The 113,914-nt window shown below is 69.6% G+C and carries 118 protein-coding genes and 2 pseudogenes (2 of these 120 only partly in view); 24 read left to right on the top strand and 96 right to left on the bottom strand.

The annotated features are described in order from the left end of the window. The 5 genes from HC028_RS10175 to eno all read right to left on the bottom strand — a co-directional run. A protein-coding gene (locus HC028_RS10175) for a Ppx/GppA phosphatase family protein (protein WP_168075952.1) crosses the window boundary here: on the bottom strand, positions 1-874 show its 5' portion. Its footprint begins 32 nt before the window's first position; only the first 874 of its 906 coding nucleotides appear in the window; it begins with the start codon at positions 872-874; its stop codon lies beyond the left edge, outside the window. Positions 875-908: 34 nt separating this feature from the next. Further along, the gene (locus HC028_RS10170; protein ID WP_239075348.1) at positions 909-1,415 is read right to left on the bottom strand and encodes an amino-acid N-acetyltransferase; all 507 of its coding nucleotides are present in this window, start codon (positions 1,413-1,415) and stop codon (positions 909-911) included. A gap of 9 nt (positions 1,416-1,424) precedes the next feature. Continuing rightward, positions 1,425-1,949, bottom strand: a complete 525-nt coding sequence (locus HC028_RS10165; RefSeq protein WP_168075680.1) for a DUF501 domain-containing protein — start codon at positions 1,947-1,949, stop codon at positions 1,425-1,427. Then, on the bottom strand, positions 1,950-2,543 hold the full coding sequence (locus HC028_RS10160) for a septum formation initiator family protein (RefSeq protein ID WP_168075678.1): 594 nt from the start codon (positions 2,541-2,543) through the stop codon (positions 1,950-1,952). 85 nt (positions 2,544-2,628) lie between these two features. Further along, entirely contained in the window at positions 2,629-3,912 is a 1,284-nt protein-coding gene (eno, locus tag HC028_RS10155) for a phosphopyruvate hydratase (protein ID WP_168075676.1), read from the bottom strand. Between the two features lie 208 nt (positions 3,913-4,120). Here eno and HC028_RS10150 point away from each other — a divergent pair, with 208 nt between their 5' ends. Continuing rightward, positions 4,121-4,849: a hypothetical protein gene (locus tag HC028_RS10150; RefSeq protein ID WP_168075674.1), complete on the top strand. Its 729-nt coding sequence runs from the start codon at positions 4,121-4,123 to the stop codon at positions 4,847-4,849. A gap of 51 nt (positions 4,850-4,900) precedes the next feature. On the opposite strand, the gene HC028_RS10145 is transcribed toward HC028_RS10150, so the two are convergent. The 6 genes from HC028_RS10145 to HC028_RS27495 all read right to left on the bottom strand — a co-directional run bounded on the left by HC028_RS10145 (position 4,901) and on the right by HC028_RS27495 (position 12,607). After that, positions 4,901-6,511 carry a DUF885 domain-containing protein gene (locus tag HC028_RS10145; RefSeq protein ID WP_168075672.1) on the bottom strand — a complete coding sequence of 537 codons (1,611 nt, stop codon included), beginning with the start codon at positions 6,509-6,511 and terminating at the stop codon, positions 4,901-4,903. A 44-nt stretch (positions 6,512-6,555) separates the two neighbouring features. After that, the gene (locus HC028_RS10140; RefSeq protein ID WP_168075670.1) at positions 6,556-7,515 is read right to left on the bottom strand and encodes a nucleoside triphosphate pyrophosphohydrolase; all 960 of its coding nucleotides are present in this window, start codon (positions 7,513-7,515) and stop codon (positions 6,556-6,558) included. A gap of 7 nt (positions 7,516-7,522) precedes the next feature. Continuing rightward, positions 7,523-8,269, bottom strand: a complete 747-nt coding sequence (locus HC028_RS10135; RefSeq protein ID WP_168075668.1) for a hypothetical protein — start codon at positions 8,267-8,269, stop codon at positions 7,523-7,525. Between the two features lie 48 nt (positions 8,270-8,317). Then, positions 8,318-11,932, bottom strand: coding sequence for a transcription-repair coupling factor (gene mfd, locus HC028_RS10130; RefSeq protein ID WP_168075665.1), 3,615 nt, complete (start codon positions 11,930-11,932; stop codon positions 8,318-8,320). A gap of 103 nt (positions 11,933-12,035) precedes the next feature. Continuing rightward, positions 12,036-12,182 carry a hypothetical protein gene (locus HC028_RS10125; RefSeq protein WP_168075663.1) on the bottom strand — a complete coding sequence of 49 codons (147 nt, stop codon included), beginning with the start codon at positions 12,180-12,182 and terminating at the stop codon, positions 12,036-12,038. Positions 12,183-12,283: 101 nt separating this feature from the next. Continuing rightward, the gene (locus tag HC028_RS27495) at positions 12,284-12,607 is read right to left on the bottom strand and encodes an SDR family oxidoreductase (protein WP_373313850.1); all 324 of its coding nucleotides are present in this window, start codon (positions 12,605-12,607) and stop codon (positions 12,284-12,286) included. Between the two features lie 222 nt (positions 12,608-12,829). Here HC028_RS27495 and HC028_RS10115 point away from each other — a divergent pair, with 222 nt between their 5' ends. The 4 genes from HC028_RS10115 (at position 12,830) to HC028_RS10100 (ending at position 19,615) form a co-directional block, all read left to right on the top strand. Next, positions 12,830-14,716 (top strand): putative bifunctional diguanylate cyclase/phosphodiesterase, encoded by a 1,887-nt coding sequence (locus tag HC028_RS10115; protein WP_203981183.1) that lies wholly within the window; start codon positions 12,830-12,832, stop codon positions 14,714-14,716. 163 nt (positions 14,717-14,879) lie between these two features. Continuing rightward, complete coding sequence (ppc, locus tag HC028_RS10110) at positions 14,880-17,669, top strand: phosphoenolpyruvate carboxylase (RefSeq protein ID WP_373313857.1); 2,790 nt, start codon at positions 14,880-14,882, stop codon at positions 17,667-17,669. A gap of 211 nt (positions 17,670-17,880) precedes the next feature. Then, positions 17,881-19,407 carry an adenylyl-sulfate kinase gene (gene cysC / locus HC028_RS10105; protein ID WP_168075659.1) on the top strand — a complete coding sequence of 509 codons (1,527 nt, stop codon included), beginning with the start codon at positions 17,881-17,883 and terminating at the stop codon, positions 19,405-19,407. 61 nt (positions 19,408-19,468) lie between these two features. Then, the gene (locus tag HC028_RS10100; RefSeq protein ID WP_168075657.1) at positions 19,469-19,615 is read left to right on the top strand and encodes a hypothetical protein; all 147 of its coding nucleotides are present in this window, start codon (positions 19,469-19,471) and stop codon (positions 19,613-19,615) included. 78 nt (positions 19,616-19,693) lie between these two features. On the opposite strand, the gene HC028_RS10095 is transcribed toward HC028_RS10100, so the two are convergent. The 3 genes from HC028_RS10095 to mdh all read right to left on the bottom strand — a co-directional run bounded on the left by HC028_RS10095 (position 19,694) and on the right by mdh (position 23,113). Then, positions 19,694-20,446, bottom strand: coding sequence for a WecB/TagA/CpsF family glycosyltransferase (locus tag HC028_RS10095; protein ID WP_168075655.1), 753 nt, complete (start codon positions 20,444-20,446; stop codon positions 19,694-19,696). Positions 20,447-20,805: 359 nt separating this feature from the next. Beyond that, entirely contained in the window at positions 20,806-22,023 is a 1,218-nt protein-coding gene (locus HC028_RS10090; RefSeq protein ID WP_168075653.1) for an NADP-dependent isocitrate dehydrogenase, read from the bottom strand. A gap of 139 nt (positions 22,024-22,162) precedes the next feature. Beyond that, the gene (gene mdh / locus HC028_RS10085; protein WP_168075651.1) at positions 22,163-23,113 is read right to left on the bottom strand and encodes a malate dehydrogenase; all 951 of its coding nucleotides are present in this window, start codon (positions 23,111-23,113) and stop codon (positions 22,163-22,165) included. A 242-nt stretch (positions 23,114-23,355) separates the two neighbouring features. Here mdh and HC028_RS10080 point away from each other — a divergent pair, with 242 nt between their 5' ends. Then, positions 23,356-24,318, top strand: a complete 963-nt coding sequence (locus HC028_RS10080; RefSeq protein ID WP_168075649.1) for a serine hydrolase — start codon at positions 23,356-23,358, stop codon at positions 24,316-24,318. A gap of 62 nt (positions 24,319-24,380) precedes the next feature. Here HC028_RS10080 and purH read toward each other — a convergent pair whose 3' ends face one another. Then, positions 24,381-25,949 (bottom strand): bifunctional phosphoribosylaminoimidazolecarboxamide formyltransferase/IMP cyclohydrolase, encoded by a 1,569-nt coding sequence (gene purH, locus HC028_RS10075; RefSeq protein WP_168075647.1) that lies wholly within the window; start codon positions 25,947-25,949, stop codon positions 24,381-24,383. Further along, entirely contained in the window at positions 25,946-26,548 is a 603-nt protein-coding gene (gene purN / locus HC028_RS10070; protein WP_168075645.1) for a phosphoribosylglycinamide formyltransferase, read from the bottom strand. The genes purH and purN overlap by 4 nt, the downstream gene beginning before the upstream one ends. 162 nt (positions 26,549-26,710) lie before the next feature. On the opposite strand from purN, the gene HC028_RS10065 reads away from it, so the two are divergent. From HC028_RS10065 to HC028_RS10055, 3 genes are all read left to right on the top strand, one after another. Beyond that, positions 26,711-27,019, top strand: a complete 309-nt coding sequence (locus tag HC028_RS10065; protein WP_168075643.1) for a CD225/dispanin family protein — start codon at positions 26,711-26,713, stop codon at positions 27,017-27,019. A gap of 92 nt (positions 27,020-27,111) precedes the next feature. Further along, positions 27,112-27,660: a DUF4190 domain-containing protein gene (locus HC028_RS10060; RefSeq protein WP_168075641.1), complete on the top strand. Its 549-nt coding sequence runs from the start codon at positions 27,112-27,114 to the stop codon at positions 27,658-27,660. A gap of 119 nt (positions 27,661-27,779) precedes the next feature. Continuing rightward, entirely contained in the window at positions 27,780-28,043 is a 264-nt protein-coding gene (locus HC028_RS10055; protein WP_239075347.1) for a hypothetical protein, read from the top strand. Positions 28,044-28,097: 54 nt separating this feature from the next. Here HC028_RS10055 and HC028_RS10050 read toward each other — a convergent pair whose 3' ends face one another. The 4 genes from HC028_RS10050 to HC028_RS10035 all read right to left on the bottom strand — a co-directional run bounded on the left by HC028_RS10050 (position 28,098) and on the right by HC028_RS10035 (position 32,459). Next, complete coding sequence (locus tag HC028_RS10050) at positions 28,098-29,501, bottom strand: cell division protein PerM (protein WP_168075639.1); 1,404 nt, start codon at positions 29,499-29,501, stop codon at positions 28,098-28,100. An 82-nt stretch (positions 29,502-29,583) separates the two neighbouring features. Continuing rightward, positions 29,584-30,471: a succinate--CoA ligase subunit alpha gene (gene sucD, locus HC028_RS10045; RefSeq protein WP_168075637.1), complete on the bottom strand. Its 888-nt coding sequence runs from the start codon at positions 30,469-30,471 to the stop codon at positions 29,584-29,586. Between the two features lie 8 nt (positions 30,472-30,479). Beyond that, entirely contained in the window at positions 30,480-31,658 is a 1,179-nt protein-coding gene (sucC, locus tag HC028_RS10040) for an ADP-forming succinate--CoA ligase subunit beta (RefSeq protein WP_168075635.1), read from the bottom strand. A gap of 396 nt (positions 31,659-32,054) precedes the next feature. Then, positions 32,055-32,459, bottom strand: a complete 405-nt coding sequence (locus HC028_RS10035) for a coenzyme B12-dependent isobutyryl CoA mutase small subunit (RefSeq protein WP_168075632.1) — start codon at positions 32,457-32,459, stop codon at positions 32,055-32,057. Positions 32,460-32,793: 334 nt separating this feature from the next. Between HC028_RS10035 and HC028_RS28430 the strand changes: the two genes are divergently transcribed. Continuing rightward, entirely contained in the window at positions 32,794-33,528 is a 735-nt protein-coding gene (locus tag HC028_RS28430; protein WP_168075630.1) for a M23 family metallopeptidase, read from the top strand. A gap of 12 nt (positions 33,529-33,540) precedes the next feature. On the opposite strand, the gene pcrA is transcribed toward HC028_RS28430, so the two are convergent. Beyond that, the gene (gene pcrA / locus HC028_RS10025) at positions 33,541-35,955 is read right to left on the bottom strand and encodes a DNA helicase PcrA (RefSeq protein WP_168075627.1); all 2,415 of its coding nucleotides are present in this window, start codon (positions 35,953-35,955) and stop codon (positions 33,541-33,543) included. Between the two features lie 347 nt (positions 35,956-36,302). On the opposite strand from pcrA, the gene HC028_RS10020 reads away from it, so the two are divergent. Next, complete coding sequence (locus HC028_RS10020) at positions 36,303-36,599, top strand: chorismate mutase (RefSeq protein WP_373313848.1); 297 nt, start codon at positions 36,303-36,305, stop codon at positions 36,597-36,599. Between the two features lie 58 nt (positions 36,600-36,657). Beyond that, the gene (locus HC028_RS10015; RefSeq protein ID WP_168075623.1) at positions 36,658-37,398 is read left to right on the top strand and encodes a PIG-L deacetylase family protein; all 741 of its coding nucleotides are present in this window, start codon (positions 36,658-36,660) and stop codon (positions 37,396-37,398) included. A 36-nt stretch (positions 37,399-37,434) separates the two neighbouring features. Here the strand turns inward: HC028_RS10015 and HC028_RS10010 are convergent, their stop codons facing one another. Together HC028_RS10010 and HC028_RS10005 are read right to left on the bottom strand one after the other, a co-directional pair. Further along, positions 37,435-38,121 (bottom strand): response regulator, encoded by a 687-nt coding sequence (locus HC028_RS10010; RefSeq protein WP_168075942.1) that lies wholly within the window; start codon positions 38,119-38,121, stop codon positions 37,435-37,437. Next, positions 38,078-39,322, bottom strand: coding sequence for an ATP-binding protein (locus HC028_RS10005; protein ID WP_168075621.1), 1,245 nt, complete (start codon positions 39,320-39,322; stop codon positions 38,078-38,080). The genes HC028_RS10010 and HC028_RS10005 overlap by 44 nt, the downstream gene beginning before the upstream one ends. Positions 39,323-39,478: 156 nt before the next feature. Between HC028_RS10005 and HC028_RS10000 the strand changes: the two genes are divergently transcribed. The 3 genes from HC028_RS10000 (at position 39,479) to HC028_RS09990 (ending at position 42,737) form a co-directional block, all read left to right on the top strand. Continuing rightward, on the top strand, positions 39,479-41,125 hold the full coding sequence (locus tag HC028_RS10000) for a PspC domain-containing protein (RefSeq protein ID WP_168075619.1): 1,647 nt from the start codon (positions 39,479-39,481) through the stop codon (positions 41,123-41,125). Next, positions 41,122-41,364 carry a hypothetical protein gene (locus HC028_RS09995; RefSeq protein ID WP_168075617.1) on the top strand — a complete coding sequence of 81 codons (243 nt, stop codon included), beginning with the start codon at positions 41,122-41,124 and terminating at the stop codon, positions 41,362-41,364. The genes HC028_RS10000 and HC028_RS09995 overlap by 4 nt, the downstream gene beginning before the upstream one ends. A 119-nt stretch (positions 41,365-41,483) precedes the next feature. Beyond that, positions 41,484-42,737, top strand: a complete 1,254-nt coding sequence (locus HC028_RS09990; RefSeq protein WP_168075615.1) for a phosphatidylserine decarboxylase — start codon at positions 41,484-41,486, stop codon at positions 42,735-42,737. Positions 42,738-42,801: 64 nt separating this feature from the next. Here the strand turns inward: HC028_RS09990 and HC028_RS09985 are convergent, their stop codons facing one another. The 3 genes from HC028_RS09985 to HC028_RS09975 all read right to left on the bottom strand — a co-directional run bounded on the left by HC028_RS09985 (position 42,802) and on the right by HC028_RS09975 (position 45,859). Next, positions 42,802-43,779 (bottom strand): CDP-alcohol phosphatidyltransferase family protein, encoded by a 978-nt coding sequence (locus HC028_RS09985; RefSeq protein WP_168075940.1) that lies wholly within the window; start codon positions 43,777-43,779, stop codon positions 42,802-42,804. A 307-nt stretch (positions 43,780-44,086) separates the two neighbouring features. After that, positions 44,087-44,899, bottom strand: a complete 813-nt coding sequence (locus tag HC028_RS09980; protein ID WP_275408222.1) for an NUDIX domain-containing protein — start codon at positions 44,897-44,899, stop codon at positions 44,087-44,089. 21 nt (positions 44,900-44,920) lie between these two features. Next, positions 44,921-45,859: an NUDIX domain-containing protein gene (locus HC028_RS09975; protein ID WP_168075613.1), complete on the bottom strand. Its 939-nt coding sequence runs from the start codon at positions 45,857-45,859 to the stop codon at positions 44,921-44,923. A gap of 162 nt (positions 45,860-46,021) precedes the next feature. On the opposite strand from HC028_RS09975, the gene HC028_RS09970 reads away from it, so the two are divergent. Continuing rightward, positions 46,022-46,273 (top strand): PspC domain-containing protein, encoded by a 252-nt coding sequence (locus HC028_RS09970; RefSeq protein WP_168075611.1) that lies wholly within the window; start codon positions 46,022-46,024, stop codon positions 46,271-46,273. 49 nt (positions 46,274-46,322) lie between these two features. Here the strand turns inward: HC028_RS09970 and guaA are convergent, their stop codons facing one another. From guaA to guaB, 5 genes are all read right to left on the bottom strand, one after another. Further along, the gene (gene guaA / locus HC028_RS09965) at positions 46,323-47,876 is read right to left on the bottom strand and encodes a glutamine-hydrolyzing GMP synthase (protein ID WP_168075609.1); all 1,554 of its coding nucleotides are present in this window, start codon (positions 47,874-47,876) and stop codon (positions 46,323-46,325) included. 123 nt (positions 47,877-47,999) lie between these two features. Further along, positions 48,000-49,466 (bottom strand): ammonium transporter, encoded by a 1,467-nt coding sequence (locus HC028_RS09960; RefSeq protein ID WP_168075606.1) that lies wholly within the window; start codon positions 49,464-49,466, stop codon positions 48,000-48,002. Between the two features lie 85 nt (positions 49,467-49,551). Next, the gene (locus tag HC028_RS09955; RefSeq protein WP_168075604.1) at positions 49,552-51,207 is read right to left on the bottom strand and encodes an FAD-dependent oxidoreductase; all 1,656 of its coding nucleotides are present in this window, start codon (positions 51,205-51,207) and stop codon (positions 49,552-49,554) included. Between the two features lie 125 nt (positions 51,208-51,332). Next, positions 51,333-52,451 (bottom strand): GuaB3 family IMP dehydrogenase-related protein, encoded by a 1,119-nt coding sequence (locus HC028_RS09950; RefSeq protein WP_168075602.1) that lies wholly within the window; start codon positions 52,449-52,451, stop codon positions 51,333-51,335. Between the two features lie 28 nt (positions 52,452-52,479). Next, complete coding sequence (gene guaB / locus HC028_RS09945; RefSeq protein ID WP_168075600.1) at positions 52,480-53,970, bottom strand: IMP dehydrogenase; 1,491 nt, start codon at positions 53,968-53,970, stop codon at positions 52,480-52,482. A 168-nt stretch (positions 53,971-54,138) separates the two neighbouring features. On the opposite strand from guaB, the gene HC028_RS09940 reads away from it, so the two are divergent. Then, entirely contained in the window at positions 54,139-54,534 is a 396-nt protein-coding gene (locus HC028_RS09940) for a DUF5319 domain-containing protein (RefSeq protein WP_168075598.1), read from the top strand. A 122-nt stretch (positions 54,535-54,656) separates the two neighbouring features. Here the strand turns inward: HC028_RS09940 and HC028_RS09935 are convergent, their stop codons facing one another. Next, the gene (locus HC028_RS09935) at positions 54,657-55,418 is read right to left on the bottom strand and encodes a helix-turn-helix transcriptional regulator (protein ID WP_168075596.1); all 762 of its coding nucleotides are present in this window, start codon (positions 55,416-55,418) and stop codon (positions 54,657-54,659) included. A gap of 171 nt (positions 55,419-55,589) precedes the next feature. On the opposite strand from HC028_RS09935, the pseudogene HC028_RS09930 reads away from it, so the two are divergent. Continuing rightward, positions 55,590-55,928, top strand: a pseudogene (locus HC028_RS09930) (WhiB family transcriptional regulator); the annotation flags it as partial. Positions 55,929-56,375: 447 nt separating this feature from the next. Here the strand turns inward: HC028_RS09930 and groL are convergent. Next, complete coding sequence (groL, locus tag HC028_RS09925; protein ID WP_168075594.1) at positions 56,376-58,013, bottom strand: chaperonin GroEL; 1,638 nt, start codon at positions 58,011-58,013, stop codon at positions 56,376-56,378. 84 nt (positions 58,014-58,097) lie between these two features. Next, positions 58,098-58,412, bottom strand: a complete 315-nt coding sequence (groES, locus tag HC028_RS09920) for a co-chaperone GroES (RefSeq protein ID WP_168075592.1) — start codon at positions 58,410-58,412, stop codon at positions 58,098-58,100. Positions 58,413-58,759: 347 nt separating this feature from the next. On the opposite strand from groES, the gene HC028_RS09915 reads away from it, so the two are divergent. Both HC028_RS09915 and HC028_RS09910 read left to right on the top strand, forming a co-directional pair. Next, positions 58,760-58,957, top strand: coding sequence for a DUF1918 domain-containing protein (locus tag HC028_RS09915; protein ID WP_168075590.1), 198 nt, complete (start codon positions 58,760-58,762; stop codon positions 58,955-58,957). A gap of 90 nt (positions 58,958-59,047) precedes the next feature. After that, complete coding sequence (locus HC028_RS09910; protein WP_168075588.1) at positions 59,048-60,226, top strand: class I SAM-dependent methyltransferase; 1,179 nt, start codon at positions 59,048-59,050, stop codon at positions 60,224-60,226. Here the strand turns inward: HC028_RS09910 and HC028_RS09905 are convergent. Beyond that, positions 60,209-60,490: a hypothetical protein gene (locus tag HC028_RS09905; protein ID WP_168075586.1), complete on the bottom strand. Its 282-nt coding sequence runs from the start codon at positions 60,488-60,490 to the stop codon at positions 60,209-60,211. The two genes, HC028_RS09910 and HC028_RS09905, sit on opposite strands and share 18 nt — an antisense overlap. Positions 60,491-60,572: 82 nt before the next feature. Between HC028_RS09905 and ybaK the strand changes: the two genes are divergently transcribed. Then, positions 60,573-61,058 carry a Cys-tRNA(Pro) deacylase gene (ybaK, locus tag HC028_RS09900; RefSeq protein ID WP_168075584.1) on the top strand — a complete coding sequence of 162 codons (486 nt, stop codon included), beginning with the start codon at positions 60,573-60,575 and terminating at the stop codon, positions 61,056-61,058. A gap of 375 nt (positions 61,059-61,433) precedes the next feature. On the opposite strand, the gene HC028_RS09895 is transcribed toward ybaK, so the two are convergent. Further along, positions 61,434-61,688, bottom strand: a complete 255-nt coding sequence (locus tag HC028_RS09895; RefSeq protein ID WP_168075574.1) for a hypothetical protein — start codon at positions 61,686-61,688, stop codon at positions 61,434-61,436. Positions 61,689-61,715: 27 nt separating this feature from the next. Further along, positions 61,716-62,762, bottom strand: coding sequence for a tRNA (adenosine(37)-N6)-threonylcarbamoyltransferase complex transferase subunit TsaD (tsaD, locus tag HC028_RS09890; protein WP_168075573.1), 1,047 nt, complete (start codon positions 62,760-62,762; stop codon positions 61,716-61,718). Between the two features lie 98 nt (positions 62,763-62,860). On the opposite strand from tsaD, the gene HC028_RS09885 reads away from it, so the two are divergent. Further along, positions 62,861-63,061: a hypothetical protein gene (locus HC028_RS09885; RefSeq protein WP_168075572.1), complete on the top strand. Its 201-nt coding sequence runs from the start codon at positions 62,861-62,863 to the stop codon at positions 63,059-63,061. Here the strand turns inward: HC028_RS09885 and rimI are convergent. From rimI to HC028_RS09815, 14 genes are all read right to left on the bottom strand, one after another. Further along, positions 63,007-63,450: a ribosomal protein S18-alanine N-acetyltransferase gene (rimI, locus tag HC028_RS09880; RefSeq protein ID WP_168075570.1), complete on the bottom strand. Its 444-nt coding sequence runs from the start codon at positions 63,448-63,450 to the stop codon at positions 63,007-63,009. The two genes, HC028_RS09885 and rimI, sit on opposite strands and share 55 nt — an antisense overlap. Continuing rightward, a complete protein-coding gene (gene tsaB, locus HC028_RS09875; RefSeq protein ID WP_168075563.1) occupies positions 63,447-64,109 on the bottom strand; it encodes a tRNA (adenosine(37)-N6)-threonylcarbamoyltransferase complex dimerization subunit type 1 TsaB in 663 nt (220 codons plus the stop codon). The genes rimI and tsaB overlap by 4 nt, the downstream gene beginning before the upstream one ends. 38 nt (positions 64,110-64,147) lie before the next feature. Next, positions 64,148-64,639 (bottom strand): tRNA (adenosine(37)-N6)-threonylcarbamoyltransferase complex ATPase subunit type 1 TsaE, encoded by a 492-nt coding sequence (gene tsaE / locus HC028_RS09870; RefSeq protein ID WP_168075558.1) that lies wholly within the window; start codon positions 64,637-64,639, stop codon positions 64,148-64,150. Continuing rightward, positions 64,636-65,724, bottom strand: coding sequence for an alpha/beta fold hydrolase (locus HC028_RS09865; RefSeq protein ID WP_239075346.1), 1,089 nt, complete (start codon positions 65,722-65,724; stop codon positions 64,636-64,638). Before HC028_RS09865 ends, tsaE begins: the two co-directional genes overlap by 4 nt. Continuing rightward, complete coding sequence (alr, locus tag HC028_RS09860) at positions 65,717-66,844, bottom strand: alanine racemase (protein ID WP_168075547.1); 1,128 nt, start codon at positions 66,842-66,844, stop codon at positions 65,717-65,719. The genes HC028_RS09865 and alr overlap by 8 nt, the downstream gene beginning before the upstream one ends. Positions 66,845-66,897: 53 nt before the next feature. Continuing rightward, positions 66,898-67,647: a hypothetical protein gene (locus tag HC028_RS09855; protein WP_168075545.1), complete on the bottom strand. Its 750-nt coding sequence runs from the start codon at positions 67,645-67,647 to the stop codon at positions 66,898-66,900. 113 nt (positions 67,648-67,760) lie between these two features. Continuing rightward, on the bottom strand, positions 67,761-69,227 hold the full coding sequence (locus HC028_RS09850; RefSeq protein WP_168075543.1) for an NAD(P)H-hydrate dehydratase: 1,467 nt from the start codon (positions 69,225-69,227) through the stop codon (positions 67,761-67,763). Continuing rightward, positions 69,224-69,616 (bottom strand): holo-ACP synthase, encoded by a 393-nt coding sequence (locus tag HC028_RS09845; RefSeq protein WP_168075542.1) that lies wholly within the window; start codon positions 69,614-69,616, stop codon positions 69,224-69,226. Before HC028_RS09845 ends, HC028_RS09850 begins: the two co-directional genes overlap by 4 nt. A gap of 85 nt (positions 69,617-69,701) precedes the next feature. Further along, positions 69,702-71,573 carry a glutamine--fructose-6-phosphate transaminase (isomerizing) gene (gene glmS / locus HC028_RS09840; RefSeq protein WP_168075540.1) on the bottom strand — a complete coding sequence of 624 codons (1,872 nt, stop codon included), beginning with the start codon at positions 71,571-71,573 and terminating at the stop codon, positions 69,702-69,704. Between the two features lie 99 nt (positions 71,574-71,672). Continuing rightward, the gene (locus HC028_RS09835) at positions 71,673-72,437 is read right to left on the bottom strand and encodes an SDR family oxidoreductase (protein WP_168075538.1); all 765 of its coding nucleotides are present in this window, start codon (positions 72,435-72,437) and stop codon (positions 71,673-71,675) included. 79 nt (positions 72,438-72,516) lie between these two features. After that, a complete protein-coding gene (gene glmM / locus HC028_RS09830; protein ID WP_168075536.1) occupies positions 72,517-73,869 on the bottom strand; it encodes a phosphoglucosamine mutase in 1,353 nt (450 codons plus the stop codon). A gap of 87 nt (positions 73,870-73,956) precedes the next feature. Further along, on the bottom strand, positions 73,957-74,370 hold the full coding sequence (gene rpsI / locus HC028_RS27025) for a 30S ribosomal protein S9 (RefSeq protein ID WP_203981188.1): 414 nt from the start codon (positions 74,368-74,370) through the stop codon (positions 73,957-73,959). Between the two features lie 188 nt (positions 74,371-74,558). Beyond that, entirely contained in the window at positions 74,559-75,002 is a 444-nt protein-coding gene (rplM, locus tag HC028_RS09820) for a 50S ribosomal protein L13 (protein ID WP_168075534.1), read from the bottom strand. A 249-nt stretch (positions 75,003-75,251) separates the two neighbouring features. Continuing rightward, on the bottom strand, positions 75,252-75,965 hold the full coding sequence (locus HC028_RS09815) for a hypothetical protein (RefSeq protein WP_168075532.1): 714 nt from the start codon (positions 75,963-75,965) through the stop codon (positions 75,252-75,254). A gap of 176 nt (positions 75,966-76,141) precedes the next feature. On the opposite strand from HC028_RS09815, the gene HC028_RS09810 reads away from it, so the two are divergent. After that, positions 76,142-77,224 carry a uroporphyrinogen-III synthase gene (locus HC028_RS09810; RefSeq protein WP_168075530.1) on the top strand — a complete coding sequence of 361 codons (1,083 nt, stop codon included), beginning with the start codon at positions 76,142-76,144 and terminating at the stop codon, positions 77,222-77,224. A gap of 8 nt (positions 77,225-77,232) precedes the next feature. Here HC028_RS09810 and HC028_RS09805 read toward each other — a convergent pair. Both HC028_RS09805 and HC028_RS09800 read right to left on the bottom strand, forming a co-directional pair. Next, a pseudogene (locus tag HC028_RS09805) lies at positions 77,233-77,985 on the bottom strand (ATP-binding cassette domain-containing protein); the annotation flags it as partial. Positions 77,986-78,032: 47 nt separating this feature from the next. After that, the gene (locus tag HC028_RS09800; RefSeq protein ID WP_168075526.1) at positions 78,033-78,662 is read right to left on the bottom strand and encodes a class I SAM-dependent methyltransferase; all 630 of its coding nucleotides are present in this window, start codon (positions 78,660-78,662) and stop codon (positions 78,033-78,035) included. A gap of 161 nt (positions 78,663-78,823) precedes the next feature. On the opposite strand from HC028_RS09800, the gene HC028_RS09795 reads away from it, so the two are divergent. Continuing rightward, the gene (locus tag HC028_RS09795) at positions 78,824-80,803 is read left to right on the top strand and encodes a hypothetical protein (protein ID WP_168075524.1); all 1,980 of its coding nucleotides are present in this window, start codon (positions 78,824-78,826) and stop codon (positions 80,801-80,803) included. Between the two features lie 9 nt (positions 80,804-80,812). Here the strand turns inward: HC028_RS09795 and truA are convergent, their stop codons facing one another. The 43 genes from truA to rplL all read right to left on the bottom strand — a co-directional run. Continuing rightward, positions 80,813-81,724: a tRNA pseudouridine(38-40) synthase TruA gene (gene truA, locus HC028_RS09790; RefSeq protein WP_168075522.1), complete on the bottom strand. Its 912-nt coding sequence runs from the start codon at positions 81,722-81,724 to the stop codon at positions 80,813-80,815. A 30-nt stretch (positions 81,725-81,754) separates the two neighbouring features. Beyond that, entirely contained in the window at positions 81,755-82,282 is a 528-nt protein-coding gene (rplQ, locus tag HC028_RS09785; RefSeq protein ID WP_168075520.1) for a 50S ribosomal protein L17, read from the bottom strand. A gap of 89 nt (positions 82,283-82,371) precedes the next feature. Continuing rightward, positions 82,372-83,394: a DNA-directed RNA polymerase subunit alpha gene (locus tag HC028_RS09780; protein ID WP_168075518.1), complete on the bottom strand. Its 1,023-nt coding sequence runs from the start codon at positions 83,392-83,394 to the stop codon at positions 82,372-82,374. An 80-nt stretch (positions 83,395-83,474) separates the two neighbouring features. Continuing rightward, a complete protein-coding gene (gene rpsD / locus HC028_RS09775; protein WP_168075516.1) occupies positions 83,475-84,101 on the bottom strand; it encodes a 30S ribosomal protein S4 in 627 nt (208 codons plus the stop codon). Between the two features lie 20 nt (positions 84,102-84,121). Next, entirely contained in the window at positions 84,122-84,532 is a 411-nt protein-coding gene (rpsK, locus tag HC028_RS09770; RefSeq protein ID WP_168075507.1) for a 30S ribosomal protein S11, read from the bottom strand. A 24-nt stretch (positions 84,533-84,556) separates the two neighbouring features. After that, positions 84,557-84,937, bottom strand: a complete 381-nt coding sequence (rpsM, locus tag HC028_RS09765; protein ID WP_168075502.1) for a 30S ribosomal protein S13 — start codon at positions 84,935-84,937, stop codon at positions 84,557-84,559. A gap of 220 nt (positions 84,938-85,157) precedes the next feature. Then, entirely contained in the window at positions 85,158-85,271 is a 114-nt protein-coding gene (gene rpmJ / locus HC028_RS09760) for a 50S ribosomal protein L36 (protein ID WP_168075495.1), read from the bottom strand. 193 nt (positions 85,272-85,464) lie between these two features. Beyond that, positions 85,465-85,686 (bottom strand): translation initiation factor IF-1, encoded by a 222-nt coding sequence (gene infA, locus HC028_RS09755; RefSeq protein WP_007073013.1) that lies wholly within the window; start codon positions 85,684-85,686, stop codon positions 85,465-85,467. Positions 85,687-85,921: 235 nt separating this feature from the next. Further along, entirely contained in the window at positions 85,922-86,101 is a 180-nt protein-coding gene (locus HC028_RS09750; protein ID WP_168075491.1) for a hypothetical protein, read from the bottom strand. After that, positions 86,102-86,278: a hypothetical protein gene (locus tag HC028_RS09745; protein ID WP_168075490.1), complete on the bottom strand. Its 177-nt coding sequence runs from the start codon at positions 86,276-86,278 to the stop codon at positions 86,102-86,104. Between the two features lie 17 nt (positions 86,279-86,295). Then, complete coding sequence (map, locus tag HC028_RS09740; protein ID WP_168075934.1) at positions 86,296-87,150, bottom strand: type I methionyl aminopeptidase; 855 nt, start codon at positions 87,148-87,150, stop codon at positions 86,296-86,298. 3 nt (positions 87,151-87,153) lie between these two features. Further along, positions 87,154-87,807: an adenylate kinase gene (locus HC028_RS09735; protein WP_168075489.1), complete on the bottom strand. Its 654-nt coding sequence runs from the start codon at positions 87,805-87,807 to the stop codon at positions 87,154-87,156. Between the two features lie 37 nt (positions 87,808-87,844). After that, the gene (gene secY / locus HC028_RS09730) at positions 87,845-89,179 is read right to left on the bottom strand and encodes a preprotein translocase subunit SecY (RefSeq protein WP_168075488.1); all 1,335 of its coding nucleotides are present in this window, start codon (positions 89,177-89,179) and stop codon (positions 87,845-87,847) included. 248 nt (positions 89,180-89,427) lie between these two features. Continuing rightward, positions 89,428-89,883: a 50S ribosomal protein L15 gene (rplO, locus tag HC028_RS09725; protein WP_168075487.1), complete on the bottom strand. Its 456-nt coding sequence runs from the start codon at positions 89,881-89,883 to the stop codon at positions 89,428-89,430. Between the two features lie 4 nt (positions 89,884-89,887). Continuing rightward, the gene (gene rpmD / locus HC028_RS09720; RefSeq protein ID WP_168075486.1) at positions 89,888-90,070 is read right to left on the bottom strand and encodes a 50S ribosomal protein L30; all 183 of its coding nucleotides are present in this window, start codon (positions 90,068-90,070) and stop codon (positions 89,888-89,890) included. Beyond that, entirely contained in the window at positions 90,071-90,691 is a 621-nt protein-coding gene (gene rpsE / locus HC028_RS09715) for a 30S ribosomal protein S5 (protein WP_168075485.1), read from the bottom strand. Positions 90,692-90,704: 13 nt separating this feature from the next. Continuing rightward, positions 90,705-91,100, bottom strand: coding sequence for a 50S ribosomal protein L18 (rplR, locus tag HC028_RS09710; RefSeq protein ID WP_168075484.1), 396 nt, complete (start codon positions 91,098-91,100; stop codon positions 90,705-90,707). Next, positions 91,097-91,639: a 50S ribosomal protein L6 gene (rplF, locus tag HC028_RS09705; RefSeq protein WP_168075482.1), complete on the bottom strand. Its 543-nt coding sequence runs from the start codon at positions 91,637-91,639 to the stop codon at positions 91,097-91,099. Before rplF ends, rplR begins: the two co-directional genes overlap by 4 nt. A gap of 12 nt (positions 91,640-91,651) precedes the next feature. Continuing rightward, positions 91,652-92,059: a 30S ribosomal protein S8 gene (gene rpsH, locus HC028_RS09700; RefSeq protein ID WP_168075480.1), complete on the bottom strand. Its 408-nt coding sequence runs from the start codon at positions 92,057-92,059 to the stop codon at positions 91,652-91,654. An 83-nt stretch (positions 92,060-92,142) separates the two neighbouring features. Next, positions 92,143-92,328, bottom strand: coding sequence for a type Z 30S ribosomal protein S14 (locus HC028_RS09695; protein ID WP_167925044.1), 186 nt, complete (start codon positions 92,326-92,328; stop codon positions 92,143-92,145). A 3-nt stretch (positions 92,329-92,331) separates the two neighbouring features. Continuing rightward, the gene (gene rplE / locus HC028_RS09690; RefSeq protein WP_168075478.1) at positions 92,332-92,901 is read right to left on the bottom strand and encodes a 50S ribosomal protein L5; all 570 of its coding nucleotides are present in this window, start codon (positions 92,899-92,901) and stop codon (positions 92,332-92,334) included. Then, a complete protein-coding gene (gene rplX / locus HC028_RS09685; protein ID WP_168075476.1) occupies positions 92,901-93,215 on the bottom strand; it encodes a 50S ribosomal protein L24 in 315 nt (104 codons plus the stop codon). Before rplX ends, rplE begins: the two co-directional genes overlap by 1 nt. Before the next feature lie 3 nt (positions 93,216-93,218). Further along, on the bottom strand, positions 93,219-93,587 hold the full coding sequence (gene rplN / locus HC028_RS09680) for a 50S ribosomal protein L14 (RefSeq protein WP_168075474.1): 369 nt from the start codon (positions 93,585-93,587) through the stop codon (positions 93,219-93,221). A 74-nt stretch (positions 93,588-93,661) separates the two neighbouring features. Continuing rightward, entirely contained in the window at positions 93,662-93,931 is a 270-nt protein-coding gene (gene rpsQ / locus HC028_RS09675; protein WP_168075472.1) for a 30S ribosomal protein S17, read from the bottom strand. Continuing rightward, positions 93,928-94,161 carry a 50S ribosomal protein L29 gene (gene rpmC, locus HC028_RS09670; protein ID WP_168075460.1) on the bottom strand — a complete coding sequence of 78 codons (234 nt, stop codon included), beginning with the start codon at positions 94,159-94,161 and terminating at the stop codon, positions 93,928-93,930. The genes rpsQ and rpmC overlap by 4 nt, the downstream gene beginning before the upstream one ends. After that, positions 94,161-94,586: a 50S ribosomal protein L16 gene (rplP, locus tag HC028_RS09665; protein ID WP_168075458.1), complete on the bottom strand. Its 426-nt coding sequence runs from the start codon at positions 94,584-94,586 to the stop codon at positions 94,161-94,163. The genes rpmC and rplP overlap by 1 nt, the downstream gene beginning before the upstream one ends. A 3-nt stretch (positions 94,587-94,589) precedes the next feature. Continuing rightward, positions 94,590-95,432: a 30S ribosomal protein S3 gene (gene rpsC / locus HC028_RS09660; protein ID WP_168075447.1), complete on the bottom strand. Its 843-nt coding sequence runs from the start codon at positions 95,430-95,432 to the stop codon at positions 94,590-94,592. Next, positions 95,432-95,914: a 50S ribosomal protein L22 gene (gene rplV / locus HC028_RS09655; protein ID WP_168075445.1), complete on the bottom strand. Its 483-nt coding sequence runs from the start codon at positions 95,912-95,914 to the stop codon at positions 95,432-95,434. The genes rpsC and rplV overlap by 1 nt, the downstream gene beginning before the upstream one ends. 32 nt (positions 95,915-95,946) lie before the next feature. Next, positions 95,947-96,228 (bottom strand): 30S ribosomal protein S19, encoded by a 282-nt coding sequence (rpsS, locus tag HC028_RS09650; protein WP_168075443.1) that lies wholly within the window; start codon positions 96,226-96,228, stop codon positions 95,947-95,949. A gap of 13 nt (positions 96,229-96,241) precedes the next feature. After that, positions 96,242-97,081, bottom strand: coding sequence for a 50S ribosomal protein L2 (rplB, locus tag HC028_RS09645; RefSeq protein WP_168075441.1), 840 nt, complete (start codon positions 97,079-97,081; stop codon positions 96,242-96,244). Positions 97,082-97,094: 13 nt separating this feature from the next. Continuing rightward, positions 97,095-97,397, bottom strand: coding sequence for a 50S ribosomal protein L23 (gene rplW, locus HC028_RS09640; protein ID WP_168075437.1), 303 nt, complete (start codon positions 97,395-97,397; stop codon positions 97,095-97,097). Next, positions 97,394-98,044: a 50S ribosomal protein L4 gene (gene rplD / locus HC028_RS09635; RefSeq protein WP_168075434.1), complete on the bottom strand. Its 651-nt coding sequence runs from the start codon at positions 98,042-98,044 to the stop codon at positions 97,394-97,396. Before rplD ends, rplW begins: the two co-directional genes overlap by 4 nt. Continuing rightward, positions 98,041-98,706 carry a 50S ribosomal protein L3 gene (gene rplC, locus HC028_RS09630; RefSeq protein WP_168075431.1) on the bottom strand — a complete coding sequence of 222 codons (666 nt, stop codon included), beginning with the start codon at positions 98,704-98,706 and terminating at the stop codon, positions 98,041-98,043. Before rplC ends, rplD begins: the two co-directional genes overlap by 4 nt. Before the next feature lie 11 nt (positions 98,707-98,717). After that, positions 98,718-99,026, bottom strand: a complete 309-nt coding sequence (gene rpsJ, locus HC028_RS09625; protein ID WP_018347762.1) for a 30S ribosomal protein S10 — start codon at positions 99,024-99,026, stop codon at positions 98,718-98,720. Positions 99,027-99,431: 405 nt separating this feature from the next. Beyond that, entirely contained in the window at positions 99,432-100,625 is a 1,194-nt protein-coding gene (tuf, locus tag HC028_RS09620; RefSeq protein ID WP_168075428.1) for an elongation factor Tu, read from the bottom strand. 167 nt (positions 100,626-100,792) lie between these two features. Beyond that, positions 100,793-102,892, bottom strand: a complete 2,100-nt coding sequence (fusA, locus tag HC028_RS09615; RefSeq protein WP_168075424.1) for an elongation factor G — start codon at positions 102,890-102,892, stop codon at positions 100,793-100,795. Positions 102,893-102,923: 31 nt separating this feature from the next. Continuing rightward, positions 102,924-103,394 carry a 30S ribosomal protein S7 gene (gene rpsG / locus HC028_RS09610; protein ID WP_168075420.1) on the bottom strand — a complete coding sequence of 157 codons (471 nt, stop codon included), beginning with the start codon at positions 103,392-103,394 and terminating at the stop codon, positions 102,924-102,926. 1 nt (position 103,395) lies between these two features. Then, positions 103,396-103,770: a 30S ribosomal protein S12 gene (gene rpsL, locus HC028_RS09605; RefSeq protein WP_167925028.1), complete on the bottom strand. Its 375-nt coding sequence runs from the start codon at positions 103,768-103,770 to the stop codon at positions 103,396-103,398. A gap of 355 nt (positions 103,771-104,125) precedes the next feature. Continuing rightward, positions 104,126-104,431 (bottom strand): hypothetical protein, encoded by a 306-nt coding sequence (locus HC028_RS09600; RefSeq protein ID WP_338091273.1) that lies wholly within the window; start codon positions 104,429-104,431, stop codon positions 104,126-104,128. A gap of 570 nt (positions 104,432-105,001) precedes the next feature. Then, complete coding sequence (locus HC028_RS09595) at positions 105,002-105,355, bottom strand: hypothetical protein (protein ID WP_168075411.1); 354 nt, start codon at positions 105,353-105,355, stop codon at positions 105,002-105,004. A gap of 354 nt (positions 105,356-105,709) precedes the next feature. Further along, positions 105,710-109,597, bottom strand: coding sequence for a DNA-directed RNA polymerase subunit beta' (locus tag HC028_RS09590; RefSeq protein WP_168075409.1), 3,888 nt, complete (start codon positions 109,595-109,597; stop codon positions 105,710-105,712). Positions 109,598-109,683: 86 nt separating this feature from the next. Further along, positions 109,684-113,115 carry a DNA-directed RNA polymerase subunit beta gene (rpoB, locus tag HC028_RS09585; protein ID WP_168075407.1) on the bottom strand — a complete coding sequence of 1,144 codons (3,432 nt, stop codon included), beginning with the start codon at positions 113,113-113,115 and terminating at the stop codon, positions 109,684-109,686. Between the two features lie 557 nt (positions 113,116-113,672). Further along, positions 113,673-113,914: the 3' portion of a 50S ribosomal protein L7/L12 gene (gene rplL, locus HC028_RS09580; RefSeq protein ID WP_168075397.1), read on the bottom strand. The gene runs 148 nt beyond the window's last position; the window shows 242 of its 390 coding nt (coding positions 149-390); its start codon lies beyond the right edge, outside the window; it ends in the stop codon at positions 113,673-113,675.

The following is a 113,914-nucleotide window of genomic DNA, read 5'->3' as shown; positions in this document are numbered from 1 at the left end:
TGTCGTGCTCGCTCGCGACGACCTCGTCGGCGCCGGCGCGCTGCATGATGATCCGGAGAATCATCGCCCCGGCACCGATCACGTCGGCCCGGCCCGGGTGCATCACCGGGATCTCCAGCCGCTCCTTGCGCGTGGCGTCCAGCAGGTCAGCGCTCACCTTCGCCACGTCGGCGTACCTGATCCGGGCATGGTGGATGGCTTGCGGGTCGTACTCGGTCAACCCGAGCGCGATGGCGGCCACCGTGGTCACCGACCCGGCCAGACCGACGAGCGTACGTGCGTCGCCGCCGTTGGTGGCCTCGAGCGCCCGGTCGACGGCGGCGGTGATGTCGGCCTCGGCCGCGGCGATCTGGTCCGGCGTCGGCGGGTCGGCGTGCAGGTGGCGCTCGGTCATCCGGACGCACCCGATGTCCACACTGAGCGCGGCGTCGACCTCTGCCCCGCCGTGGACAAACTCGGTCGAGCCGCCGCCGATGTCCACGACGAGGTACGGCGCCGGGAGATCCGCCGGCAGGCCACGGACCGCGCCGGTGAACGACAGGCGGGCCTCTTCGTCGCCGCTGACCACCTCGGGCGCGACGCCGAGCGTGTCGACCACCATCGCCCGGAAGTCATCGGCGTTGGCGGCGTCGCGAGTGGCGCTGGTGGCGACCATGCGTACCCGATCCGCACCCAGCTCCTTGATCTGCGCGGTGTAGTCGGCCAGCGCCACGCGGGTGCGCTCGATCGCCTCGGGGGCGAGCCGGCCGGTCCGGTCCACGCCCTGGCCGAGCCGGACGATCTCCATCCGGCGGACGACCTCGGTCAGCCGATCGCCGTCGAGGTCGGCGACCAGCAGCCGGATTGAGTTGGTCCCACAGTCGATCGCAGCCACTCTCGTCACGCGGCCAACCCTACCCAGGGCCGGCTCAGCGCAGGTGCAGCAGCATCCTCGTGTTGCCCAGGGTGTTCGGCTTGACCCGCTCCAGGTCCAGGAACTCGGCCACACCCTCGTCGTACGAGCGCAGCAACTCCTCGTACACCGGCGGCGACACCGGGGTGCCGTCGATCTCGGAGAAGCCGAACGAGCCGAAGAACGCCGTCTGGAACGTCAACACGAACACCCGCGCCACGCCCAGCTCGCGCGCCTCGTTGAGCAGCTCCGACACGATCCGGTAGCCGATCTTCTGTCCCCGGCAGGACGGGTCCACCGCGATCGTGCGCAGCTCGGCGAGGTCCTCCCACATCACGTGCACGGCACCGCAGCCGACGATCCGCCCGTCGATCGTCCGCTCCGCCACCAGGAACTCCGGCACGTCCTCGTACAGCGCGACGGGCGCTTTGGACAGCAGGATCCGGTCGTCGGCGTACGCCTCGATCAGGCGCTGGATCTCCCGTACGTCTCGGGCCCGCGCCCGCCGGATGATGACGTCCACGAACCGAGACTATCCGGCCACACAGGGCCCGCCGGCCCACCACTCCGCGGCGAGGTCGAGGGTCTCGTCGCCGATGGGGTTGATCCCGGGCCCAACCGCGAGCCGGTGCCCGAGATGCACGTGCAGGCACTTGACCCGGCCGGGCATGCCGCCCGCCGATGTACCCGCGATCTCCGGCACGTGGCCCACCGCCTCGCGCCGGGTGAGGTAGTCCTCGTGCGCCGCGCGGTACCCCTCGGCCAGCTCCGGGTCGTCGGCCAGCCGCTCGGTCATCTCCTTCATCACCCCGGCCGACTCCAGCCGGCTGCACTCGGCCACCGCGCGCGGGCAGGTCAGGTAGAACAGCGTCGGGAACGGGGTGCCGTCGGGCAGCCGAGGGGTCGTCTCGACCACGTCCGGCCGGCCGCACGGGCACCGGTGCGCCACGTACCGGGTACCCCGAGGGGTACGGCCGAGCTGGGCTTCAACGGCGGCGAGGTCCGCCTCGGTGACCGGTTCCCGGGTCGGTTCGCCGGCCGCCTGTGGATCCGCCATCTATCGTGCTCCCTGATCTGCTGCCTGGATGCTGGACCAGAGCTGGCCGTACCACGGGCCGGAGTTACCGGCGCCGTCCGGCGTCTGGACCGCGCCCACGTTACCGGCCTTGGGCTGCGGCTGGGTCTTGTCGATCACCAGCAGCGGCTGGTCCCCGGGCATCGTGAACAGCAGCCGCCCGCGCGCCTGGGCCTTGACGTACTCGTCGTCTTTCCACTTCTCCAGCCGACCGCTGAGGTCGGAGATGCGCGTACGCTGGGCCGCCTGGCTGCGCTCCAACTGGTCGATCTCGTTCTGTTGGGAGAGGTAGACCCGCACCGGGTACGCGTACGCCAGCAGCAGGCCGATCAGCAGCATGCACAGCACTGCCGCCCGGCCGGTCAGCCGCCGCGGCTGGGGCGCCCGGGTACGCCTGGCCGTCCCGCCGGCCGCCGTGCGCCGCGCCGCGGCCGGGCGGTTGGCGGAGCGCGCGGGCTCGGCGCGGACGGTCCAGTCCCGGGCCGCCGACCTGGCGCCGGTCCGCCGACCGCCGCGAACGTCCCGGCCACCGCGGGCGCCGGGGCCCTGCCCGCTCGGTGTGCGCCGCTGCGGCATGCGCTCCTCCCCTCGGCCGTACATTAGCGATCTTGGACACTTAGACCGCCACTACCGGCCTAAGTGTCCAAGATCATAAATACCCTCAGCTCTGACGGTACCGCGGGAACGCAGCCCGGCCCGCGTACCGCGCCGCGGCGTCGAGCTCGTCCTCGATGCGCAGCAGCTGGTTGTACTTGGCGACGCGCTCCGAGCGGGCGGGCGCACCGGTCTTGATCTGGCCCGAGCCGACCGCCACGGCCAGGTCAGCGATCGTGGTGTCCTCGGTCTCACCGGAACGGTGGCTCATCATCGTGCGGTACCCGTTGCGGTGGGCCAGCTCGACCGCGTCGAACGTCTCGGTCAGCGAGCCGATCTGGTTGACCTTGACCAGGACGGCGTTGGCGGCGCCTTCCGCGATGCCCCGGGCGATGCGCTCCGGGTTGGTCACGAACAGGTCGTCACCCACGAGCTGGAGGCGCCGGCCCAACTCCGTGGTCATCGCGCTCCAGCCAGCCCAGTCCTCCTCGGCGAGCGGGTCCTCGATGGACACGATCGGGTACGAGTCGGCCAGCTTCGCGTAGTACGCGATCATCTCGTCGGCCGACTTGGACGCGCCCTCGAACACGTACGCGCCGTCGCGGTAGAACTCGGTGGCGGCCACGTCGAGCGCGAGCACGATGTCGTCGCCGAGCTTGAACCCGGCGGCGGCGACGGCCTCTCCGATCAGGTCCAGCGCGGCGGCGTTGGCCGGCAGGCTCGGTGCGAAACCGCCCTCGTCACCGAGGCCGGTGGCCAGGCCCTTCTTCTTCAGTACGGCCTTGAGCGCGTGGTAGACCTCCGTGCCGTAGCGCAACGCCTCGGAGAACGTGGGGGCACCGATCGGAGCAATCATGAACTCCTGGATGTCCACGTTGGAGTCGGCGTGGGCGCCGCCGTTGAGGATGTTCATCATCGGCACCGGCAGCAGGTGCGCGTTCGGCCCGCCCAGGTAACGGAACAGGCTCAGCTCGGCCGATTCGGCTGCGGCCTTCGCCACGGCCAGAGATACCCCGAGGATCGCGTTGGCGCCCAGGTCGGACTTGTCCGGAGTGCCGTCCAACTCGATCATCCGCTGGTCGATCGCGCGCTGCTCGCTCGCCTCGTAGCCGACCAACTCCGGCGCGATCCGCTCGGTCACGTTGTCGACCGCCTTCAAGACGCCCTTGCCGCCGTAGCGCTTCGGGTCGCCGTCCCGCAACTCCACAGCTTCGAACGCCCCGGTGGAGGCGCCGGACGGCACCGCCGCCCGCGCGATCGTCCCGTCGTCGAGCCCGATCTCGACCTCGACCGTCGGGTTACCCCGCGAGTCGAGAATTTCGCGAGCGACGATTCCCTCGATGGTGGCCACTGCTTGCGCTCCTTCTTCTATTCGAGAACGCCAGCGCCGCGGCGATGCGGCAGACGTACCCCGGCAGCCTATCGGCGCCTCCGCAAGCGGTCTCGGCGTCCCTCGTGGATCACGGCGGGTGTGCCACCAGTCACACTTGCCCGCTCGGCCGCAACCAAACCGGGAAGGAGTTTGCGCGAACAGACGGTGACGGGTGAGGCTATGGGCCATGCGCCTCGTGCCCGCCCGGCCCGCCGCCGCCCAGCACAACCGTCGACGCGCCGTAGCGGCGCTGGTCACCGCGGCCCTCGGCACCCTCACCGGCTGCGGCTCGATCAGCGACGCGCAGCAGGTGATGGACCGCGCACACCTGGTCAACGAACTCGCGAGCCGGCTCGACCACGCCAGCGAGTTGACCTACACCGCCGAGTACCAGCTTCCCGGCGGGGGGCGCGCGACGATCGCCCAGGCGCAGCGGCCCCTACGGACGGTGTACATCTACCCCGGGGGGAAGTTCGCAACCACCCCGGACGCGACCATCGATTGCGGCACCGACAGCGGCGCCGCGACGTGCACGCTGACCGCTCCCCCGTCCCCCAGTACGGACGCGACGACCCTGGTGAACGCGCTGCGCGATCGCGGCGTGGCGCCGCCGACGCTCGTCGTCGGCCTCCTCACCGCCGCGTCGCTGTCGTCGAACACCCAGATCCAGCAGCACGACACGACGCTGGCCGGTGAGCACTCCACCTGCGTCAACGTCGCCGGAGTGGAGAATTCCGCCGCCTCGCAGTTCGACGCCTGCATCACGTCCGCCGGCGTCCTCGGGTCCTTCAAGGGCACGGTCGACAACAAGAAGCTGGACATCTCGTTGATCAGCTACGCCGCGTCGGTAGCGGCGGACGCGTTCGACGTGCCCACCGGCGTGAAAATCGTCGACCAGCGCCCCAAGATTTCTTAGCGGTCTTGGACACGTGGACCGCCTATAACCGGTCCACGTGTCCAAGACCGCCTACAGGCCTACGAGCCCGCGGATGTGGCGGGGGGCGGGCGACCCGTGGGCGAGCATCCGGTCGTGCCACTCCCGTACCGACACGTCGGCCGGGCGGGCCGCGGCGATCGCCGCCACCTCGGTGTACCCCACGAAGTAGGTCGACAGCTGGGTGGAGGTCAGCAGCGCCCGGCGCCACTTGCCGGCCGCCTCGCCCTCCTCCTGGAAGCCCTCGTCGAGCATCAACGCCATCGCCTCGGCCTCGGTCATCTGATCGCAGTGCACGAGCTGATCGAGGATCGCGTTGATGCTCATGCGCAGCTGCATCTTCAACTGCTGGGCGCGGACGGGCAGGCCACCGAAGCCGCGGGAGACCATGAGCTCCTCGGCGTACACCGCCCAACCCTCCACGAACGGGCCGGAGAAGCCCAGCGCCCGCGCTCGCGTCGAGCCGCGAAACCGGCGTGAGTGGGCGAGCTGCAGGAAATGCCCCGGCATCGCCTCGTGCACGCTCAGGTTGCGGATCATGTGGTTGTTGTACTCGCGATAGAACGACTCCACCCGCTCGGCCGGCCAACCGGCCGGCGTCGGAGCGATGCAGTAGAACGTCGGCAGGTCACCGGTCTCCAGCGGACCCGGCGGGTCGCAGTACGCGACCGCGACGCCCCGGGCGAACTCCGGCATCTCCATGATCACGCACGGGTCGTCGATGAGGGTGACCAGATCGTACTGGCTGACGAACTCGGTCGCCTCCCCCAACGTCGCCTTCGCCAGGTCGACGATCGTGGTGTCGTCGGGGTGCTCGGCGGCGAGCTGATCGAGCGCCGCGCGGATGTCCGGAGAACCGGTGAGCTGCGTGGCGACCTCGCGCAGTTCGGCCGTTACCCGCTCCAGATTGGCCCGCGCCCGCGAGAGGATCTCGGAGGCCGGTAGCTCCGTGTCGAGCGCGTGCCACAGCCGCGCCTCCCACAGCCGCCGCCCGAGCCGCGGATCCCGGCCGCCGTCGCCGGCCTCCTCGGCGCGGTCGCACAGCCAGGTGACGAACTCGCCGAGCGCGGCGATCGCCCGCTGCCGCAGCGGCTCGACCGTGTCGGCGAGCGCCGGCGCCTGCTCGATCAGTTTGGGCAGCTCGCCCGCGACGAGCGAGGCCGTGCCGGAGAACTGCCCGACGGCGGTCTCGAGGTGAATCCGCGGGCAGTCGGTGAGTACCTCCTTGGCGGTCGCGAGCGCGTCCGGGATCGCCGACAGCCGGGCGGCGACCGAGGTCAGCCGCTCCTCGGCCGGGGCGAACGGGCGGGCGATCAGCCCGTACAGCAGCGAGCCGGGGTTGTGCACGAGCGGGTTCCACTCGTGTTCGCGTACCTCGGTCAGCTCGAACAGCGACCGCTCGACCCGCGCGAGCAGCGCCGCGTGGTCCACCTGCTCCTGGGGAGCTAGGTCGTCGACGTCCACCTGGGACAGCGCCGCCGAGGCGTCCCGCAGCATCGCGACGTCACCCGCGACCGCGCCCGGTGAATAGTCGGGAAGCCGGTCGTCGAAGCGGTGGTCACCGGCGAAGGCAGCCAGGTGTGGGCTGGTTTCCAGTACGGCGTCGACAATGTGTTCGGCGAGGGGCACGAAGCGCTGCGGCATGTCGAGCAACCTACCCGCGGGGCCGACCGGCCGACCACCCGACGCTATGCGCCCTCGGCGGAACCCGCTGCCGAGCCTTCGGCGCGGCGGACCTCGTCGGCGTAGTCAAGGGCGGCCTTCCGCAGCGCACCCTCCGGGTCCTGCCCGTGCGCGCGGGCCTGCGCAACCGCCGCGAGCAACTGCGAGCCCAGGTCACCGGTCTCGGGAAGCGGGACCTCGACCCCGGCGCGCGCCGCCCGGCCGAGCACCTTCGCCGCGAGCGACAGGGCCGGCTGGGCGAGCGCGATCCCGTCCATCGCCGAGCCGCGCGCCTTCTCTTCCTTCTTGATCCGCTCCCAGTTCTCGGTGATCTCGTCGAGCGTGTGCGCGGCCGTGTCGGCGAACACGTGCGGATTGCGGCGGATCAGCTTGTCGACCAGGTCGCCGGCGACGTCGTCGATCGCGAACGGCTCATCGGCCTCCTCGCCGAGCCGCGCGTGCAGGATCACCTGCAGCAGCACGTCCCCGAGCTCTTCGCGGATATGGGTGGGCTCGCCGGCGACGATCGCGTCGTACGCCTCGTACGCCTCCTCCAGCAGGTACGGGGCGAGGCTCGCGTGGGTCTGCGCGCGCTTCCACGGGTCGCCACCGGGCGACAGCAGCCGGTCCATCACGGCGACGACGTCGAGCAGGCGCGCACCCTGCGGATCCCAGGAGCCGTACATCAGCTCCATCTCGGCCAGCCCCGGCTCGCGCGCCAGCCGCATGCCCAGCTCACGGGCGAAGTCCTGGTCACCGGCCGGTCCGGCCAGCCACACCACCTCGGGCTCGGCGATGCCGAGCACCTCGTCGGCCCGCGGCGGCACGATGCGCACCGGGACCCCCGCGGCGCGCAGGGCGTCGACCTGCTCGCTCTCGGCCGCGGCCAGCACCGGCAGGGTACGCACGACGTCCCATGCCGCCGCCGTCAACAACCCCGCCGGCAGTCGGGGCGAGGTCACCAGCAGGACGATCCGGCGCGCCATGACGTCCTCAGCCGTTACTCAGGTCCTGGTTCTGCTCAGCCGGGGCCTGGACCACGACCGGCTGGCCGGCCTTGCTGTTGAGCGAGACGACGACCAGCGCGTGGTTCTGCTGGTCGCGCAGCAGTGCCAGCTCGGCCGGGGCGTACTTCGGGTTGACACTGACGTTGGCCTTCTTGACCGCCTCGCTGTACAGCTGGCGCAGGCTCACGTTGGCCCGGAACAGCTGGTCGTTCTGCGCACCGAGGCTCTTGCGGTAGGTCGCCTCGTCCACCCCGGGCCCCACCAGCCCGGCCACCTTCGCCCGCTGGTACAGGTCGGCATAGTCGGCGTCGGTCGGCTGTGCCAGCGTGGCGTGCTGCTGGACGGCGCCCCGGTACGCCTCGTACTCCGCGAATATCTTGATCAGCGGCCGGAGTGTCTCGAGGCTGCCGCGCTCAGCGGTCGGCAGGGCCTGCTGGATCTGGGACTCCGCCCCGTGCTCGTCGACCTCCGGCGCGGGCCACTTGTTGTCGGCCACCATCCGCTTGCCCAGGTCGCGCACCACCAGCCACTGGGCGATGGTCTGGCGCCCGTCGCCCCGGCTGAGGCTCGACACCTTCTGGAGCTGCGCAGACAGCCCGTCGACATACTCGTGGCTGTACGTGGTCGAGCCGACGTAGATCGCGGCGCCCGGCTCCGAACGGCAACCGGTGAGCGCGAGGGTTCCGACCAGAGCCAAGCCGGCGATGGACGCCACACGACGAGCACGCTGCATGGATCACACTCTCTCACGACCGCAGTCGCTGCTTTCACCCAACTCCCCTCACGACACCAGTGCCGGCTCGCCGAGAACCGTCTTGAGTAGCTCCGCGGCCCAGTCCAGCAGGGCCGTGTCGCGCAGCGGCTCCCCGCCGATCCGCTTGGTCATCGGTCGGGGCAGCGACACCGTGTCGGTGCCCGCCTTGTACACCGAGTCCGGGTAGAACCGCTTGAGCCGCAGCTGCTTGGAGTCGGGCAGGTTCAGCGGCCCGAACCGGACGTGCTTGCCCTGCAGCGAGACCTCGGTCAGCCCGTAGGAGCGGACCAGCAGCCGGAACCGGGCCACCTCGATCAGGTTGGTGACCTGGGCCGGCGGCTCCCCGTACCGGTCGCGCATCTCGGCGACGATCTCGTTCAGCGTGGCGGCGTCCCGGACGCTCGCGAGCTTGCGGTACATCTCCAGGCGCAGCCGCTCCACGCCGATGTAGGAGTGCGGCAGGTGCGCGTCGACCGGCAGGTCGACCTTGACCTCGACCTCTTCTTCCGGCCGCTCCCCCTTGAACGCCTGCACGGCCTCGCCGACCATCCGCACGTACAGGTCGAAGCCGACCCCCTCGATGTGGCCGGACTGCTCGCCGCCGAGCAGGTTGCCCGCGCCCCGGATCTCCAGGTCCTTCATCGCCACGTACATGCCCGCGCCCAGTTCGGTGTGCTGAGCGATCGTGGCCAGCCGCTCGTGGGCGTGCTCGGTGAGCGGCTTCTCCGGCGGGTACAGGAAGTAGGCGTACGCCCGCTCCCGCCCACGGCCCACCCGGCCGCGGATCTGGTGCAGCTGGGACAGGCCGAGCAGGTCGGCCCGCTCCACGATCAGCGTGTTGGCGTTGGGGATGTCGATGCCGCTCTCCACGATCGTGGTGGAGACGAGGACGTCGTACTCCTTCTCCCAGAAGCCCACCATGATCTTCTCCAGGGCCTCTTCGCCCATCTGGCCGTGGGCGACCGCGATCCGCGCCTCGGGTACGAGCTCGCGCAGCTTCCGCGCCGCCCGCTCGATCGACTCCACCCGGTTGTGCAGGTAGAACACCTGGCCGTCGCGCAGCAGCTCACGGTGGATCGACGCGGCGACCTGCTTGTCGTCGTACGCGCCGACGTAGGTCAGCACGGGGTGGCGCTCCTCCGGCGGCGTGGCGATCGTCGACATCTCCCGGATGCCGGTGATCGCCATCTCCAGCGTGCGCGGGATCGGCGTGGCCGACATGGCCAGCACGTCGACCGACGCCCGCAGCGTCTTGAGGTGCTCCTTGTGCTCGACGCCGAAGCGCTGCTCCTCGTCGACGATGATCAGCCCGAGGTTCTTGAACCTGGCGGACGCCTGCAGTAGCCGGTGGGTGCCGATGACCATGTCGACCGTGCCGTCGATCATCCCGTCGAGCGTCTCCTGCGCCTCCTTGGGCGTGACGAAGCGCGACAGCTGCCGGAGCTGGACCGGGAACTGCGCCATCCGCTCGGAGAACGTGTTGAAGTGCTGCTGCGCCAGCAGCGTGGTCGGCACGAGGATGGCGACCTGCTTGCCATCCTGGACAGCCTTGAACGCCGCCCGTACGGCGATCTCGGTCTTGCCGTAGCCGACGTCGCCACAGATCAGCCGGTCCATCGGGACCGGCTTCTCCATGTCGCCCTTGACCTCGTCGATCGCGGCGAGCTGGTCGGCGGTCTCGGTGTACGGGAAGGCATCCTCCAGCTCGCGCTGCCACGGCGTGTCCGGGCCGAACGCGTGGCCCTTGGAGCTCTGCCGGGCGGCATAGAGCTGGATAAGCTGCGCGGCGATCTCGCGGACCGCCTTGCGGGCGCGCGCCTTGGACTTCTGCCAGTCGGCGCCCCCCATCTTGTGCAGCGTGGGCGTCTCGCCGCCGACGTACCGCGAGAGCTGGTCGAGCTGGTCGGTCGGTACGTACAGCCGGTCACCGGGCTGGTTCTTCTTGCTCGGCGCGTACTCGATGACCAGGTACTCCCGGTCGGCGCCGTTGACGGTGCGCTGCACCATCTCGACGTACCGCCCGATGCCGTGCTGCTCGTGCACGACGTAGTCGCCCGTCCGCAGCTCGAGCGGGTCGATCTGGTTGCGCCGGCGGCTGGGCATCTTGCGCATGTCCCGGGTGGATGCGCCGCGGCCGCCGGAGATGTCGATGCCGGTGACGATGACGAGCTTCCCCGGCTCGTCGATGAAGCCGTTGCCGAGCGGGCCGGTGGTGACGGTGACGAGCCCGGTGGCGGGCTCTGCCTCGACGGTCTCGGTGAGCGTCACGCCGAGGCCGGCGTCGCGCAGCACCTCCACCGCCCGCTGGGCGGGCCCGGAGCCCTCGAAGACGAGCGCGATCCGGCAGCCGTCGGCGAGCCAGCGCGTGAGGTCCTCGACCACCCGGCCGGTATCGCCGTGGTAGAGCGGCACCGGCTGGGCATTCAACGTCATCTTCGCGGCGTCGTCGGCCACGTCGGCGGACTTCTCACCGACTTCCCAGGGCAGCGGCTCGGCCGCCCTCGTCGGCTCGTCCACGCCGAACGGCGACACCGACCACCACGCCTGCCCGAGCTGGGCGGCGGTCGCCCGAACGTCGACAAGGGTACGGAACGACGCGGCGCCCAGGTCGATCGGCGCACGGCCCCCGACTGCCGCAGCGGCCCAGCTGGCCTGGAGGAACTCTTCGCTCGTACGCACGAGGTCGTGCGCCCGGGTGCGGATGCGCTCCGGGTCGCACAGCACGACGTGGGTCTTTTCCGGCATCACGTTGAGCAGTAGTTCCATCGAGTCGCTGCCGTCGAGCAGCGCCGGTGCCAGCGACTCCATCCCCTCCACCGGGATGCCCTCGGCCAGCTTGTCGAGGATCTCCGCCAGCTCAGGGTTGGCCTGTGCGAGCGCCTTGGCCCGCTCCCGGACTGCCGGGGTCAGCAGCAGTTCCCGGCACGGCGGTGCCCACAGCCGGTCGGCCTTGGCCAGGGTGCGCTGGTCGGCGACCGCGAACGTGCGGATCTCCTCGACCTCATCGCCCCAGAACTCCACCCGCAGCGGGTGCTCCTCGGTCGGCGGGAACACGTCGAGGATGCCGCCGCGCACGGCGAACTCACCGCGCTTGGTGACCAGGTCGACCCGGGCGTACGCGATCTCGGCGAGGCGCCGCGCGACGTCGTCGAGGTCGGCGCTGCCGCCGGCGTGAAGCTCGACCGGCTCCAGCTCGCCCAGTCCTTTGAGCTGCGGCTGGAGCACGCTTCGCACGGGAGCGACGACGACCTTGACCGGCCCGCGGGCGGGGTCGTCGGGTTCGGGGTGGGTCAGCCGCCGCAGCACCGCAAGGCGCCGGCCGACGGTGTCGGAGCGCGGCGAGAGCCGCTCGTGCGGCAGCGTCTCCCACGACGGGTAGACCGCGATCTGGTCGGCGGGCAGCAGACAGCCGAGCGCAGCCGCGAGATCTTCGGCCTCGCGGCTGGTCGCGGTGACGGCGAGGACCGGCCGCCCACCACCAAGGTCGGCTGGAGCAGCCGCCGCGGCGACCACGAATGGGCGCAGCGACGCGGGCGCGGTGACCTCGACGGGGATGTCGACGTGTCCGGCGCGCGCGAGATCACGGGCGCGGGTGAGCGCGGGATCTGCGAACGCGGCGCGGAGCAGGCCGGACAGCTTCATGACAGCCCTTTTCAACAGATAGGCACGACGAGAAACCCCGCTACCGGCGAGGGTGGGGGTGACGGCGTTAAGCCTAACTCGCCCGGCCCCGGGCGATACGACCTCAGTCCGGGGGCTCGCTACCCGCACCCTCGGCCGGTGCCTCGGTGGTGTCGGTCTTCTCCAGCGGGTTGCGCCCCAGTTCCTGATGGTCGCGGCCTAGTTCGTCCTGCTTCTCGGCGCTTCGGGCCGGTTCGTTACCAGTGTTCATGGCCCTCGCGTACCCACGCGCGGGAGAGATCAATCCGGTGATCCTCACGAACAGGGCGCATGCTCACCGATTGCCGCCGGTCACCTTGATCACCTCGCCGGTCACGTAGCGCCCGGCTGCATCATCTGGTGGGCGGCGTTGTTGACCAGCGCGTCGATGCGGCCGAACTCGGCCACCGCCCGGTCGACGATCCGCTGGCAGTGCGCCTCCTCGCGGATGTCACCCGGCACCGTCACCGCCGTGCGGCCGGCGTCGCGCACCAGCCGTACGGTCTCCTGGGCGTCTTTTTCCTCCTCCGGCAGGTAGGAGATGAGGACGTCGGCGCCCTCGCGGGTCCTGCTTGCCGTGCTGGTCCTCAGCCATGGAGGGATCCCCTTCTCACCGGTGTCACTCCCCCCTGTGTGCCCGGCGAGTGGAACCGCCAACCGTCCCGCCACGGTCGACGAGTGCGCGATGTATACATTTGCCTTCAGTGCATCGTGATCTTGCCGATGGGCGCTCTGGAGGTAGCCATCAGACGAAGGGACTGTCGAGTGAGCGTCACGGGCCGAGGCGCGGTTCCGTCGAGCCGGCGACATCCCCAACCAGGTGGTACCGACCGGTGCTGCGACGACGCCTGGGCGTCCAACCAGGAACTGCCCCTCGGCGTGAGCACCGATGGCCTCCCCCCTGCCCACGGCGTCGGATTTCCGGTCCGACAGTGGGTGTCGCCACCGGAAGCCGCGCGACTTGTGGCCAGCGGCGACCTGGACGCGGGGCACGTCGTGGTAGCCGCCCCGGAACTGGACACCGCCACGACGGCCCTGGCCCAGCTGGCAATGGCCGGCTTCAACGGAGCGTCGAGCGTACTGCTGACCGGTACCGGCGCCGTTCAAAATGCACGGACGCTTCAGCAACTGCAGGTCGCGATCGACAACATTCCAGCGCCGATCTTCAGTAAGGACGCCGACGGGGTGTACGGCGCCTGCAACAGGGCGTTCGAGACGTTTGTGGGCGTTCCCCGCGAAAAGATCATCGGACGTACCGTTCACGACCTCTGGTCAAGCGACCTGGCCGCGATGTACGACAAGGCGGACCGGGCACTCATGGAGGCTGGGGGCACCCAGATCTACGACGGGCAGGTCCGGTACGCGGACGGGTCGGTGCGTGACGTGACCTTCTACAAGGCGGTCTTCACCGACGACCAGGGCACGGCACGAGGGCAGTCCGGCGCGATCCTTGACATCACCGAGCGGCGGGCGCTGGAGGCGAAGCTGCGAACGCTCGCCGACAGCGACCCCCTCACCGGAGCAGCGAACCGAGCGTCGTTCGCCCGCCGGCTCGACGAGGCTGCCGCCCACGCCGACACCGATCAGCCGCCGGCCGTACTCCTCATCGACCTGGACGATTTCAAGATCGTCAACGACACCCTGGGCCATGACATCGGCGACAAGCTCCTGGTGGCCGTGTCCGAACTGCTGCGCCAGAACGTACGCGAGCTTGGCCTCGTCGCTCGGCTCGGCGGCGATGAATTTGCCGTACTCACGGAGAACCTCCGGGCTGACGACGTCGACCTGCTGGTCCAGCGGATCCTGGCCGCACTCACCCCGCCGGTCCTGGCCGCCGACCATCCTCTGGTGGTGCGGGCCAGCATCGGGGTGGCCTACGGCCGTCCCGGCGATCGCGGCGCAGACCTGCTGCGCAACGCCGACATAGCGTTGTACGTGGCGAAGGACTCCGGCAAGGGCCAGTACGCCTACTACCGCTCCGGCATGAAGACCCGGGTGGTGGAGCAGGCGACGCTGCTCAACGGGCTGCGACAGGCCCTGAACGAGCGGCAACTGCACCTGGAGTACCAGCCGATCGTCCGACTCAGCGATGGCGCCGTGATCGGCGTGGAGGCGCTGGCGCGTTGGCGGGATCCTACGCGCGGGGTCGTGCCACCCGCACGGTTCATTCCCATTGCCGAACGGAGCGGCCTGATCCTCCCGCTCGGGCGATGGGTGCTCGACCAAGCCTGCCGTGACGCCAGCCGCTGGCAGCGCCTCGATCCCGTGCGGGAACAGTTCACCATGCACGTGAACGTGTCCGCCCACCAGCTACGTGAACCGACATTCACCGCCGACCTGCACAAGGCGCTCACCGACGCCGGACTCAACCCGGCCGCCCTGGTCATCGAGCTCACCGAGACCGCGATGACCGATGACCCTGCGACAGTAGAGACCGTGCATGCCATCCGCGAACTGGGCGTACGCATCGCCCTGGACGACTTCGGCACCGGACAGTCGTCACTGGCGATTCTGGCGAGCTGTCCGGTGGACGTCATCAAGATTGACAAGTCCTTCGTAGACCAGATCACGGGCTCCGACCGCCACGCCGCCGTCGCCCGTACGGTGGTCCAGCTCGCGAACAGTCTGGGGATGGAGACCGTCGCCGAGGGCGTGGAGAGCGCTGTACAGGCCCGGCACCTGCACACCATGGGCTACCGGCAGGCACAGGGTTTCCACTTCGCCCGACCACTCGTTCCGGACGCCGTCGACCTGCTTCTCGAGTGAGAAGCAGGTCGTCAGATGCTCTTGACGTCGGACGACCGTTCCCACTGGGTGGCACCGCGCCGACCGATACGAGGGGCCGGACCAGCCGAGATAGCATTTGGCTTGCCCTGGACAGCGCTGTCCCCGCGTACCTGAAAGCGAAGGAGCCAGCGTGAGCGCGCAGGTGGATCAGGTCATCCCTCGCCCGGAGAGTGGCGACACCCCGCACACCGACGAAGCCGATGCTGCCCTGCGGGCCGACATCCGGCGACTCGGCACCCTGCTGGGCCAGAGCCTCGTCCGCCAGGACGGCCAGGATCTGCTGGACCTCGTCGAAGAGGTACGCGCGCTGGTGCGCTCCGACCCGGCTGCCGCAGCCGAGCGGTTGGCCGGTCTGGACCTGGTCACCGGCACGCAGCTCGCCCGGGCCTTCTCCACGTACTTCCACCTCGCCAACATCACCGAGCAGGTGCACCGGGCGCGCGAACTGCGCCGCATCCGGGCGCGCGAGGGCGGCTGGCTGGACCGGGCCGCCAAGCTGATCGCCGACCGGGGCGTCGGCGCCCGCGAGGTCGGCACCGTCGCCGGGCACCTTGCCGTACGGCCGGTGTTCACCGCGCACCCGACCGAGGCGGCCCGGCGGTCGATCCTGACCAAGCTCCGCAAGGTCGCCGACGAGCTGGACGCCGAGGCCACGGCCGCTGCGATCGACGGCTGGCGCGACCCCGGGACGGTCAACCGGACCGACCGGCGGCTCGCGGAACTGCTCGACATGCTGTGGCAGACCGATGAGCTGCGGCTGGAACGGCCGGAGCCGACCGACGAGGCCCGCAACGCGATCTACTACCTGGCCGACCTGGCGAACGACGCCGCGCCGCAGGTCCTCGACGAGCTGGCGGAGAAGCTGCGTGACCTGGGTGTGAAGCTCCCACCCGCGTCGCGTCCGCTCACGTTCGGCTCGTGGATCGGCGGCGACCGCGACGGCAACCCGTTCGTCACCCCGGCCGTCACCCGCGACGTACTGCTCATCCAGCACGAGTACGGCATCCGCGCCGCCGAGCGGGTCGTCGACAACCTGATCGACTCCCTGTCGGTGTCGAAGCGGCTGCGCGGCACCTCGTTGGACCTCGCCGCCAGTGTCGCCGCCGACCTCGACGCGCTGCCCGAACTGCCGGCCCGCTACCGGCGAGTGAACGCCGAGGAGCCCTACCGGCTCAAGCTGCGCTGCATCCGGCTCAAGCTCACGAACACGAGAAACCGGCTGATCGCCGGCACTGCGCACGTGCGTGGCCGCGACTATCTCGGTACCGATGAACTGATCACCGACCTGGAGCTGATCCGAGCGTCGCTCGCCCGCAACGGCGGTCAGCTCGCCGCGGCGGGGCGCCTCGCGTCGGCGATCCGGGTGCTGTCGGCGTTCGGGCTGCAACTGGCGACGCTGGACGTACGCGAACACGCCGACAAGCACCACGCGGTGCTCGCGGAGATGTACTCGCGGGTCGGCGAGGTCGAGTACGCGATGCTGGACCGTACCGAGCGGACCGCCCTGCTGGTCAGCGAGGTAGCCTCGCACCGGCCGCTGTCTGGCGTGGACACTCCGCTGTCGGATGCCGCGCGGAAGACGTTCGACGTGTTCGGCGCGATCCGCCAGGCCCAGGACCGCTTCGGGCCGAGCGTCGTCGAGTCGTACATCATCTCGATGACCCGCGGTATCGACGACCTGCTCGCGGCGGTCATCCTCGCCCGCGAGGTCGGGCTGGTCGACCTCACCGCCGAGCCGGTCAAGGCACGGATCGGGTTCGTGCCGCTGCTGGAGACGCCGGTGGAGCTCGATGCCGCCGGTCCGCTGCTGGACGCGCTGCTGTCGCTGCCCACGTACCGTTCGTTGGTCCGCGCCCGGGGCGACGTGCAGGAAGTGATGCTCGGCTACTCCGACTCCAACAAGGAAGCCGGGATCACCACCTCGCAGTGGTCGATCCACCGGGCCCAGCGCGCGCTGCGCGACGTCGCGGCCAGGCACGGCGTACGGCTGCGGCTCTTCCACGGCCGGGGCGGCACGGTCGGCCGGGGCGGTGGCCCCACCCACGAGGCGATCCTGGCCCAGCCGTACGGCACGCTCGACGGTGCGATCAAGGTGACCGAGCAGGGTGAGGTCATCTCCGACAAGTACACGCTGCCGGCGCTGGCCCGCGAGAACCTCGAACTGACCCTCGCCGCGGTGCTGCAGAGCGCGCTGCTGCACACCGAGCCCCGCCAGCCCGCCGAGGCCCTCGCCAAGTGGGACTCGACGATGACGACGGTCTCCGACGCGGCGTTCCAGGCGTACCGGAGCCTGGTCGAGCAGCCCGACCTGCCGGCGTACTTCTGGGCCTCCACCCCGACGGAACTGCTGGGGGCGCTGAACATCGGCTCCCGGCCGTCCAAGCGCCCGGACTCGGGTGCCGGCCTCGAAGGCCTGCGGGCGATCCCGTGGGTGTTCGGCTGGACCCAGTCGCGGCAGATCGTGCCGGGTTGGTACGGCGTGGGCTCCGGCCTCGCCGCCGCCCGGGCCGCGGGCCTGTCCGACGTGCTCGCCGAGATGCACGAGCAGTGGCACTTCTTCCGGACGTTCCTGTCGAACGTGGAGATGACGCTCGCCAAGACCGACCTGGACATCGCGTCCCGGTACGTCGACTCGCTGGTCCCGGAGTCGCTACGGCCGATCTTCGAGCAGATCCGCGCGGAGTACGACCGGACGGTGGCCGAGGTGCTCGCGATCACCGGCGAGTCGGAGCTGCTGGAGAAGCAGCCGGTACTGGCCCGCACGCTCGGCGTACGCGACACGTACCTGCAGCCGCTGCACCACCTGCAGGTGTCGTTGCTGGCCCGCCACCGGGCGGCCGGCGCGCAGCGGCAGCCGGCCGACCCGGCGCTGCTGCGGGCGCTCCTGACGACGGTGAACGGCATCGCGGCCGGTATGCGCAATACCGGCTGACGGTAGAGTTCCCCTCTTCTGCGAGGAGGGCGCCCCGCTTACGGTCCATCCCGTGACAGGGGCGCCCTCCTCATAAACAGCGGATCAGAACCGATAAAACCGACAAAGCGAACCATTCAGCGACCGCATAGCCGGGCACCCTCGACCCAGGGCAAGGTGGCTGACAGACTGTCGCTTGGTCTGCGGGGGGCGAACGGGCGTGAGAGGTGACATGAACAACGGGTGGGTGCTGCCCGATGGGGTGCTGCGCGACGCGCCGGCGTACGCGCCGCGCGTGCACGAGCTGGCCGACCTGGAGCTTCTGCTCACCGACGTGTACGCGCCGCTGACCGGATTCCTGGGCCGCGACGATCTGATCAGCATCGCCCGTACGGGTCGGCTCGTCGACGGCACGGCCTGGCCGGTGCCGGTCACGCTGGAGGTCCCGACCGATCTGCTGCGCCAGATCGACGTCGCCAACCCGTTGCAGCGGATCCTGCTGCTCACCGACGCCGAAGGCGCTCCGGTCGCCGCCGTCGACATCACGGAGGTCTGGCCCACCCGCGAGGGTTTCTGCGGCGTCGCCGGCATGGTGCGCCGCCTCGGCGAGGGCCACCAGGGACCCTTCCGGCGCCTGTACCGCCCTCCGGCGGAGGTACGCGAACTGCTGCCACCCGGACGGGTACTCGGCGTCATCGCCGACCGGCCGCTGCACCGCCCCCAGCTCGCCCAGATCGCACACGCCGCGCGTACCCTCGCCGGACATCTCCTGCTGCTGGTGCCGGTCGCCGCTCCCGGGCCCGACGGGCTCGCCCCGGAGGCGCTCGTACGCTGCATTCTCGCCGCGCGCGACCGCATGCCCCCGGCCACGATCGTCACGATCCCCCTGGTGCCGCACGGTGACGAGGTCCGCGACGCCCTGCTGCGGGCACGGGTCGCCGGCGCGTACGGGGTCACCCATCTGCTCGCCACCGGCTCGTCGATGATGTCCGGCGGACTGCGCGTCCTCGTGCCCCGCGAACTCGCCTACGACGGGCGCGACGGGCAGTGGCGCACCCGCGACGACATCCCACCGCGGTACCAGCGGCTACCGCTGACCACCGCCGAGATCGACGACCTGCTCGACCGCGGCGTCGCGCTCCCCGAGTGGCACACTCCCCCAGCGGTGGCCAAGGAGCTGGCCCGGGCCCGCCCGGCGCGCCGACACCGCGGTCTGGTCGTATTCTTCACCGGGCTGTCCGGCTCGGGTAAGTCGACCATCGCGAAGGGCGTCGCCGACGTCCTGAGGGAGACCGGCGAGCGTACCGTCACCCTGCTCGACGGGGACGTCGTGCGCCGGCACCTGTCCAAGGGCCTCGGCTTCTCCGCCGCCGACCGCGACACCAACGTGCGGCGGATCGGTTGGGTGGCCGCCGAGGCCGCCCGGCACGGCGGGGTCGCCCTGTGCTGCCCCATCGCGCCGTACGCGGTGTCCCGCGCCGCCACGCGCCGGTTCGCCACGGAGGCCGGGGCGGACTTTGTGCTGGTCCACGTGGCCACCCCGCTGGAGGAGTGCGAGCGGCGCGACCGCAAGGGCCTGTACGCGAAGGCGCGGGCCGGCGAGATCACCGGCATGACCGGCATCGACGACCCGTACGAGGCGCCCACCGACGCCGACGTCGTCATCGACACCACCGGCATGAAGATCAGTGAAGCGATCAAGCTCGTCCTGCGCCACCTCGGCGACAACGGCTGGATCGATCCGCGCCAGCCCTCCTGACGCAGTTACCTGCGGCGACTACCTCCGTTACCAGTAACGGACACCGTACGTGGGAGGACTCGTGAAGCGTTTCGGGCTGATCGGCTGCGTGCTGGCCATCGCGCTGACGGCGCTACTGGTAGCGGCGACGTGCGGCCGGCCGGCCCGACCCGAGCCGGAGCTACCGCAGCCTCCGTTGCCGGACACCTTGGCCACGACGGGTCCCTGATACCAGTCAGCCGCGCCGGCTCGTGATGGGAGTCGTCGGGTCACCTGTCATCGATGTCCAATTTCGCACCAGAAGCGGCTATTGGCGGCTGATCGCTGCGCGAACGAGCAGGCCCAGCGCGTACGGGGCGTCGTGACCGTGGTACCGGTCGGCCAGCCGGTGGGCCCACGCCAACCGGGACCGCCGCATCCACTCCGGTGCGCGTACCTGGTCGCCGGCCAGGCAGTCGATCGCCGCGCCGCAGCCCAGCAGCCATGTGCCGGGCAGGTCCCCGCGTAGTCGATCGATCAGCCGTTCCTGCCCGGCAGCGCCGAGGCCGAGGTACACCACATCGGGCTTGGCCTCGATGACCTCGCGGCAGATGGCGTCGAGCGTGGCACGGTCGCGGTAGAAGCCGAAGCGCGGACTCGCGTGGCCGGCGATGCGCAGCCCCGGGTACGCGCGGACGAGCCGCCGAGCCGCCCGGTGCGCCCCCTCCACCCGGCCGAAGAACGCCGGTGCGCCGCCGAGCAGGTACAGCGACCGGCCGTCGGCCGCCAGGGCCGCCGCGAGCGACCAGACCAGGCTCGACCCGGCTACCCGCTCCGGCAGCGGTGCTCGGGCCAGCCGTGACGCCCAGAGCAGCGGCGTACCGTCGGCGACCACCAGGTCGGCGTCGGCAAGCTGGGCGCGCAGATCGGGATTGCGGCGGGCGAGCCGCAGAATGTCGATGTTCGGCGTGACGATCCGCCCGCCCTGCCCCCGATCGAGGCTGTCGCGCACGTACGCGACGATCTCCGCCTCGGTACGGCGATCAATGGGGATGCCGTCGAGTACGACGTGTCGGTCCATCTCGTCTCCAGGCCGGTCACCCGCAACCACCCTCCGGACAAGGGTCGGGGCCCGGTTGGACCGGGCCCCGCTGGGAAGGGACGGCAGGCAATCACCAGTACGGACGAACCCGGACACACCATGGCGTACTGCCTAGGCGGGGACCTGCCCGAGTTATCCGTGTAGACCACGACGTCACGTCGCGCCTACGTTGAGATCAACGAACTATGCCGGGACAGGGTGACGCATCCGTTCGCCTGACAAAAGTCGGCCGACCTGCCGGGAACGCCCGGCAGATCGGCCGATGTACAAACCCTCGCAATGGTCACGAAGAGTTCGTGGGGCGGTAACCCCTCGGACTCTTCACGATCATGAACAACTTACGCGCCGAGCTTGCGGGCCAGGTTCTCGTCGAGCGCGTTCATGAACTCGTCGGTGGTCAGCCACGGCGCGTCGCGCGAGATGAGCAGCGCGAGGTCCTTGGTCATCTGGCCACCCTCGACGGTCTCGACGATGACCTTCTCCAGCGTGTCGGCGAACTCGGTGACCGCCGGGGTGCCGTCCAGCTTGCCGCGGTGCGCGAGGCCCCGGGTCCAGGCGTAGATCGACGCGATCGGGTTCGTCGAGGTCTTCTCGCCCTTCTGCCACTGCCGGTAGTGCCGGGTGACCGTGCCGTGCGCCGCCTCGGCCTCGACGGTGCGGCCGTCGGGGGTCATGAGGACCGACGTCATCAGGCCCAGCGAGCCGAAGCCCTGCGCGACGGTGTCGGACTGCACGTCACCGTCGTAGTTCTTGGCGGCCCAGACGAAGCCACCCTCCCACTTCAGGGCGGCGGCGACCATGTCGTCGATGAGCCGGTGCTCGTACGTGATGCCGGCGGCCTTGAACTCCTCGGCGAACTCCGCCTCGAACACCTCGGCGAACAGGTCCTTGAAGCGACCGTCGTACGCCTTCAGGATCGTGTTCTTGGTCGACAGGTAGACCGGGTACTTGCGGGCCAGTCCGTACCGGAACGACGCCCGCGCGAAGTCGCGGATCGAGTCGTCGTAGTTGTACATCGCCATGCCGACGCCGCCACCGGGGAACTTGGCGACCTCGAACTCCATGGGAGCGCTGCCGTCGTCCGGGGTGAACGTGACGGTCATCGTGCCGGGGCCGGGCGCCACGAAGTCGGTTGCCTTGTACTGGTCACCGTGGGCGTGACGGCCGATGATGATCGGCTTGGTCCAGCCGGGTACGAGCCGCGGTACGTTCTGCATGATGATCGGCTCGCGGAAGACGACGCCGCCGAGGATGTTACGGATCGTCCCGTTGGGCGACCGCCACATCTTCTTGAGGCCGAACTCCTCGACCCGCGCCTCGTCCGGCGTGATGGTGGCGCACTTGACACCCACGCCGTGGCGCTTGATCGCGTTGGCCGCATCGATCGTGACCTGGTCGTCGGTCTGGTCGCGGTACTGGATCGACAGGTCGTAGTACTCGAGGTTGACGTCGAGGTACGGCAGGATCAGCTGGTCGCGAATCTGCTTCCAGATGATCCGGGTCATCTCGTCGCCGTCGAGCTCGACGACCGGGTTCTCAACCTTGATCTTCGCCATCGGCGGGGCACTCCTCTCCGGAAGTTAGCAGTACGAGCGTACTGGATGCCGGGGAACCGAAGCCCCGGACGGGTCTCACGTCACACAAACGACGACGGCCCCGAGCGCATGAACACCCGGGGCCGCTGTCAGCGATCACTTACAGGTTGGCGACGTCCGCCTGCTTCGCGCGTACGGCCTCGGCGGCCTCCTGCAGCGCGGCCAGCTCGCCGTCGGTCAGCGGGGTCTCCACGACCCGCTTGATCCCGCTGGCGCCGATCTCGGCCTGGACGCCCAGGTACACGCCGGCGATGCCGTACTCGCCGTCGACCCACGCGCACACCGGCAGGACCACACCGGCGTCCTCCGCGACGGCCTTCGCCATACGGGCGGCGGCGGCCGACGGAGCGTAGTAGGCCGAGCCGGTCTTCAGCAGCGCGACGACCTCGGCGCCGCCGTTACGCGTACGCGTCACCAGCTCGTCGATCTTGTCGGCCGGCAGCACCTCGGACAGCGGCTTGCCGTCGACCGTCGACTGCGACGGCACCGGCACCATCGTCTCGCCGTGCGAGCCGAGGGTCAGCGTCTTGACGCTGCGCACCGGCACGTTGAGGGTGTCGGCGACGAACGTGGTGAAGCGGGCGCTGTCGAGGATGCCCGCCTGGCCGATGACCCGCTCCTTCGGGAAGCCGGTCGCCTGCTGCGCGAGCGCGGTCATCTCGTCGAGCGGGTTGCTCACGACGATGACGACGGCGTTCGGCGCGTGCTTGGCGATGTTCTCCGCGACCTGGCGGACGATCTTCGCGTTGACCTCGAGGAGGTCCATCCGGCTCATGCCGGGCTTGCGGGGCAGGCCCGCGGTGATGACGACGACGTCCGAGCCCGCGATGGCCTCGTAGCCCTCGCCGTTCGGCCCGGTGGTCTGGCCCACGACCTTGGTCTCGAAGCCCTCGACCGCTCGGGACTGGCCCATGTCCAGCGCCAGGCCCTCGGGCTTGCCTTCAACGATGTCGGTGAGCACGACCGTCTCGAAGATGTCGTACTCAGCCAGGCGCTGTGCGGTCGTCGAACCGTAGAAACCGGCTCCGACGACGGTGACCTTCTTGCCCATGAATCTTCAGCTCTCCCCGGTGAGAACGGGTAATCCCGACGCGACCAGCACCATAACGCGGACGCCGACCGGTGGTGGCCCCGGGTCGTCAGATGTGCCGCACGGCACCTTGATCGTCGCTGGGCCCGCGCGCTTGTGGTCATGGCGCCCGGCTGGTACCACCACGTCGGGAGGTCGCGACGATCGAGGGGCCCGCGATGGTATCGACGAAGTTGAGCGTCCCCGGTACCGTGCCATGGATCATGCGTACCCGCCTGCTTGCCGCCGCCCTCGCCGCGCTACTGCTGCTCGCGAGCTGCGGTCGGGACCGCGTGGTGATCACGACCACCAGCGACTGGTCCCCTGCCCCGGCCGCGCCGGATCCGCCGGCGACGCGGTCAGCCGGCCCGGCAGCACCTCCGGCCGGCCTGATGGCCGCCGACAGCGCCCCACCAGCCTGCCCGGACGGGTGGGACTGCGCCCAGCAGGCCCGGTTCGACGCCACTGCGGCGTACGCGGCGAAGCGCCGCGGCCGGATGGGCCTGGTGATGCGCGACCGCGAGACGGGAGCGATCTGGCGCACCGGCGCCACTGCCGAGCCGATGTGGACGGGCTCCACGATCAAGGTGGCGATCGCCACGACGCTGCTCGAACGGCACCGCGCCGGCGACATCCACCTCACCGAAACCGACCGGCAGGTCATGTCCGACATGCTGCGGATGTCGTCGAACGACGCCACCGACGCGCTGTGGGACCGCTACGACGGGCCGCAGCTGCTCGACGGCTTCCGCACCCGGTACGGCATGGGCTCGCTGTCGGTGGTGGACGGCCGCGAGACGTACTGGCGCAACCTGCGCTGCACCGCCGAGGACCTCGAACACCTGATGACCTACATCCTCAGTGACCGCCTGTACGCCGCCGACCGCGCCTACCTGGTGGACACGCTGCGCGGGGTGGCCGACAACCAGCACTGGGGCGTGTGGGCGGCGGGGCCGCAGCTACGCCCCGGCAACAAGGACGGGTGGGCGGTCAAACCGGATCCGGGCGGCGAGCACTGGGTCACCCATACCGCCGGCTTCGCCGGGCCGCGCGAACGGTACGTGGTGGTGGTGATGTACAGCCTGCCGCCCGGCGGCACCCTCGACGAGGGCGTACACGCGGTCAGCGACGCGGTGGCGACGCTCTTCGGCGCCCGGACGCCGGCGAAGGTCTCCCTACCCACTTAGCGCGATCTTGGACAGCCGGACCGGCCATAAGCGGTCCAACTGTCCAAGATCGCGGGGCAAACCTAGTGGAAGAAGTGGCGGGTACCGGTCAGGTACATCGTCACGCCGGCCGCCTTCGCGGCCGCGATGACCTCTTCGTCGCGGATCGAGCCACCGGGCTGCACGATCGCCCGGACGCCGCCGTCGATGAGGATCTGCGGCCCGTCGGCGAACGGGAAGAACGCGTCGCTGGCGGCCACCGAACCGGCCGCCCGCTCCCCCGCCCGCGCCACCGCGAGCCGGCACGAGTCGACCCGGTTGACCTGCCCCATGCCGACCCCGACCGAGGCCCGGTCGGCCGCGAGCAGGATCGCGTTGGACTTCACCGACCGCACGGCCCGCCAGGCGAACACCAGGTCGGCCAGGGTCGCGGAGTCCGCCGCCGCACCGGAGACGAGGCGCCAGTTGGCCGGGTCGTCGCCGGGCGCGTCGATGCGGTCCGGGGTCTGGACCAGCATGCCGCCGGAGACCTGCCGGTACTCGGCCGGCGCCGGCTCCCACTCCGGGGCGCGCAGGATGCGGAGGTTCTTCTTGCCCTGGAGCACCTCGACCGCGCCGTCCTCGTAGGACGGCGCGACGATCACCTCGGTGAAGATCTCGGCGATCTGCTCGGCCATCGCCACGCTCACCGGCACGTTGGTGGCGATGACGCCGCCGAACGCCGAGACCGGATCACACGCGTGCGCCTTGCGGTGCGCCTCGGCGACATCCGCGCCGACCGCGATGCCACACGGGTTGGCGTGCTTGATGATCGCCACGGCCGGTTCGGCGAAGTCGTGCGCGGCCCGCCAGGCGGCGTCGGCGTCGACGTAGTTGTTGTACGACATCTCCTTGCCGTGCAGCTGCTCGGCCTGGGCCAGGCCGGCCGGCGCGTCCGGGTCGCTGTAGAGCGCGGCCGCCTGGTGCGGGTTCTCGCCGTACCGCAGCACCGCGGAGCGGCGCAGCGCCTGCCCGGCGAACTCCGGCCAGACGTCGCCCTCCTCCTGCGCCGGGACGAGCGTGACACCGGTCCAGTTCGCGACCGCCACGTCGTACTCGGCGATGTCGGCGAACGCGCGCGCGGCGAGCCAGCGCCGCTGCTCGAGCGTGAAGCCGCCCTCCTTCAGCGCATTGACGATCAACGGGTACGCGATCGGCGTCATCACCACGGCGACGCTCGCGTGGTTCTTCGCCGCCGCGCGGACCATCGCCGGGCCGCCGATGTCGATCTGCTCGATGCACTCGTCGACGCTCGCGCCCGAGGCCACCGTCTCCCGGAACGGGTACAGATTGCTCACCAGCAGGTCGAACGGCTCGATCCCCATGTCGGCGAGCTGAGCGACGTGCGCGGGCAGCCGCAGGTCCGCCAGCAGACCCGCGTGTACGCGCGGGTGCAGCGTCTTCACCCGCCCGTCGAGGCACTCCGGGAAGCCGGTCAGCTCCTCGATCCGGGTCACCCGCACCCCGGCAGCCTCGATACGGGAGGCCGTCGAGCCGGTCGACACGATCTCGACACCCGCGTCCGACAGCGCGCGGGCCAGTTCCTCCAGGCCGGTCTTGTCGTAGACGCTGACCAGTGCCCGGCGGATCGGGCGGCGCGACTCTTCACTCACGGGATCGTGACCTTTCTTCGATTTACGGTCCAGCCCTCGCGGACCATGCGGCCCACGTACGAAACCAACTGCCGCCGCTCGGCCTCTTTAATCCGCTCGGTGAGCGTGTCCTCACTGTCGTCGTCGAGGACGGGCACGGCGACCTGCGCGATGATCGGCCCGGTGTCGATCCCACCGTCGACGAAGTGCAGCGTCGCGCCGGCGACCTTCACGCCGTACGCGAGCGCATCGCTCGGACCGTGGATGCCGGGGAACGCCGGGAGCAGGGCGTTGTGGGTGTTGACGTAGCGCCCACCGAACGCGGCCAGGAACTGCGGCCCGACCAGCTTCAGGAACCCGGCGGAGACGACCAGGTCGGGAGCGTGCCGCGCGCAGGCCTCGGTCAGCGCCGCGTCCCACTCCTCGCGGGTGGCGAAGTCCTTGACCCCGCAGACGAAGGTCGGGATACCGCGCTCTTCCGCGCGCGCCAGCCCGGTGGCGTCCTCGCGGTCGGCGCCGACCGCGACCACTTCCGCGCCGTAGCCGGGATCGGCGCAGGCGTCGAGGAGGGCTTGCAGATTGGTTCCCGAGCCGGAGATGAGGACGAGCAGACGAGCCACGACTTACCCTAACCTTCGGAAGATCAACCCAGAGTGCCGCCCCGCGAATATGCGGGCCCCGTCTCGCCTAGCGGATACATCCGCGCGGATGCCCCGAAACTTGTTTCCGGCCAGTACGCTGCCCATCGTTCTTGCTGACCTCAAGCATCTCGGAGCGCATTCATGCAGCCTGGCTACCCGCCGCAGGGGCCGCCGCAGCCACCGCACCTCGACAACAACATGACACTGTCCATCGTGTCGATCTTCCTCTTCTGGCCACTCGCGATCCCCGCGATCATCAACGCCTCCAAGGTCAATCCGCTGTTGCAGCAGGGCGACTACGCAGGCGCGCAGAACGCGGCCGCGGAGTCCAAGAAGTGGTCGAAGCTCGCCATCATCATCGGCATCAGCCTGTGGGTCGTCAGCATCCTCTGCTGCGGCGCCCTCCTGGTCATGGGTGCGATAGGCAGCAGCTCCTCCAGCAGCCTGTAGACCGCGCCGACCCACGGGGCGCGCGACAGGCCTTAGTAGCCTCAAGTCGCGCGCCCCGACCGGGGCCCACACCACACTAGGAGCCGATCACCATGCAGCCTGGCTATCCCGGATCCGGCCAGGACCCGTACGGACAGCAGCAGCCGTACGTGGACCCCTACGCCCAACCGCAGTACCAGCCCCAGCAGCCGCAGCAACCGCAACCGGAGCAGCAGGGGGCGCAGCCGCCGGCCGGTGACCCGTACGGCCAGCCGCCACAGGCCCCGCAGTACCAGGACCCGTACGCGCAGCCGACCTCTGGCAGCCCCTACCCGCCTGCCGCGCCGTACGCGATGGGCGGCTACGGCGCGCCGATGGGCGCCCCGCCGCAGCAGAACAACACCCAGGGCCTCGTTGCCATGATCCTCGGGATCGTCTCGATCCCGATGGCCGTCTGCTGCTCCATTGTTGGCATCCCCATGGGTATCGCGGCAATCGTGCTCGGCATCCTGGGCATCAAGAAAGCGGACGCGGGCCAGGCGAGCAACCGGGGTCAGGCCTTGGCCGGTGCGATCTGCGGCGGCGCCGGCATCCTCGTTGCGATCGTGTGGTTCATCGCCGTCTTCGCGCTGAACCTCAACACCTTCCCGACCGCCCCCTGAACGGAGTGCGTCGACTCGGGTTCAACATCTTTACGTGCTTGACCTGTGCCCGGACGACCGCGACGATCATGGCGTTTGCGTAACACCCGGAGTTACGCGATTAACGTCAGGAGGAAACAGTGACCGCTCCCATGCCTCCCGCGGCTCAGCCCGCGGGTAACGACAAGACCACGCTGTGGGGCGTTCTCGGCATCGTCTTCGGCTTCTGCTGCTGGCCGCTCGGCATCGTCTTCGCCATCCTGGCGATGAACGAGGCGAAGAAGGCGGGCAAGAAGCCCACGCTGGCGTACGTCGCATTCGCCATCGCCGCGATCAGCCTGGTGATCAGCATCATCTCGATCGCCACCGGCGCGCTGTCGGGAATGAGCGGCACCCAGCAGTAACCGAAGCACCAGACACTGATGGGGCGTCCCGGTCACGGGCGCCCCATCAGCGTTTCAGACGCCTCTCCGGCGCACCCCGATCAAGGCCTTCGTCGCCACCGCGGCGACCACCGCGCCCACCGCGACCAGGCCGGCCGCGATGCCGGCGAGCGGCCACACGCTCGGGCCGACCTCGGCGAGCCGACCGCCGCCGAGCGGCCCGGCCGACGCCCACGCGGCGAGCGCCAGCGCGGCCCCGGCCACCGGCCCGGCCAGCGCGGCGCCGGTCACCAGGGATCCCCAACCGACCGGCTGCCCCGCCGGGGCGTCGACCCTCTCGCGCTGCGCACCGGTGGCGCGTTGCGAGCCATCAGCGCGCAGGCTCCGTCGGGCCAGCAGCCACCCTGCGGCCATGCCGGCCGCCAACGGCACGACGAGCAGCAGGCCTCCCCACCCGGAGATGGGTTTGGTCGGTACGGCGGCGAGCACCGGCAACGCCGGCACGGTGCCCAGGGACACGTAGCCGGCGCTCACCGTGGTCCCCGTACCGAGGGCGAAGCCCGGGCCGATCAGGTAGCTGGCCGCCCAGATCGCGAGGTTGGGGCCATACACGACACAGAGCAGGGTCAGCCCGACCTGCCCGGCCACGCCGGCGTGGTACGCCGCGAGGACCTTGCTCGCGGCGCCACCGGACAGGGCCAGCGAGGTACCCGCGGCCGCCGCGCCGGCGCCGAGGACCAGCAGGGCGGCCACCAGACCGGTACGCATGCCGTCGCGTACCGGCGTCGGGGTCCGCCGGGCCAGCCGGACGTGCGCGCCGCTCTCGACCGTGGCCCCGCACAGGGCGGCGACGAACCCGAAGACACCCAGCGTCAGCGCGGCCGGCCACACCGGGACCGTGAGCCCGGGCATGCTGGCGAGCACCGCCGCGGCGGCTCCGAACAGCCCGTACGCGACGGCCACCCCCGCCGCGGCGATGACCGCCACCCGGAGCGAGCCCCGGCGCCGGCCGCCGATCGCGCGGGTGGTGTGTACGCCCGCGCGGGCGACCCGCCAGGCTGCGAGGGCTGTCAACGCGAGGGGTGCCAGGCCCAGCGGCCCGATGGCGGTACGCAGGTCGACGCCGTGCGCCAGCAACCAGCCGGCGAGCGCGATCTGGAACACCGTGTCGACCGAGGCGTGCGCCCCCGAGACAAGTTGGGCCAGGAAGACGACGACGAGGACGGGGCCCAGGGACACCAGCGCCGCCCAGGCCGTCGTCACCGACGCCGCCAGGGCCAGCGGGGCCCGGCGGACCGGGGTACGGGCGCGGGCTGCGCCCGCTGCCGCCTCGAAATCTGGCGCACCACCCGCTGCGGCGGCGGCGCTCAGCGCGGCGCCCGCCGAAGCAGCGGCGGCCGTCGAAGCGGCAGAGCTGAGGGCGACGGCCGACGGTTCGGCGGTCTCGGTCGGCACTTCGTCCGGGGTAGGGGCAGACATCGAGGTCCACTCTTCCAAAAATGTGAGCGGCCGGTCATCCCGACCGGCCGCTCAACATCCGTAATTACCGCAAGAAGGCGTGTCAGCGCCCGCTCAGCACCTCGCGCATCAGGCGCGCGGTCTCGCTCGGGGTCTTGCCGACGCGCACACCGGCAGCCTCGAGGGCGGCCTTCTTCGCCTCGGCCGTACCCGACGAGCCCGAGATGATCGCGCCGGCGTGACCCATAGTCTTGCCGGGCGGGGCGGTGAAGCCGGCGATGTACCCGACGACCGGCTTGGTCACGTTGTTCTTGATGAACTCCGCGGCCCGCTCTTCGGCGTCGCCGCCGATCTCGCCGATCATCACGATCGCTTCCGTCTCCGGGTCCTCCTGGAAGGCGGCGAGCGCGTCGATGTGGGTGGTGCCGATGACCGGGTCGCCACCGATGCCCACGCCGGTGGAGAAGCCGAAGTCACGCAGCTCGTACATCATCTGGTAGGTCAGCGTGCCGGACTTGCTGACCAGGCCGATCCGGCCGGGGCCGGTGATGTCGGCCGGGATGATGCCGGCGTTGGACTTGCCGGGGCTGATGATGCCCGGGCAGTTCGGCCCGATGATCCGGGTGCGGTTGCCGGTGGCACAGGCGTGCGCCCAGATGGCGGCGGTGTCGTGCACCGGGACGCCCTCGGTGATGACGACGGCGAGTCCGATGCCGGCGTCGATCGCCTCGATCGCCGCGCCCTTGGTGCCGGCCGGCGGCACGAAGAGTACGGAGACATCAGCGCCGGTCTCGGCCATCGCCTCGGCGACGCTCGCGAAGACCGGCACCTTGGTGCCGTCGAAGTCGACCTGCGTACCAGCCTTGCGCGGGTTGGTACCGCCGACGATGTTGGTGCCGGCGGCGAGCATGCGCCGGGTGTGCTTGGAGCCCTCAGAGCCGGTCATCCCCTGGACGATGACCTTGGAGTCCTTGGTAAGCCAGATAGCCATTTGTCAGGTCACTTCCCCGTTGCGGCCAGTTGGGCCGCTCGCTTTGCCGCGCCGTCCATGGTGTCGACCCGCTGGATGAGCGGGTTGTTCGCCGAGTCGAGGATGCGTCGGCCCTCCTCGGCGTTGTTGCCGTCCAGCCGGACGACGAGCGGCTTGGTCACCTGCTCGCCGCGCTCGCCCAGGAGCTCCAGCGCCTGCACGATGCCGTTGGCGACCGCGTCGCAGGCGGTGATGCCGCCGAAGACGTTGACGAAGACGCTCTTCACGGCCGGGTCGGACAGCACGATCTCCAGACCGTTCGCCATCACCTGGGCGCTCGCGCCACCGCCGATGTCGAGGAAGTTGGCCGGACGGACCCCGCCGAACTCCTCACCGGCGTAGGCGACCACGTCGAGCGTCGACATGACCAGACCGGCGCCGTTGCCGATGATGCCGACCTGGCCGTCGAGCTTGACGTAGTTGAGGTTCTTGGCCTTGGCGGCCTGCTCCAGCGGGTCGACCGCGGACTTGTCCTCGTACTCGGCGTGCTCCGGGTGGCGGAAGCTCGCGTTCTCGTCGAGCGTGACCTTGGCGTCCAGCAGGAGGACCTTGCCGCCGGAGACCTTGGCGAGGGGGTTGACCTCGACCAGCGTGGCGTCCTCGGCGAGGAACGCCTGCCACAGCTTGACCGCGATCTCGGCGACCTGGTCGGCGACCTCGGCCGGGAAGCCGGCCTTGGTCACGATCTCGCGGGCCGTCGCCTCGTCCACGCCCTTGAGGGCGTCGATCGGCATCTTGACGACCTTCTCCGGCGACTCCTCGGCGACCTGCTCGATCTCCATGCCGCCGGCGGTGCTGGCGATGCACAGGAAGGTCCGGTTCGCACGGTCGAGCAGGTAGGAGAAGTAGTACTCCTCCTCGATCGACGCGGTGGTGGTCACCATGACCTTGTGGACCGTGTGGCCCTTGATGTCCATCCCGAGGATGCGTTCAGCGTGCGCGCGCAGTTCCTCGGCGTTCTCGGCGAGCTTGACGCCGCCGGCCTTGCCCCGGCCTCCGACCTTGACCTGGGCCTTCACGACCGCGCGCACACCGAGTCGCTCGGCGATGGCTGCGGCCTCATCCGGAGTGGTAGCGACGTCGCCGTCCAGCACCGGCAGCCCGTGCCGGGCGAACAGCTCACGCCCCTGGTACTCGTACAGGTCCACAACTACCTCTTCTGGGTTATCTCGACGGTCGGGTGTGGCCGCCTTCGGCGCAGCCTAGCGAGCGTTCGGGTTCGCCCGGCCGAGCGGGGGCCTCGTGTGCTCGATCGCACATTGCGACGAGTCCGGCACCACCCTTCGCACGAGTACGCCTCCCACGAAAACGTGCACTTGCCGCACGAAAACATGAAACACAATCACACGAAAAACCGACGAACCACGGCGTAACCCCGCCGTGCAGCACCTCGTTGAGTGTGATGTCGGCGCACTAAACGGGCGAATCGTCCCGGCGGCGACGAAGACGGCCGATGCCCTGTCGGTCGAGGGGTGGCGGCGGGGCATCGTGCATGAGGGGCCGGACGTGTGAGGGGTACGTCCGGCCCCTCCCTTATTGCCGTACTACGCCACCGGGGTGACCACGTGCGCGCGCACCCAGTCCACGATGGACTGGGTCGGGGCACCCGGCGTGAAGATCTTCGCGACGCCGATCTTCGCGAGCTCCGGAATGTCCGCGTCGGGGATGATCCCGCCGCCGAACACCACCATGTCATCCACACCGCGCTCCCGCAGCAGATCAACGACCTTGCGGAACAGCGTCATGTGGGCGCCCGAAAGCACCGACAGCCCGACCGCGTCGGCGTCCTCCTGGATCGCCGTCTCCACGATCTGCTCGGGCGTCTGGTGCAGGCCGGTATAGATGACCTCCATGCCGGCGTCGCGCAGCGCCCGCGCCACGACCTTCGCCCCGCGGTCGTGACCATCGAGGCCCGGCTTGGCGACAACAACCCGAATCCGTGAACTCATCGTGCCGCGTCCTTTCGGAGTTTCGCGCGCGCTGTGTGATACGCGCAACGGGCGCCGTTGCCCTGGGCGAAACGTACCCCGAGCGGACGCTGACCGAAATGCGGTACACGTCACGTCGGCACGCCGGCTCCGCGGGCGAGACCCGCGTCACATGCTCTGCGCCGCGGACCCGTCGCATGCTAATGACCTGTCCGCGCGTCGGCTTGTGGCCTGGTATCAGGTTGGTTACGTTGTCGCAGTTGCCACCCGTGGGCCGTGACAGCACTGGGTTGGTCAGCCTTGCCGCTAACCGGCAAGCGACAGCCTGTGTCTTCGACCGCGTCGGAGGAGTTGCGTGGATCACCAAGTCCCGAGTGGGCGTTACCGTGGCAGTCGGCGCGCTCCGGCACCGTCGCGCGGCAAGTACGCCACCGCTGTCACCACAGCCGTTCTGGGCGCTGGCGTGGTGGCGATGGGGACCACCCACGCGATGCCCGAGCTGAAGAGCCAGGACAGTCCCCGCTGGCTCGACACCACCAACGCCGCCTCCGCCAGCGAGGCCGCCCCGCTGCGGGAGCAGCAGAACGCCGCCCGAGCCGGTCGTTCGACCAGCCGCGCCACCTCGGTCGCCGTCAGCCAGCAACCGGGACAGGACCTCTGGCAGTTGCCCGTACGGGGCGACTACGTGGTCTCGTCGATGTTCGGCCCGCGTTGGGGCGTCCTGCACCCGGGCACCGACCTCGCCGTCCCCGTGGGCACGCCGCTGTACGCGGCCAACGCCGGCACCGTCATCCTCGCCCGGTGGAACGGCGGCTACGGCTACAGCGTGCAGATCCAGCACGATGACGGCGTCGTATCGATCTATGGCCACGCCTCCAAGCTGATCTGCAAGGAAGGCACCCGGGTCGCCGCCGGTGAACTCGTCGCGCTCAGCGGGAACAGTGGCTACTCCACCGGGCCGCACCTGCACTTCGAGCTGCGGCGAAACGACAAGCCTTTCGACGCCATGCCGTTCATGCGCCAGCACGGCGTCGACCTGGCCAAGCACATCGAGGTCGTGAACGGCGGCGTGCTCGACCAGCTCGGCTGAGCGGTCCTCCCGTTACAGCTTCTCGATCGGGGCGTGGCGGAGAACGATCCACATCACCTGGTCACCGAAGTCGATCTGAGCCTGCGCCCGCGCCCCGTACCCCTCGACGGCGGTCACCCGGCCCATGCCGTAGCGCTGGTGGTTGACCCGGTCGCCAGGGGCGAGCGCTGGCACGTCGGCCTTGGCCAGCTCGCTGGCGGTCGACAGCTTGGAGGCGTCGAGTCCCAGCCGCTCTGCCAGCTGCGCCGCCTTCGGTGTGCCGCCCACGAAGCGAGTGTTGCGCTCCTGCGGGGCACGTTCCACTGCGGACGCCCGGCCGCCGACCCCGCCACCGCCGCCGGACCAGCTCGTGTACGTCGCCTCGGTGCGCTCCCAGCGCACCAGGTCCTCCGGCAGCTCCTCCAGGAAGCGCGACGGCGGGTTGTACTGGGGCTGGCCCCACGCCGACCGCGTCACCGCGCGCGAGATGTAGAGCCGCTGGCGGGCCCGCGTGATGCCCACATAGGCCAACCGCCGCTCCTCCTCCAACTCCTTCTTGTCGCCGAGCGAGCGAAGGTGCGGGAAGACGCCGTCTTCCAGGCCGGTCAGGAAGACGACCGGGAACTCCAGCCCCTTGGCGGTGTGCAGGGTCATCATGGTGACCACGCCCTGGTGGTCAGGGTCGTCGTTGGGGATCTGGTCGGCGTCGGCGACGAGCGCCACCTGCTCCAGGAAGCCGGCGAGGGTCGGGCGCGCCGCTTCCTCCTCCGCTTCCGCTTCGGCAGCCGCGGTCTCAGCCCGCTCGGTGTACTCCCGGGCGACGCTCACCAACTCCTGGAGGTTCTCCACCCGGCCGGCGTCCTGCGGGTCGAGGCTCTCCTCCAGTTCGGCGAGGTATCCGCTGCGCTGGAGCACCGCTTCGAGGACCTCCTCGGGAGGCGCGGTCGCGGCCAGTTCGCGGGCGCTCTCCATCAGGGCCACGAAGTCCTTGATGGAGTTGGCCGCCCTGGTGGAGACGCCGATCGCCTCGTCGACGCGGGCGAGCGCGGCGCCGAACGAGATCCGTTCGCGGGCCGCGAGAGCCTCCACGCACGCCTCGGCGCGCTCGCCGATGCCGCGGCGCGGGGTGTTGAGGATCCGCCGGATGTTCACCGTGTCGTCGGGGTTGGCCACGGCCCGCAGGTAGGCCAGCGCGTCGCGGACCTCCTTGCGCTCGTAGAAGCGCACCCCGCCGACCACCTTGTAGGGCAACCCGAACCGGATGAACAACTCTTCGAACACCCGGGACTGCGCGTTGGTGCGGTAGAACACCGCCACGTCCGCCGGCCGGAACCCGTGGTCGTCACAGAGCCGGTCGATCTCGCGGGCGATCCAGTCGGCCTCGGCGTGCTCGGTGTCGGCGACGTACCCGACGATCTGCTCGCCGGCGCCCTCCTCGCTCCACAGCCGCTTGGGCTTGCGCTCGGTGTTCCGGTCGATGACGGCGTTCGCGGCGGACAGGATGATCTGGGTGGAGCGGTAGTTCTGCTCCAGCAGGATCGTGCGCGCCTGCGGGTAGTCGCGCTCGAACTCCAGGATGTTGCGGATCGTCGCGCCGCGGAACGCGTAGATCGACTGGTCGGCGTCACCGACGACGCACAGCTCGCCGGTCTCCCCCACAAGCTCTTTGATCAGGACGTACTGAGCGTGGTTGGTGTCCTGGTACTCGTCGACGAGTACGTGCCGGAAGCGCCGCCGGTAGGAGTCGGCCACCAGCGGATGCCTCTTGAGCAGGTCGACCGTACGCATGATCAGGTCGTCGAAGTCGAGCGCCTGCGCCTCGCCCAGCCGCTGCTGGTAGAGCGCGTACGCCTCGGCGACGGTGCGCTGCTGCGGGCCGGCCGCGTTGGCGGCCGCCGTCTCCGGATCGATCAGCTCGTTCTTCAGGTTGGACACCTGTGCGGCGAGGCCACGCGCCGGGAACCGCTTCGGATCCAGGTCGAGCTCGCGGGCCACCAGCGTCATCAGCCGGCGCGAGTCGTCGGCGTCGTAGATGGAGAAGGTGCTCTTCAGGCCGGCGTGCTCGTGCTCGGCGCGCAGGATCCGGACACAGGCGGAGTGGAACGTCGACACCCACATCATGCGGGCCCGCCCGCCGACGAGCGAGGCGACCCGCTCCTTCATCTCGCCCGCGGCCTTGTTGGTGAACGTGATCGCGAGGATCTCCCCCGGATGCACGTCACCCGCCCCGAGCAGGTACGCGATCCGGTGCGTGAGCACTCGCGTCTTGCCCGACCCGGCGCCGGCGACGATGAGCAACGGCGCGCCACGGTGGGTCACGGCAGCCCGCTGCGGATCGTTGAGCCCGTCGAGCAGGCGCTGCGGATCGCGGCTGGGGCTGGGGTGCGTAGGGCGCACCGGAGCATTGGCCGCGGCCGGGTTCTGGGGGTACTCGAAGAGAGCATGCATCGCTCGGCGAGTCTATGCCGGCAGTGCGACGAAACCGGAACCGACAGGCGCGCCGGTCCCCCTCGCGTGCGGGGATCTTGTCGGGTGGCAGGGGCGACCGTGCCCTCCATTTGGGTACTGCTTCTCACTAACTGGTCACTAGCTCCCACGCGCGGCGCCGAGCGTGGCATACTCAGCAGCGTGAGTTCAGACGTGCGCTACTACTTTTTTTACGGCTCCGGGAGTCCGGCAGCCGTAGGTCACGCCTGAACGAAGACCTGACGACGCCCCGGGCCCCGAAAGCCCCGGGGCGTTTTTCGTTCCGGGACTCCGACGAGGCCCATACCGTGAGAATGGGACCGACAGAGATGACCGCCATGACCGTGGACACCATGAACGAGAACGCATCCAACACCGAAACTCCCGAGGCGCACATTTCCTCGCTACGCTCCCGCATCGACGAGATCGACGAGACGATCCTCCGCTTGTGGCAGGAGCGCGCCGCCCTGTCCCAGGAGGTCGGCAAGACCCGGGTCGCCTCCGGCGGCACCCGCCTCGTCCTCGCCCGGGAGCGCCAGATCCTGGACCGTTTCCGCGCGGAACTCGGCGAGGACGGCGTCCAGCTCGCGCTGCTCATCCTCCGCGCCGGCCGCGGCCCGCTGTAGGGCAAACCGCGGCCGGCTGCGGCGGGCACCGGCTCGACCCGGCATATGATCGGGTGCCGTGACCTTCCCACCCTCAGCCGAGCCGCTCCCCGACGTCCAGCGCGTGCTGTGCGTTCTCGCCCACCCCGACGACGTCGACTTCGGCTCCGCCGGCACCATCGCCCACTGGGTCGAAAAGGGCCTCGAGGTCGCGTACCTGCTGGTCACCCGCGGCGACGCGGGCGGCTTCGACGACACACCCCGCGAGCAGATGCCGATCATCCGCGAGGCCGAGCAGCGCGCGGCCGCGGCCGCGATCGGGGTCAAGCAGGTGGAGTTCCTCAACGGGTACGCGGACGGAACGCTCACCCCGTCGCTGGAGCTTCGCCGGGACATCACGGCGGCGATCCGGCGGTTCCGGCCCGACCGGATCCTGACGAACTCGCCGCTGCGCCGCTGGGAGCGGATCGCCGGGCCGAGCCACCCGGACCACCTCGCGGTGGGCGAGGCGACCACGTGCGCCGTCTACCCGGACTCGCGCAACCCGTTCGCGTTCCCGGAGCTGCTGCGTGACCAGGGTCTGCAGGCCTGGACCGTCCGCGAGGTCTGGTACTCGGCCGGCCCCGACCCGGACCACGTCGTCGACATCACCGACACGTTCGACCGCAAGCTGGCCGCGCTTCAGGCGCACGCCTCGCAGGTCAGCCATCTCGACGGGTTCGGGGAGATGCTGCGGGAGCGGCACGCGACCGTGGCGCGGGCGCACGGCCTCCCGGAGGGCCGCCTCGCCGAGGCGTTCACGATCATCCACACCGAATAGCGCCCCACCTCCCGTGATCCTGAAGGATTCGGGGGGCTAGACCAGGCGGCGGTCGGCCGCCCAGCGCGACAGCTCGTACCGGTTGGACATCTGGAGCTTGCGGAGCACGTTCGACACGTGCGTCTCGACCGTCTTGATCGAGATGTACAGCTCCTTGGCGATCTCCTTGTACGCGTACCCGCGCGCCAACAGCCGCAGCACCTCACGCTCGCGGTTGGTCAGCTGATCCAGCTCGGGGTCGACGAGCTGCGCGTCGGGTCGGGCGGCGAACGCGTCGAGGACGAACCCGGCCAGCCGCGGGCTGAACACGGCGTCGCCGTCGGCCACCCGGCGCACCGCCCCGGCCAGCTCCTCCGGGTCGATCGTCTTGGTCACGTACCCGCGGGCGCCGGCCCGAATCAGGCCGATCACGTCCTCCGCGGCGTCCGAGACCGACAGCGCGAGGAACCGCACCTGCGGGTGGCTCTGGCGCATCGCCTCGAGGACGGCCCGGCCCCCGCCGTCGGGCATGTGCACGTCGAGCAGGACCACGTCGGGCTGCGTACGGCTGATTCCGCTGACGGCGTCCGCCACGCTGCCGGCCTCGCCCACCACGTCGACGTGGACGCCAAGCTCGGCCCGGACCCCGGCCCGGAACATCGCGTGGTCGTCGACCAGGAAGACCTTCAGGCGACCCGATTCACTCACTGACGTTTTCCTTCTCCTCGGCCGGGCTCCACCCAGGAGTCGGCATGAACAGACGTACCTCGGTGCCGCTCCCCGGCTCGCTGCGGATCTCGGCCCGGCCGCCGTGGCGCTGCATCCGCCCGAGGATCGAGCCGCGTACGCCGTGCCGGTCGTCGTCGACCGCCTCCGGGTCGAAGCCGACCCCGCGGTCGCGGACGAACACACTGGCCTGCTCGGGCTCCACCTCGGCGTACAGCGACACCGAGGACACCCCCGCGTGCTTGCCGGCGTTGACGAGCGCCTCGCGGGCGGCAGCCACCAGAGCGCGTACCCGGTCGTCGACGTCTCGATCGCCGACAACGACCACCTCGACCGCGACCGCGTACGTGTCCTCGACCTCGGCGGCGGCCTCTTCCAGCGCGGCGCGCAGCCGCTCGGTCGGCGAGGCGGTCGACTTGTACAGCCAGCCGCGCAGCGTGCGCTCCTGCGCCCGGGCCAGCCGCAGCACGCTCTTGGAGTCTCCGGCGCTGCGCTGGATCAGGGCGAGCGTGTGCAGCACCTGGTCGTGGATCATCGCGGCGACCTCGGCGCGCTCCTGCTCGCGAATGCGGGCCTCCCGCTCCGTGCGCAGCTGGCCGAAGACCCGCCACAGCATGGGTGCCAGCGCCAGACCGGCGCCGGCGAGCGCGAGGCCGCCGAACAGCAGCCCGTTGATCAGCGCCGACAGGTCCGCGCCGGAGACCACGGCGACGGTACCGATGATGCCGGCGGCCACCAGCGCACCGCCGCCGATGAGCCGCAGCATGAGCCCGCGCCGGTCACCTTCGAGGACGACCCCGAGCCACGGGGCCTGCGGGACGGCGGCCGTCCAGCGGTCCCGCCGCTTCGGATCGGCCTGCTGCCAGATCATGCCCACGCCGACCGCCACGATCGCGACGAGCCAGCCGATCACCGACTTCACGCCGCCCATGCCGGACAGCACCTGTACGAGCAGAATGCCGACCCCGAGCGCGAGGAACGGCACCAGTTGGCGGCGGTCGCGGCGGGTGCTGCGTTGACCGGGCGCGAGCGGCAGTACCGCCCAGAACGCCGCGTACAGCAGCGCGCCGAGGCCGCTGAAGCTGGCGAGGACGACGAACACGATGCGCACCAACGTGACGGACGCGTTGAGGTGGGCGGCGATGCCGGCGGCGACCCCGCCCACGACCCGCGCGTCGGTCACCCGGTACAGGCGGCGGGCCGGGGTGGGCGCGGTCATCGGCGACATCCTCACAAAACGCTTGGTAGGGCCTACCGATCGTCACACGTCATAGCGCGCCCTGACCACCAGACCCGCCCCTGACATGCGAATTCAGGGTTGTGTCAGGGTCGATTCCTGAGGTGGCCCGGCGGTTGTGGGCGGCACGATCGTGACATGACCGAGAAGCCTGCCGAGAACGGGCCCGTGGATCCACCCCGTGCCGAGCCGCAGCCGCCGGATGCCGAGCCGCAGCCGTCACGGGACGAGACGGTGCCGCTGCCGGGCGATACGAAGCCGCTGCGTCAAGAGGCCGGGGCCGGCGCGACCGAGCACGACGAGCCCTTCTCTTCTCCCGGTGCGAACCCGCCGGGCGGGTCTCCACCCCCGCCACCGGGCGGCTTCCCGCCGCCGGAGGGGAGCTTCTTCCCCCCGCCCCAGCCCACCGGTGGGGCGTTCGCCACCCGGTACGGGCTGATCCGCCCGCAGCAGGGCCGCTGGTTCGCCGGTGTGGCCGCGGCGATCGGTCGGGCGACGAACACCGACCCGGTCCTGTGGCGGGTCCTGCTGGGTGTCCTGACGCTCTTCGGCGGCGTGGGTCTGCTCGTCTACCTGCTCGGCTGGCTACTCATCCCGGCTGAGGGGGACTCCGCCTCCGCGGCGGAGGCCCTGGTCGGTCGGGGCCGTTCCAGCACCTCCGCGCCACTGACCCTCGGCCTCGCGATCGTCGCCGTGATCATGTTCGCCGTGGCGTTCTCGGGCAACATCCGCAGCGCCCTGCTCGGCTCGGCGGTCATCATCGGCGCCGCCCTCCTGGTGTCCCGCGGCGGCGCCGCCTTCGGCCGCCCGGCGACCCAACCGCCGCAGCCGCCGACGCCGAACTGGCCGCCGCAGTCGGAGTGGCCGACGCAGCCGTTCAGCCCCGTCCCGCCGGGCACGCCGCCGGCGTCGGGCAGCCCCGCTCCGACGGTCATGATGCCCTCGGCCAGTCCGATGCCGCCGGTCGGCCTGGTGCCGCCGCAGGCGCCGCCGGGCGAGCCGTTCGCGCCGCACGGCCCGTACGCCAGCAGCAGCCCGTACGCCAGCAGCAGCCCGTACGCCCAGTCGCTGGGCTACCCGCCACCGCCTCCCCCGCAGTACCCGGGGTTGGTCCAGGCTCCCCCACCGCCGCCGAAGCCGCCGCGGGAGCGGTCGCGGCTGGGCCGGGTGGTCCTGTCGCTGATCTGCCTCGCGCTCGGCGCGCTGGCGGCGCTCGACGTGGCCGGTGCGTCGTTCAACGGCACCGACTACGCCGCCGTCGCGCTGGGCCTCATCGGGCTCGGCCTGGTCGTGGGCGCGTGGCTGGGCCGGGCGCGCTGGCTGATCTTCCCGGGCCTGGTCCTGACGGTCGCGCTCATCGTGACCGCGGCCGTGGACAACGTCAGCGGGGTGCGGATCGGCCCGTGGCCCGTCGACATGGCCGGTGTGCGCGGCAACGTGACGTGGACGCCGGCGAGCCTGTCCGCGCTCGACAGTCGCTACTCCGTCGACGTGGGCAACGGGACGCTCGACCTGTCCAAGCTTGACTTCTCGGGCACCGAGACCGGCTCCTCGGTGGAGGTGAGCGTGGACGTCGGCAACCTGGTCGTCATCCTGCCACCCAACGTCGATGTGGACGTGTCGGCCACGGTCGACGGCGGAAGCGCGGACGTCCTGGGGCAGCGCTGGGACGGCCTCGGTAACGAGACCCGCGAGGTGCGTGACAACGGCGCGGACGGCCCGGGCGGTGGCCAGTTGCGGCTGACCGCGACCGTCTCCCTCGGCAAGCTGGAGGTACACCGATGAAGTCGCATCGCACCGACGGGCTGTCGCTCGCGTTCGGCCTCGTTTTCCTGGCGGCGGTCGGCTGGTGGTTCTTCGGCGGCACGGTCGACGTGGCCCTGCCCCAGCTCGGCTGGCTGCTAGCCGCCGTGCTGATCATCTTCGGCGTGCTGGGCCTGGTCGGGGCCCTACGCTCCGACGCCGGCCGCAAGACGCGCGCGGACAGCGCGACGACACCGGACGAGGACGGTCCGGACGTCTGAGCCGACCGCCGGATACACGGCACCCAGCCGTTCGGACGAATATGCTTGGCCGGCGAACCACGCACCGATCCGCACCCGTCGCGGGTGCGGATCGGTCCGTAACACTTCAGGAGCCGACTTTGACGCAGTTCCCAGCACTTCCCGTGTCCGGCGGGTTCCGGCGCCCGGTGCAGATCGGGCCGCGCGCCGCCCGGGTGCTCGCCGCCGAACTGGCCCGCCACGGCGGCCCCAAGACGGGGTTGCTGGTCGGCGCCGACGCCGGCTCGACGACTCTCGCGGCCGCCATCGACGCACTGCTGCCGGACGACAAGCTCACCGTGGTGGCGCCCGACCAGGACGCCGCTGCCGCGCTCCGCACCCACCTCGCCGGCCAGGGCCGATGGGTGGAGGACCGGGTACAGGTGGCGGAGTCCCTCGACGAGGCCGACCCGGCCGACGTCGTGATCCTGGCCGAGGCGCTGTCGGGCACCGCCGAGGAGACCCGTTCCCGCCTCGATGAGCTGATCAAGGCGATGAACTCGGGCGGCGTGCTGTCCCTGGTCGTGCCGGCCACGACCCTCCCCAACGGTGCGGTCGACGAGATCGAGCGCCAGGCGGCGCTGTACGGGGTCGGCAGCGACCTGGTGCTGCGCAACGTGCCTCCGGTACGCGTACACCGGCTCCGCTACACCGCCGCCGACCAGGCCGTGGTCGAGCGGATCCTCCCGGCGTACCGGCCGTCCAGCGTTTCGCTGACCCGCGGTATGAACATCGACTCCAACGGCATCGCCGCGGCGGGTATCGCGCTCGGCCTGGCGGCGTTGACCAAGGCCGCCCGGCCCAAGTCCAAGCTGTGGATGGTGCCCGCCCTGGCGGCGGCGCCGGTCGCCGCGTTCTTCCGGGACCCGCAGCGCGACACCCCCGACGACCCGAAGGCGGTCGTGGCAGCGAGCGACGGCAAGGTGCTCTCGGTGGAGCGCCTGCGCGACGAGCGATTCGGAGACGGCGAGTTCCTGCGGATCGCCGTCTTCCTGTCCGTGCTGGACGTGCACGTCAACCGCTCGCCGGTCGCCGGCCGGGTGGTCGAGCACTTCGTCGAGGACGGCGGGTATGCGGCCGCCATGAAGGCCGCCGCCGAGCACAACGTGGCGGCGTACACCCTGCTCGACAGCGCGTACGGGCAGGTCGTGGTGGCCCAGCGGACGGGCCTCATCGCGCGGCGCATCGTGCAGCGCGCGCCCGTCGGATCGGTACTGGCCCGCGGCGAGCGGTTCGGGCTGATCCGGTTCGGCTCGCGGACCGACGTCTACCTGCCCGCCGACCGGGCCACCCCCGAGGTCGCCCCCGGTGACCGGGTGGTCGGCGGCGTCACCGTGATCGCCCGCTGGCGGTAACTCTCCCGGAACGTAAAAGAGCGGCCCCCACCAGTTGGTGGGGGCCGCTCTTTTACGTTCCGTGCTAGGCGCGCTGGCGCAGCCACACGAGCGGGCCGCTGACCAGGTACGCCACCACGACGCTGGCGAACGTCAGCCGGTAGTCGATCAAGGCGCTCACCGCCGGCAGGACCAGTAGCCACGGGGGGAGCCGCAGCAGACGGGCGATCTTCGCGTACGGGAAACTCGACACCATCGCCAGGGCGAGCACGGCAACCGCCGCGACCCGCGCCTCCGCCGGGATCGCCGGCTCGATGAGCGTGCCCAGGGCGAGCACGGCGGCGACCATGGTCGTCGGCACCCCGCAGAAGAATCTGCCGTCCTTGGGCGAGACGTTGAACCGGGCGAGCCGGATCGCGGCGCACACGGCGACCATCGCGCAGGCCGGCATCGCTAACCAGGCAGGCGCCGCACCGGCGAGCCAGGCGTACACGACGACGGGCGCCGCGATGCCGAACGAGCACATGTCGGCGAGCGAGTCCATCTGGGCGCCGAACGGGCTCGCGACGCCCAGCTTGCGGGCCAGCGCCCCGTCGAGGCCGTCGAACGCGACGCAGGCGATGAGGCACAGGGCCGCCCACTTCACGCTGACGCCGTTGAGCGCCAGGAAGATGGCCGACATGCCGAGCAGCAGGCTGCTGACGGTGCAGGCGTTGACCGCGAGGAAGCGCAGCCGCCGGGCCAGCGTGGGCTCACCGGGGAGGAGCGGGATCGCCAGTCCGGCAGCTGGGGCGGCGTCGACCGGCGCGGCCTGAGCGACCGGCGCGGTGGACGCTACGGGGCTCGTCGACGTGCGGACAGGGGCTGCCGGCGGCAGGGCGACGGGAGCGCCTGGAACCGCCCTCACACGGCGGCGCAGTCTGACCTGACCTGCCTGTCCGGCTTCGAGGTCGCGGCGCTCGGGCAAGATCAGCGTGGTCGCACCGGACATCGACTCGGTGCGACGCCGGCCGGGACGGCCAACCAGAAGCACCTGCCGGGCCAGTGAGCCGCTGCGACGCAGCCGACCGGCCCATCCACGACCCGCTGGACGCGGGCTGTCCGTCGTACGACGCCGACGCCAAGGGGCTCTCGGCACCAAAAATCCTCCACTGCAAGACGGGTTCCCACCCGCGCGGTTTGCGGCTTACACCATCGCACATGGAAGCGAAGATTGGCGATCCTCAACGCCAGATCTTTCTTCCCTTTTCACCACGGAAAGTGCAAACCGTACAAAGGTTCGTAACGAGGCGTAACTAAATTGGACACTCACTGTAAACCAATCGGGCGACAGACGTCGGTGTCCGGACCCGTTTCTGGCTGCAACACATCTACCGTCGGAAATAATCCCGAATGACAGTTGCGGCAGCCCGCGTCAACCGCACGTTCGGAAGCTCCTCCGGGGTGAACCAGGCCGCGGCAGCCGTCGAACTGCCCGCACCTTCCGTGACGAGCGGCGGCACCGGCTCGTCGACCGCAACCCGGTAGTGCACCCGGACCACGTGCCAGTCGATCGGATAACCCTCCGGCCCCAGCGCTTTCGGGTTGTGACCGCTCGACACGCCCAGCAGCTCCGTGATCCGGCCATGCTGGTTGGCCTCCTCGGCCAACTCCCGCAGCAGCCCCGCCTTCGGCGGCTCGCCGAAGTCCGTACCGCCGCCCGGCAGGTGCCACTCTCCCGCGCCCGGGTACCCGAGCGCGATCTGTGTCAACAACACCCGCTCCTCCGGGTCCGTGACCAGCCCGTACGCACCGAAACGCTGCACCGAACGGGGCGGGAAAGTTCCGCCCGCGACCTCCTGCAACGGTACGGCCTCGGCCGCTTCGGCTGCGAGCCACTCGATGTGGCCCGGCAGATTACCGCCGGCAATCCGGACGTCGAAGAGCAGCCGGTCGTTGTGCGCCTGGTAGCCCGGCGCCCGTACGACGTCGGTGACGGCATCCCGTAGCCCGGTCACCTCGACGGTCAGGCCGGCCGTCTCGGCGAGGGTACGCACCACGGCGTCGACCGGATGCTCACCCTGCGCCACGGCGCCGCCCGGCAGTTGCAGCACCCCCTGTGCGTTCCGGCACATCAGGATCCGCCCGTCATCCCGGCAGACCCCGTACGCGCCGATGCGACGCCGCTGTGTCGTCGTCTCCACGCCGCCGACGCTACCCGCCGATCAGACGAGCCCGGCGTTGCGCAGCGCCTCCACCGTCACCTCGGTCCGGGGCAGTCCGACCAGCTCCGACGGCGTGAACCAGCGCGCCGCGTCCGTCGAGCCACCGACGTCGAGGACCCGCGGCGGCGTCGGCAGCGGCACGTTCACCCGATAGAAGGCGCGGACGCCGTGCCAGTCGATCGGATACCCCTCCGGGCCGAGCGAGGCCGCGTCCCGGTGACTGGCCACGCCCAACAGCTCGACGAGCCGACCCCGCTGCCCGGTCTCCTCCGCCAGCTCCCGCAGCAGCGCCACGCCCGGCTGCTCGCCGTAGTCGGTGCCGCCGCCCGGCAGGTGCCAGTCGCCGCCGCCCGGGTACCCCGCGGCGACCCGTGTCAGCAGCACCCGGCCCTGCGGGTCGGTCGCCACCGCGTACGCGGCGAAGCGCTGGGCGCGGTGCAGCCCGTCGGGGCCGGGCACCGCGTAGAACGAGGGCAGCTCCGGCGGCCCGTCCGGGCGCAGGTCGACCGGGGCCGGCGGCAGGTCCAGGGCCGTCGCGGTGAACGGGCGCAGCGGCAGCGCGGCGGCCTCGTCCAGGGTGAACCAGCGGGCCAGGTCCGTCGGCTGGCCCACCCGGTCGCGCAGCGCGCCACCCCGGATCGTCACCTCGTACAGCAGCCGGTCGGTGTGCAGCACGATGCCCCGGCTGGGCAGGGCCCGCATGTCGGCGAGGACGTCACGTAGCCGGGAAACCGTCACCGACAGTCCCGTCTCGGCGGCAGTCTCCCGTACGACCGTGTGGAACGGGTGCTCCCCGTGGTCGACCGCACCACCAGGCAGCGACCAGGCGCCGGGCGTGCCGGACCGCGGCGATGCCCGTACCAGGAGCGCCCGGCCGGACGAGTCCTGGCAGAGTGCGTACGCCGCGATCTTGCGGAGTGGCTCGAGTGCGGGAGTCACGGCGAAATTCTGTCCGAAATACGTTAAGCACCGGAGTCACTGTCGGATTGCTGACACCCGTTCGGGGGCCGGGACCCAGGGTCGGCATCCGGGACGGACCAGGGTCCATGATCCGGGCGTCACCCGAGGTGGACGAGGGCAGGGAGACCGCATCGTAGAGGCATGACCGAGACCTCGTACCGCAAGCTCTACCGCTCCCTTACCAACCGCACGTTCGCCGGCGTCTGCGGCGGCATCGCCGAGTACTCGAACATGGACCCGACCATCGTCCGGGTGCTGTTCGTCATCCTCGCGTTCTTCACCGGTGGCGGCGCGCTCCTGGCGTACCCGATCCTCTGGGCGATCATGCCCGAACCGCCACTGCAGCCCGCGCCCGCGAGCTGGACTCCAACGGCGCCGACCGCCCAGATGTGAGAGAAGGGCACCGTGCGGCACGGTGCCCTTCCTTACGCCCAGCGCGGGGTCACTCCCACTCGATGGTGCCCGGGGGCTTGCTGGTGACGTCGAGGACGACCCGGTTGACCTCGGGCACCTCGTTGGTGATCCGCGTCGAGATCCGGGCGATGACGTCGTAGGGCAGCCGCGACCAGTCAGCCGTCATGGCGTCCTCGCTCGACACCGGGCGCAGCACGATGGGGTGCCCGTACGTACGTCCGTCGCCCTGGACGCCCACGCTGCGCACGTCGGCGAGCAGGACCACCGGAACCTGCCAGATCTCCCGGTCCAGTCCGGCGGCGGTCAGCTCCTCGCGGGCGATCTTGTCGGCGGCGCGCAGCACGTCGAGGCGGTCGCGGGTGACCTCACCGATGATCCGGATCGACAGCCCGGGGCCGGGGAACGGGTGGCGCTGGACGATCTCCGCGGGCAGGCCGAGGGCCGCGCCGATCGCCCGTACCTCGTCCTTGAACAGGGTGCGCAGCGGCTCGATGAGCGTGAACTTCAGGTCCTCGGGCAGGCCGCCGACGTTGTGGTGCGACTTGATGTTGGCGGTGCCGGTGCCGCCGCCGGACTCCACGACGTCCGGGTACAGGGTGCCCTGCACCAGGAACTCGACATCGTTTTCGGCGGCGACCTCGCGCGCGGCCTGCTCGAACACGCGGATGAACTCGCGACCCACGATCTTGCGCTTCTGCTCCGGGTCGGTGACCCCGGCGAGCGCGTTCAGGAACCGGTCGGCCGCGTCGACCACCTTGAGCTTGATGCCCGTGGCGGCCACGTAGTCCTGCTCGACCTGCTCGGCCTCGCCCGCCCGCAGCAGCCCGTGGTCGACGAAGACGCAGGTGAGCTGGTCGCCGACCGCGCGCTGGACCAGCGCGGCGGCCACGGCCGAGTCAACCCCGCCGGAGAGGCCGCAGATCACCTGCTTGTCACCGACCTGCTCGCGGATGGCGCGGACCTGCTCGTCGATGATCTCGTCGTTGGTCCAGGTCGGCTCGACTCCCGCGATGTCGGCGAGGAAGCGGCGCAGGATCTCCTGGCCGTGCGGGGTATGGGCGACCTCGGGGTGGAACTGCACCCCGGCGAGGCGCTTCTCCGGGTTCTCGAACGCGGCCACCTTCGCGCCGGGCGACGCGGCCGTGACGTTGAACCCGGGCGGCGCGGCCGAGACGCTGTCGCCGTGGCTCATCCACACCGACTGCTCGGCGGGCAGGCCCTCCAAGAGGACGCCGGGCCGATCGGCGATGTTGAGCGGTGTGCCGCCGAACTCCCGCAGGCCGGTGTGAGCGACCTCACCACCGAGCGCCCGGGCCATCGCCTGGAAGCCGTAGCAGATGCCGAACACGGGTACGCCGGCGTCGAACAGGGCCGGGTCGACCTGGGGCGCGCCCTCCTCGTACACGCTGGACGGCCCACCCGAGAGGATGATCGCGGCCGGTTCGCGGGCGAGCATCTGCTCCACCGGCATCGAGTGCGGGACCAACTCCGAGTAGACGTTGGCCTCGCGGACGCGGCGGGCGATCAGCTGCGCGTACTGGGCTCCGAAATCGACGACGAGAACCGGGGGCGGCGTGCTCATGCGCCGAGCCTATCCGGCTGCGGCCGCCTCCTGCCGCCGGTCCCATGCCATGACCAGGAAGAGCCGAGATCACCGTGGACGCCGAACCCTCCCTGATCACGGCGGAGGGGTGGGGGCGGAAGCCTAATCTGGCGGCGACACGGGCGGGGACGGGGCGGCAGGCGGGGACGGCGAAGCTGCCGCAGCGGGCGGACCAGGCGGTGCCGGTGGAGGCGCGGGGGAAGCCGGGGCGCCGCTGTCGACCGGCGCGAGGTCCACGACCCGATCGCTCGGGTACGCCTCTTCGTCGTGAACGGCCAGGTCACCGGTTTCGAGGGCCGGGTCGGGCAGCCGCAGCGGAACCACCGTCCCGATCGCCTTGAGAATTCCCACGGTGAGCGCCGCGTCCCACGCGATGACCGTCAGCGCGGCGCCCGCCTGCAGCGCCAGTTGCCGGGGATGGCCGTACAGCAGCCCGGAGGCGCTGAACCCGACGGAACCGTCCGGCTTCAGGTACACAGCCATCGCCGGATCGGCCAGCAGGCCGACCAGCAGGCCACCCGTCAGGCCCGCGACACCATGCGTGTGGAACACGCCGAGCGTGTCGTCGACCCGGCGGAACAGCGCCAGCCGGGAGAACCTGTTCCAGGACAGCCACACCACGATCGACGCGACGACGCCGATCAGCAGGGCGCCCCAGCCGCTGACGAAGCCCGCCGCCGGGGTAATCGCGACCAGGCCGGCGATCATGCCGTTGACGGCACCGAGGAAGGTGGGCTTGCGCTGCGGACCGGCCGACATGTCCAGCACCAGCCAGATCAGCAGCGCCACGGCGGCGGCGAGGTTGGTGTTGAGCACCGCTACGGCCGCGTTCGCGCCGCTGAAGTACATGTCGCCGCCGTTGAAGCCGTTCCAGCCCAGCCAGAGGATGCCGGCGCCGGCGGCCACCATCGGCAGGTTGTTCGGCAGCGGTCGGGCCCGGTCGCGCGCCAGGCGCGGGCCGATGACGGCGGCCGCGGTGAAGCCGGTCGTACCGGCGGCCAGGTGGATCACGTAGCCGCCGCTGTAGTCCAGCGCGCCCGCGTGCGCCCACCAGCCGCCACCCCACAACAGGAAGGCGTTGACCGCGTACACCAGAGCAGACCACAGCGGCACGAAGAGCAGCCAGGCCTTGAAGCTCATCCGGCCGATCACCGAGCCCAGGAACAGCAGCGGAGTGATCGCCGCGAACGCGAAGTGGAAGTAGGCCAGCGTGGACTTCGGGTACCGGAACTCGGGCATCGAGCCGTCGACGAGTGGAATGTGGGCTTTGCCTTGCAGCGACCCGGGATCGAGGATCGGATGCGGCGTTCCGACGAAGCTGCCGAGGATGCCGGGGCCGAGACGCAGCGGCTCACCGAACGCCATGCTGAACTCGTAGAGCACCCAGGCGACGAGAACCAGCGCGAACCCGGTGAACGCCATGAGCATGGTGTTCACCGCCCACTTGCGCTGCGCCAGTCCCCCGTACAGGAGCGCGAGGCCGGGGATGCTCATCAGGCCGACGAGCGTGGCTGCGATCAACTGCCACGCGTTGTCGCCCGGGTTCAGCCAACCGGGATAGGGGTCCACCGCTCCCCCCAGGGGTGGGGCTCCCCTACAGCCTCACTTTGGGGGATTTCAAGCGAATTTCTCGCCGGTTACCCCCGCGAAACCTCTAACGCGGCAGCAGGCGCAGCGCGGCCGGAGCGGTCGCCGGAACGGCCGGACTCCGGGGAGCGACGGGCTCGACCCGCTCGTACGGCGACCCGAGGGGCGGCCGCGGATCGGCCTCGCCCTTGTTGGGCCACATCGACATCGCCCGCTCGGCCTGCGCGGTGATCGTCAGCGACGGGTTCACGCCGAGGTTGGCACTCACCGCCGCCCCATCCACGACGTGCAGGCCGGGATGGCCGAAGACGCGATGGTACGGGTCGACCACACCCTTCGACGCGTCGGCACCGATCGGAGCACCACCCAGGATGTGCGCGGTCATCGGGATGTTGAACACCTCGCCCCAGGAGCCGCCCGGCACACCGTCGATCTCCTCAGCGAGCAGCCTGACCGCCTGGTTGCCGGCCGGGACCCAGGTCGGGTTGGGCGCGCCGTGGCCCTGGGTGGTGGTCAGGCGCTTACGGCCCAGCCAACCACGCCTGTAGTGGGTCTGCAGCGAGTTGTCCAGCGACTGCATGACCAGAGCGATGACCGTACGCTCCGACCACCTGCGTACCGACAGCACGCGCAGGTGCTTCCACGGCTGCGAGAAGAACACGCCCCACCAGCGCAACATCCGGCGCGGTCCGCCGTCGGTGAGCACCGTCTGCAGCAGGCCCATCGCGTTGGAGCCCTTGCCGTAGCGGACGGGCTCGATGTGGGTGTTCGCGTCGGGGTGGAACGAACTGGTGATCGCCACACCGTCGGTGTAGTCGGCGTCCTTGTTGAATGTGCGCGCCCCGAGGATGGCCTCCGAGTTGGTACGCGTCAACGCGCCGAGCCGGCCGGACAGCGCCGGCAGCGCGCCGGCCGCCTTCGAGCGGTGCAGTACCCGCTGGGTGCCGAGCGAGCCGGCCGCGAAGATCACCTGGTCGGCCTCGAAGGTATGGCGTTTCCACGTCCGCCCGGTGCGGTGCGCCTCCACGACATAGCCGCCTTGCGCACCTGGGCGCACGATGTCGACGGTCGTGAGCGGGCGGACCTCCGCACCGCCCTGCTCCGCCAGGTACAGGTAGTTCTTGACCAGGGTGTTCTTGGCGTTGAACCGGCAGCCGGTCATGCAGGCGCCGCAGTGGTGGCAGGCGTTACGGACCGGCCCGGCGCCGCCGAAGAACGGGTCCACCCCGGGCTGCCCCAAGTAGACGCCGACCGGAGTGGGATGGAATGTGTCCTCGACCCCCATGCGGGCGGCCACCCGCTTCATCGCTTCGTCGGCGCGCGTCATGCGGTTGTACGTGACCACGCCGAGCATCCGTTCGGCCTGGTCGTAGTGGGGTGCCAACTCCTGCTCCCAGTCCGTGACGCCGACCCACTGGGGGTCGGCGTAGAACGGCTTGAGCGGGCGGTACAGCGTGTTGGCGTAGACCAGCGAGCCGCCACCGACTCCGGCCCCGGACAGGACAAGCACGTCCCGCAGCAGGTTGATGCGCTGGATTCCGTAGCAGCCGAGCGCCGGGGCCCAGAGGAACTTGCGCGAGCGCCACGACGTCTTCGGGAAGTCGGAGTCGGCGAAGCGCCGGCCGGCCTCCAGGACGGCGACCTTGTATCCCTTTTCGACCAGGCGCAGCGCAGCGACGCTGCCCCCGAATCCAGAGCCGATGATCACTACGTCGTAACGCATGGCCAATAGTTACTCACGAGTCACATTTATGGAAGACCCCTGCCGCCAGTACATCAAGTAGGCACGCAAGACGGGGGCGCGGATACCGACAGTACCGGTATCCGCGCCCCCGTCTTCGTTTCCGACTAGTTGTCGAGGACCAGGCCGACCTTCTGGAACTCCTTGAGGTCGCGGTACCCACACTTGGCCATCGCCCGGCGCAGCCCACCGAAGAGGTTGAGCACGCCCTCGGGGTCGTCGGACGGGCCGAACAGCACCTTCTCCAGGCTCCCCATCGGCTCCTCGGCGGCGCCGAACGAGCCGCGCGGCAGCTTCGGGTGGCTCGCCCCCGACACCCACCAGGCGCCGCCGGCCGGCGCGTTCTCGGAGCGCGTCAGCGGCTCACCGAGCATCACGGCGTCGGCGCCGCAGCCGAGGGCCTTAGCGATGTCACCGGAGGTCTGCAGGTCACCGTCGGCGATGATGTGCACGTAGCGGCCGCCGGTCTCGTCCAGGTAGTCCCGGCGCGCTGCCGCCGCGTCCGCGATGGCGGTCGCCATCGGCACCCTGATCCCCAGCACCCGGTCGGTGGTCGCCCACTCGTCCCCACCGATGCCGACGATGACACCGGCGGCGCCGGTCCGCATGAGGTGCAGCGCGGTCTGGTAGTTGGTGCACCCACCGACGACGACCGGCAGGTCGAGGTCGGCGATGAACTCCTTGAGGTTGAGCGGCTCGTCGGTGGTCGACACGTGCTCGGCCGACACCAGGGTGCCCTGGATGACCAGGATGTCGACCCCGGCGTCGAGGATCACCGGGGCGAGCGCGAGCGTGTGCTGCGGCGACACGCGTACCGCCACGGTCACGCCGCCGTCGCGGATCTGCTTGACCCGCTCGACGATCAGCTCCGGCTTGATCGGCTCCGCGTACACCTGCTGCAGGCGCCGCGTCGTGTTCGCGTCATCGGTGAGGCCGGCCAGCTCCTCGAGTACCGGGGTGGGATCTTCGTACCGGCACCACAACCCCTCCACGTTGAGCACACCCAGGCCGCCGAGGCGGCCCAGCGCGATCGTCGTGGCCGGGCTCATCGTCGCGTCGGACGGGTGCGCCACGCACGGGATCTTGAACTGGTACGCGTCGAGCTGCCACGACGTCGACACGTCGTCGACGTCGCGGGTGCGCCGAGTGGGCACGAGGGCAATGTCGTCGAGGTGATACCCCCGCTGTGCGGTCTTGCCCAGACCGATCTCGACCGAGTCACGCACTGTGGACTCCAAATTAGTTACAAGTAGTTCAGCGGGAATGGTAGTTGGGAGCCTCGACGGTCATCTGGATGTCGTGCGGGTGGCTCTCCTTGAGACCTGCCGCGGTGATCCGGATGAGCTCGCCCCGCTCGTGCATCTGGGGGATGGTGGCGGCGCCCACGTAGCCCATGGCGGCGCGCAGGCCGCCGACGAGCTGCTGGGAGACCGCCTGCAGCGGGCCGCGGTAGGGTACCTGGCCCTCGATGCCCTCCGGTACGAGCTTGTCGTCGGAGAGCACGTCGTCCTGGAAGTAGCGGTCCTTGGAGTACGACCTCGCCTGGCCGCGCGACTGCATCGCGCCCAGCGAGCCCATGCCCCGGTAGGACTTGTACTGCTTGCCGTTGATGAAGATCAGGTCGCCGGGGCTCTCCTCGCAGCCCGCCAGCAGGCTGCCGAGCATGACCGAGCTGGCGCCCGCGACGATCGCCTTCGCGATGTCACCGGAGTACTGCATACCGCCGTCGCCGATGACCGGCACGCCGAGCGGCCGGCAGGCGCGCGCCGCCTCCATGATCGCGGTGACCTGCGGGACGCCGACGCCGGCGATGACTCGCGTCGTGCAGATCGAGCCGGGCCCGACGCCGACCTTCACCGCGTCCGCACCGGCCCCGGCCAGGGCCTTGGCCCCGGCGTACGTGGCCACGTTGCCGCCGACGATGTCGACGCCGGGCGCCTCGCGCTTGAGGCGCGCAACCATCTCGAGCACCTGGCGGTTGTGACCGTGCGCGGTGTCGACCATGAGGACGTCGACGCACGCGTCGATCAGGGTGCGGGCGCGCTTGTACGACTCCTCGCCGACCCCGACCGCCGCGGCGACCCGCAGCCGGCCCGCGTTGTCCTTGGTCGCGTTCGGGAACTGTTCGCTCTTGGCGAAGTCCTTGACCGTGATGAGGCCGCGCAGCTTGCCGGCCTCGTCGACGATCGGCAGCTTCTCGACCTTGTGCTGGCGCAGCAGCCCGAGAGCGGTCTCCTTGTCGACCCCGACCGGGGCGGTGACGAGCGGCATCTTGGTCATGACATCGCGGACGAGCGCGGTCTTGTCGGTGACGAAGCGCATATCGCGGTTGGTGACGATGCCGACCAGCGCGCCATCGGCGTCGGTCACCGGCGCGCCGGAGATGCGGTAACGCCCGCACAGCGCGTCGACATCGGCCAGCGTGTCGTCGGGCGAGCAGGTGATGGGGTTGGTGACCATGCCGGCTTCGGAGCGTTTGACGAGGTCAACCTGCTGCGCCTGGTCCTCGATGGAGAGGTTGCGGTGCAGCACACCGATGCCACCCTGGCGCGCCATGGCGATCGCCATGCGGGCCTCGGTGACGGTGTCCATGGCGCTGGAGACCAGCGGCATGTGCAGCCGGACGTTGCGCGTCAGCTGCGTCGAGGTGTCGACCGTGCTGGGCACGACATCGGACTCGGCGGGAAGCAGGAGGACGTCATCGAAGGTCAACCCGAGCGGCAACGAACGGCTGTCTAGATCCATGAAGTGATTTCCCAGCTCTTTAGTCGGCGGGCGGGTGCATTTATCGTACCCACCAGCGCGCCGGGCCCTGGCCGGTATGTGGGCGGTAGGCGTGAGCGCGACACGAGCCGATACCGCGAACCGGTGTCGGGGCCGGCACACGGCCCTGTTCGGGGCTACGGTGAAAGGGTGCAGGACGAGCCCATCGACCCGTTCGCCGGGGACCCAGGTGACCCGAGCGCTGATCTCGACGCGACCGACGACGCCGGCGAGCCGCTGACCGATGCGGAACGGCAGGACGTGCTGGAGGACCTCGCGGATCTTGAGATCTACCAGGCGCTGCTCACCCCCATCGGTATCCGCGGGCTCGTGATCGAGTGTGAGGACTGCCACGAGCCCCACTACTTCGACTGGGACCTGCTGCGCTCCAACCTCCGCCACCTGCTGACGTCGGGTCGGCCCCGGGTGCACGAGCCGGCCTACGACCCGGACCCGGATCACTACGTCACGTGGGAGTACGCGCGGGGATACGCGGACGGCGTGCACGACGCGCTGGCCGACGCCACCGACGACGGCGAGCGCTGAAGGCGGTCACGGCGCTTGCCCAGTCCGTGGTGATGGCGCTCCCCCAGGCCGCGGCGACGGCGCCTCCCCGCGCCGTTTAACGCCAGTGACCGCGGGGTACCGCCCCCGCATGTCTGGACCGGTCAGCTCACCAGGCCAGCGCGGAACGCCGACGCCACAGCGTGCGCACGGTCACGCGCGCCCAGCTTGCGGAACAGCCGCCGGGCATGGGTCTTGACCGTGTCCTCGGAGACGTACAGATCACGGCCGATCTCAGCGTTGCTCTTGCCGTCCGCCATACCCCGCAGGACCTGTAGCTCGCGCTCGGTCAGCTCGACGCGTCGACGGGGAGGCTCGGTCGCGACATCCGCGCGCTGGTGCGGCAGGGCGACGCTCGTACCGGACCGCATCGACGACCCGGCGGCCACGGCCCGCCCGACGCCCGACGCGGTCGCGTACCCGGGACCCCCGCTGGTCACGCTCGCCCGGTCCCCGGCTCCGGTTCCGTTCACGGCCATCGGCCGCTGGCCGACAGCGGGCTGCGTGAGGAGCAACAGCACCGCCTTCGTGACGAGCGTCACAGCATCGGTGTGGTCGGCTCGGATCACGCCGCGGGCGCCGGCCGCGATCGCCGCCGCCGCGTTGCGCGGCTCCTCCACGCCGAAGAAGACGATCGTGGCGCCCGGTGAGGCCAACAGCGCCCGCCGGGTGAAGTCGGCGCTGTCCGGGCGGGCCACCGCGGTGTCGACCAGCACCAGTTCGGCGGGCTCAGCAGCGAGCTGGGACACGGCCTCGGTCGCGGTCAGCGCGGTTCGCACGGCCGAGCCGATGCCGAGCCGAGTCGCCGAAGCCCCGATCGCCTGGGCCGCCAGCGGTGTCTTCACACAGACCAGAACCGTACGCAACGCGTCTCCCCTCTCCGTTGAGGGGACTACAGATCTGGGCAAAACTGTTCAGCTTTCCTCGGAATCGCCCCTCGCCGGTACAACGCAAGCGGACAGCAGAACGCAACGGGTGGTTTGCGAGCAGCGTTTTTGGCAAGTCATCTCAACCGCACGTACGGAAGGAGGGTGCGCATGACGAACGTCGCTCGGCTGCCCGGTCCCATCGCCGACATATGGGATTGGCAGCGCATGGGACTGTGCCGGGGCCGGGACAGCGCCCAGTTCTTCCACCCCGACGGTGAGCGGGGTGCATCCCGGGGGCGCCGGGAGGCCGCCGCGAAGCAGCTGTGCCGCAGTTGCCCGGTACGCGCAGAGTGTGCCGCGCACGCTCTGGCGACCCGCGAGCCGTACGGCGTTTGGGGTGGCTTCACCGAGGCGGAGCGGCTCAGGCTGCTCGCCACGGGGTGGGAGGACGCGGCTGACCGGCAACAGTCTCGGGTCGACGTAGGCCGGCTGGAGGCCCGCCTGGGCTTAAGACCACCGGCTCCGCGCTCGGTCACGCCGGTCGCACCGCCGACCCGGCGGCCGATCAACAGCCGCGGTCACGGGTCGGCGCGTGAGCAGGTCCCGGGGCACAGTCAGCCACCGGGACGTGGTCAGGCGCCGGGACATGACCGGGCACCGGGGAGCGGACCGGCGCCGGGTCACGGCCCGGCCCCTGGGCGAAGGCAGGTGCCGGTCACCCGCCAGCCCGCACCGGTACCGCCGGCGCAACGCCCGGCACCCGCGGCCGCTGCCGCCGCCGGACCGAGCAACGCTGCGGCGATACTCGCGCAGCAGGGCGCCCTTGCGGGACCGCGTACGGGGCTCGTACCCAGAACCGCGATCCCCCACTGACTCCGGCCGATCAACCTGGCCGAACACGACTCCGGCCGGCCCACCCCGAGGGGGTGGGCCGGCCGGAGTCATGTGTACCGGTCAGAAACCGGGGCCGTGCTGGTGTCCGTGACCGTGGCCGTGGCCGGCGGCCGCCGGCTCGGGCGCGGTCGGCTTCTCGACGATCAGGCTCTCGGTCGTCAGCAGCAGGCCCGCGATCGACGAGGCGTTGGCGACCGCGCTACGCGTGACCTTCACCGGGTCGACGATGCCGGCCTTGACCAGATCGACGTACTCGCCGGTGGCGGCGTTGAAGCCGGTCCCCCAGTTCGCCTCGCGCACCCGCTCGACGACGACGTACCCGTCGAACCCGGCGTTCTGGGCGATCCACCGCAGCGGCTCGACGAGAGCGCGGCGCACGATCTGCACGCCCGCCGCCTCGTCGCCGGCCCGGTCGAGGTTGGCGCCCAGTACGCCCAGGACCTGAACGAGCGCGGCGCCACCACCGGGGACGATGCCCTCCTCCACGGCGGCCTTGGTCGCCGAGATCGCATCCTCGATGCGGTGCTTGCGCTCCTTCATCTCGACCTCGGTGGCCGCGCCGACCTTGATGACGGCGACGCCACCGGCGAGCTTCGCGAGCCGCTCGTTGAGCTTCTCCCGGTCCCAGTCGGAGTCGCTGGCCTCGATCTCCTTGCGGATCTGCTCGACCCGCGCCTGGATGTCAGCCTCGCTGCCCGCGCCGTCGACGATCGTCGTGTTGTTGTTCGTCACGACGACGCGACGGGCCTGGCCGAGCTGCTCGAGGCCGATGGCGTCGAGCTTGTAGCCGAGCTCGGGCGCGACCAGCTCACCGCCGGTGAGGATCGCGATGTCCTGGAGCATGGCCTTGCGGCGGTCGCCGAACGCCGGCGCCTTGACCGCGACCACCTTCAGGGTCTTGCGGATGGAGTTCACGACCAGGGTCGACAGCGCCTGGCCCTCGACGTCCTCAGCGATGATCAGCAGCGGCTTGCTGGACTGCACGACCTTCTCGAGCAGCGGCAGCAGCTCTTCGATCGCGCTGATCTTCTGCGTCGTGATCAGGATGTACGGGTCGTCGAGGACGGCCTCGCCGGCTTCCGGGTCCGTCTGGAAGTACGGCGAGATGTAGCCCTTGTCGAACTGCATGCCCTCGGTGACCTCGAGCTCGGTCGCGAGGGTCGAGCCCTCCTCGACCGTGATGACACCGGTACGGCCGACCTTCTCCATGGCCTCGGCGATCAGGTCACCGATCGTCGGGTCCTGCGCGGAGATCGTCGCCACCTGGGCGATCTCGTCCCGGCTCGCCACGTCGGTGGCCTTGCCGCGCAGCGCCTCGGCGACGGCCCCGGCCGCTGCGTCGACGCCCCGCTTGAGGGCGATCGGGTTGACGCCGGAGGCGACCGCACGAAGGCCCTCGCGGACCATCGCCTGAGCGAGGACGGTCGCCGTGGTGGTGCCGTCGCCAGCGACGTCGTTGGTCTTGGAGGCGACCTCCTTGACCAACTGCGCGCCCAGGTTCTCGTACGGGTTGGCGAGCTCGATCTCCTTGGCGATCGTCACGCCGTCGTTGGTGATGGTGGGTGAACCGAACTTCTGCTCGAGGACGACGTTGCGACCCTTCGGGCCGAGCGTGACCTTGACCGTGTCGGCCAGCGCGTTGACGCCGTGCTCGAGGCGGTGGCGGGCGTCGTCCGCGAAGCTCAGGATCTTCGCCATGTGGAGTTCCCTTCACGAGCCACCGCCCCGGAACCGACGCAGCATGCGCACCGGCCCGGGGCGGTGTCCACGGGTGTTAGTGGGTCACTTCTCGACGACTGCGAGGACATCCCGGGCGGAGAGCACCAGGTACTCCTCGCCGCCCCACTTGACCTCGGTGCCTCCGTACTTGGAGTAGATCACCGTGTCGCCGACCTTCACGTCGATCGGGATCCGGTTGCCCTTGTCGTCGACCCGGCCGGGACCGACAGCGAGGACGGTGCCCTCCTGTGGCTTCTCCTTGGCGGTGTCGGGAATGACAATGCCCGACGCCGTGGTGGTCTCGGCCTCGTTCGCCTGGACCAGGATGCGGTCCTCGAGCGGCTTGATCGCAACCTTTGTCGCGGTAGTCACGGGCATACCCTCCTGGGGTATTGAGTTCGTGTCTCTCATGCCGCCTGGCGCTTCCGTCGTCGCGGGTGCCGGAAACTCCGGGCTAGGCACCTGTGTCTAGCACCCTCACGTCGAGAGTGCTAACGGGAGGTTATTCCGCGAGCTAGCACTCCGTCAAGGAGAGTGCCAGCGACAGGGCTCACTGTCCGAATTTTCCTCATCCCTCCGTTACCAATTCGTTACCTTTCATGCCTCAAAACGACGTGTTTGTCCAGCGGTGCAAGAACCCCGACCCCGGGTAGGGCACCTTCCGCCACGCTCCCGAATGCGCCATCGTCGAGAGGGAGCCGTCCAGATATGAGGAGGCGATCTGAATGCGGGCAACCGTCGGCGACCGACTGCACGTCCACGGACGTACCGTCGGCGACAAGGACCGGTTCGGGGAAATCATCGAGGTACGCGGACAGGACGGCGCCCCGCCGTACGTGGTTCGCTTCCCGGACGGACACGAGAACCTGGTTTACCCCGGTCCGGACTGCGTTATCGAAACGCGCGCCACCGAGAACGCCTGATCCGCGTCCGGTGCCGACACCGGGCCGTCCGCCGGGCGGCCCGGTGTCCCACCCCGCGCCCGGCGGTCAGCCGCCCGCCACAATGGCGCGGTGGACTCCGATCGGCTGGCCGCCCTGCTCACCCCCGAAGGCGCCGAAGCCCTCGCCGCCGCCATGGCGGTGGCAGAGCTCGACCCGCTCGCCGCGACCTCGCGCCTGCGCGCGCGAGCCATCTCCCCCGACCTCGCCGCCACGGCGCTGACCCAGGCGGTGCTTCGCCGTCGCGCGGCGGCGAAGTTCGGCGCCGATGCCGAGGCGATGCTCTTCACCCGCGCCGGACTGGAGCAGGCCACGCGGGCCGAGGTGGCCACCCGGCGCGCCGCGCGGCTGGCGGCGTCGGGCGCCCGTACCGTCGCCGACCTGGGCTGCGGCATCGGCACCGACGCGATCGCGTTCGCCCGGGCCGGCCTGCGCGTACTGGCTGTCGACGCCGACCCGCTCACCGCGGCGGTAGCCGCCGCGAACGTCGCGGCCCTCGGCCTGGGCGATCGGGTCAGCGTGACCGCGATAGACGCCCGGGAGGTGTCGCTTTCCGGCATGGACGCGGTCTTCTGCGACCCGGCCCGGCGCACCGCCGCCGGCCGGCGGGTGTTCGATCCGAACGCCTACTCGCCGCCGTGGGACTTCATCGTCGGGCTCACCGAGCGGGTACCGCGTACGGCGCTCAAGCTCGCGCCCGGAATCGACCACGCCCTCATTCCGCCCGGCGCCGAAGCGCAGTGGGTCTCCGTGCACGGCGACCTCGTGGAAGCCGCCTTCTGGTGCGGGCCCCTGGCCGAGGTTCCGCGCAGAGCAACGCTGCTCCGCGACGGCGAAACGCACGAGCTGACCGGCACCGGCGAGGAGCAGGCGCCGGTGGGGCCACTACGCCGCTACCTGTACGACCCGGACAGCGCGGTCGTACGCGCCCACCTGGTCGCCGAGTTCGCGCTCACGGTGAACGGCACGCTCGCCGACCCGACCATCGCCTACGTGTACGCCGACGCCCCGCTGCCCACCCCGTACGGCCGGTGCCTGGAGATCGTGGATTCGATGCCGTTCTCGCTGAAACGGCTGCGCTCGGCGCTGCACGCGCGCGGCGCCGGCCGGATCACGATCGCCAAACGTGGCTCCGCGGTGGACGTCGAGCGACTGCGCCGCGACCTCAGACCGACCGGTGACGCCGAACTCACCGTGGTGCTCACGCGCGTCGCCGGAGCGCCGACCGCGCTCCTATGCACCCCGGTGTGAGCCACTGTGCCGGTGGTGCATGCGATGGGCCTTGCGCCACGCGCCGCAGCCGGCGGCCCGCAGCGTCCGCCCGCGCCAGGAACCGGCTGCCCGCTCCTCATGCCGGACGTCCGCCGTCGCCGCCGGTCGGGCGCACCGGGCGCCGGTCCGCTGCATGGTCGCCGCCGCGGCCCTGGCCCCTGCTCCCGCCCCACCGACAAGTAGCGCCGTCATGGCGAGACCGCAGGAAAGCACCCACACGTACAGCCGACGGCTCCCCGTCATCGCCCACACCTCCATCGGCCGCGCTGGTACAGGAGATCACACAGATCCGAAATGATCTCGGCGAAGCGGTAGCGTACGCCTCGTGGCAGGGCAGGGTACGCCGGCAACGGTGTTGCTGAACAAGCAGAAGGTCGCGCACCGGGTGCACGAGTACCAACATGATCCGCGGGCGGAATCCTTTGGCGCCGAGGCCGCCACCGCGCTCGGCATCGACCCAGCCCGGTGCTTCAAGACGCTCGTGGCGGCCGTCGACGGCGCGCTGACCGTAGCCGTCGTACCGGTGACCGGTTCCCTGGACCTCAAGGCGCTCGCCGGCGCGGTGGACGGCAAGCGCGCCGCCATGGCCGATCCGGTCTTGGCGGAGCGCACGACCGGGTACGTGCGCGGCGGGATCAGCCCGCTCGGTCAGCGCAAGCGGCTGCCCACCGTCGTCGACTCCTCCGCGCAGGCGCACGAGACGGTGTACGTGTCGGCCGGCCGGCGCGGGCTGGAGATCGAGCTGGCCCCCGCCGACCTGGTCCGGCTGACCGGCGCAGCGCTGGCCTCCATCGCTTCCCCATCGCGATGATCGTCTCCGGCACCCCCGCCGGACCGCGCGCCGTCCTAGCTTTCGCTGCTCACCCGGGCGAGTCGGACCGCCCGTGTCGTTCACGCAGCGTCACCACACACTCCCGTCGGTGTCACCTCGAATTAACCCTGTGACCCTACGTTTCATCTGCCACAAGGCGTTAACCAAGGAGAACCAATGGCCGAGGTAGTTTCCGCGATCGCGGTGCAGGTCGTTAGCGCCCTGCTGATCTCCCTGATCGTCGCCGCCGCCAAGCGGCTCACCGGACAGTGCGCCGGACAGACCGCCTGATCGGGCGATCACGCACCACCAGACGACGGGCGAACCGCGCCGCCGGTCCGGCGGCGCGTCGGGAACTCCTAGCTACCGCCCCTTTCACCGGTCGACCGGCGAGAAGTCCCACGAGTGGGAACTACGGGCGACGAGATGCCCCGGCGGATCGGGCAGGGGCGCCGGGTCCCCGCGCCACCTGGAGATGACCACGATCCGGTGATCGGTCGAGGAGAAGACCTCGCTCACCACGTGCAGTGGCTCGGCCTCCAGCGCCGGCACGGCGGCTTCGCACACCCACGACAACAGGTCGCCGAAGCGTTCGGGGTAGGCACGTACCTCCCACATCCGTACGATCACAGCACTCCCCTCACCCTGCTGGGCCGCTCAGCCCGAGACGACCGTCAGCGGCATGGCCGAGTCGGCCGGCAGGTCCAGCGCGCTCGGGCGCACCCCGGCGGCGACCAGGTGGGACCCGAGCGCCGCGACCATCGCGCCGTTGTCGGTGCACAACTTCGGCCTCGGCACCCGCACCCTGATCCCGTGCTTGGCCGCCCGCTCCTCGGCGACCGCGCGCAGCCGCGAGTTCGCCGCGACCCCACCGCCGATCACGAGGGTGTCCACCCCGTGGGTACGGCAGGCGTCCACTGCCTTCACCGCAAGAACGTCGCAGACGGCCTCCTGGAAACTGGCCGCCACGTCGTTCACCGGTACGGGTTCGCCGGCCCGCTGCCGGGCCTCCACCCAGCGGGCGACGGCCGTCTTCAGGCCGGAGAACGAGAAGTCGAACCGGTGGCGCTCCAGATCACGGGGGCCGGTGAGGCCGCGGGGGAAGCTGATACTCGCCGGGTCGCCCTCGCGAGCGGCCCGGTCGATCGGGGGCCCGCCCGGGAACGGCAGCCCGAGCAGCCGAGCGACCTTGTCGAACGCCTCCCCGGCGGCGTCGTCGATGGTGTTGCCCAGCGGGGTTACTCCGTTGGCCAGGTCGTCGACGAGCAGCAGGCTGGAGTGCCCGCCGGAGACCAGCAGCGCGACCGCGGGCGCAGGCAGCGGACCGTGCTCGAGGGTGTCCACGGCAACGTGCGCGGCGAGGTGGTTGACGCCGTAGAGCGGCTTGTCGGCGGCGATCGCGTACCCCTTGGCCGCCGCCACGCCGACCAGCAGCGCGCCGGCCAGCCCAGGCCCGGCGGTGACCGCGATCGCGTCGATGTCGGCCAGGGTCACCCCGGCCGTGTCCAGGGCCCGCTGCATGGTCGGCACCATCGCCTCGAGGTGGGCGCGGCTCGCCACCTCCGGGACGACCCCGCCGAAGCGGGCGTGCTCGTCCACGCTGGAAGCGACCGCGTCGGCGAGCAGCGTGTGGCCACGCACGATGCCCACACCCGTCTCGTCACACGAGGTCTCGATGCCGAGAACCAGTGGTTCGTCTTTCATCGGACTCACGGCGTGGATACCCCTACCTTCAGGCAGGGGAGGAAACGCCGCTCCCTCCCTTCACGAAATTGACGTATCCCCATGGCAGCATCCGGGGCATGACGAGGGTGGCTCTCCTGGTCGAGACCACCATCGAGCCGCTGCCGCAGGCCGACGCCGCGGTCGGCATCGACGCCGGCATCACCAGCCAGGAAGCCCCACGGGCGACCGTGGGAATCCCCGCTCTTCAGGGCGGCGGAGGACGTCAAGTCGGCTCCTCGCGCAGCATGACCAATGCGTCGGTGTTGCTCGGCTGGTAGTAGCCCCGGCGCACGCCGACGGGCTCGAACCCGTAGTCGGCGTACAGCTTCTGCGCCGCGACGTTGTCGACGGCGACTTCGAGCAGCGTCCGGCTCACCCCGCGCTCCCGCGCCGCGGCGAGCAGCGCCTCCAGGAGCGCCCGCCCGACGCCCCGGCGCTGGGCCTCGCGGCGCACCGCGATGTTCTGCACCCACCCCTCGTCAGGCGGGTTGACGGCCAGCCCGGCGTACCCGGCGATCTGGCCGCCGTCGGTCGCCACGAGGTAGTGGTGGCCCGAGGCCAGCTCGTTCCAGAACATCGCCGCGGTCCAGCGCTCCTCGCCGAACAGGTCGGCCTCGATCGGCAGCAGCTCCTCGATGTGCCACCACCGCAGCCGCTCGATCTTCACTGAAGCACGGACTTCCGCTGCTGCCCCGGCAGCGTCGCGTCAGGCCGGCGAAGGTACAGCGGAGTGAGCGGCTCGCTGGGCGCTCCGGCGCGGATCCGGTCCGCGGCGAGCGCGGCGAGCGCCGCCGGCACCGGGTAGCGCGGCTCAGCCGACTGCAGGCCGAGGTCGTACTTCTCGCCGCCCTCCCCCACGACCCGGACCGCACCTGCGGCGGCGGCACGCGACGCAACCTCATCGGGGCGATCGACGGCGGGGCCGCTGACCCGCTCGCCGTCGGCGTACACGGCCCAGTACAGCTCCTTGCGCCGGGCGTCGGTGGCAGCGAGGACCGTACCCTGCTGCCCCCAACCGAGCGCGTCGAGCGAACAGACGCCGTACGTCGGGATGCCCAGACTATGACCGAAGGCGGCAGCCGTGACGAGACCCACCCGCAGGCCGGTGAACGGCCCCGGTCCGAGCCCGGCGACGACCGCGTCCAGCGCGCCGGGCTTGACGCCGGCGTCGGCCAGAACGGTCTGGATCGCGGGGGCGAGCAGTTCGCCATGGGCACGCGCGTCGACGCTCACCTGTTGCGCGAGGATCTCCACCCGGTCAGGCCGCAACGCGGCCACAGCCGCCGTGACCGCGGGGGTCGCGGAGTCAACCACCACTACCAGCACGCAGCAACCCTAGTCCGCGCCACAGAGCTACCGCCGACCTACCGGGAGACCGCCGCCGGGAGCGCCGACAGCCGGTCTTCCCAGTCGGCGCCGCGGGCCACCAGTTCGACGGTGCGGGACTCGTCGCCGCGGCGGTCGATGCGCACCTCCAGGTAGGCGTCGACCAGCTGCTCGACCAGCCCCTCGCCCCACTCCACGACCGTGACCGACTCGTCGACGGTGGCATCGAGGTCGAGGTCGTCGACTTCGGCGCGCGGATCGGGCACGGCGCCCAGCCGGTACGCGTCGACGTGCACGAGCGGTACCCGGCCGCCCCGGGCGGGGTCGGGCCGGTGCACCCGGGCGATGACGAACGTCGGCGAGGTCACCTCACCCCGGACGCCCAGCCCGGCGCCGATGCCCTGGACCACCACGGTCTTGCCGGCACCCAGGGGGCCGGTGAGCACCACCAGGTCACCCGGGCGCAGGATCTCGGCGAGGCGCTGACCGAAGGCGCGCGTGTCCTCGACGGTGGCCAGTACAGCTGTCATGAAACCCTCCGCAGGAAGGACCCGAGCGCCGCGTTGACCTCGTCGGCGTGCTCCAGCAGCGCCACGTGCCCGCCGTTTTCGACCACGACCAGCTCCGAGCCGGGCAGCGCCTCGCAGATCTCGTGCGAGTGCGCCAGCGGCGTGAGCAGGTCGACGTCGCCGCAGACGATGAGTACCGGCACCGTGCGCAGCGCGGCCAGCGCGAGCAGCCTGGCGTGCGTGTAGAGGGTACGCACGTAACGGGCGATCACTTCGGCCGAGGTGGCCGAGTTCATCCGCTCCACGTACGAGACGAGAGCCGGGCTGGGGTACTCGGTGCCGAACCCGTACCGCCGGGTCAGCAGCCAGGCGAGGTCGGTCGACGCCTTGCGGGCGCGGTCCACCATCGCCACGGTGATCTTGCCGGCGTTGCGGACGAGCGGCATGAGCGGGTGCCGGAACTTGGCCACCACCTCAGGCAGGCCGAACGTCACCTTGTCGAGATTGCCGGCGGAGGTGGAGATCAGCGCGACACCGGCCACCCGTTCGGCGAACAGCCGCACATTCTTCTCGGCCAGCGCCATGATCGTCATGCCGCCCATGGAGTGGCCGACGAGAACGATCCGGCCGGTCGGCGCGGTGGCTTCGATCACCGCCGCCAGGCCGTCGGCGAGTGATTCGAGCGTGTACTCGCCCTCTTCGAGCCGCCCCGACCGGCCGTGCCCAGGCTGGTCGTAGAAGACCATCCGGTACCGGCCCTCGAACGCGCGCCGCTGGAAGTGGAACGTGCCCATGTCCAGACAGAACCCGTGCACGAAGACGACCGTGAGATCGTCGGGCCCGGTCTCGGACTTCAGCAGCTCCACGTGCAGATCGACGCCGTCCGGCCTGGTGACCGTCAGCTCCTCGTCGCAGGCCAGCTTGCCGAACGGCTCCGACGCGAAGGGATCGTCCTGCCGCCGCGAGCGCCGCACCAGCATCCGCTCCGCGGCGACACCGGCCGCGACACCGGCCACAGCCACACCGACGATCGCGCTGAAAATGCCGGCACGCCGGGCGGTCTTTCTCCTGGCCGGCCGTACCTCGCTGTCTGTCGTGCTAGCCAACCGTGCCCCGCTCCCCGTCGTACGTACGCGCCACCCGGGCGCTGCCGAACCGCGTCACGATCTCGTAATTGATCGTGTCGCACGCGCGTGCCCAGTCATCGACCGTCGGCTCACCGTCGTCGCCGGGGCCGAAGAGCAGCGCGAGGTCACCGGCTGCCACCGGTGCGTCGCCGCAGTCGAGCACGATCTGGTCCATGCAGACCCGGCCGGCGATCCGGTGCACCTGTCCACCGATCGCGACGGGGCCACGGCTACTGGCCGCGCGGGGGACGCCGTCGGCGTATCCGAAGGGGACGACCGCGAGGGTCGTCTCGGCCGGCGTCACGTAGGTGTGGCCGTAGGAGACGCCCTGGCCGGCGGGGACGCGCTTGGTGAGCATGACGCGGCCCCGGACGGTCATGGCCGGGCGCAGGCCGAAGTCGCGCGACGGGATCGGCGACAGTCCGTACATGGCGATGCCGGCGCGAACGAGGTCGAAGTGCGCGTCAGGACGGGTGAGGATGGCCGCCGAGTTGGCGATGTGGCGTACCCGGGGCGTGATGCCGTAGCGCTCCGCCACGCCGAGGGCGGCGTGGAAGTTATCTAACTGGGCGTCGATGGACGGATGCCCGGGCTCGTCCGAGCACGCGAAGTGGCTCCACACGCCAACCACGTCGATCAGCTCGTCGGTCTGCGCCTTGGCCGCCGCCTCGATCAGGGCAGGCCAGTCGGTGGGGAGCGCACCGCTCCGGCGCAGACCGGTATCGATCTTGAGGTGTACCCGAGCGGGTTTGCCGACCCGCTGGGCGGCCGCGACCATCTCCGCCAACCCGGCGAGCGACGCGACAGACAGGTCGACGTCGGCCGCGACCCCCTCGTGCAGGGGCAGGCCCGGGCTGAGCAGCCAGGCGAGCACCGGGGCGGTGATCCCGGCGGCCCGCAGTTCGAGAGCCTCACCGAGAGTGCACGCGCCTAACCAGGTGGCGCCCGCTTCGAGGGCGGCCCGGGCGACGGGCACCATGCCGTGCCCGTACCCGTCGCCCTTGACCACCGCCATCACCTCGGCGGTTGTGCCGTCTCTGAGTAAGGCCAGGTTTGTCCGGATCGCGTCAAGATCAACACGTATCTCCGCCTGCCACATGGCGACCAGACTAGCCGCCACCCCAGACAGAGACCCGGCAGGTAAATCCCTGACTACTGGTTGTAGACGGCGTCCGGCGCTTCGATCACCTTGCTCGTCGGAATCGTGACGGTCACCGGCGCAGCAAAGTCGGACAGCGTCAGATTGAAAACGTCCGACTTGCCGTCAGCTCCGGCAGGCATCGTCGTACTGAACTCCGAGAGGTACCCCTCCGGGGTGGCCTTCGCGTTGAACTGGACTGCGGTCGCGTTGGCGCCGGCGTCCTTGATCCCGGACGCGACCAGCGCTTTGGCCCCCGGCGTCGTCGCGGTGACCTTGTTGAGGTCGAGGGTGCCCTGGAAAAAGTTGGGGCTGGGCGAAGTGACCGTGGACACGCCGCTGAGCAGGGACAGAACGCCAAGCGGGTCCGTGATGGCGAGCAGCTCGCTGCCGGCCGGCATCTTCGCGATCAGCATGTGAAGGGTGTTGCCCTGCAGATCACTCGGACCGCTCATGTACAGGTCCGTTTCGGTGACGACCAGCGTGAACTTCTCGCCCTTGCTCTGGCCTTCCAACGAACCGATCTTCTTCGCGGCGTCGTAGACGCCGGTCCCCTTGTCGGTGGCGTCGCCCATCGTGAACTTCACGTTAACGCCCTTGGTCTTGGTCACCGCCGCGGCCAGCACCTCCGCCGGCTTCGGCGAGGGCGACGCGGTCGCCTTCGGCGCGGAGTCAGCGGCCGTGTCCTTCGTGGACGAGCACGCGGCGAGCGGAAGGAGCAGCGCAGCGGAGAGCGCCGCGCCGGTCGCGAGCTTGCGAAGCATCAATTGTCCTTAGATCCGGGGTACACCCGGCGATTCCCGGGCGTAGCCAGACACGCTAATTGACACTCAATGCAGAAATGTCCGCCAATCAGCTAGATACATTCTTAAGTCCCCTATGGCATACGCCACATGCCTGCACGCGCCAGCGTGGGCCGCAGCGCGTCGGCCACGTCCACCGAGGTCACCGGCCCTGACTCGGCCGCGTACCGCCCCGCGAGGCCATGCGCGTACGCCGCCGCGATCGTCGCTCGATCCGCCGGCAGACCGGCCGCGAGCAGCGAACCGAGCAGCCCGGCCAGCACGTCACCGGTACCCGCCGTCGCGAGCGCCGGAGTTCCCGTCAGGTTGACGTAGGCCCGGCCGTCCGGCGTGCCGATGATCGTGCGGTCCCCCTTGAGCAGGACGACCGCACCGGTACGCGCGGCGAGTCGCAGCGTCGCCGTCACCCGATCGGCCCCCGGCTCCTCCCCCGCGAGCCGCGCGAACTCCCGGTCGTGCGGCGTGAGCACCGTCGCGGCCGGCCGCTCGCGCAGCGCGTCCACGCCCCACTCGGCGAGCAGGGTCAACCCATCGGCGTCCACGCACACCGGCACCTCCGCCGCCAGTACGGCCCGCAGTTCGCCGGCCGCCCGCTCGTCGGTCCCCAGCCCGGACCCGCAGGTCCACGCCTGCACCCGGCCGGCGTCGGCCACGCAGGCAGTGGGGATGACCGACGGGTACCTGTTCCGCACCGCCTCGAACCCGGCGCCCGCGTAGCGGACCATGCCGGCCGGCCCTGGAAGCGCGCCGGCCGTGGACAGCAGCGCGGCCCCCGGATAAGTAGCGGAGCCGGTGGCGACTCCGACCACACCCCGGGTGTACTTGTCGTCGCCCGGCCGGGGCTGCGGCCACCACGCCGCCACGTCCTCCAGGTCCGGAACCCACAGCGCCGGCTCATCGCGCAGCCACGGCCCCAGCCCGATGTCGATGAGCTCGACCAGTCCACTGTGCACCGCGCCCTCGCCCACCAGAACTCCTGGCTTGAGCGCGCCGAACGTCACCGTGATGTCGGCCCGGACCGCCGCACCGGGGACCGCCCCGGTGTCGGGGTCGATCCCCGACGGCAGGTCGACGGCGACGACCGTCGGCCGCTCGCCGTCCGACCCACGCGCCTGCATCGCTTGGGTCACAAGGCTTGTGGCATCCTCCCGCAGGCCGCCCCGGCCCCCAATGCCCAGGATGCCGTCGACCACCATGTCCACCATGGAGGGTGGAGTGTCGACGGTGCGGCCACCCGCCCTGGTCAATGCGGCCAGCCCCTCGGCGTGGGTCCGCTCGGGGTTCAGGAGCACCGCGCACACCGACACGCCGCTGCGGGCCAACGCCTCGCCGGCGAACAGCGCGTCGCCGCCGTTGTTGCCCGGCCCCACCAGCAGCAGCACCGCGCGGCCGTACTCGCTGCCGTACCGGTCGTCGAGCACCTCGGCGCAGCGGCGGGCCACTGCGGCCGCCGCGCGCTGCATGAGCGCGCCCGGCGGCAGCGTCGCCATCAACGCCGCCTCAGCCGCGCGGACGCTCGCCACCCGCCACGCCGATCTCACTCGCCCACCCCTTGGTCCGGAAGCCGCTCGGCGACCACCATCGCGGAGGCGATCCCACCGTCGTGGGAGAGCGACAGGTGCCAGCGGGTGATCCCCCGACTCTTGGCCTCTGCCGCCACCGTGCCGGAGACGGTGAGCCACGGCCTGCCGTCGGGGTCGCTGACGACCTCGCAGTCGTGCCAGTGCAGGCCGGCCGGCGCGCCCAGCGCCTTGGCCACCGCCTCCTTGGCGGCGAACCGCGCCGCGAGCGACTCCGGCGAACGCGGATTACCCGAAGGGGTCTTCAGTTCAGCCTGGGTGAACAGGCGATCCGCGAGCAGCGGCGTACGGGCCAGCGCCCGGGCGAACCGCTCGACGAGTACGACGTCTATGCCGACAGCCACGATCACAACTACCACCCTGGCACGTCTACCGCGATCTTGGACAGTTGGACCGGCTACCGGCGGTCCAACCGTCCAAGATCGGAGAAGGCGACTACTCGACCGTGACGGACTTGGCGAGATTGCGGGGCTGGTCCACGTCGTGGCCGCGCGCGGCCGCGATCTCACACGCGAGCACCTGCAGCGGCACGGTCGTCACCAGCGGCGCCAGCAGCGTCGGCGTCGGCGGCACCGGGATCAGGTGATCGGCGTACGGCGCCACCGCGTCGTCACCCTCCTCGGCGATGACGACCGTACGGGCGCCGCGCGCGCGTACCTCCTGAATGTTGGAGATGACCTTGTCCCGCAGGACTCCCCGACCCCGCGCCGACGGGACCACGCAGACCACCGGGGTACCGTCCTCGATCAGCGCGATCGGGCCGTGCTTGAGCTCGCCCGCCGCGAAGCCCTCGGCGTGCATGTACGCGAGCTCCTTGAGCTTGAGCGCGCCCTCCAGGGCCACCGGGTATCCGACGTGCCGGCCGATGAACAGCACCGACCGGGCGTTCGCGAGGTCACGGGCCAGTTCGCGGACGGGCTCCATCTGCTCGAGCACGCGGTCCACCATGGACGGCGTCGCGCTCAGCTGCTCGACGACGGCGGCGACCTCGTCGGCGTACATCACGCCGCGCACCTGGGCCAGGTGAAGGCCGAGCAGGTAGCACGCGGCCAGCTGGGTGAGGAAGGCCTTGGTCGAGGCGACCGCGATCTCCGGCCCGCCGTGGGTGTAGAGGACGGCGTCGGACTCGCGGGGAATCGTCGAGCCGTTGGTGTTGCAGATCGCGAGGACCCGGGCCTTCTGCTGCTTGGCGTGGCGCAGCGCCATCAGGGTGTCCATCGTCTCGCCCGACTGGGAGATCGCCACGACGAGCGTCGACCGGTCCAGCACCGGGTCGCGGTAGCGGAACTCGCTGGCCAGCTCCACCTCGCAGGGGATCCGGTTCCAGTGCTCGATCGCGTACTTGGCGACCAGACCCGCGTGGTACGCCGTACCGCACGCGACGATGAACACCTTGTCGACGTCGCGCAGGTCCTGCTCGGACAGGCGCACCTCGTCCAGGGTGATCTCGCCGACCTCGGACAGCCGCCCGCGCAGCGTGTCGGCGATCGCCTGCGGCTGCTCGGCGATCTCCTTGAGCATGAAGTAGTCGTAGCCACCCTTCTCGGCGGCCTTGGCGTCCCAGTCGATGTGGTAGTCGCGCCCCTCGGCGACGTTGCCGTCGAAGTCGGTGATCTCGATTCCCTCGCCCGTGATCAGCACGACCTGGTCCTGACCCAGCTCGACCGCCTCGCGGGTGTGCTCGATGAACGCGCTGACGTCGCTCGCCAGGTAGTTCTCACCGGCGCCACGCCCCACGACCAGCGGGGAGTTCCGGCGGGCGCCGACCACCGCGCCGGGCGCCTGTGCGTCGACGGCGAGCAGGGTGAAGGCACCTTCGAGGAGGCGGCAGACCCGGCGCATCGCCTCGGCCAGCCGCGCCTCGGGCGTCACGCCGTCGACCGTCGCCAGCTCCTCGGCCAGCAGGTGGGCGACGCACTCGGTGTCGGTGTCACTGGCGAACTCGACACCGCGCGCCTCCAGCTCGGCGCGCAGCCGGCTGAAGTTCTCGATGATGCCATTGTGGATGACCGCCACCCGGCCGTCGTGGGAGCGGTGCGGGTGTGCATTGCGGTCGGTGGGGCCACCATGGGTGGCCCACCGGGTGTGCCCGATGCCGGTGGTGCCCTCACCCAGCCCGGCGACCGCGCCGTCGGCCAGCGCCTTCTCCAGGTTCGCCAGCTTGCCCGCCCGCTTCTCGGTCAACAGAGCACCGTCGACGATGGCCACGCCGGCCGAGTCGTAGCCCCGATACTCCAGACGGCGCAGACCGTCAAGGACGATTCCCAGTGCCGGTCGATTGCCGACGTAACCCACGATGCCGCACATGGTCGAGACCTTAGCAGGGTTTCACGCAAAAGCCATGAGCGAAGTAGTGAGTTTCAATCACAAGAGTTGCGCGATTCCAATCGGCGGCGGTGGCCCGGATCAGGTCAACGATGAACGAATCGTGGCACCGCCGTCAATCACCATGGTCTGCCCCGTCATCCAGGACGACTTGTCACCCGCCAGGAAACCGATCGCCTCGGCGATGTCACCCGGCTCGCCGATCCGGCCCAGCGGCAGGTGCTCCTTGAGGTACTCCTCGTGGTTCTCCCACAGGGCACGGGCCAATTGCGTACGCACGACGCCCGGGGCGACCGCGTTCACGCGTACCTTCGGCGCCAACTCCTGGGCGAGCTGGCGGGTCAGGTGGATCACCGCCGCCTTGGTCGCGTTGTAGTAGCCGATCCCCGGCTCGGTCAGCAGCCCACCGACGGAGGCGACGTTGACGATCGAGCCGCCGTGCTCGGCCATGGACGCCTTCCACACCAACTGCGTCCACAGCACCACGCCGAACTGGTTGAGCCGTACCGTCTTGTCGGCCCGCTCCGGGTCGATGTCCACCAGGGAGCCGAAGTACGGGTTCGTGCCGGCGTTGTTGACCAGCACATCGATGCGCCCGAACCGAGCCATGGCGGCGTCGACGCAGCCGGCGGCCTGGTCGGGCTCGGCGGCGTGCGCGGCGTGCGCGAGGACGTCGACGTTCGGGTACGCCTCCGTCAGCTCCGCCGCCACCGCGTCGAGCGCCTCCTGCTTGCGCGAGGTCAGCACGACGTTGCACCCCTCGGCGGCCAGCAACTCAGCGGTGGCCTTGCCGATTCCGCGGGACGCTCCGGTCACGATCGCGGTACGGGCGGACTGTTCGGGCATGGCGCCTCCTTCGAGGGTGGGGGTCATGCGGAGACGTTACTACCCGCCGGTAACTTGGCAACCCCTCAGCCGGGTTGCCCTACAGCGCCGGGCTCGCCTGTCGCACCGCGGCCGCGATGAGCTCCGCCGACTCCTGCGCGATCGCCTCGGTGGACGCCTCCACCATCACGCGCACCAGCGGCTCGGTACCCGACGGGCGCAGTAGCACCCGGCCGGTACCGCCCAGCTCCGCCTCGACGATCTTCGCCGCCTCGAGTACGGGCTGCGCCGACGACCCCATCGAACGGTCGCCGACCCGAACGTTGATCAGCACCTGCGGCAGCCGCCGCACGACCGACGCCAGCTCCGCCAGCGACTTGCCGGTGGCCGCCATGCGCGACATGAGCTGCAGGGCGGTGAGGACCCCGTCCCCGGTGGTGGCGAACTCCGGCAGCACGATGTGCCCGCTCTGCTCGCCACCCAGGGCCAGGCCGCGGGCGCGCAGCTCCTCCAGCACGTACCGGTCGCCGACCTTGGTCTGGATCAGGTTGATCCCGGCGTCGGCCATCGCCAGCTTGAGACCGAGATTGCTCATCACGGTCGCCACGAGCGTGTTGTCGGTGAGCGTTCCGGCGTCCCGCATGGCGACCGCCAGGATGCCCATGATCTGGTCACCGTCCACGTCGTCGCCATCGGCAGTGACCGCGAGGCACCGGTCGGCGTCGCCGTCGTGCGCGATGCCCAGGTGGGCGCCGTGCTCGACCACGGCGGCACGCAGAGCCTCCATATGGGTGGAGCCGCAGTTGTCGTTGATGTTGAGGCCGTCCGGGTCGGCGGAGATCGCGATGACCTCGGCACCGGCCTGCTCGTACGCCTCGGGCGCGATCACCGACGCGGCACCGTTCGCGCAGTCGACCACCACGCGCAGCCCGTCAAGGCGGTGCGGGGTCGAGGACACGAGGTGGTTGATGTAGGCCTCCGGCCCGTCGATCAGGTCGTGCACCCGCCCGACCCCCGCGCCGGTCGGGCGCCGCCAGGAGCCGCCGGCACCGCTGACCAACGCCTCGATCTGGTCCTCGACCTCGTCCGGCAGTTTCTGACCGCCCGACGCGAAGAGCTTGATGCCGTTGTCGGGCATCGGGTTGTGCGACGCGGAGAGCATCACGCCGAGGTCGGCCTGGGTCGCCCCGACGAGGTACGCCACCCCTGGCGTGGGCAGCACGTCCACCCGCAGGACGTCCGCTCCGGCGCTCGCGAGCCCGGCGACCACCGCCGCCTCCAGCATCTCGCCGCTGGCCCGTGGATCACGGCCGACGATCGCGCGCGGACGGTGCGAGCGGTCTCGCTCGGCGAGCACGTGTGCGGCCGCCTCCGCGATGGACAGCGCGAGCTGTGGGCTCAGGTCCGCGTTGGCAAGACCGCGAACTCCATCCGTGCCGAAGAGCCGACCCATGGAATACCTCCGCAAAGAACGAAACGGCCGGGCGCCCCGAAGGGTGCGCCCGGCCGTCATCACAATTCGACCGACGAGAAGAAGACGTCAGCGCTTCGAGTACTGAGGCGCCTTGCGGGCCTTCTTCAGACCGTACTTCTTGCGCTCGGTCTCGCGCGCGTCACGGGTCAGGAAGCCGGCCTTCTTGAGGGCCGGACGGTCGTCGGCCTCGAACTCGACCAGCGCGCGGGCGATCGCGAGGCGCAGCGCGCCCGCCTGGCCGCTGGTGCCGCCGCCGCGCAGGTTGGCATGCACGTCGAGGCCCTCGGCCTTCTCGGTCATCACGAGCGGCTCGCGCACCAGCTGCTGGTGCACCTTGCTCGGGAAGTACTTCTCCAGGGGCTGGCCGTTCAGGGTGAACTGGCCGGTGCCCGGCACCAGGCGCACCCGGACGATGGCCTCCTTGCGGCGGCCGACGGTCTGGATCGGACGGTCGGTGCGGCGGGGCCGAGTGGCGGTCACGGTCGCGGTCGCGGCCGGCGCGGCAGTCGGCGTCTCGACGGCGGCCGGCGTCTCGACGGCGGCCGGAGCGGCAGTCGGCGTCTCGACGGCATCCGGCGTCTCGACGGCATCCGGCGTCTCGATGGCGGCCGGCTCGGCGTCCGGCGACGGGGTGGTGGTCTCGCTCACGTCAGTTCCTTCGCCCGCGCTCACTGCGCGATCTGCTTAATCTCGAACGGCACCGGCTGCTGGGCGGCGTGCGGGTGCTCGGGGCCGGCGTACACCTTGAGCTTGGTGATCAGGCGGTTGCCCAGCTTGTTGTGCGGCAGCATGCCCTTGACGGCCAGCTCGATCGCCCGCTCGGGGCGCTTGGACAGCAGCTCCTCGTAGCTGACCTTCTTCAGACCACCCGGGTAGCCGGAGTGGCGGTAGGCGACCTTGGTCTGCCGCTTGTTACCGGTCAGCGCCACCTTGCCCGCGTTGATGACGATCACGAAGTCGCCGGTGTCCACGTGCGGTGCGAACGTGGGCTTGTGCTTGCCGCGCAGGAGCGTCGCTACGTGGCTAGCGAGCCGGCCCAGCACGACGTCAGAAGCGTCGATGATGTGCCACTGACGCTCGATCTCACCCTGCTTCGGGCTGTACGTACGCACAGGTCTACCTTCGTCTCGTCGATTTGCGGGGTCTGCCCGGCCACAGCCAGGGGCGCCTCATCGGAGCGGGCGCGCACCCGGCTAGCGTACCCGATTGAGGGGACGCGCTAGCCATAGCACAACAGCCGACCACGATACCCGCACTGACCCGGTATGGTCAAAGCGAGCCTCGTCTCCCCTACTCGCAGATCTTGGACACTTAGACCGCCTATTGCCGGCCAAAGTGTTCAAGATCGTGAAGAATTCGAGTCAGGCGCGCTGCAGGACCCAGGTGCCGACGGCTGACGTCGTACCCGGGGGCGGGCCCAGCTTAAGGCTGTTGCCACTGCACTCGTACGCGGCCTCCCGCAGAATCGGCTGCAGGTCGACGCTGCCTCCGGTCTGACTGCCACCGGCCGTCGCGAAATCAGCGATCTTCATGTGATCGAACACGCGGCCACTGACCGGGCTGATCATGTCGACGGTTACGGTCAAGGTGCGCCAGTCAGTAGCGCCGATCGGCTTCCAGACGCCCGTCGTCGTCGCGGTGGCCGGTACCGCGACCGAGCCGGCGACCTTTCCCCCGTACAAGAACTGGCCCTTGATCTCGCTGGTGCCCGCGGTCGCACTGAACGAGACCGGCTGCATCCCGGTGAAGTCGACGACCGTCGCGCCACTGGCCGCCACCGTCAACGACAGGCCGACGCCCCCGTTTGTGGTTCCGCGCACGCCGTTGGCGTCGAAGGTTCCGTTCATCCCGGTCGACTTCCAGGTGCCGACGACACACGGGTTCGCGACACCGGCGACCGAAGGACCCGCGGACGCGCCCGCAGAGGTACCGGCGGAGGCGCTGGTAGACACGCTGGTAGACACGCTGGTGGACGCGCTCGGCGCCGTGGATCCGGTGAGCGACCCGTTCGACGTGCAGGCGGTGAGCCCGACGGTCAGTCCGGCCGCGACGACGGCGATTCTGGTTATCCGCATCGACGTTCCTCCCTGTGCGAACACGTCGCCGTTATACCCGCGCGGCAAGATCCGTGAACAACAAAGTTCGATGGCGCGATTAGCAGGCGGGAAACAACCCGGACGCGTCCACGAAACGGCTCGTCGGCACCCTGTTACGACATGGGCTACGCGTCGACCTCGCCGATTCCGCAGCCATGCCCGACATCCAGCCACTGACCGGGTTCACCGTCGCCGTCCCGGCGGACGAGCGCCGCGACGAGCTGGTCGGGCTGCTGCGACGGCGAGGTGCCCGCGTCGTCGCGACCCCTGCGCTGCGCGTCGTACCGCTCGCCGACGACACCGAACTGCGTCGGGCGACGCTGGCCTGTGTCGCCCGCCCGCTGGACGCGGTGATCGCGACGACCGGCACGGGGCTGCGCGGCTGGTTGGACGCGGCCGAGGCCTGGGGCCTGGCGGACCCGTTGCGCTCCCGCCTCGCCGCCAGCTACCTCATCGTGCGCGGGCCGGCCGCGTCCATCGCCGGCCTGGCCGGATCCTGGTGTCCGGCGTCCGATGGAGACGACGAAGTGCTCGACCACCTTCTCGACACCGGAGTCGCCGGCAAGCGCATCGCGCTGCAGCTGCACGGCCAGCCCCAGCCGGAGTTCGGGGCGGCCCTGCGCGACGCCGGCGCGGACGTGGTCGAAGTGCCGGTGTCCCGGTACCTGCCGCCGATCGACCCCGCGCCCCTGCGCCGGCTGATCGACCTGACCACGAGCAGGCTGGTCGACGCGGTGGCGGTCACCTCGGCGCCGGCGGTCAGCTCGCTGCTGAGCGCCGCCGGGACCGATGCCGAAACCGTCGTGGACGCCCTGCGTACGGACGTGCTGGCCGCCTGTCTCGGCCCGTTGGCGGCCGCGCCGCTGCGACGCCGACAGGTACCCGTCGCGCTGCCGCCCCGGGCCCGGCTCGACGCGCTCGTACGGGTGCTCGCCGATGAACTGCCCCGGCGGTCGGTGACGCTGCGCGTCGCCGGAAGCCCGGTGACGTTACGCGGATACGCCGCGGTGGTGGACGGCGTACTGCGCCCGCTCGCCCCGGCGCCGATGGCGGTGCTGAGAGCCCTCGCGGACGAGCCGGGCCGGGTGCTCTCCCGCGCCACGCTGCTGCGCGCCCTCCCCCGCGGCGCGGACGAACATGCCGTCGAGATGGCCGTGGCGCGACTGCGGGCCGCACTCGGCCGGGCCGCGTACGTGCAGACCGTCGTCAAGCGCGGCTACCGACTGCGCGTCGACTGATCGTCGGTCCCACCCGCGCGTACGCGGACCGACCCGGCCCCGACCTCGACGACCCGGCCGGCTACCGGCGCCAGCAGTTCCCCGTGGCGCGGCACGAACAGCACGGTCTTCGGGCTCTCGTTGATCCGGATCTCCAGCCACCGCCGCTCCGGCACGGTGAGGAAGTTGTCCGGCTCGTCGAGCAGCAGCACCTCGTCCGCGCCGCGCAGCAGCAACTCCAGAGCGAAACGCTTCTGCTCGCCACCGGAGAGGGCGCGGACCGGTATGTCCTTGGCTTTCTCCCACGGTTTGTGGAGCACGGCGAGGCTCACGGCGTCGAAGAGGACCTCGGCCTCGTACCCGCCGACCTCCCCCCAGCCCGCGACCGCGTCCAGGTACGCCCGCTGGGCCTTGGTCGCGGCGGGGCTGAACTTGCCACGGCGCTCCGCTGTGCGCATGACGGCCTCGGCCCACTCCACGAGGCCGGCAGCGGCGCGCAGCGCCGGCGTGAGAAGCCCGAGCGCCAACTCCTCCAGCGTGGTCTGATCAAAGCTCATTCCGACGGACTGGCGCATGAAGCCCACGCCACCGGAGCGGGCGATCGTGCCTTCCCGGACCGGCAGATCACCGGCGATCATGCGCAGCAGCGCCGTCTTGCCGGCGCCGCTCGGCCCGACGAAGGCCACCTTCGCACCCTCACCCACCCGCAACGACACGTCCTGGAAGAGCCGCCTGCCGTCGGGGAGAGTGTGCGCGACACCTGCGACGTCGATGTACCCCACAAGCCAGGGATTCTCCGCCCGGCAGGGCGTCGTTGTCGCCCCCAGTCTCAGTCGCCTTCCGGCACAGTTTCCGGCGCACCTCTGGTCACCCGCAGCACCCGGAAGCCCTTCTGGCTGGCGTGACGCTCCACTTCCCAGCCCCGCTCGCCCAGCCAGCGCTGCAGCGAATCGGCGCCCAGGTTGCGGGAGACGACGAGCCAGGCGACCCCGTCGTCGGTAAGCCGGGGAAGCCACCGATCCAGCAGGTCGTGCAGTTCCGCCTTGCCCACCCGGATCGGCGGATTCGACCAGATCTCAGCGAACCGGACGCCGTCGGGGACCTCGTCCGGCGTACGCGCGACGATGTCCAGGTCGAGGGCTGCCGCGTTCTCGCGTACGAGATCAAGGGCGCGGGTGTTGACGTCGACGGCGTACACCGTGGCGTTCGGCGCGGAGGTGGCCAGGACGGCGGCTATCGGCCCGTACCCGCACCCGAGGTCGAGCAGGGCACCCGTGGTCTCCTGGGTGGGGCGAGACGCCTTGTGCAGCAGGACGGACGTACCGGGGTCGAGGCGGGCGGCGGAGAAGACGCCGCCCGAGGACGCGAGCCGGTATGTCCGGTCACCCACGTCGAACTCGACGTGTCGCTGCCGCTGGGGCGCCGTCGGCTCAGCCGTGAAATAGTGCTCTCCGCTCACGTACCGCATTCTCCCCCTCCCCCTCGGGGGTGGAAACGACGGCATGCCGCTAGTCGAGCAGGGCGTGGAGGCGCATGTCAGGCCCGTACCGATGATCGATCTGTCGGTGTGGCGGGGCAAGCGACCATTTTCGTGTCGTCCCGTCGGCTACCCTGTGCGACATGACGTACGGGAGCGAGCCACGACGGCGACGCTGGTCGTCGGACTCGCCCCGCCGGACGAGCGCGACCCACCCCGTCAGCGAGGACGAGGACGCCGAGAACTGGCTCGCGGGCTTCCGTCCCACGCGGGCGGACGAGCAAGGCGACATCCCGGATCCGTTCGGCGCCGCCCCGGCCGACCGCCTCGCACCGCCCGCCGAGGGAGCGCCCGAGCGGCGCGGACGGCGGCGGCGCGCGGCCCCCGACGCCTGGGACTTCGGCGCTGCGGAGTCCGCCCCGGAGGACTTCGGCGCGGCGGAGTCCGCCCCGGGGGACTTCGGCGCTGCCGAGCGGGGCGAACAGCGCGCCGACCGCTTCCGCCCCGCGCCGGAGCGGCCGTCACGCCGCCGGCGCGCCGAGCCCGAGCCCGGCGGCTGGGGCACCGCTCCCCCGGCGTACGACCCGGCTTCCGACCAACCGTGGGCGCCGCGCACGGAGCCCCGCGACCTGCCGAGCATCGATCCCACGCGGCCGGCCCGCCGGAGCGCCTGGGGCGAGACAACCTCCGAGCCGGCGTCCGAGCGCGGTCGCCACAGCGCTCCGCTCGACCCGGTCGCACCGGAAGAGCCGCGGTACGGCCGCAGCGGACACGAGCCCGCCGACCGCCCGGTCCGGGGCCGGAGACGGGCGCCCGAGCCCGATGACGAACCCCGCGGCGCCCGTCCGGCCCCTATGCCGCCGCCACCGGCCCCGCCCACCCGGACCACGGCTACCGCCTCGGTTCCGGTCCGGAACACGCCCCAGCCGTCGGCGCCGCAGGCACCGCAGCGGCCCGATCCGGCCGCATCGCCGGCCCTGCGCATGACCGCCAGCGCGCGCGTCACGCCACCGGGGACCGCGCGGGTGCCCACCGGCGCGCCCCTGGACGCTCCGGCCAATGGAAACGGTCCGCGCGACGGTCGCCGTCCCGGCGAGAACACCGGCGCGGTCCGCCGCCGCGCGGTCGAGGACAGTGGCGCGGTCCGCCGCCGCACGCTCGAGGACAGTGGCGCGGTCCGCCGCCGCACGCTCGAGGACAGCGGGGTCCTCCGCCGCCGTACCGCCGAAGAGAGCGGCACCAGCCGCCGCCGCGCGGTCGACGACAGCGGCGCGATCCGCCGCCGCACGCTCGCGGACAGCGGCGTCCTGCGCCGCCGTACCGCCGAAGAGAGCGGCACCAACCGCCGCCGGATACCGGATACGTCCGGGACGCGTCCGGGCCGGGCCCGCTCACAGACCGCCGGGCAGCGGGCGTCCACCCGGCCCCTCCCCGGTTGGCTGTCCAAAGTGCTGGTCGTCGTCGCGGTGCTGGTTCTCGCCGCGGTCGGCCTCGGCGGGTACATCCTGATCAACAGCCAGAGTCAGCCGGCCCCGACCAAGCCGGCGGCGAGCGGGGCGGGGGCCAAGGCGCGCGACATCTCCAGCCGGAGCGTCGACCCGGCCCCGCTGACCGAGCAGGAGGTGTTCTCCGGCAAGCAGGTCACCGCCGGCTCCGCGAAGTATCAGGTGCTCAAGACCCAGGCGACCGACTGCCGTACCGCGGCGACCGACGACGTAGCGACGCTGCTGGGCGATCTGGGCTGCTCACAGGTGGTGCGCGGCACGCTCAAGTCAGGCGACTCGCAGTTCCTGATCACCGCGGGCATCTTCAACCTGAACGACGAGACGGGCGCGAACAAGGCGTACGAGACGATCAAGCCGATGCTCGACGCGCAGAAAGGCCGGTTCACCGGTCTGGCTGCGGGCGACGGCACCGAGGCTATGGTGCGCGCGCCGACGACGCTCGGCTGGCATCCACTCGGCCACTTCCTCGCGTACAGCATCGTCGCGCGCGCCGACGGCAAACCGATCGCGGCCGACGACCCGGCGTCCAAACAGGCCATCTCCGATGTCGTCGAGGGCTACCTGCGCGACACCGTCCTGGCCGCCCGCGCGGGTGGGCAGGTCAGCACCCCGAAGTGACGCCGAGGCTCACTCGCTGGTGACCGCCGCGCCCACCTGATCCGCCGGCGCGGCAGGGTCGTCCCGCCGGCGGCGGGTGGCGAACGCGCGCTCCGCGTACTCCGCGGGATCGTCCGGGTACCCCACTTCCACCAACGTGAGGCCGTGTGCGGGTGCCACGGTGACCTCGCTGGCGCGTTCCCGCCTGCTGAGCAGGCCCGCCGGCCACGACGGCGGACGCCGCCCTTCGCCGGCCGCGAGCATCGCACCGACCAGGCTGCGGACCATGGCCTGGCAGAAGGCGTCCGCCTGCACGGTAGCCACCAGTACGCCGTCCGGCTCCCGCCGCCAGTTCAGGTGGCTCACCGCCCGGATCGTGGTGGCGTTCTCCTTGCGCCGGCAGTACGCGGCGAAGTCGTGCTCTCCGCGCAGGCCGGCCGCAGCCTCGTTCAGCGCCTCGAGGTCGAGCTGGCGCGGCCAGGCGAGAGTGTCGTGGCGACGCAGCGGATCCGCGCCGTACGGCGCGTCGGTCACGCGGTACGCGTACCGCCGGAAAAGGGCGGAAAAGCGCGCGTCGAACGCCGCAGGCACCACCCGGGCCGCCCGTACACGCACGTCGGCGGGGAGCAGGCCGGCCAGCCGACGAATCAGCGTGCCGGACACCCTCTCCCAGTCCGCGCCCGCGACATCCACGTGGCACACCTGGCCGGTGGCGTGTACACCCGCATCGGTACGCCCGGCGACGGTGAGGCCGGTGGCACCGTGGAACAGCCGGTCGAACGCCTCGGTCAGGACGCCCGCGACGGTTCTCCGTCCCGGCTGCACCGCCCAGCCGGAGAAGTCGGTGCCGTCGTAGGCCACGTCCAAGCGCAGCCGCACGGTCGAATCACTGATAGGTTCCACGCCACCAAGCCACTTCAACGCAGCAGGCCCGGCTCCCATCGGAACCGGGCCTGCTGTCACAGCAGTACTTCAGGACTTGTCGGCCTCGTCCGCCGGCGCGGCGGCCGGGGCGTCGGTCGCCGCCGGGGCCGACGCCGGGGTCTCGGCCTCGTCGCCACCGGCGAGCGCCTCGACCGCTTCGGCCTTGGCGGCCTTACGGGCGGCGGCCTTCTTGGCCGGCTGGGCCGGCTCGGCCACCACCAGCTCCTCGACCAGCTCGATGATCGCCATCGGCGCGTTGTCACCCTTACGCGGACCGGTCTTCACGATGCGGGTGTAACCGCCGGGACGGTTGGCGAACCGGGGTGCGATCTCGTCGAACAGCGCGAACACCACGTCCTTGTCGCGCACCACGGTGAGAACCTGGCGACGCGAGTGCAGGTCACCACGCTTGGCGCGGGTGATCAGCTGCTCGGCCAGCGGGCGCAGCCGCCTGGCCTTGGTCTCGGTGGTCTGGATTCGGCCGTGCTTGAACAGCGACGTGGCAAGGTTCGCCAGCATCAACCGCTCGTGCGCGGGGCTGCCGCCGAGGCGGGCTCCCTTGGTGGGCGTGGGCATCTTTCGGGCTCCTCAGTAACAATCCGGCGCGGCCGCCCGGCCGCGATAGTTCCGCCGCGGCCGGCGAACCGGCCGCGGCGGGCAGCGGGTCAGAGCTGCTCTGTCTCGCGGTAGTCGTCGGCGTCGTAGTCCACCTCGGCGAAGGAGTCCACGACATGCGCCGGGTCGAAGGTCGGGGCCGAGTCCTTCAGACCCAGACCCATACCGGCGAGCTTCATCTTGACCTCGTCGATGCTCTTCTGCCCGAAATTCCTTATATCGAGCAGGTCGGCCTCGGTGCGCCCGATCAGCTCACCAACCGTGTTGATGCCCTCGCGCTTGAGGCAGTTGTACGACCGGACCGTCAGGTCCAGCTCCTCGATCGGCAGGGCGAGGTCGGCGGCCAGCTGGGCGTCCTGCGGCGACGGGCCGATGTCGATACCCTCGGCGGTCTCGTCCAGCTCGCGGCACAGGCCGAACAGCTCGACCAGGGTCGAGCCGGCCGAGGCCAACGCGGTACGCGGGCTGATCGCAGGCTTCGACTCGACGTCGATGATCAGACGGTCGAAGTCGGTGCGCTGCTCGACACGGGTCGCCTCGACGCGGTACGTCACCTTCAGCACCGGCGAGTAGATCGAGTCGACCGGGATCCGGCCGATCTCCTGGCCGGGCGTCTTGTTCTGCGACGCCGAGACGTAGCCGCGGCCACGCTCGACGGTCAGCTCCATGTCCAGCCGGCCCTTGCCGTTCAGCGTCGCGAGCTTCAGGTCGGGGTTGTGCACCGAGACGCCGGCCGGGGGCTGGATGTCGCCCGCGGTGACGTCGCCGGGGCCCTGCTTGCGCAGGTACATCGAGACCGGCTCGTCATGCTCGGAGCTGACGACCAGCTCCTTGACGTTCATGACCAGCTCGACCACATCCTCCTTGACACCGGGGATGGTGGTGAACTCGTGCAGCACGCCGTCGATCTTGATCGAGGTCACGGCCGCGCCCGGGATGGACGACAGCAGGGTACGCCGCAGCGAGTTGCCGAGGGTGTACCCGAAGCCGGGCTCGAGCGGTTCGATGGTGAACTTGGAACGGACGTCGCTGAGCTGCTCTTCCGAGAGGCTCGGCCGCTGAGAGATGAGCACTTGCTTTTCCTCCAGTACGTCAGGCGCCCGCTATATGACGCCAACGTTTTTTGTGGGGGGCGGACGCCCCCCACAAACACTTACTTCGAGTAGAGCTCGACGATGAGCTGTTCCTGGACCTGCGTGTCGATGACCTGACGGGCCGGCAGCGAGTGGACCAGAATCTTCATCTCGCTCGGGATCGCCTCCAGCCAGGCCGGCACGGTCCGGCTCCCGGCCTGCGCGTTCGCGACCACGAACGGCGTCATCTCACGCGACTTCTCGCGCACCGAAACGATGTCGTGCTCACGAACCCGGTAGGACGGGACGTTGACCTTCTTGCCGTTGACCAGGATGTGGCCGTGCGTGACCAACTGACGGGCCATGTCGCGCGAGTGCGCGTACCCGGCCCGGTAGACCACGTTGTCCAGCCGCGACTCGAGGATCTGCAGCAGCACCTCACCGGTCTTACCCGGCTTGCGCACCGCCTCCTCGTAGTACCCGCGGAACTGCTTCTCCAGGATGCCGTAGATGCGGCGGGCCTTCTGCTTCTCACGAAGCTGAAGCAGGTACTCGGTCTCCTTCGGCCGACCGCGACCGTGCTGGCCGGGCGGGAAGGGGCGCGACTCGAACGGGCACTTCGGCCCTTCGCACTTGCTGCCCTTGAGGAACAGCTTCATCTTCTCGCGGCGGCACCGACGGCAGTCGGCTCCTGTGTAACGTGCCATCTATCTATCTCCTCAGACCCTTAGACCCGGCGACGCTTCGGCGGACGGCACCCGTTGTGCGGCTGGGGCGTGACGTCGGAGATCTGACCGACCTCGAGGCCGACGGCCTGCAGCGAACGGATAGCGGTCTCTCGGCCCGAGCCCGGGCCCTTCACGAAGACGTCGACCTTGCGCATCCCGTGCTCCATCGCGCGACGCGCGGCGGCCTCGGCGGCCAACTGCGCGGCGAACGGGGTCGACTTGCGCGAGCCCTTGAAGCCCACCTGGCCGGAGGAGGCCCAGGAGATCACCGCACCGGTCGGGTCGGTGATGGAGACGATCGTGTTGTTGAACGTGCTCTTGATGTGCGCCTGGCCGTGCGCGACATTCTTGCGTTCCTTGCGCCGGACCTTCTTGACTGCGGCCGAGCCGGCGCGTGCCTTGGGTGGCATGTGTCTATGCGCTCCTAAGTCTTTTTACTTCTTGCCCGGCTTCTTCTTACCGGCGACGGTGCGCTTGGGACCCTTGCGGGTACGCGCGTTGGTGCGAGTGCGCTGACCGCGCACCGGCAGGCCGCGACGGTGACGGATACCGGCGTAGCAGCCGATCTCCACCTTGCGCCGAATGTCGGCGGCGACCTCGCGGCGCAGATCACCCTCGACCCGGAAGTTGCCTTCGATGTAGTCACGCAGCAGGACGACCTCTTCGTCGGTCAGGTCCTTCGCGCGCTTGTCCGGGCTGATACCGGTTGCGGAGAGCGCCTCGACGGCGCGGGTACGGCCAATGCCGAAAATGTAGGTGAGCGCGATCTCCATCCGCTTCTCGCGGGGGAGATCGACGCCGGCTAGACGTGCCATGTGCGGGCGTGCTCCTCATGGTTCATCGGAGGTCTGTGCCCGCCCCACCCCGCCTGCCCGGGCGGGCCCCGGCCTCCGACCGGGGGTTAGCCACGAAGCGCCGAACCCTATCGGCGGCGCGTGCTCGCGGCTGGGACGAGCCTGTATTCAGCTAGCTAGGTGCCGGGGGTAAGTGACCACTCTGGTCCGCTCGCTTCGCGCGGCGGCCCAGCGCAGGTCATCAGCCCTGGCGCTGCTTGTGGCGCGGGTCAGCGCAGATGATCATGACCCGGCCGTGCCGGCGGATGACGCGGCACTTGTTGCAGATCTTCTTAACGCTCGGCTTGACCTTCACGGTATGTGCCCTTGCTTCCCGTCCCTTCCACACCAGGCACAGAAGCGCCCGGCCCGGAAGGGGAACCGACCATTATTCGACCAGTCCGACCCGCGGGTACACCCCGCGGTACCGACCGGTCGTCGAGCTCTTGTCTCGGCACGTCGTCACCGGACCACAGCGGCCCTGAACAACGGTCGGCCCGACCGTCAGCTCACTTGTAGCGATAGACGATGCGCCCGCGGGTCAGGTCGTACGGCGAAAGCTCGACGACGACCCTGTCCTCGGGCAGGATGCGGATGTAGTGCTGACGCATCTTGCCGCTAATGTGGGCCAAGACCTTGTGGCCGTTGGCGAGCTCCACCCTGAACATTGCGTTCGGGAGTGGCTCGATCACCCGGCCCTCGATCTCGATGGCCCCGTCCTTCTTCGGCATGTCCTCCGCTACCTGACGTCGGGACTGGTTGGCTGGCCCACATCGCCCTTCACGGGTAACCGAGGTACCCATGCCAGCCGCGGAATCTGGCCGCCCGCCGAAGCGCGGGGCAGGCATGCCAGAAGGGACGCTGCGCGCCAGTGTGCCAGTCTACGCGCGGCATGTCCTCTACGGCAAACCGGGGTTCCGCGCACCCGCGGTCGGGCGTGTCTACACCGCCGCCGTGATAGCGGCGTCAGTATCCCCGCCGCTCCCCACGCCGCAGGTCGCGCTCCTGGCGCCTGGCCGCCTTGCGGCCCGACTTGCTCTGGCCGCCCCCACCGAACATCAGCCCGTTGACGGTGCCAGCGAGCAGAACCGCTCCCCAGGGGCCCATGACCCACTTCGGCCAGTAGTAACCGGCTCGAGTGAGCAATCAGACCACGTTGACGATGATCGAGACGGTCAGCCAGCCGCTCCATGCCGCGAAGATCCACTGCGGGAACCCGCGGCGTTCCCGGGTCTCGGGCGCCGTCGGTGGCTTACGCGCGGTGGGATCCGCCGGTGGCGGAGGTACGAGCTGAGCCCGCTCCGGACCGGGCAGGTCACGCATACCCGGCGGGCAGCAGGTCATGCCTGCTTGGCGGGCTCCGTCCGGGCCATCTCCGCGGCCAACTCCCCCAGCCGCTCCCGGCCACCGTCTGCGGCGGTGAGCACCCACACGCCGTCCTCGCAGAGGGCGATCGAGTGCTCCACGTGCACCGCCGGCGAGCCGTCCGCGGTGACCACGGTCCACCCGTCCTCGAGTTCGACGGTCCGCGACCGGCCGAGGGTGAGCATCGGCTCGATCGCGATGCACAGGCCCGCCTGCAGGAGCGGGCCCTTACCCGGCCGGCCGTAGTTGAGCACGAACGGGTCCTGGTGCATCTGGGTGCCGATGCCGTGTCCGCCGTACCCCTCGACGATGCCGTACCGGCCGGCCTTCCGGACACTTGACTGGATCGCGTGGGAGATGTCAGTCAGGCGACCCCGGCCGGACCGGAGTCCACGCGCCGCCTCCGCGATGCCGGCCCACATGGCGTCCTCGGCGACCTGCGCCATCCGCAGCACGTCCCGGCGGGCCTCGCCGACGCCGACGGTGATCGCCGAGTCACCGTGCCAGCCGTCCACGATCGCTCCGCAGTCGATCGAGATGACGTCGCCCTCGCGCAGAACCGCTTTCGCGCTCGGGATGGCGTGCACGATCTCATTGTTGACCGAGGTGCAGATCGACGCCGGGTAGCCGTGGTAACCGAGGAACGACGGAATCCCGCCGCCCGATCGGATCGACTCCTCGGCGATCGCGTCAAGATCCGCCGTCGACACCCCCGGCGCCACGGCGTCCCGGAGCTTCTCCAACGTGGCGGCCACGAGCAGACCCGCCGCGCGCATCTTGCGAATCTGCTCCGGCGTCTTGTACTCGATGTCCCAGTGCCGTTCGGCCATCACTTATCCACCGTACGAGCGCAGGGCGTCGATCGCCCGGAGCGTCACATCTTCGACGGGGCCGGTCGCGTCGATGCCCACCAGCTTGCCCTGGGCACCGTAGTAGTCGACCAGCGGCGCGGTCTTGGACGAGTACTCCACCAGCCGATTCGCAATCGTCTCGGCCTTGTCGTCGTCACGCTGGAACAGTTCCGAGCCGCACCGGTCGCAGATGCCCTCACGCGAGGTGGAATCGAACTCGATGTGCCAGATCTTGCCGCAGCCCCGGCAGGTGCGCCGGCCGGACAGCCGCCGGATGACCTCGTCGTCGTCGACCACGAGTTCGAGCACCAGGTCCAGCGAGCTGCCCATGTCGACCAGCAGCTTGTCGAGCGCGGCCGCCTGCGGCACCGTCCGCGGGAAGCCGTCGAGCAGGAAGCCGTCAGCGGCGTCCGCCTCGGCGAGCCGGTCGCGGACCATGTTGATGGTCACCTCGTCCGGCACCAACTGGCCCGCGTCCATGTAGCGCTTGGCCTCCACGCCGAGCGGGGTGCCCTGCGAGACGTTGGCCCGGAAGATGTCACCGGTCGAGATCTTGGGCACGGCGAGATGTGCTGCGATGAACTCGGCCTGGGTCCCCTTGCCCGCCCCCGGAGGACCGACCAGCACCAACCTCACGCGTATGCCCCCGACTCGTACAGGGTGGCCGACCCGGTCACCTGAGGAATCCTTCGTAATTGCGCTGCATCAGCTGGCTCTCGATCTGCTTTACCGTTTCTAGACCGACACCAACCATGATCAGCACCGCTGTGCCGCCGAACGGGAAGTTTTGCAGATTACCCCCGACGAACCCGATGAACAGGTTCGGCAGGACTGCGATGATCCCGAGGTAGATCGCACCTGGCAGCGTGATGCGGCTCAGAATGAAGTCCAGATACTCGGCGGTCGGCTTACCCGGGCGGATGCCCGGTACGAACCCGCCGTACTTCTTCATGTTGTCGGCCACCTCAGTCGGGTTGAAGGTGATCGACACGTAGAAGTACGTGAAGAAGATGATCAGCAAGAAGTAGGTGCCGACATAGTACGGCCCGTTCATCGCGCCCTGCTGCACGAAGTGCCTGTCGATCCAGACCAGCACGCTGTTGTTCGTCGCCTTCTCCCCCATCAGCTGGATGATCAGCTGCGGCAGGTACAGCAACGACGAGGCGAAGATGACCGGGATGACACCCGCCTGGTTCACCTTGAGCGGGATGTAGGTCGAGGTCCCGCCGTACATGCGGCGACCGATCATCCGCTTGGCGTACTGGACCGGCACCCGGCGCTGCGCCTGCTCGAGGAAGACCACGAACGCGATGACGATGACGCCGATGGCGAGCACCGCGAAGAACTTGTACGGGCTGTTCTGCCAGATCTGGCGCCCCTCGGCGGGCAGGCGGGCCGCGATCGACGTGAAGATCAGGACCGACATGCCGTTGCCGATACCGCGGTCGGTGATCAGCTCACCGAGCCACATGACAACGCCGGTGCCCGCCGTCATCGTGACCACCAGAGCGCCGACGGTCACCCACATCGGCAGGCTGGTGCTGGGGACGATCGGGTACTCGGGGCACTGGTTGTTGAACAGCTGACCGGAGCGGGCCAGCGCCACAAACGCCGAGGACTGCAGGATCGCCAGGCCGAGGGTGAGATAGCGGGTGTACTGGGTGATCTTCGCCTGGCCCGCCTGGCCTTCCTTGCGGAGCTGCTCCAACCGCGGAATGACCACGGTGAGCAGCTGCAGGATGATGCTGGCGGTGATGTACGGCATGATTCCGAGCGCGAAGACCGACAGCTGAAGCAGCGCCCCGCCGGAGAACAGGTCCAGCAGCATGAAGACGCCCGTGGTGTCACTGGCGTGGACCCGCTCGATGCACTTCTGGACGTTCGTGTACGACACGCCCGGGCTGGGCATCGTGGCGCCCAGCCGGTAGACCGCGACCATCGCGACCGTGAACAAGAGCTTCTTGCGCAGGTCAGGCGTCTTGAACGCACTGATGAAGGGGGATGACACGGCTTCCTCCTGCGCCAAAAGCGGCCCGCCGGTTGGCGGATTCAGGTTCCCGCGCGGCTTTGCCGCGTGAGATCGGTCGGATGAGTACGAGTGATGGTTCGGAACGGACTCTAACAGCCCCCGTGCGTGGCATCACGCCCGCGCGGCCTACACCTATCGCCAAGCGACGATCTCCGACCACGGAGCCGGAGCACCGTGATCGGAGATCGCGCATGACAGTCGATGGACGACATGGCCGGAGCGGTCCGTCAGGACTCCTCGCCGACCACGCGGGCCGAGCCACCAGCGGCCGCGATCTTCTCGCGGGCCGAGGCGCTGAACGCGTGGGCGGTGATGTCCAGCCGGACACCGCCCAGGTCACCCGTGCCGAGCACCTTCACCAGCTGGCCCTTGCGGACCGCACCGGCGCTGGCAAGCTCGACCGGGCCGACCTGGCCGCCCTGCGGGAACAGCTCCGCGAGGCGGTCCAGGTTGACGACCTGGAACTCGACCTTGAACTTGTTCTTGAAGCCCTTCAGCTTCGGCAGCCGCATGTGCAGCGGCATCTGCCCACCCTCGAACCAAGCGGGGATGTTGCCACGGGCCTTGCTGCCCTTGGTACCGCGGCCAGCGGACTTGCCCTTGGAGCCCTCACCGCGACCCACGCGGGTCTTCGCGGTCTTGGCGCCCGGAGCCGGCCGCAGGTCATGAACCTTGATCGTCATTGGATTACTCGACCTCCTCGACCCGGACGAGGTGCGTCACCGTCTGGATCATGCCCCGGATCTCGGGGCGGTCTTCCTTGACGACCGCGTCGCGGATCCGCTTCAGGCCGAGCGAACGCAGCGTGTCCCGCTGGTTCTGCTTCGACCCGATCTCGGAACGTACCTGGGTCACCTTGAGGCGTGCCACTTATGCCCCCGTCCCGGCACGAGCCGCGAGCATCGCGGCCGGCGCCACATCCTCGACCGGCAAACCACGACGGGTGGCCACCGCCTCCGGCGACTCGAGCCGCTTCAGGGCGTTCACGGTCGCGTGCACGATGTTGATCGCGTTCGACGAGCCGAGGCTCTTCGACAGCACGTCGTGGATGCCGGCGCACTCCAGGACGGCACGCACCGGACCACCGGCGATGACGCCCGTTCCGGCACTGGCCGGCTTGAGCAGCACGACCCCGGCAGCGTCCTCGCCCTGCACCGGGTGCGGAATGGAGGCGGCGATCCGCGGCACCTTGAAGAAGTGCTTCTTGGCCTCCTCGACACCCTTGGCGATCGCCGCGGGCACCTCCTTGGCCTTGCCGTAGCCGACGCCCACGGTGCCGTCGCCGTCGCCCACCACGACCAGCGCGGTGAAGCTGAACCGACGACCGCCCTTGACGACCTTGGCTACCCGGTTGATCGCGACTACCCGCTCGAGGTGGGGAGTCTTCTCGGCCGGCGCTCCGCCCCGGCCACCGCCCTCACGGCGGTTATCGCGACGGCCGCCACCTTCGGTGCTACCGGACCCGCCGCCCCTGCGCTGTTGACCTGGCATTAGGGGTTCCTTCCTAGAACTCGAGTCCGGCTTCGCGGGCGGCGTCAGCCAGCGCGGCGATGCGCCCCGCGTACTGGTTGCCACCACGGTCGAAGACGACCTTGCTGACACCCGCGGCCTTCGCACGCTCGGCCAGCAGGGCGCCAACCTTGGCTGCCTGGGCGCGCTTGTCGCCCTCGGCGCCACGGACAGCGGCGTCCAGCGTAGAAGCCGAGACCAGCGTGTGGCCCGTGGTGTCGTCCACCACCTGAGCGGTGATGTTCCGCAGCGACCGGGTGACCACCAGGCGAGGACGCTCCGGCGTGCCGGTGAGCCGCTTGCGGATACGGAAGTGCCGGCGTGCGCGTCCAACGCGACGCGCCGCGGCGATCCCGCCGGCGTTGCGGCGCTTTTGCAGCGTGGCCGTCACTTCTTACCTGCCTTTCCAGCCTTGCGGCGGATGACCTCGCCCTGGTACTTGACGCCCTTGCCCTTGTAGGGCTCCGGCGGCCGGATCTTGCGGATGTTGGCGGCGACCTCGCCCACCAACTGCTTGTCGATGCCGGCAACGTGGAACAGCGTCGGCCGCTCCACCGTGAAGGTGATTCCGGTCGGCGGCGTGACCGTCACCGGGTGCGAGAAGCCGAGGGCGAACTCGAGGTCCGAACCCTTGGCCTGCACGCGGTAACCGGTGCCGGCGATTTCCAGGCTCTTACGGTAACCCTCAGTAACACCGACGACCATGTTGGCGATCAGGGTGCGGGACAGTCCGTGCAGTTCCTTGGCCCGACGCTCGTCGTTGGGCCGGGTCACGTACAGCTGGCCGTCTTCGCCCCGCTCGGCCGTGATCGGCTCGGCGAGAGTGTGCGAGAGCTGCCCCTTCGGCCCCTTGACCGTGATGGTCTGGCCGTCGATGGCGACATCGACGCCGGCGGGCACCGTAATTGGCTTACGTCCGATTCGCGACATTGCAGATCTTCCTCACCAGACGTAGGCGAGGACTTCCCCGCCCACCCCTCGCTTGCGGGCCTGCCGGTCAGTGAGCAGTCCCTGGGACGTCGAGATCACGGCCACGCCGAGACCACCGAGTACGCGCGGCAGCTCAGGCGCCTTCGCGTACACCCGGAGGCCGGGCTTGGAAACGCGCCGGATACCGGCGAGGCTGCGCTCGCGGTTCGGGCCGTACTTGAGCTCCACGATCAGGGTCTTGCCGACAGCGCCCTCTTCGGGCTCCTGCACGGACCAGGAGGAGACGTAGCCCTCCGCCTTGAGGACCTCGGCGACGTTCGCCTTGATCTTCGAGTAGGGCATCGCCACCCGGTCGTGGTACGCCTGGTTGGCGTTACGCAGACGCGTCAACATGTCTGCGATCGGGTCGGTCATGGTCATGGGTATTCGTCAGCCTTTCTCACCGCGGTTCCCGCACGAATTGGTCTGCGGGCCTACGGCGAAGCGGGAAGCTTGCGCTTGAGTTACCAGGAAGCCTTGGACACGCCGGGCAACTCGCCCCGGTGCGCCATCTCGCGGATGCAAACCCGGCACAGGCCGAACTTGCGGTAAACCGCCTTCGGCCGGCCACACCGCTGGCAGCGGGTGTAGGCACGCACCGAGAACTTCGGCTTGCGCGCCGCCTTGAGGATCAGCGCCTTCTTCGCCATGGGTCAGCTCTCCTTGAACGGGAAGCCCAGCAGCTTGAGCAGCGCTCGGCCCTCGTCGTCCGTCGTCGCGGTGGTCACGATGGTGATGTCCATGCCCCGCGGCCGATCGATCCGGTCCTGGTCGATCTCGTGGAACACCGACTGCTCGGTGAGCCCGAACGTGTAGTTGCCGTGGCCGTCGAGCTTGCGCCCGTCCAGACCGCGGAAGTCACGGATACGCGGCAGCGCGATCGACAGCAGCCGGTCCAGGAACTCCCACATCCGGTCGCCGCGCAGCGTCACCTTCGCGCCGATCGGCATGCCCTCACGCAGCTTGAACTGCGCGATGGACTTGGTGGCCCGGCGCACCTGCGGCTTCTGGCCGGTGATCGTGGCGAGGTCACGGACCGCGCCGTCGATCAGCTTGGCGTCGCGAGCCGCCTCACCGACACCCATGTTCACCACGATCTTGACCAGACCGGGGATCTGCATCGGGTTGGCGTAGCCGAACTGCTCGCGCAGCTGGGCCGCGATCTCCGCGCGGTACCGCTGCTTCAGACGCGGCATGGTCTTCTCAGGAGTCGCAGTCGTCATCACAGGTCCTTACCGTTGCTGCGCGCGACACGAATCTTCTGGCCACTGTCGTCCACCCGGTAACCGACCCGGGTCGGCTTGCCGTCGGAGTCAAGCACCTGCACGTTCGACACGTGGATCGGCGCTTCCTGGGTGACGATGCCGCCGGTCTTCGCGCCACGCTGAGTGGTGCTCACTCGCGTGTGCTTCTTGACCCGGTTAACGCCCTCGACCAGGACCTTGTCGAGCTTCGGGTAAGCCGCGATGACCTTACCCTTGGCTCCCTTGTCCTTGCCGGCGATGACGAGAACCGTGTCGCCCTTCTTTACCTTCACGGTCTACAACACCTCCGGGGCGAGAGAGATGATCTTCATGAACCGCTTGTCGCGCAGTTCACGCCCGACGGGGCCGAAGATACGGGTACCGCGCGGGTCACCGCCGTCCTTAATGATCACGGCGGCGTTCTCGTCGAACTTGATGTACGAACCGTCGGGCCGCCGCCGCTCCTTGGCGGTCCGGACCACGACGGCCTTGACCACGTCGCCCTTCTTCACGCCGGCGCCCGGGATCGCGTCCTTCACGGTGGCGACAATGACGTCGCCGATGCCTGCGTAGCGCCGACCGGAGCCACCGAGTACGCGGATGCACAGAATCTCCCGGGCACCCGTGTTGTCGGCGACGCGCAGTCGCGACTCCTGCTGGATCACGTCAACTCCTGTATGTCTGCCGGTTCTTCGGAGACGTGCCCCGAAGCCTGGCGGAACTCAACGCCTGTGGGCGCTTACTTGGCCTTCTCGAGGATCTCCACGACCCGCCAGCGCTTGGTGGCGGACAGCGGCCGGGTCTCCATCAGCAGCACCCGGTCGCCGATGCCGCACGAGTTCTGCTCGTCGTGCGCCTGCAGCTTATTGGTGCGCCGCATGACCTTGCCGTAGAGCGGGTGCTTGACCCGATCCTCCACGGCGACGACCACGGTCTTGTCCATCTTGTCGCTGACGACGAGGCCCTCACGGACCTTGCGCCGGCCGCGCTCTTCCACGCTCTCACTCATGACGCCACCTCAACCGGCGCGGCCGAGAGACCCAGCTCGCGCTCACGCATGATCGTGTAAACCCGGGCGATCTCGCGCCGGATGACCTGCAGTCGGCCCTGGCTCTCCAACTGGCCGGTAGCCGCCTGCACCCGCAGGTTGAACAGCTCGGCCTTAGCCTCCCGCAGCCGCGTGGTCAGCTCCTCGTCGGAGAGTTCACGCAGCTCAGTGGCCTTGGTGCCCGCTGCCATCAGCCCTCAGCCCCTTCACGTGTGACGATGCGGCACTTCATGGGAAGCTTGTGGATCGCGCGACGCATCGCCTCTCGCGCAATCGCCTCGTTCGGGAACGACATCTCAAACAGGATCCGGCCCGGCTTCACGTTCGCGACCCACCACTCGGGCGAGCCCTTACCGGAACCCATCCGCGTCTCGGCCGGCTTCTTGGTGATCGCCTGGTCCGGGAACACGGTGATCCAGACCTTGCCACCACGCTTGATGTGGCGGGTCATGGCGATACGGGCCGACTCGATCTGGCGGTTGGTCACGTACGCCGGCTCGAGAGCCTGAATGCCGAACTCACCGAAGCTCACCCGGGTGCCGCCCTTCGCCGCACCGCTACGGTCCGGGTGGTGCGGCTTGCGGAAGCCCTTCGGGGGCTTACGCGGCATCAGCATTGATCAGCCCTCCTGCTGCGTTGCTGCCGGCGCGGCCTGCTCAGCCGGTGCCGCCACGTTGCTCTGAGCTGCCTGTGCGGCAGCAGCCGCACGACCAGCCTCGGTGCCACCGGCGGTCGTACCCGACGAGCCGGAACGGCCGCGACGCGGGCGCTCGGGACGGTCGCCACGGTCACGGCGACCCCGGGTCGGAGCCTGCTCGGCCGGGGCCTCGCGGCCCGGCACGGCGTCACCCTTGTAGATCCAAACCTTCACGCCGATCCGGCCGAAGGTGGTACGGGCCTCAAAGAAGCCGTACTCGATGTTGGCCCGCAGCGTGTGCAGGGGAACCCGACCCTCGCGGTAGAACTCGGTCCGGCTCATCTCGGCGCCGCCGAGGCGACCCGAAACCTGCACCCGGATACCGCGTACCAGCGGGTTCTTCATCGCCGACTGCATCGCCTTGCGCATCGCACGGCGGAAGCTGACCCGGCTGGACAGCTGCTCAGCGACGCCCTGCGCCACCAGCTGAGCATCCGACTCGGGGTTCTTCACCTCGATGATGTTCAGCTGCACCTGCTTGCCGGTGAGCTTCTCCAGCTCCCCGCGGATGCGGTCGGCCTCGGCACCCTTACGTCCGATGACGATGCCGGGGCGGGCGGTGTGGATGTCCACACGGACCCGGTCCCGGGTGCGCTCGATGTCGACCTTGGCGATTCCAGCGCGCTCCAGGCCCTTGGACATCATCCGGCGGATCTTGACGTCCTCCGCGATGTAGTCCTTGTAGAGCTTGTCCGCGTACCAGCGGGACTTCCAGTCGGTGCTGATGCCGAGCCGGAACCCGTGCGGGTGGACTTTCTGACCCATTACTCGGTCTCCTCCTCGGCTGCTGCCTTAGCCGCCGGCTGCGCCTTCTTGGTCGCCTTGGCCGGAGCCGCCTTCGCGGCGGCCTTGGTCGCCTTAGCCGGGCCGCCACGCTGCTGCGCCGGCGGAACGCTCTCGACCGCGATCGTGATGTGGCACGTGCGCTTGCGGATCCGGTACGCCCGGCCCTGCGCCCGCGGCCGGAACCGCTTGAGCGTCGGGCCCTCGTCGACGAACGCCTCGCTCACGAGCAGCGAGTCAGGGTCGAGCCGCTCGTTGTTCTCGGCGTTGGCGATCGCGCTCGCCAGCACCTTGTACACCGGCTCGCTGGCCGACTGCGGCGCGAACTGCAGCACCGTGAGAGCCTCCTTCGCGGGCAGGCCGCGAACGAGGTTGACCACACGGCGCGCCTTCATCGGCGATACGCGTACGTATCGCGCAACGGCTCGGGCGCCCGGAAGCGCCGGAGCTGCCTTGCTTGGCATCGCTGTTGTCTCCTGTCGTTCCTTCGACCCGCCTAGCGGCGGCGGCTCTTTCGGTCTTCCTTTTCGTGCCCCTTGAACGTACGCGTCAGGGCAAACTCGCCGAGCTTGTGCCCGACCATCGCCTCCGTCACGAACACCGGCACATGCTTACGTCCGTCGTGCACGGCGATGGTGTGGCCGAGCATCTCCGGAGTGATCGTGGAACGCCGCGACCACGTCTTGATGACGTTCTTGGAGTTCTTCTCGTTCTGCGCTTCCACCTTCTTGATCAGGTGGTCGTCGACGAACGGGCCCTTCTTAAGGCTGCGTGGCATCTTCTATCGCTCCTTAGCCGCGCTTCCGAGTGGCGTAGCGCCGGCGGACGATGAGGCGGTCGCTGGGCTGGCCCTTCCGGCGGGTACGGCCCTCGGGCTTACCCTGCGGGTTAACCGGGTGGCGACCACCGGAGGTCTTACCCTCACCACCACCGTGTGGGTGGTCGACCGGGTTCATGGCCACACCACGGACGGTCGGGCGCTTGCCCTTCCACCGCATCCGGCCGGCCTTGCCCCAGTTGATGTTCGACTGCTCGGCGTTGCCGATCTCGCCCACCGTGGCGCGGCAGAACACCGAGACACGGCGGATCTCACCCGACGGCATACGCAGCGTCGCGTAGTCGCCCTCGCGGCCAAGCAGCTGGATGCCCACGCCGGCCGAGCGAGCCAGCTTGGCCCCGCCGCCCGGGCGCAGCTCCACCGCGTGGATCGTGGTACCGACCGGGATGTTGCGCAGCGGCAGGTTGTTGCCCGGCCGGATGTCAGCACCCGGGCCGGATTCGACGCGGTCGCCCTGGCCCAGCCCCTGCGGCGCGATGATGTAGCGCTTCTCGCCGTCGAGGTAGTGCAGCAGCGCGATGCGCGCGGTGCGGTTGGGGTCGTACTCGATGTGCGCGACCTTCGCCGGCACGCCGTCCTTGTCGACCCGCTTGAAGTCGATCAGACGGTACTGCCGCTTGTGGCCGCCACCCTGGTGACGAGCGGTGACCTTGCCGTGGGCGTTACGACCACCCTTGTTCGTCAGCGGGCGCAGCAGCGACTTCTCCGGCTCCGTCCGAGTCACCTCGGCGAAGTCGGCCACGCTGGCGCCGCGACGACCGGGCGTCGTGGGCCTGTACTTGCGGATACCCATTGTCTTTTACCCCTCAGCTGACCGGGCCGCCGAAGGCCTCAATCCGGTCACCGTCGGCGAGCTTGATCATCGCCCGCTTCGTGTCCTTGCGCTTCCCCCAGCCGGTGCGGGTGCGCTTGCGCTTGCCCTCGCGGTTGAGCGTGTTCACCGACAGGACGTGAACATTGAAGATCTGCTGAATCGCGATCTTGATTTCAGTCTTGTTCGCGTCCGGGTGTACCAGGAACGTGTACCAGTTCCGGTTGAGTTCGCCGTAGCTCTTCTCCGAGACCACGGGAGCGATGATCACATCCCGCGGGTCAGCGACAGTGCTCACTGCTCGGCCCCCTTCTTGCCATTACCCGCCACCGCGAGGAACTCGTCCAGCGCGTCCGCGGTGAAGACGACCTGGTCGGAGACCAGCACGTCGTACGTGTTGAGCTGGTCGGCAGCGAGCAGATGCACCCGCGGCTCGTTGCGCAGGCTCAGCCAGTTGGTCTCGTCCGCGCGACCGAGCACGACCAGCACCCGGCCGGTCTCGGCGACCGACTTCAGCACGCGCAGCGCGTCCTTGGTCTTCGGCGCGTCACCCTCGACGAACGTCGAGACGACCGACACCCGACCGTCACGCGCCCGGTCCGACAGGGCACCGCGCAGCGCGGCGGCCTTCATCTTCTTCGGGGTCCGCTGGCTGTAGTCGCGCGGCACCGGGCCGTGCACGACGCCACCGCCGGTGAACTGCGGCGCGCGGATCGAGCCCTGACGGGCACGACCGGTGCCCTTCTGCTTGTACGGCTTCTTGCCGCCGCCGGCGACCTCGCCACGGGTCTTCACCTTGTGCGTGCCCTGGCGCGCGGCCGCCAGCTGAGCGACCACAACCTGGTGCATCAGCGGGACGTTGGCCTGCGCGTCGAAGATCGCGGCGGGCAGCTCGACGGAGCCCGAGGCGTTGCCGTCAACGCCGATCACGTCAACCGTGCTCACTTGGCAGCACCGCCCTTCTTGGACTGGCCCTTCGCCGCGGTGCGCAGCAGGATCAGGGCGCCCGCGGGGCCGGGAACGGCGCCGCGAACCAGAATCACGTTGTTCTCCGGGTCGACCGCCTGCACGGTCAGGTTCTGCACGGTGTAGCGGACACCACCCATGCGACCGGCCATCCGCACGCCCTTGAAGACACGGCCCGGCGTGGCACAGCCGCCGATCGAGCCGGGCGAGCGGTGCTTGCGCTCGACACCGTGACCGGCGCCCAGACCCTTGAAGCCGTGGCGCTTCATGACACCCGCGAAGCCCTTGCCCTTGGTCCGGCCGGTCACGTCGATGACCTGGCCGGGCTCGAACGTCTCAACGGTGACCTCGTCGCCGAGTCCGTAGTCCGAGGCGTCGACCGTCCGCAACTCGACGATGTGCCGTCGCGGCGCCACGCCGGACTTGGCGTAGTGACCGGCCTTCGGCTTGTTCACCTTCCGCGGGTCGATCGCGCCGTATGCGAGCTGAACGGCGGTGTAGCCGTCCTTGTCCGCGGTGCGTACCTGGGTCACGACGTTGGGTTCGGCCTGAACCACGGTCACCGGAACAACACGGTTGTTGTCCCAGACCTGGGTCATGCCGAGCTTCGCGCCCAGAATCCCCTTGACTTGCCTGTCCATTAGTCCGGTCCCTACAGCTTGATCTCGATGTCGACGCCAGCCGGAAGGTCGAGGCGCATGAGCGAGTCGACCGTCTTGGGAGTCGGGTCGATGATGTCGATCAAACGCTTGTGCGTACGCATCTCGAAGTGCTCGCGCGAGTCCTTGTACTTGTGCGGCGAGCGGATCACGCAGTAACGGTTGATCTCGGTCGGCAACGGCACTGGGCCTGCGACCTGCGCCCCCGTACGGGTCACCGTCTCGACGATCTTGCGGGCCGAGGAGTCAACGACCTCGTGGTCATAGGCCTTGAGCCGAATGCGGATCTTCTGTCCCGCCATAGTGGCTTCTGTTCCTTCTCTTCGCGATCCTCGCCGGCTTAATCGCCAGCGCACCGACCTCTACCTGGTCTTTTCCGCCCGGTCCAATGGACGGCCCAGACCGGTTCTTCCGACCCCCGCGGTCGGGCGTGTCGCGGCCTAGGGCCAGACGCCGCCCTCGCCGGATCTACCGGATGAGAGGCATCGGATGGCCCTGGGGCGCCGCACGCCCGGCTGCGGAAGCGAGGCACCTCGCGGGATGCACTCCCGCCGGGCGCCGCGCGAGGCGGCCGAGACACTCTATCAGAGCCAACGACTCTCTTCAGAGCGACCTCGACCGCCCGCAACGCAACCTATTCAGTATGCCGCAACCACACGGCAATGTGAAATCAGGTGGTAATGGCCACAGCGGGCCGTTACCGGAAACTACTTGAGAATCTTGGTAACGCGACCGGCGCCGACGGTCCGGCCACCCTCACGGATGGCGAACTTGAGGCCCTCCTCCATGGCGATCGGCTGGATCAGCTGAACCGTCATGGCGGTGTTGTCGCCGGGCATGACCATCTCGGTGCCCTCAGGCAGCGTGACCACGCCGGTGACGTCGGTGGTACGGAAGTAGAACTGCGGCCGGTAGTTCTGGAAGAACGGCGTGTGCCGGCCACCCTCCTCCTTGGAGAGGATGTAGACGGTCGCCTCGAACTCCGTGTGCGGGGTGTTCGTGCCAGGCTTGACCACGACCATGCCGCGCTCGACGTCCTCGCGCTTGATGCCACGCAGGAGCAGACCGACGTTCTCGCCGGCGCGCGCCTCGTCCAGCAGCTTGCGGAACATCTCGATACCGGTGACGACAGTCTTCATCGACTTCGGCTTGATGCCGACGATCTCGACTTCCTCGTTCGGCTTCAGCACGCCACGCTCGCAGCGGCCGGTGACGACCGTACCGCGACCGGTGATCGTGAAGACGTCCTCGATCGGCATGAGGAACGGCTTCTCGATCTCCCGCTCGGGCTGCGGAATCGCGGTGTCGACCGCGTTCATCAGCTCCATGAGCGCCTCGGCCCACTTCGCGTCGCCCTCGAGCGCCTTGAGCGCCGAGACGCGAACGACCGGCAGGTCGTCGCCCGGGTACTCCTGGCTCGACAGCAGCTCGCGCACCTCGAGCTCGACCAGCTCGAGCAGCTCCTCGTCATCCACCATGTCGCTCTTGTTGAGCGCCACGACGATGTAAGGAACGCCGACCTGGCGGGCCAGCAGAACGTGCTCGCGGGTCTGCGGCATCGGGCCGTCGGTCGCGGCAACCACCAGGATCGCGCCGTCCATCTGCGCGGCACCGGTGATCATGTTCTTGATGTAGTCCGCGTGACCGGGGCAGTCAACGTGCGCGTAGTGCCGCGCCTCGGTCTGGTACTCGACGTGCGCGATGGAGATCGTGATACCACGAGCCTTCTCCTCCGGCGCCTTGTCGATCTCGTCAAACGGCGTGTACGGGTTGACGTCTGGATACCGGTCGTGCAGGACCTTGGTGATCGCCGCGGTCAGCGTCGTCTTCCCGTGGTCAATGTGACCAATGGTGCCGATGTTGACGTGCGGCTTAGTCCGCTCGAACTTCGCCTTCGCCACTGGTGTCCTCCTGTGGACTTCTTGGTTCGTTCCGCGCGGTGCTTGCGGCCCCGACGGACTTGTCGACTTGGGTCTTGCGGCCGGAAGCCTCAGGCCCGGTGATGCAGCCCGCTCCGACCCCGAAGATCAGTCTCCCCCGCCCCACGTCGCCGTGGGGCGAGATCAACTCATTCCCCGGTTGCCTTAGCGATGATCTCCTTCGCCACGCTCGCGGGGACCTCGGCGTAAGAGTCAAACTGCATCGAGTAGCTCGCCCGGCCTTGGGTCTTCGACCGCAGGTCGCCGACGTAGCCGAACATCTCCGAGAGCGGCACCAGGGCCCGGACGACGCGGGCTCCGCCGCGCTCCTCCATCGCCTGGATTATGCCGCGTCGGGAGTTGAGGTCGCCGATGACATCACCCATGTTGTCCTCGGGGGTGACGACCTCGACGGCCATCATCGGCTCGAGGAGCGCGGGACTGGCCTTGCGGGCCGCTTCCTTGAGCACCATCGAGCCGGCAATCTTGAACGCCATTTCCGACGAGTCGACCTCGTGGTACTGACCGTCGAGCAGCGTCAGCTTGACGCCGACCAGCGGGTAACCGGCGATCACGCCGTACTGCATCGCGTCCTGGGCACCGGCGTCGACCGAGGGGATGAACTCCCTCGGGATGCGACCACCGGTGACCGCGTTCACGAACTCGTACGTCGCGCCGTCGGCCTCCATCGGCAGCGGCTCGAGCTTGACGACAACCTTGGCGTACTGACCGGAGCCACCGGTCTGCTTCTTGTGCACGAAGTCGAGCTTCTCCACGGTGCCGCGGATCGTCTCGCGGTAGGCCACCTGCGGCTTGCCGACGTTGGCCTCGACGTTGAACTCGCGCCGCATGCGGTCGACCAGGATGTCCAGGTGCAGCTCGCCCATGCCGGAGATGACCGTCTGACCGGTCTCCTCGTCGTTGCGGACGCGGAAGGTCGGGTCTTCTTCAGCCAGCCGCTGGATGGCGGTGCCGAGCTTTTCCTGGTCGGACTTGGTCTTCGGCTCGATCGCCACCGAGATGACCGGCTCCGGGAACGTCATCGACTCCAGGATCACCGGGGTCGCCGGGTCGCAGAGCGTGTCGCCCGTGGTGGTCTGCTTGAGACCCTGCACGGCGATGATGTCGCCCGCCTGCGCGGTCGACCGCTCCTCACGCTTGTTGGCGTGCATCTGGTAGATCTTGCCGATCCGCTCCTTGCGGTCCTTCGTCGAGTTCACGACCTGCGTACCCGTCTCCAGCTTGCCGGAGTAGATACGGACGTAGGTGAGCTTGCCCAGGTGCTTGTCGGTCTGGATCTTGAAGGCCAGCGCCGAGAACGGCTCGTCCACCGAGGGCTTGCGCTGCATCGGGGTCTCACCGTCGGTCGCCGTGCCCTCGATCGCCGGGATGTCCAGCGGCGACGGCAGGTAGTCGACAACGGCGTCGAGCATGGGCTGCACGCCCTTGTTCTTGAACGCCGAGCCGCACAGCACCGGGTTGGCCTTGCTCGCGATCGTGGCGCGGCGAATACCGGCCTTGATCTCCTCGACCGAGAGCTCCTCGCCCTCCAGGTACTTCATCATGATGTCGTCGTCGACGTCGGCGAGCGTCTCCAGCAGCTTGTCGCGCCACTCGTTCGCCTGGTCGGCAAGGTCGGCCGGGATCTCCTCGACCGCGTAGTCCTCGCCCTTCTGGGTCTCGCCACGCCAGGTGAGCGCGCGCATGCCGATCAGGTCGACGACGCCGATGTGGTCGCCTTCGAGGCCGATCGGGATCTGGAGAACCAGCGGGGTGGCGTTGAGCCGGTCGATCATCATCTGCACGCAGCGGAAGAAGTCGGCACCGGTGCGGTCGAGCTTGTTGACGAAGCACATCCGGGGGACGTCGTACTTGTCCGCCTGACGCCAGACGTTCTCGGTCTGCGGCTCCACACCGGCCACACCGTCGTAGACCGCGACCGCACCGTCGAGCACTCGCAGCGAGCGCTCCACCTCAACCGTGAAGTCGACGTGGCCGGGCGTGTCGATGATCTGGATCGTGTGGCCCTTCCACTCGCACTTGGTGGCGGCGGAAGTGATGGTGATACCGCGCTCCTGCTCCTGCTCCATCCAGTCCATGACGGCAGCGCCCTCGTGGACTTCACCGATCTTGTAGGTGATACCGGTGTAGAACAGGATGCGTTCGGTGGTGGTGGTCTTACCAGCATCGATGTGCGCCATGATGCCGATGTTGCGGACCTTGGCGAGGGCGGCGTCTGCGGCAGCCACGATGATCCCTACTTCGTCTCGTTGGTCAGTGTTACCAGCGGTAATGCGCGAAGGCCTTGTTGGACTCCGCCATCTTGTGGGTGTCCTCGCGGCGCTTCACCGCGGCTCCCAGGCCATTGCTGGCGTCGAGCAGTTCGTTGGTCAGGCGCTCGATCATGGTCTTCTCGCGACGGGCACGCGAGTACGTAACCAGCCAGCGTAGACCGAGCGTCGTGGCGCGCTGCGGGCGCACCTCGACCGGCACCTGGTAGGTGGCGCCACCGACGCGGCGGCTGCGCACCTCAAGGGTCGGCTTCACGTTGTCCATCGCCCGCTTGAGCGTCACAACCGGGTCGGTGCCGGTCTTCTCCCGGCAACCCTCGAGCGCGCCGTACACGATGCGCTCCGCCAGCTGGCGCTTGCCTTCCAGCAGGATCTTGCTGATCAGCTGGGTGACCAGGGGCGAGTTGTAAACCGGGTCCGCGGCGAGCGGCCGGCGCGGGGCTGGGCCCTTACGCGGCATGTCAGCTCTTCTCCTTCTTCGCGCCGTAGCGGCTACGGGCCTGCTTGCGGTTGCGCACGCCCTGCGTGTCCAGTGAACCGCGGATGATCTTGTAGCGAACGCCCGGGAGGTCCTTCACACGGCCGCCGCGCACGAGCACGATCGAGTGCTCCTGCAGGTTGTGGCCGACACCGGGGATGTAGGCGGTGACCTCGATCTGGCTGGTCAGCCGGACACGCGCCACCTTACGTAGCGCGGAGTTCGGCTTCTTCGGCGTAGTCGTGTACACACGCGTGCACACGCCGCGCCGCTGAGGGCTCCCCTTCAGCGCCGGCGTCTTCGTCTTAGTCGTCTTCGCCTGGCGGCCCTTGCGGACCAGCTGCTGGATAGTGGGCACCGGGTTCCTGTCTCCCTTCGGCCTTTCGGCCGTGCCTATTGGTGCTGTCGTCTTCGTCGCGGCCCTCGTCCGGCACCGGCATGCGCCCTTTCGGATGCTGCCGACCCCCGCGGTCGGGCGTGTCGTCCGCACACGGGTCCCGGCTCAATCTTCAAGCCGGATTTACCGGTCGCGCGCCGCTGCGTCCTACGCCCATGAGGCGGCAGGGCACGCACGAGTTGCCCGGCAAAGACCGGGCACGAGGGGAAAGAGTACCCACCGCATGCACGCAGGTCAAACGAGGTGCCCAAGTGCAGGTGACGAGCGCTCTTGTCAGTTAAGGGTACCCGCTGATCCGGCGAGCGTCTGCTCGGTTTCAGATCAATAGCGCGAGCACCATCGCGGCTGTTGTCAGGAGCAACCCGGCAGCGCCGCAGCTCATCCCGGCGATCGCCATACCACGGCCCACCAGGCGGCCGCCTGAACGGGTGATATGCCGCACGCTGTACCAGCCCAGCCCGATCGCCGCCAGCCCCGTCGTGGCTGCCAGTACGGCGAAGGCGCCGGCCACGATCGGGCCCCAGCCCGGCTTCGCGCCCGCGAGCCCGAAGCAACTGACGACCAGGGACACCAGGATCGACAGAATGCCAGCGACCATGCTGCCGATGGCCTGACCGGACACGACCGGCGGCACGTTGAAGTACGCCAGACCGAATTCGGTACCCGGGACCGGCTCGATCCGGGGCGGCGGGAAGGCGGGCGCAGGTGCCGGTGCGCGGACGCCCGCGTGATGCGGCGGGTACGGCTGCGGCCCCCAAGGCTGCTGTGGTGGGTACGGCTGCGGCCCCCAAGGCTGCTGTGGTGGGTACGGCTGCGGCCCCCAAGGCTGCTGTGGTGGGTACGGCTGCGGCCCCCAAGGCTGCTGAGGCGGCGGGAAAGGTACCGGCTGCTGGTACGCCGGACCGCCGGACGCGGCCCAACCCTGGCTGGGCGCCTGCGCCGGCTTGGCCACCTGCTCCGACTTGGCCACCGGTTCTGGCGTCTCCGGGCGGGGATCCGGCTCCTGCGCTCCCCCCGCTCCCCCGGGCGGCTCCTCGTTCACCACGCGGCCCGCTCATTCAGCACGACCGCGGCGACGGTCCGCCGGGTGGGTGCTCCCCGCTTGCTCACTACGTCTCCTCGTTGGATCACTCGCCATCCGGAGCGAATCTTGCCCCACACTGGCCGGCCACACGTACCCGTCACGCCGTGGTCAGTTGATTGTGGGCGCATAATCGCGGCCATAGCTGGCGAAATGCAGCAGCCCGGCGATGCTGGCCACCACGAGGGCCGCCGCGGCGAGAACGATGCCGGTCCACGCGAGCGCGATGCCAAGCCGCAGGCGCCGGTTGCCGATCAGGAAGCCGCTCGCGCCATGCAAGTCGGCGCGGACCTCCCGGGCGAGGACGAGAGCAATGGTCGCGGGCACCAGACCGCCGATCATGACGCCGGTGAGGGTGGCCACCACACCGAGCGCCAGGACGGCGCCCGCCTTGGTCGACCGGACCGGATCGGGGTCGAGGGGGTGCCGCCGAGGCGGCTCCGCCAACGGGGCGACACTGCTCATACGACAAGCAGACCACAGCGGCGCCCGGACGCGTGCTCCGCATCCCGAGAAAGCGTGGTCGATCAGCGCGGATTCGCATCGATCCGTGCCGGAACGGGTGCGGAGAAAAACCTGCCCAGGCAACAGTCCGGCCCCCACGAACGGCCCTGACGTTGTACCGTTGTCAGCACCAGGCCTGCTGCTTCCCCCGTGGTAGCAGGCCTGGCCTTTTTGTCTGTGCCGGCTTGTCTGTGCCGGCTTTTTAGCTGACCGATGGCGTCCGACACTGTCCGACGGCTCGGGCAGCCAGCGTCGGACAACAGCGTGGGCCCCGAGGCGATGCCTCGGGGCCCACGTTCGTTACCAGCCTTCGGACTACCGGAACGAGCCCAGATCGAAGTCGTCCAGCGGGACGGCCTGACCGCTTGCGGGACCGAATCCGTAGTCGGCCTCCGGGTACCCGGTCATCGAGTACACCTTGGCCTTCGCCTCGTCGGTCGGCTCCACCCGGATGTTGCGGTACTTGGCGATGCCAGTACCGGCCGGGATGAGCTTACCGATGATGACGTTCTCCTTCAGACCGATCAGCGAGTCGCTGCGGGCGTGGATCGCGGCGTCGGTGAGCACCCGGGTCGTCTCCTGGAACGAAGCCGCGGACAGCCACGAGTCCGTCGCCAGCGACGCCTTGGTGATACCCATCAGCACCGGACGGCCCGCCGACGGCTCGCCACCCTCGGCGACGATCCGGCGGTTCTCCGCCTCGAACTGCGCCCGGTCCACCAGCGTCCCCGGCAGGAACTCGGTCGCGCCGGAGTCGATGATCATGACCCGCTTCAACATCTGCCGGATGATGATCTCGATGTGCTTGTCGTGGATGAGTACACCCTGCGAGCGGTACACCTCCTGGACCTCCTGGGTGAGGTGCACCTGCACCGCCCGGGGGCCGAGGATGCGCAGTAGCTCGTGCGGGTCGATGGTGCCCTCGGTCAGCTTCTCGCCGACCTCGACGCGCTCACCGTCCTGCACGCGCAGGCGAACCCGCTTGGACAGCTTGTCGTGGACGATCTCCTCGCTGCCGTCGTCCGGCACGATGATGATCTTCCGCATCCGCTCGCCATCCTCGATCCGGACCCGGCCGGGGGTTTCGGCGATCGGCGCCTTGCCCTTCGGTACCCGGGCCTCGAAGATCTCCTGCACCCGCGGCAGACCCTGCGTGATGTCCTCACCGGCGACACCGCCGGTGTGGAACGTACGCATGGTCAGCTGGGTACCGGGCTCACCGATCGACTGGGCGGCGATGATGCCGACCGCCTCGCCGACGTCCACCGTCTTGCCGGTCGGCAGCGAACGGCCATAGCAGGCCCCGCAGACGCCCAGCTTGGATTCGCAGGTGAGGACGCTGCGAACCCGGACCGTCTCGACACCGGCCGCGACGATCTTGTCGACCAGGACCGTGTTGAGGTCCACGCCCCGCTCGGCGACCAGGTTGCCGTCCGCGTCACGGACGTCGTCGGCCAGGGTACGCGCGTGCGCGCCGGTCTCGGCGTGCTCGTGCACGACCAGCCGGCCGTCCAGGCGCTGCCCGATCTGCATCGGGATCGCGCGGTCGGTGCCGCAGTCCTCCTCACGGATGATCACGTCCTGCGACACGTCCACCAGACGACGGGTCAGGTAACCCGAGTCGGCGGTACGCAGCGCCGTGTCGGCCAGACCCTTACGGGCACCGTGCGTGGAGATGAAGTACTCCAGCACGGTCAGGCCCTCACGGAACGAGGACTTGATCGGCCGCGGGATGATCTCACCCTTCGGGTTGGCCACCAGGCCACGGATCGCCGAGATCTGCCGGAGCTGGAGCAGGTTACCGCGGGCACCCGAGTGGATCATCTTCCACAACGGGCTCTCCTGCGGCAGCGCGGTCTCCATCTCCTTGGCGACCTCGTTGGTCGCCTTGGTCCAGATCTCGATGAGCTCGCCGCGACGCTCCTCGGCGGTCATCAGACCACGCTGGTACTGCTTGTCGATCCGCTCGGCTTCCTTCTCGTAGCGCTCCAGGATCTCCCACTTACGCGGCGGAGCGACTACGTCTTCGATGCCGATGGTCACGCCGGACCAGGTGGCCCAGTGGAAACCGGCCTCCTTGAGCGCGTCCAGCGTGGCGGCCAGCGAGACCTTCGGGAACCGCTCGGCGAGGTCGTTGACGATCGCCGAGAGCTGGCTCTTGCGGATCTCGTAGTTGACGAAGCGGTACCCGCGCGGCAGTGCCTCGTTGAACAGCACCCGTCCGAGCGTGGTTTCCAGGATCACCGGCTCACCCGGCTGCCAGCCCTCGGGCGCCTCCCACGGCTGCTGACCGCTGCCGTTGTCGACACCGACGAGGTCGTGCAGGCGGATCTTCACCGGCGCCTGCAGGTGCAGTTCGCCGTTGTCGAACGCCATGCGCGCCTCGGCGTCGGACGAGAACGTCCGGCCCTCGCCCAGCAGCCCCGACCGCTTGTGGGTCAGGTGGTACAGACCGATGACCATGTCCTGGGTAGGCATGGTGACCGGCTTACCGTCGGCGGGCTTGAGGATGTTGTTGCTGGACAGCATGAGGATGCGGGCCTCGGCCTGCGCCTCGGCGGACAGCGGCACGTGCACCGCCATCTGGTCACCGTCGAAGTCGGCGTTGAAGGCCGTGCAGACCAGCGGGTGGATCTGGATGGCCTTGCCCTCGACCAGCTGCGGCTCGAACGCCTGGATACCCAGTCGGTGCAGGGTAGGCGCCCGGTTGAGCAGCACCGGGTGCTCGGTGATGACCTCTTCCAGCACGTCCCACACGACCGGCCGCTGCCGCTCGACCATCCGCTTGGCGGACTTGATGTTCTGCGCGTGGTTGAGGTCGACCAGCCGCTTCATCACGAACGGCTTGAACAGCTCCAGCGCCATCTGCTTGGGCAGGCCGCACTGGTGCAGCTTGAGCCGCGGGCCGACGACGATGACCGAACGGCCGGAGTAGTCGACACGCTTACCCAGCAGGTTCTGCCGGAACCGACCCTGCTTGCCCTTGAGCATGTCCGACAGCGACTTCAGCGGCCGGTTACCGGGACCGGTGACCGGACGACCGCGGCGGCCGTTGTCGAACAGCGCGTCGACGGCCTCCTGCAGCATCCGCTTCTCGTTGTTGACGATGATCTCGGGAGCGCCCAGGTCGATCAGGCGCTTGAGCCGGTTGTTGCGGTTGATGACCCGGCGGTACAGGTCGTTCAGGTCGCTCGTGGCGAACCGTCCACCGTCGAGCTGCACCATCGGGCGCAGGTCCGGCGGAATAACCGGTACGCAGTCGAGCACCATCCCCAACGGCGAGTTGGTGGTGTTGAGGAAGGCGGCGACGACCTTGAGCCGCTTCAGGGCACGGATCTTCCGCTGGCCCTTGCCGGTACGGATCGTCTCGCGCAGGTTCTCGGCCTCAGCGTCGAGGTCGAGGTTCTGCAGCAGCGACTTGATCGCCTCGGCGCCCATGCCGCCGGTGAAGTACTCACCGAACCGGTCGCGCAGCTCGCGGTACAGCAACTCGTCGGTGACCAGCTGCTTGGGATCGAGCTTGCGGAAGGTGTCCAGCACCTCGTCGAGGCGGTCGATCTCGCGCTGCGCCCGGTCGCGGATCTGGCGCATCTCGCGCTCGCCAGCCTCCTTGACCTTGCGCCGCACGTCGGCCTTGGCGCCCTCGGCCTCCAGCTCGGCAAGGTCCTGCTCGAGCTTGGCGGCGCGCTTCTCGATCTCCGCGTCGCGGGCGTTCTCGGCCTGCCGCTTCTCGGCGCCGATCTCGTTCTCGATCGTCGACATGTCGCGGTGACGCGCGTCGGCGTCCACGCTCGTGATCACGTACGACGCGAAGTAAATGATCTTCTCGAGATCCTTCGGCGCCAGATCGAGCAGGTACCCCAGACGGCTGGGGACACCCTTGAAGTACCAGATGTGGGTGACGGAAGCGGCAAGTTCGATGTGGCCCATGCGCTCACGGCGGACCTTGGCCCGGGTCACCTCGACGCCGCAGCGCTCACAGATGATTCCCTTGAACCGGACCCGCTTGTACTTGCCGCAGTAGCACTCCCAGTCCCGGGTCGGACCGAAGATCTTCTCGCAGAAGAGTCCGTCCTTTTCGGGCTTGAGGGTGCGGTAGTTGATCGTCTCGGGCTTCTTGACCTCACCGTGCGACCACTGCCGGATGTCGTCGGCAGTAGCCAGCCCGATGCGAAGCTCGTCGAAGAAGTTGACGTCGAGCACTCTTCTATGTCCCTCGAATCAGTTGCTCGGGTGGTTGCCAGGGGTCGGGCGGGGGTCGCCGGGTGGCGACCCCCCACACGGATAGATCAGACTTCCTCGACGCTGCTCGGCTCCCGCCGGGACAGGTCGATGCCCAGCTCCTCGGCGGCCCGGAACACCTCGTCGTCGGTCTCGCGCATCTCCAGGGCCACGCCGTCACTGGAGAGCACCTCAACGTTGAGGCACAGCGACTGCAGCTCCTTGAGCAGCACCTTGAACGACTCCGGGATGCCCGGCTCGGGGATGTTCTCGCCCTTGACAATGGCCTCGTAGACCTTGACGCGGCCGAGAACGTCGTCCGATTTGATCGTCAGCAGTTCCTGCAGCGCGTAGGCCGCGCCGTAGGCCTGCATGGCCCAGCACTCCATTTCACCGAAGCGCTGCCCACCGAACTGTGCCTTACCACCCAGCGGCTGCTGCGTGATCATCGAGTACGGGCCGGTGGACCGGGCGTGGATCTTGTCGTCAACCAGGTGGTTGAGCTTCAAGATGTAGATGTAGCCCACGGCGATCGGGTCGGGCAGCGGCTCGCCGGAACGACCGTCGAACATCTGCGCCTTGCCGGAAGCGCCCACCATCTGCTGGCCGTCCCGGTTGGGCAGGCCCGACGCGAGCAGACCGGTGATCTCTTCCTCCCGGGCGCCGTCGAAGACCGGCGTCGCCACGTTGGTGTCCGGCTCGGACTCGTGGGCGTTGATCGTCCTAAGCGCCTTCTTCCACTCGGCGTCGTCGCCTTCGACCTTCCAACCGGTCTTGGCAACCCAGCCGAGGTGTGTCTCCAGTACCTGGCCGATGTTCATCCGGCTCGGCACGCCGAGCGGGTTGAGAACGATGTCGACCGGGGTGCCGTCCGGCAGGAACGGCATGTCCTCGACCGGCAGGATCTTGGAGATGACGCCCTTGTTGCCGTGGCGGCCCGCGAGCTTGTCACCGTCCTGGATCTTGCGCTTCTGAGCGACGTACACGCGGACCAGCTCGTTCACGCCCGGGGACAGCTCGTCGCCATCCTCGCGGCTGAACGTACGCACGCCGATCACCGTGCCGTTCTCACCGTGCGGCACCTTGAGGCTGGTGTCGCGGACCTCACGGGCCTTCTCGCCGAAGATCGCCCGGAGCAGGCGCTCCTCCGGCGTCAGCTCGGTCTCGCCCTTCGGCGTGACCTTGCCGACCAGGATGTCACCCGGTACGACCTCGGCACCGATGCGGATGATGCCGCGCTCGTCCAGGTCGGCGAGCATCTCCTCGCTGACATTCGGGATGTCGCGAGTGATCTCCTCCGGACCCAGCTTGGTGTCGCGGGCGTCCACCTCGTGCTCCTCGATGTGGATCGAGGTGAGCACGTCCTCCTGCACGAGGCGCTGCGACAGGATGATCGCGTCCTCGTAGTTGTGGCCCTCCCAGGGCATGAACGCCACGAGCAGGTTGCGCCCGAGCGCCATCTCGCCCTCGTCGGTGCAGGGACCGTCGGCGATGACCTGGCCGGCCTCGACGCGGTCACCCTCGAAGACGACCGGCTTCTGGTTGATGCAGGAGCCGGCGTTGGAGCGGCGGAACTTGTGCAGAAGGTACGTACGGCGGTGGCCGTCGTCCTGGTGCACCGTGATGTAGTCGGCGCACATGTCCTCGACGACACCCGGCTCCTCGGCCAGCACGACGTCACCGGCGTCCGTAGCCGCCCGGTACTCCATGCCGGTGCCGACCAGCGGCGACTCAGCCTTCACCAGCGGCACGGCCTGACGCTGCATGTTCGCACCCATCAGGGCCCGGTTCGCGTCGTCGTGCTCGAGGAACGGGATCATGGCCGTCGCGACCGACACCATCTGGCGCGGCGAGACGTCCATGTAGTCGACCGACTCGGGGGCGACGTAGTCGAGCTCGCCGCCCTTTCGCCGGACCAGGATCCGGATCTCGGCGAACCGGCCGTCGGACTGCAGCGGCGCGTTCGCCTGGGCGATGACGTGCCGGTCCTCCTCGTCGGCGGTCAGGTAGTCGATCTGGTCGGTGACCCGACCCTCGACGACCTTCCGGTACGGCGTCTCGATGAAGCCGAACGGGTTGACCCGCGCGAAGGTGGAGAGGGCGCCGATCAGACCGATGTTCGGGCCTTCCGGCGTCTCGATCGGGCACATCCGGCCGTAGTGGGACGGGTGCACGTCACGGACCTCGAAGCCGGCCCGCTCACGGGACAGACCACCGGGGCCGAGCGCGGAGAGGCGCCGGCGGTGGGTCAGACCCGCGAGGGGGTTGGTCTGGTCCATGAACTGAGACAGCTGCGACGTACCGAAGAACTCCTTGATCGCCGCCACGACGGGGCGGATGTTGATCAGGGTCTGCGGCGTGATCGCCTCGACGTCCTGGGTGGTCATCCGCTCGCGGACAACCCGCTCCATGCGGGACAGACCGACCCGAACCTGGTTCTGGATCAGCTCGCCCACCGTCCGCAGACGGCGGTTGCCGAAGTGGTCGATGTCGTCGGCCTCGAAGCCCTCTTCGCCCGTGTGGAGCTTGCAGAGGTACTCGACCGTGGCGACGATGTCGTCTTCGGTCAGGACGCCCGTGGTGATCGGGATGTCCAGCTGGAGCTTCTTGTTGAACTTGTAGCGACCAACCTTGGCGACGTCGTACCGCTTCGGGTTGAAGAAGAGGTTGTCGAGCAGGGTCTGCGCGTTCTCCCGCGTCGGCGGCTCACCCGGCCGCAGCTTGCGGTAGATGTCCAACAGCGCCTCGTCCTGCCCGGCGATGTGGTCCTTCTCCAGTGTGGTCATCATGAGCTCGGACCAACCGAAGCGCTCACGAATGCGCTCGGCGGACCAGCCGATGGCCTTGAGTAGCACGGTCACCGCCTGACGGCGCTTACGGTCAATCCGTACGCCGACGGTGTCGCGCTTGTCGATGTCGAACTCCAGCCAGGCACCCCGGCTCGGGATGACCTTGACGCTGGACAGATCGCGGTCGGAGGTCTTGTCCGGCTGCTTGTCGAAGTACACGCCCGGAGACCGGACGAGCTGGCTGACCACGACGCGCTCGGTGCCGTTGATGATGAACGTGCCCTTGGGCGTCATCATCGGGAAGTCACCCATGAACACCGTCTGGCTCTTGATCTCGCCAGTGGTGTGGTTGGTGAACTCCGCGGTCACGAACAGTGGCGCGCAGTAGGTCAGGTCCTTCTCCTTGCACTCCTCGATCGAGGCCTTGACCTCGTCGAAGCGTGGCGCGGAGAACGACAACGACATTGTGCCGGAGAAGTCCTCAATTGGGCTGATCTCGTCGAGGATCTCAGCGAGGCCGGATCGTGCGTGCTGATCACCAGCTGACCGAGCCTGCCAAGCCTCGTTACCGACCAGCCAGTCAAACGACTCGTTCTGGATGGCAAGAAGGTTGGGAACCTCCAGGTGTTCGGTGATCCTGCCGAAGGAGATCCGGCGGGGAGCGAATGCGCTCGACGAGTTAATGGTCTTCGCAGGGCGGGAAGCTGCCAAGATGCGTCCTTCCGAGGACCGGTGGTGCGGCGGCCGTTTCGCGTGCAGCCCGACGGCCCCCCGTCGAGAGCGCCCATGGATGAGCCACTCGCAACAGAGGGGTAGTCGGAAGACAGCGCAAACTAGCAGTGTAGCCGAAAGGCTAACCGCTGTCGAGTCGCCACCGGTTGGCCACCGAAAAGTGCTCCTGACCTCCGAAAATCCGGAGACCGAGACCTCGCGGCACCGACCGTAGCCACTCCCCAAGGGCCCAACCAGAAGGCCGCACCCGAAGGTGGGCGCCGGCCGCGGCGCCCGCGGAAGGTGATGCTGCTTCAGCCTGCCTGGATCGTGGTCACTCAGTCAAGAGTTGCCGCAACAGCACGCCGCGTGTTCGGCAGTATGACCCGCCGAGTACCCGCCGAATTACCTCCAAACTAACCCGTTTCGGCCTTACATTTTCCATGAGCTGAGCCGTTTGAGGGTGCGAACACCCCGACGAAATATGCAAAAGGGTGGTTACTCCGGAAAATTCCGGAGTAACCACCCTCAGGCTGCGGCGCGTGACGCCGCAGGGATTACTTCAGGGTGACCTTGGCGCCCTCGGCCTCGAGCTTGGCCTTGGCCTTCTCGGCGGTCTCCTTGTTGGCCTTCTCGAGGATGGCCTTCGGCGCAGCCTCGACCACGTCCTTGGCCTCCTTGAGGCCCAGGCCGGTCAGCTCACGCACGACCTTGATGACCTGGATCTTCTTGCCACCGTCAGCCTCGAGGATGACGTCGAACTCGTCCTTCTCGGCCTCGGCCTCGGCGGGGGCGCCAG

The sequence above is a fragment of the Planosporangium flavigriseum genome, assembly GCF_011947225.1.
In the GTDB taxonomy this organism is placed as follows: domain Bacteria; phylum Actinomycetota; class Actinomycetes; order Mycobacteriales; family Micromonosporaceae; genus Planosporangium; species Planosporangium flavigriseum.
This window is presented reverse-complemented; position numbering and strand designations above follow the sequence as displayed.

Excerpts from the sequence above, each read along its gene's own strand:
- HC028_RS09855 (WP_168075545.1), bottom strand. The coding sequence starts at position 67,647 with ATGCTTCGCAAGCTCGCGACCGGCGCGGCGCTCTCCGCTGCGCTGCTC.
- HC028_RS10005 (WP_168075621.1), bottom strand. The coding sequence starts at position 39,322 with ATGACCGCGCCCACCCCGGCCCGCCGCCTGTACCGGGTGACCGACGCG.
- rpsH (WP_168075480.1), bottom strand. The coding sequence starts at position 92,059 with ATGACCATGACCGACCCGATCGCAGACATGTTGACGCGTCTGCGTAAC.
- glmM (WP_168075536.1), bottom strand. The coding sequence starts at position 73,869 with ATGGGTCGGCTCTTCGGCACGGATGGAGTTCGCGGTCTTGCCAACGCG.
- HC028_RS09995 (WP_168075617.1), top strand. The coding sequence starts at position 41,122 with ATGAAGTCGCATCGCACCGACGGGCTGTCGCTCGCGTTCGGCCTCGTT.
- HC028_RS09815 (WP_168075532.1), bottom strand. The coding sequence starts at position 75,965 with ATGCGGATAACCAGAATCGCCGTCGTCGCGGCCGGACTGACCGTCGGG.
- rplP (WP_168075458.1), bottom strand. The coding sequence starts at position 94,586 with ATGCTGATGCCGCGTAAGCCCCCGAAGGGCTTCCGCAAGCCGCACCAC.
- HC028_RS10035 (WP_168075632.1), bottom strand. The coding sequence starts at position 32,459 with ATGAGTTCACGGATTCGGGTTGTTGTCGCCAAGCCGGGCCTCGATGGT.
- HC028_RS10145 (WP_168075672.1), bottom strand. The coding sequence starts at position 6,511 with ATGCCGCAGCGCTTCGTGCCCCTCGCCGAACACATTGTCGACGCCGTA.
- HC028_RS09810 (WP_168075530.1), top strand. The coding sequence starts at position 76,142 with ATGCCCGACATCCAGCCACTGACCGGGTTCACCGTCGCCGTCCCGGCG.
- HC028_RS10065 (WP_168075643.1), top strand. The coding sequence starts at position 26,711 with ATGCAGCCTGGCTACCCGCCGCAGGGGCCGCCGCAGCCACCGCACCTC.
- HC028_RS10060 (WP_168075641.1), top strand. The coding sequence starts at position 27,112 with ATGCAGCCTGGCTATCCCGGATCCGGCCAGGACCCGTACGGACAGCAG.
- HC028_RS09885 (WP_168075572.1), top strand. The coding sequence starts at position 62,861 with ATGACGAGGGTGGCTCTCCTGGTCGAGACCACCATCGAGCCGCTGCCG.
- rplO (WP_168075487.1), bottom strand. The coding sequence starts at position 89,883 with ATGACGATCAAGGTTCATGACCTGCGGCCGGCTCCGGGCGCCAAGACC.
- rpmC (WP_168075460.1), bottom strand. The coding sequence starts at position 94,161 with ATGGCAGCGGGCACCAAGGCCACTGAGCTGCGTGAACTCTCCGACGAG.
- HC028_RS10090 (WP_168075653.1), bottom strand. The coding sequence starts at position 22,023 with ATGGCGAAGATCAAGGTTGAGAACCCGGTCGTCGAGCTCGACGGCGAC.
- rpsC (WP_168075447.1), bottom strand. The coding sequence starts at position 95,432 with ATGGGTCAGAAAGTCCACCCGCACGGGTTCCGGCTCGGCATCAGCACC.
- HC028_RS10135 (WP_168075668.1), bottom strand. The coding sequence starts at position 8,269 with ATGCAGCGTGCTCGTCGTGTGGCGTCCATCGCCGGCTTGGCTCTGGTC.
- guaA (WP_168075609.1), bottom strand. The coding sequence starts at position 47,876 with ATGAGCACGCCGCCCCCGGTTCTCGTCGTCGATTTCGGAGCCCAGTAC.
- HC028_RS10000 (WP_168075619.1), top strand. The coding sequence starts at position 39,479 with ATGACCGAGAAGCCTGCCGAGAACGGGCCCGTGGATCCACCCCGTGCC.
- rplC (WP_168075431.1), bottom strand. The coding sequence starts at position 98,706 with ATGGACAGGCAAGTCAAGGGGATTCTGGGCGCGAAGCTCGGCATGACC.
- HC028_RS09915 (WP_168075590.1), top strand. The coding sequence starts at position 58,760 with ATGCGGGCAACCGTCGGCGACCGACTGCACGTCCACGGACGTACCGTC.
- HC028_RS10165 (WP_168075680.1), bottom strand. The coding sequence starts at position 1,949 with ATGGCGGATCCACAGGCGGCCGGCGAACCGACCCGGGAACCGGTCACC.
- HC028_RS10160 (WP_168075678.1), bottom strand. The coding sequence starts at position 2,543 with ATGCCGCAGCGGCGCACACCGAGCGGGCAGGGCCCCGGCGCCCGCGGT.
- HC028_RS09595 (WP_168075411.1), bottom strand. The coding sequence starts at position 105,355 with ATGAGCAGTGTCGCCCCGTTGGCGGAGCCGCCTCGGCGGCACCCCCTC.
- sucD (WP_168075637.1), bottom strand. The coding sequence starts at position 30,471 with ATGGCTATCTGGCTTACCAAGGACTCCAAGGTCATCGTCCAGGGGATG.
- infA (WP_007073013.1), bottom strand. The coding sequence starts at position 85,686 with ATGCCGAAGAAGGACGGGGCCATCGAGATCGAGGGCCGGGTGATCGAG.
- rpsG (WP_168075420.1), bottom strand. The coding sequence starts at position 103,394 with ATGCCGCGTAAGGGCCCAGCCCCGCGCCGGCCGCTCGCCGCGGACCCG.
- cysC (WP_168075659.1), top strand. The coding sequence starts at position 17,881 with ATGAACAACGGGTGGGTGCTGCCCGATGGGGTGCTGCGCGACGCGCCG.
- rpsD (WP_168075516.1), bottom strand. The coding sequence starts at position 84,101 with ATGGCACGTTACACAGGAGCCGACTGCCGTCGGTGCCGCCGCGAGAAG.
- glmS (WP_168075540.1), bottom strand. The coding sequence starts at position 71,573 with ATGTGCGGCATCGTGGGTTACGTCGGCAATCGACCGGCACTGGGAATC.
- tsaD (WP_168075573.1), bottom strand. The coding sequence starts at position 62,762 with ATGAAAGACGAACCACTGGTTCTCGGCATCGAGACCTCGTGTGACGAG.
- groES (WP_168075592.1), bottom strand. The coding sequence starts at position 58,412 with ATGCCCGTGACTACCGCGACAAAGGTTGCGATCAAGCCGCTCGAGGAC.
- HC028_RS10080 (WP_168075649.1), top strand. The coding sequence starts at position 23,356 with ATGCGTACCCGCCTGCTTGCCGCCGCCCTCGCCGCGCTACTGCTGCTC.
- rplQ (WP_168075520.1), bottom strand. The coding sequence starts at position 82,282 with ATGCCCACGCCCACCAAGGGAGCCCGCCTCGGCGGCAGCCCCGCGCAC.
- map (WP_168075934.1), bottom strand. The coding sequence starts at position 87,150 with ATGGCCGAACGGCACTGGGACATCGAGTACAAGACGCCGGAGCAGATT.
- HC028_RS09955 (WP_168075604.1), bottom strand. The coding sequence starts at position 51,207 with ATGCGTTACGACGTAGTGATCATCGGCTCTGGATTCGGGGGCAGCGTC.
- HC028_RS09835 (WP_168075538.1), bottom strand. The coding sequence starts at position 72,437 with ATGCCCGAACAGTCCGCCCGTACCGCGATCGTGACCGGAGCGTCCCGC.
- rplF (WP_168075482.1), bottom strand. The coding sequence starts at position 91,639 with ATGTCGCGAATCGGACGTAAGCCAATTACGGTGCCCGCCGGCGTCGAT.
- mdh (WP_168075651.1), bottom strand. The coding sequence starts at position 23,113 with ATGGGCAAGAAGGTCACCGTCGTCGGAGCCGGTTTCTACGGTTCGACG.
- HC028_RS10095 (WP_168075655.1), bottom strand. The coding sequence starts at position 20,446 with ATGGACCGACACGTCGTACTCGACGGCATCCCCATTGATCGCCGTACC.
- rpsJ (WP_018347762.1), bottom strand. The coding sequence starts at position 99,026 with ATGGCGGGACAGAAGATCCGCATTCGGCTCAAGGCCTATGACCACGAG.
- rplV (WP_168075445.1), bottom strand. The coding sequence starts at position 95,914 with ATGCCAAGCAAGGCAGCTCCGGCGCTTCCGGGCGCCCGAGCCGTTGCG.
- tsaE (WP_168075558.1), bottom strand. The coding sequence starts at position 64,639 with ATGACAGCTGTACTGGCCACCGTCGAGGACACGCGCGCCTTCGGTCAG.
- rplB (WP_168075441.1), bottom strand. The coding sequence starts at position 97,081 with ATGGGTATCCGCAAGTACAGGCCCACGACGCCCGGTCGTCGCGGCGCC.
- HC028_RS10125 (WP_168075663.1), bottom strand. The coding sequence starts at position 12,182 with ATGAACACTGGTAACGAACCGGCCCGAAGCGCCGAGAAGCAGGACGAA.
- HC028_RS10020 (WP_373313848.1), top strand. The coding sequence starts at position 36,303 with ATGACCGCCATGACCGTGGACACCATGAACGAGAACGCATCCAACACC.
- rpsM (WP_168075502.1), bottom strand. The coding sequence starts at position 84,937 with ATGGCACGTCTAGCCGGCGTCGATCTCCCCCGCGAGAAGCGGATGGAG.
- groL (WP_168075594.1), bottom strand. The coding sequence starts at position 58,013 with ATGGCGAAGATCCTGAGCTTCGCGGACGACGCCCGCCACCGCCTCGAG.
- HC028_RS10140 (WP_168075670.1), bottom strand. The coding sequence starts at position 7,515 with ATGGCGCGCCGGATCGTCCTGCTGGTGACCTCGCCCCGACTGCCGGCG.
- HC028_RS09795 (WP_168075524.1), top strand. The coding sequence starts at position 78,824 with ATGACGTACGGGAGCGAGCCACGACGGCGACGCTGGTCGTCGGACTCG.
- truA (WP_168075522.1), bottom strand. The coding sequence starts at position 81,724 with ATGGGAGCCGGGCCTGCTGCGTTGAAGTGGCTTGGTGGCGTGGAACCT.
- rplE (WP_168075478.1), bottom strand. The coding sequence starts at position 92,901 with ATGACGACTGCGACTCCTGAGAAGACCATGCCGCGTCTGAAGCAGCGG.
- alr (WP_168075547.1), bottom strand. The coding sequence starts at position 66,844 with ATGTGGCAGGCGGAGATACGTGTTGATCTTGACGCGATCCGGACAAAC.
- HC028_RS09905 (WP_168075586.1), bottom strand. The coding sequence starts at position 60,490 with ATGACGGGGAGCCGTCGGCTGTACGTGTGGGTGCTTTCCTGCGGTCTC.
- rpsS (WP_168075443.1), bottom strand. The coding sequence starts at position 96,228 with ATGCCACGCAGCCTTAAGAAGGGCCCGTTCGTCGACGACCACCTGATC.
- HC028_RS10150 (WP_168075674.1), top strand. The coding sequence starts at position 4,121 with ATGCGCCTCGTGCCCGCCCGGCCCGCCGCCGCCCAGCACAACCGTCGA.
- rpsK (WP_168075507.1), bottom strand. The coding sequence starts at position 84,532 with ATGCCACCCAAGGCACGCGCCGGCTCGGCCGCAGTCAAGAAGGTCCGG.
- HC028_RS09970 (WP_168075611.1), top strand. The coding sequence starts at position 46,022 with ATGACCGAGACCTCGTACCGCAAGCTCTACCGCTCCCTTACCAACCGC.
- rpsE (WP_168075485.1), bottom strand. The coding sequence starts at position 90,691 with ATGCCAGGTCAACAGCGCAGGGGCGGCGGGTCCGGTAGCACCGAAGGT.
- rpsQ (WP_168075472.1), bottom strand. The coding sequence starts at position 93,931 with ATGAGTGAGAGCGTGGAAGAGCGCGGCCGGCGCAAGGTCCGTGAGGGC.
- HC028_RS09695 (WP_167925044.1), bottom strand. The coding sequence starts at position 92,328 with ATGGCGAAGAAGGCGCTGATCCTCAAGGCGGCGCGCAAGCCGAAGTTC.
- guaB (WP_168075600.1), bottom strand. The coding sequence starts at position 53,970 with ATGGATCTAGACAGCCGTTCGTTGCCGCTCGGGTTGACCTTCGATGAC.
- HC028_RS10050 (WP_168075639.1), bottom strand. The coding sequence starts at position 29,501 with ATGTCTGCCCCTACCCCGGACGAAGTGCCGACCGAGACCGCCGAACCG.
- HC028_RS09745 (WP_168075490.1), bottom strand. The coding sequence starts at position 86,278 with ATGCGTGACCTGCCCGGTCCGGAGCGGGCTCAGCTCGTACCTCCGCCA.
- mfd (WP_168075665.1), bottom strand. The coding sequence starts at position 11,932 with ATGAAGCTGTCCGGCCTGCTCCGCGCCGCGTTCGCAGATCCCGCGCTC.
- pcrA (WP_168075627.1), bottom strand. The coding sequence starts at position 35,955 with ATGCATGCTCTCTTCGAGTACCCCCAGAACCCGGCCGCGGCCAATGCT.